The 115,065-nt window shown below is 48.6% G+C and carries 108 protein-coding genes, 1 other RNA gene and 2 pseudogenes (1 of these 111 only partly in view); 63 read left to right on the top strand and 48 right to left on the bottom strand.

Going from position 1 to position 115,065, the window contains the following annotated elements:
- From dksA to Q4A84_RS02655, 4 genes are all read right to left on the bottom strand, one after another.
- A partial coding sequence (dksA, locus tag Q4A84_RS02640; protein WP_303087380.1) for an RNA polymerase-binding protein DksA occupies positions 1-413 on the bottom strand: 413 nt, incomplete at its 3' end.
- A gap of 210 nt (positions 414-623) precedes the next feature.
- Positions 624-1,181 (bottom strand): YggT family protein, encoded by a 558-nt coding sequence (locus tag Q4A84_RS02645; RefSeq protein WP_303087381.1) that lies wholly within the window; start codon positions 1,179-1,181, stop codon positions 624-626.
- A gap of 119 nt (positions 1,182-1,300) precedes the next feature.
- Positions 1,301-2,095 (bottom strand): pyrroline-5-carboxylate reductase, encoded by a 795-nt coding sequence (gene proC / locus Q4A84_RS02650; protein ID WP_303087382.1) that lies wholly within the window; start codon positions 2,093-2,095, stop codon positions 1,301-1,303.
- 76 nt (positions 2,096-2,171) lie between these two features.
- Positions 2,172-2,867 carry a YggS family pyridoxal phosphate-dependent enzyme gene (locus tag Q4A84_RS02655; protein WP_303087383.1) on the bottom strand — a complete coding sequence of 232 codons (696 nt, stop codon included), beginning with the start codon at positions 2,865-2,867 and terminating at the stop codon, positions 2,172-2,174.
- Positions 2,868-3,102: 235 nt separating this feature from the next.
- On the opposite strand from Q4A84_RS02655, the gene Q4A84_RS02660 reads away from it, so the two are divergent.
- Together Q4A84_RS02660 and Q4A84_RS02665 are read left to right on the top strand one after the other, a co-directional pair.
- Positions 3,103-4,140, top strand: coding sequence for a type IV pilus twitching motility protein PilT (locus tag Q4A84_RS02660; RefSeq protein ID WP_303087384.1), 1,038 nt, complete (start codon positions 3,103-3,105; stop codon positions 4,138-4,140).
- Positions 4,141-4,164: 24 nt separating this feature from the next.
- Positions 4,165-5,415, top strand: coding sequence for a PilT/PilU family type 4a pilus ATPase (locus tag Q4A84_RS02665; protein WP_303087385.1), 1,251 nt, complete (start codon positions 4,165-4,167; stop codon positions 5,413-5,415).
- A gap of 350 nt (positions 5,416-5,765) precedes the next feature.
- On the opposite strand, the gene Q4A84_RS02670 is transcribed toward Q4A84_RS02665, so the two are convergent.
- Positions 5,766-7,280 (bottom strand): sodium:alanine symporter family protein, encoded by a 1,515-nt coding sequence (locus tag Q4A84_RS02670; RefSeq protein WP_303087386.1) that lies wholly within the window; start codon positions 7,278-7,280, stop codon positions 5,766-5,768.
- Positions 7,281-7,569: 289 nt separating this feature from the next.
- On the opposite strand from Q4A84_RS02670, the gene ruvC reads away from it, so the two are divergent.
- The 3 genes from ruvC to mutS all read left to right on the top strand — a co-directional run bounded on the left by ruvC (position 7,570) and on the right by mutS (position 11,867).
- Entirely contained in the window at positions 7,570-8,109 is a 540-nt protein-coding gene (gene ruvC / locus Q4A84_RS02675) for a crossover junction endodeoxyribonuclease RuvC (RefSeq protein ID WP_303087387.1), read from the top strand.
- Positions 8,110-8,241: 132 nt separating this feature from the next.
- Positions 8,242-9,171 carry a polyphosphate kinase 2 gene (gene ppk2, locus Q4A84_RS02680; protein WP_303087388.1) on the top strand — a complete coding sequence of 310 codons (930 nt, stop codon included), beginning with the start codon at positions 8,242-8,244 and terminating at the stop codon, positions 9,169-9,171.
- Positions 9,172-9,275: 104 nt separating this feature from the next.
- A complete protein-coding gene (mutS, locus tag Q4A84_RS02685; protein WP_303087389.1) occupies positions 9,276-11,867 on the top strand; it encodes a DNA mismatch repair protein MutS in 2,592 nt (863 codons plus the stop codon).
- Positions 11,868-12,063: 196 nt separating this feature from the next.
- On the opposite strand, the gene phoA is transcribed toward mutS, so the two are convergent.
- The 5 genes from phoA to Q4A84_RS02710 all read right to left on the bottom strand — a co-directional run bounded on the left by phoA (position 12,064) and on the right by Q4A84_RS02710 (position 16,998).
- Entirely contained in the window at positions 12,064-13,479 is a 1,416-nt protein-coding gene (phoA, locus tag Q4A84_RS02690) for an alkaline phosphatase (protein ID WP_303087390.1), read from the bottom strand.
- Between the two features lie 167 nt (positions 13,480-13,646).
- Entirely contained in the window at positions 13,647-14,315 is a 669-nt protein-coding gene (locus tag Q4A84_RS02695) for a DUF799 domain-containing protein (protein ID WP_303087391.1), read from the bottom strand.
- A complete protein-coding gene (locus Q4A84_RS02700; RefSeq protein WP_303087392.1) occupies positions 14,312-14,677 on the bottom strand; it encodes a DUF4810 domain-containing protein in 366 nt (121 codons plus the stop codon). The genes Q4A84_RS02695 and Q4A84_RS02700 overlap by 4 nt, the downstream gene beginning before the upstream one ends.
- Positions 14,678-14,691: 14 nt before the next feature.
- Positions 14,692-15,357, bottom strand: a complete 666-nt coding sequence (locus tag Q4A84_RS02705) for a CsgG/HfaB family protein (RefSeq protein ID WP_303087393.1) — start codon at positions 15,355-15,357, stop codon at positions 14,692-14,694.
- Between the two features lie 273 nt (positions 15,358-15,630).
- Positions 15,631-16,998, bottom strand: coding sequence for an amidase family protein (locus Q4A84_RS02710; RefSeq protein WP_303087394.1), 1,368 nt, complete (start codon positions 16,996-16,998; stop codon positions 15,631-15,633).
- Positions 16,999-17,233: 235 nt separating this feature from the next.
- Here Q4A84_RS02710 and Q4A84_RS02715 point away from each other — a divergent pair, with 235 nt between their 5' ends.
- Positions 17,234-18,286, top strand: a complete 1,053-nt coding sequence (locus tag Q4A84_RS02715; RefSeq protein ID WP_303087395.1) for a nitronate monooxygenase family protein — start codon at positions 17,234-17,236, stop codon at positions 18,284-18,286.
- A 111-nt stretch (positions 18,287-18,397) separates the two neighbouring features.
- On the opposite strand, the gene ggt is transcribed toward Q4A84_RS02715, so the two are convergent.
- The 4 genes from ggt to lpxC all read right to left on the bottom strand — a co-directional run bounded on the left by ggt (position 18,398) and on the right by lpxC (position 23,930).
- Positions 18,398-20,158: a gamma-glutamyltransferase gene (ggt, locus tag Q4A84_RS02720; protein ID WP_303087396.1), complete on the bottom strand. Its 1,761-nt coding sequence runs from the start codon at positions 20,156-20,158 to the stop codon at positions 18,398-18,400.
- Between the two features lie 70 nt (positions 20,159-20,228).
- On the bottom strand, positions 20,229-20,978 hold the full coding sequence (locus tag Q4A84_RS02725) for a class I SAM-dependent methyltransferase (protein WP_303087397.1): 750 nt from the start codon (positions 20,976-20,978) through the stop codon (positions 20,229-20,231).
- Between the two features lie 185 nt (positions 20,979-21,163).
- Complete coding sequence (gene gnd, locus Q4A84_RS02730) at positions 21,164-22,612, bottom strand: decarboxylating NADP(+)-dependent phosphogluconate dehydrogenase (protein ID WP_303087398.1); 1,449 nt, start codon at positions 22,610-22,612, stop codon at positions 21,164-21,166.
- Positions 22,613-23,009: 397 nt separating this feature from the next.
- Positions 23,010-23,930, bottom strand: coding sequence for a UDP-3-O-acyl-N-acetylglucosamine deacetylase (lpxC, locus tag Q4A84_RS02735; protein ID WP_303087399.1), 921 nt, complete (start codon positions 23,928-23,930; stop codon positions 23,010-23,012).
- Positions 23,931-24,479: 549 nt separating this feature from the next.
- Here lpxC and gap point away from each other — a divergent pair.
- From gap to ftsY, 3 genes are all read left to right on the top strand, one after another.
- Positions 24,480-25,487 carry a type I glyceraldehyde-3-phosphate dehydrogenase gene (gene gap, locus Q4A84_RS02740; RefSeq protein WP_303087400.1) on the top strand — a complete coding sequence of 336 codons (1,008 nt, stop codon included), beginning with the start codon at positions 24,480-24,482 and terminating at the stop codon, positions 25,485-25,487.
- A gap of 341 nt (positions 25,488-25,828) precedes the next feature.
- On the top strand, positions 25,829-26,044 hold the full coding sequence (locus tag Q4A84_RS02745; RefSeq protein WP_303087401.1) for a hypothetical protein: 216 nt from the start codon (positions 25,829-25,831) through the stop codon (positions 26,042-26,044).
- Between the two features lie 147 nt (positions 26,045-26,191).
- The gene (gene ftsY, locus Q4A84_RS02750; protein ID WP_303087402.1) at positions 26,192-27,418 is read left to right on the top strand and encodes a signal recognition particle-docking protein FtsY; all 1,227 of its coding nucleotides are present in this window, start codon (positions 26,192-26,194) and stop codon (positions 27,416-27,418) included.
- 63 nt (positions 27,419-27,481) lie between these two features.
- Here ftsY and Q4A84_RS02755 read toward each other — a convergent pair whose 3' ends face one another.
- From Q4A84_RS02755 to tsaA, 8 genes are all read right to left on the bottom strand, one after another.
- The gene (locus Q4A84_RS02755) at positions 27,482-28,225 is read right to left on the bottom strand and encodes an ABC transporter ATP-binding protein (RefSeq protein ID WP_303087403.1); all 744 of its coding nucleotides are present in this window, start codon (positions 28,223-28,225) and stop codon (positions 27,482-27,484) included.
- A 1-nt stretch (position 28,226) separates the two neighbouring features.
- Entirely contained in the window at positions 28,227-29,159 is a 933-nt protein-coding gene (locus tag Q4A84_RS02760; RefSeq protein ID WP_303087404.1) for an iron ABC transporter permease, read from the bottom strand.
- Positions 29,160-29,224: 65 nt separating this feature from the next.
- Positions 29,225-30,013: a hemin ABC transporter substrate-binding protein gene (locus Q4A84_RS02765; protein ID WP_303087405.1), complete on the bottom strand. Its 789-nt coding sequence runs from the start codon at positions 30,011-30,013 to the stop codon at positions 29,225-29,227.
- 48 nt (positions 30,014-30,061) lie between these two features.
- Positions 30,062-31,087: a ChuX/HutX family heme-like substrate-binding protein gene (locus Q4A84_RS02770; protein ID WP_303087406.1), complete on the bottom strand. Its 1,026-nt coding sequence runs from the start codon at positions 31,085-31,087 to the stop codon at positions 30,062-30,064.
- A 49-nt stretch (positions 31,088-31,136) separates the two neighbouring features.
- Positions 31,137-31,940 (bottom strand): ChaN family lipoprotein, encoded by an 804-nt coding sequence (locus Q4A84_RS02775; RefSeq protein WP_303087407.1) that lies wholly within the window; start codon positions 31,938-31,940, stop codon positions 31,137-31,139.
- A gap of 95 nt (positions 31,941-32,035) precedes the next feature.
- Positions 32,036-34,183, bottom strand: a complete 2,148-nt coding sequence (locus Q4A84_RS02780; RefSeq protein WP_303087408.1) for a TonB-dependent receptor — start codon at positions 34,181-34,183, stop codon at positions 32,036-32,038.
- Between the two features lie 436 nt (positions 34,184-34,619).
- Positions 34,620-36,665: a M3 family metallopeptidase gene (locus tag Q4A84_RS02785; protein ID WP_303087409.1), complete on the bottom strand. Its 2,046-nt coding sequence runs from the start codon at positions 36,663-36,665 to the stop codon at positions 34,620-34,622.
- 156 nt (positions 36,666-36,821) lie between these two features.
- Positions 36,822-37,502 (bottom strand): tRNA (N6-threonylcarbamoyladenosine(37)-N6)-methyltransferase TrmO, encoded by a 681-nt coding sequence (tsaA, locus tag Q4A84_RS02790; protein WP_303087410.1) that lies wholly within the window; start codon positions 37,500-37,502, stop codon positions 36,822-36,824.
- A gap of 97 nt (positions 37,503-37,599) precedes the next feature.
- Between tsaA and Q4A84_RS02795 the strand changes: the two genes are divergently transcribed.
- From Q4A84_RS02795 to purB, 10 genes are all read left to right on the top strand, one after another.
- The gene (locus Q4A84_RS02795; RefSeq protein ID WP_303087411.1) at positions 37,600-38,283 is read left to right on the top strand and encodes an isochorismatase family protein; all 684 of its coding nucleotides are present in this window, start codon (positions 37,600-37,602) and stop codon (positions 38,281-38,283) included.
- A gap of 18 nt (positions 38,284-38,301) precedes the next feature.
- Entirely contained in the window at positions 38,302-39,282 is a 981-nt protein-coding gene (waaC, locus tag Q4A84_RS02800) for a lipopolysaccharide heptosyltransferase I (RefSeq protein ID WP_303087412.1), read from the top strand.
- A gap of 74 nt (positions 39,283-39,356) precedes the next feature.
- Positions 39,357-40,103 carry an electron transfer flavoprotein subunit beta/FixA family protein gene (locus Q4A84_RS02805; protein ID WP_303087413.1) on the top strand — a complete coding sequence of 249 codons (747 nt, stop codon included), beginning with the start codon at positions 39,357-39,359 and terminating at the stop codon, positions 40,101-40,103.
- A gap of 10 nt (positions 40,104-40,113) precedes the next feature.
- Entirely contained in the window at positions 40,114-41,049 is a 936-nt protein-coding gene (locus tag Q4A84_RS02810) for an electron transfer flavoprotein subunit alpha/FixB family protein (RefSeq protein ID WP_303087414.1), read from the top strand.
- A gap of 189 nt (positions 41,050-41,238) precedes the next feature.
- Complete coding sequence (locus Q4A84_RS02815) at positions 41,239-41,850, top strand: YigZ family protein (protein WP_303087415.1); 612 nt, start codon at positions 41,239-41,241, stop codon at positions 41,848-41,850.
- 120 nt (positions 41,851-41,970) lie between these two features.
- Positions 41,971-44,172 carry a UvrD-helicase domain-containing protein gene (locus Q4A84_RS02820; RefSeq protein WP_303087416.1) on the top strand — a complete coding sequence of 734 codons (2,202 nt, stop codon included), beginning with the start codon at positions 41,971-41,973 and terminating at the stop codon, positions 44,170-44,172.
- Between the two features lie 147 nt (positions 44,173-44,319).
- Entirely contained in the window at positions 44,320-45,174 is an 855-nt protein-coding gene (locus Q4A84_RS02825; RefSeq protein WP_303087417.1) for a mechanosensitive ion channel family protein, read from the top strand.
- A gap of 44 nt (positions 45,175-45,218) precedes the next feature.
- On the top strand, positions 45,219-45,698 hold the full coding sequence (locus Q4A84_RS02830) for a CinA family protein (RefSeq protein WP_303087418.1): 480 nt from the start codon (positions 45,219-45,221) through the stop codon (positions 45,696-45,698).
- Between the two features lie 184 nt (positions 45,699-45,882).
- Positions 45,883-46,488 carry a YdcF family protein gene (locus Q4A84_RS02835; RefSeq protein WP_303087419.1) on the top strand — a complete coding sequence of 202 codons (606 nt, stop codon included), beginning with the start codon at positions 45,883-45,885 and terminating at the stop codon, positions 46,486-46,488.
- Positions 46,489-46,630: 142 nt separating this feature from the next.
- Positions 46,631-48,001 carry an adenylosuccinate lyase gene (purB, locus tag Q4A84_RS02840; protein ID WP_303087420.1) on the top strand — a complete coding sequence of 457 codons (1,371 nt, stop codon included), beginning with the start codon at positions 46,631-46,633 and terminating at the stop codon, positions 47,999-48,001.
- A 119-nt stretch (positions 48,002-48,120) separates the two neighbouring features.
- Here the strand turns inward: purB and purD are convergent, their stop codons facing one another.
- A complete protein-coding gene (purD, locus tag Q4A84_RS02845; RefSeq protein WP_303087421.1) occupies positions 48,121-49,392 on the bottom strand; it encodes a phosphoribosylamine--glycine ligase in 1,272 nt (423 codons plus the stop codon).
- Positions 49,393-49,555: 163 nt separating this feature from the next.
- Here purD and mnmG point away from each other — a divergent pair, with 163 nt between their 5' ends.
- Complete coding sequence (gene mnmG / locus Q4A84_RS02850) at positions 49,556-51,442, top strand: tRNA uridine-5-carboxymethylaminomethyl(34) synthesis enzyme MnmG (RefSeq protein WP_303087422.1); 1,887 nt, start codon at positions 49,556-49,558, stop codon at positions 51,440-51,442.
- A 76-nt stretch (positions 51,443-51,518) separates the two neighbouring features.
- Here mnmG and secB read toward each other — a convergent pair whose 3' ends face one another.
- The 4 genes from secB to Q4A84_RS02870 all read right to left on the bottom strand — a co-directional run bounded on the left by secB (position 51,519) and on the right by Q4A84_RS02870 (position 56,103).
- The gene (gene secB / locus Q4A84_RS02855; RefSeq protein ID WP_303087423.1) at positions 51,519-51,974 is read right to left on the bottom strand and encodes a protein-export chaperone SecB; all 456 of its coding nucleotides are present in this window, start codon (positions 51,972-51,974) and stop codon (positions 51,519-51,521) included.
- A gap of 39 nt (positions 51,975-52,013) precedes the next feature.
- Entirely contained in the window at positions 52,014-52,274 is a 261-nt protein-coding gene (grxC, locus tag Q4A84_RS02860; RefSeq protein WP_303087424.1) for a glutaredoxin 3, read from the bottom strand.
- A 74-nt stretch (positions 52,275-52,348) separates the two neighbouring features.
- Entirely contained in the window at positions 52,349-53,749 is a 1,401-nt protein-coding gene (dacB, locus tag Q4A84_RS02865) for a D-alanyl-D-alanine carboxypeptidase/D-alanyl-D-alanine-endopeptidase (protein WP_303087425.1), read from the bottom strand.
- A 191-nt stretch (positions 53,750-53,940) separates the two neighbouring features.
- Complete coding sequence (locus tag Q4A84_RS02870) at positions 53,941-56,103, bottom strand: primosomal protein N' (protein ID WP_303087426.1); 2,163 nt, start codon at positions 56,101-56,103, stop codon at positions 53,941-53,943.
- 99 nt (positions 56,104-56,202) lie between these two features.
- Between Q4A84_RS02870 and recJ the strand changes: the two genes are divergently transcribed.
- A complete protein-coding gene (gene recJ / locus Q4A84_RS02875; RefSeq protein ID WP_303087427.1) occupies positions 56,203-57,897 on the top strand; it encodes a single-stranded-DNA-specific exonuclease RecJ in 1,695 nt (564 codons plus the stop codon).
- Between the two features lie 170 nt (positions 57,898-58,067).
- Here the strand turns inward: recJ and Q4A84_RS02880 are convergent, their stop codons facing one another.
- The 7 genes from Q4A84_RS02880 to Q4A84_RS02910 all read right to left on the bottom strand — a co-directional run bounded on the left by Q4A84_RS02880 (position 58,068) and on the right by Q4A84_RS02910 (position 66,647).
- Entirely contained in the window at positions 58,068-58,670 is a 603-nt protein-coding gene (locus Q4A84_RS02880) for a biliverdin-producing heme oxygenase (protein WP_303087428.1), read from the bottom strand.
- 85 nt (positions 58,671-58,755) lie between these two features.
- Complete coding sequence (locus Q4A84_RS02885; protein ID WP_303087429.1) at positions 58,756-61,050, bottom strand: TonB-dependent hemoglobin/transferrin/lactoferrin family receptor; 2,295 nt, start codon at positions 61,048-61,050, stop codon at positions 58,756-58,758.
- Between the two features lie 466 nt (positions 61,051-61,516).
- Positions 61,517-62,260: a carbonic anhydrase gene (locus Q4A84_RS02890; protein ID WP_303087430.1), complete on the bottom strand. Its 744-nt coding sequence runs from the start codon at positions 62,258-62,260 to the stop codon at positions 61,517-61,519.
- Between the two features lie 288 nt (positions 62,261-62,548).
- Positions 62,549-62,913: RNase P RNA component class A (gene rnpB / locus Q4A84_RS02895), an RNA gene on the bottom strand.
- A 73-nt stretch (positions 62,914-62,986) separates the two neighbouring features.
- On the bottom strand, positions 62,987-63,526 hold the full coding sequence (locus Q4A84_RS02900; RefSeq protein WP_303087431.1) for a hypothetical protein: 540 nt from the start codon (positions 63,524-63,526) through the stop codon (positions 62,987-62,989).
- A gap of 151 nt (positions 63,527-63,677) precedes the next feature.
- Positions 63,678-65,309: an FAD/NAD(P)-binding protein gene (locus Q4A84_RS02905; protein ID WP_303087432.1), complete on the bottom strand. Its 1,632-nt coding sequence runs from the start codon at positions 65,307-65,309 to the stop codon at positions 63,678-63,680.
- A gap of 303 nt (positions 65,310-65,612) precedes the next feature.
- Positions 65,613-66,647, bottom strand: a complete 1,035-nt coding sequence (locus tag Q4A84_RS02910) for a hypothetical protein (RefSeq protein WP_303087433.1) — start codon at positions 66,645-66,647, stop codon at positions 65,613-65,615.
- Positions 66,648-66,810: 163 nt separating this feature from the next.
- Between Q4A84_RS02910 and dinG the strand changes: the two genes are divergently transcribed.
- From dinG to proB, 35 genes and pseudogenes are all read left to right on the top strand, one after another.
- Positions 66,811-68,946 (top strand): ATP-dependent DNA helicase DinG, encoded by a 2,136-nt coding sequence (gene dinG, locus Q4A84_RS02915; protein ID WP_303087434.1) that lies wholly within the window; start codon positions 66,811-66,813, stop codon positions 68,944-68,946.
- Between the two features lie 471 nt (positions 68,947-69,417).
- Positions 69,418-69,786 (top strand): NADH-quinone oxidoreductase subunit A, encoded by a 369-nt coding sequence (gene ndhC, locus Q4A84_RS02920; RefSeq protein WP_303087435.1) that lies wholly within the window; start codon positions 69,418-69,420, stop codon positions 69,784-69,786.
- Positions 69,777-70,256: an NADH-quinone oxidoreductase subunit B family protein gene (locus Q4A84_RS02925; protein ID WP_244785478.1), complete on the top strand. Its 480-nt coding sequence runs from the start codon at positions 69,777-69,779 to the stop codon at positions 70,254-70,256. Before ndhC ends, Q4A84_RS02925 begins: the two co-directional genes overlap by 10 nt.
- A 9-nt stretch (positions 70,257-70,265) precedes the next feature.
- Positions 70,266-70,853, top strand: coding sequence for an NADH-quinone oxidoreductase subunit C (locus Q4A84_RS02930; protein WP_303087436.1), 588 nt, complete (start codon positions 70,266-70,268; stop codon positions 70,851-70,853).
- Positions 70,846-72,099, top strand: coding sequence for an NADH dehydrogenase (quinone) subunit D (gene nuoD, locus Q4A84_RS02935; RefSeq protein ID WP_303087437.1), 1,254 nt, complete (start codon positions 70,846-70,848; stop codon positions 72,097-72,099). The genes Q4A84_RS02930 and nuoD overlap by 8 nt, the downstream gene beginning before the upstream one ends.
- Positions 72,099-72,572, top strand: a complete 474-nt coding sequence (gene nuoE, locus Q4A84_RS02940) for an NADH-quinone oxidoreductase subunit NuoE (RefSeq protein ID WP_303087438.1) — start codon at positions 72,099-72,101, stop codon at positions 72,570-72,572. The genes nuoD and nuoE overlap by 1 nt, the downstream gene beginning before the upstream one ends.
- Positions 72,573-72,620: 48 nt before the next feature.
- Positions 72,621-72,719: pseudogene (locus Q4A84_RS02945) on the top strand (cupin); the annotation flags it as partial.
- A 133-nt stretch (positions 72,720-72,852) separates the two neighbouring features.
- Positions 72,853-74,148: an NADH-quinone oxidoreductase subunit NuoF gene (gene nuoF, locus Q4A84_RS02950; RefSeq protein WP_303087439.1), complete on the top strand. Its 1,296-nt coding sequence runs from the start codon at positions 72,853-72,855 to the stop codon at positions 74,146-74,148.
- 33 nt (positions 74,149-74,181) lie between these two features.
- Positions 74,182-74,751, top strand: a complete 570-nt coding sequence (locus Q4A84_RS02955) for a hypothetical protein (protein WP_303087440.1) — start codon at positions 74,182-74,184, stop codon at positions 74,749-74,751.
- Between the two features lie 190 nt (positions 74,752-74,941).
- Positions 74,942-75,910 (top strand): MBL fold metallo-hydrolase, encoded by a 969-nt coding sequence (locus tag Q4A84_RS02960; RefSeq protein ID WP_303087441.1) that lies wholly within the window; start codon positions 74,942-74,944, stop codon positions 75,908-75,910.
- Between the two features lie 58 nt (positions 75,911-75,968).
- Positions 75,969-76,250 (top strand): ACT domain-containing protein, encoded by a 282-nt coding sequence (locus Q4A84_RS02965; RefSeq protein ID WP_303087442.1) that lies wholly within the window; start codon positions 75,969-75,971, stop codon positions 76,248-76,250.
- Complete coding sequence (locus Q4A84_RS02970; RefSeq protein ID WP_303087443.1) at positions 76,244-76,372, top strand: ACT domain-containing protein; 129 nt, start codon at positions 76,244-76,246, stop codon at positions 76,370-76,372. The genes Q4A84_RS02965 and Q4A84_RS02970 overlap by 7 nt, the downstream gene beginning before the upstream one ends.
- A 116-nt stretch (positions 76,373-76,488) precedes the next feature.
- A complete protein-coding gene (gene nuoG / locus Q4A84_RS02975) occupies positions 76,489-78,747 on the top strand; it encodes an NADH-quinone oxidoreductase subunit NuoG (protein WP_303087444.1) in 2,259 nt (752 codons plus the stop codon).
- 3 nt (positions 78,748-78,750) lie between these two features.
- The gene (gene nuoH, locus Q4A84_RS02980) at positions 78,751-79,827 is read left to right on the top strand and encodes an NADH-quinone oxidoreductase subunit NuoH (RefSeq protein ID WP_303087445.1); all 1,077 of its coding nucleotides are present in this window, start codon (positions 78,751-78,753) and stop codon (positions 79,825-79,827) included.
- Between the two features lie 58 nt (positions 79,828-79,885).
- Positions 79,886-80,749, top strand: coding sequence for a hypothetical protein (locus tag Q4A84_RS02985; protein WP_303087446.1), 864 nt, complete (start codon positions 79,886-79,888; stop codon positions 80,747-80,749).
- Positions 80,750-80,764: 15 nt separating this feature from the next.
- A complete protein-coding gene (locus Q4A84_RS02990) occupies positions 80,765-82,126 on the top strand; it encodes a hypothetical protein (protein ID WP_303087447.1) in 1,362 nt (453 codons plus the stop codon).
- 32 nt (positions 82,127-82,158) lie between these two features.
- Positions 82,159-82,728 (top strand): hypothetical protein, encoded by a 570-nt coding sequence (locus Q4A84_RS02995; RefSeq protein WP_303087448.1) that lies wholly within the window; start codon positions 82,159-82,161, stop codon positions 82,726-82,728.
- A 136-nt stretch (positions 82,729-82,864) separates the two neighbouring features.
- Positions 82,865-83,257, top strand: coding sequence for a nuclear transport factor 2 family protein (locus Q4A84_RS03000; RefSeq protein ID WP_303087449.1), 393 nt, complete (start codon positions 82,865-82,867; stop codon positions 83,255-83,257).
- 173 nt (positions 83,258-83,430) lie between these two features.
- Complete coding sequence (nuoI, locus tag Q4A84_RS03005) at positions 83,431-83,910, top strand: NADH-quinone oxidoreductase subunit NuoI (protein WP_303087450.1); 480 nt, start codon at positions 83,431-83,433, stop codon at positions 83,908-83,910.
- 154 nt (positions 83,911-84,064) lie between these two features.
- Positions 84,065-85,108: a YeiH family protein gene (locus Q4A84_RS03010; protein ID WP_303087451.1), complete on the top strand. Its 1,044-nt coding sequence runs from the start codon at positions 84,065-84,067 to the stop codon at positions 85,106-85,108.
- Positions 85,109-85,222: 114 nt separating this feature from the next.
- Positions 85,223-85,984 (top strand): alpha/beta fold hydrolase, encoded by a 762-nt coding sequence (locus Q4A84_RS03015; protein ID WP_303087452.1) that lies wholly within the window; start codon positions 85,223-85,225, stop codon positions 85,982-85,984.
- A 190-nt stretch (positions 85,985-86,174) separates the two neighbouring features.
- Positions 86,175-86,843, top strand: a complete 669-nt coding sequence (locus tag Q4A84_RS03020) for an NADH-quinone oxidoreductase subunit J (protein WP_303087453.1) — start codon at positions 86,175-86,177, stop codon at positions 86,841-86,843.
- Positions 86,840-87,145, top strand: coding sequence for an NADH-quinone oxidoreductase subunit NuoK (gene nuoK / locus Q4A84_RS03025; protein ID WP_303087454.1), 306 nt, complete (start codon positions 86,840-86,842; stop codon positions 87,143-87,145). Before Q4A84_RS03020 ends, nuoK begins: the two co-directional genes overlap by 4 nt.
- 4 nt (positions 87,146-87,149) lie before the next feature.
- Entirely contained in the window at positions 87,150-87,461 is a 312-nt protein-coding gene (locus Q4A84_RS03030) for a DUF1971 domain-containing protein (protein ID WP_303087455.1), read from the top strand.
- A gap of 23 nt (positions 87,462-87,484) precedes the next feature.
- A pseudogene (locus Q4A84_RS03035) lies at positions 87,485-87,601 on the top strand (NADH-quinone oxidoreductase subunit K); the annotation flags it as partial.
- A 38-nt stretch (positions 87,602-87,639) separates the two neighbouring features.
- Positions 87,640-87,819 carry a hypothetical protein gene (locus Q4A84_RS03040; RefSeq protein WP_303087456.1) on the top strand — a complete coding sequence of 60 codons (180 nt, stop codon included), beginning with the start codon at positions 87,640-87,642 and terminating at the stop codon, positions 87,817-87,819.
- 6 nt (positions 87,820-87,825) lie between these two features.
- Positions 87,826-88,218 (top strand): GyrI-like domain-containing protein, encoded by a 393-nt coding sequence (locus Q4A84_RS03045; RefSeq protein WP_303087457.1) that lies wholly within the window; start codon positions 87,826-87,828, stop codon positions 88,216-88,218.
- Positions 88,219-88,294: 76 nt separating this feature from the next.
- Positions 88,295-88,705 (top strand): VOC family protein, encoded by a 411-nt coding sequence (locus tag Q4A84_RS03050; protein WP_303087458.1) that lies wholly within the window; start codon positions 88,295-88,297, stop codon positions 88,703-88,705.
- Positions 88,706-88,750: 45 nt separating this feature from the next.
- The gene (locus tag Q4A84_RS03055) at positions 88,751-89,134 is read left to right on the top strand and encodes a DUF2703 domain-containing protein (protein ID WP_303087459.1); all 384 of its coding nucleotides are present in this window, start codon (positions 88,751-88,753) and stop codon (positions 89,132-89,134) included.
- Positions 89,135-89,257: 123 nt separating this feature from the next.
- On the top strand, positions 89,258-91,297 hold the full coding sequence (nuoL, locus tag Q4A84_RS03060; RefSeq protein WP_303087460.1) for an NADH-quinone oxidoreductase subunit L: 2,040 nt from the start codon (positions 89,258-89,260) through the stop codon (positions 91,295-91,297).
- 41 nt (positions 91,298-91,338) lie between these two features.
- On the top strand, positions 91,339-91,650 hold the full coding sequence (locus Q4A84_RS03065) for a hypothetical protein (RefSeq protein WP_303087461.1): 312 nt from the start codon (positions 91,339-91,341) through the stop codon (positions 91,648-91,650).
- Positions 91,651-91,856: 206 nt separating this feature from the next.
- Complete coding sequence (locus tag Q4A84_RS03070) at positions 91,857-93,356, top strand: NADH-quinone oxidoreductase subunit M (protein WP_303087462.1); 1,500 nt, start codon at positions 91,857-91,859, stop codon at positions 93,354-93,356.
- Between the two features lie 11 nt (positions 93,357-93,367).
- Positions 93,368-94,810, top strand: coding sequence for an NADH-quinone oxidoreductase subunit NuoN (gene nuoN / locus Q4A84_RS03075; RefSeq protein WP_303087463.1), 1,443 nt, complete (start codon positions 93,368-93,370; stop codon positions 94,808-94,810).
- A gap of 152 nt (positions 94,811-94,962) precedes the next feature.
- A complete protein-coding gene (locus Q4A84_RS03080) occupies positions 94,963-95,262 on the top strand; it encodes a DUF2818 family protein (RefSeq protein WP_303087464.1) in 300 nt (99 codons plus the stop codon).
- Positions 95,263-95,286: 24 nt separating this feature from the next.
- On the top strand, positions 95,287-96,417 hold the full coding sequence (gene proB / locus Q4A84_RS03085; protein WP_303087465.1) for a glutamate 5-kinase: 1,131 nt from the start codon (positions 95,287-95,289) through the stop codon (positions 96,415-96,417).
- Between the two features lie 101 nt (positions 96,418-96,518).
- On the opposite strand, the gene carA is transcribed toward proB, so the two are convergent.
- Entirely contained in the window at positions 96,519-97,652 is a 1,134-nt protein-coding gene (carA, locus tag Q4A84_RS03090) for a glutamine-hydrolyzing carbamoyl-phosphate synthase small subunit (protein ID WP_303087466.1), read from the bottom strand.
- Between the two features lie 401 nt (positions 97,653-98,053).
- Here carA and Q4A84_RS03095 point away from each other — a divergent pair, with 401 nt between their 5' ends.
- From Q4A84_RS03095 to Q4A84_RS03110, 4 genes are all read left to right on the top strand, one after another.
- Entirely contained in the window at positions 98,054-98,386 is a 333-nt protein-coding gene (locus Q4A84_RS03095; RefSeq protein WP_303087467.1) for a DUF5339 family protein, read from the top strand.
- A 229-nt stretch (positions 98,387-98,615) separates the two neighbouring features.
- Positions 98,616-99,542 (top strand): TonB family protein, encoded by a 927-nt coding sequence (locus Q4A84_RS03100; protein WP_303087468.1) that lies wholly within the window; start codon positions 98,616-98,618, stop codon positions 99,540-99,542.
- A gap of 98 nt (positions 99,543-99,640) precedes the next feature.
- Positions 99,641-100,300, top strand: coding sequence for a MotA/TolQ/ExbB proton channel family protein (locus Q4A84_RS03105; RefSeq protein ID WP_303087469.1), 660 nt, complete (start codon positions 99,641-99,643; stop codon positions 100,298-100,300).
- A gap of 6 nt (positions 100,301-100,306) precedes the next feature.
- Positions 100,307-100,732 carry a biopolymer transporter ExbD gene (locus Q4A84_RS03110; protein ID WP_303087470.1) on the top strand — a complete coding sequence of 142 codons (426 nt, stop codon included), beginning with the start codon at positions 100,307-100,309 and terminating at the stop codon, positions 100,730-100,732.
- Positions 100,733-100,801: 69 nt separating this feature from the next.
- On the opposite strand, the gene Q4A84_RS03115 is transcribed toward Q4A84_RS03110, so the two are convergent.
- Entirely contained in the window at positions 100,802-101,293 is a 492-nt protein-coding gene (locus Q4A84_RS03115) for an FxsA family protein (RefSeq protein WP_303087471.1), read from the bottom strand.
- A gap of 138 nt (positions 101,294-101,431) precedes the next feature.
- Between Q4A84_RS03115 and Q4A84_RS03120 the strand changes: the two genes are divergently transcribed.
- The gene (locus Q4A84_RS03120; RefSeq protein WP_303087472.1) at positions 101,432-102,097 is read left to right on the top strand and encodes a M23 family metallopeptidase; all 666 of its coding nucleotides are present in this window, start codon (positions 101,432-101,434) and stop codon (positions 102,095-102,097) included.
- 101 nt (positions 102,098-102,198) lie between these two features.
- Here Q4A84_RS03120 and Q4A84_RS03125 read toward each other — a convergent pair whose 3' ends face one another.
- Together Q4A84_RS03125 and Q4A84_RS03130 are read right to left on the bottom strand one after the other, a co-directional pair.
- The gene (locus Q4A84_RS03125) at positions 102,199-102,960 is read right to left on the bottom strand and encodes an ABC transporter permease (protein ID WP_303087473.1); all 762 of its coding nucleotides are present in this window, start codon (positions 102,958-102,960) and stop codon (positions 102,199-102,201) included.
- Positions 102,957-103,856, bottom strand: a complete 900-nt coding sequence (locus Q4A84_RS03130; protein ID WP_303087474.1) for an ABC transporter ATP-binding protein — start codon at positions 103,854-103,856, stop codon at positions 102,957-102,959. Before Q4A84_RS03130 ends, Q4A84_RS03125 begins: the two co-directional genes overlap by 4 nt.
- A gap of 161 nt (positions 103,857-104,017) precedes the next feature.
- Between Q4A84_RS03130 and Q4A84_RS03135 the strand changes: the two genes are divergently transcribed.
- Both Q4A84_RS03135 and Q4A84_RS03140 read left to right on the top strand, forming a co-directional pair.
- Entirely contained in the window at positions 104,018-105,334 is a 1,317-nt protein-coding gene (locus Q4A84_RS03135) for a pitrilysin family protein (RefSeq protein ID WP_303087475.1), read from the top strand.
- A 111-nt stretch (positions 105,335-105,445) separates the two neighbouring features.
- Positions 105,446-106,120: a histidine phosphatase family protein gene (locus Q4A84_RS03140; protein ID WP_303087476.1), complete on the top strand. Its 675-nt coding sequence runs from the start codon at positions 105,446-105,448 to the stop codon at positions 106,118-106,120.
- An 82-nt stretch (positions 106,121-106,202) separates the two neighbouring features.
- On the opposite strand, the gene Q4A84_RS03145 is transcribed toward Q4A84_RS03140, so the two are convergent.
- The 10 genes from Q4A84_RS03145 to Q4A84_RS03190 all read right to left on the bottom strand — a co-directional run.
- Positions 106,203-107,264: an FUSC family protein gene (locus tag Q4A84_RS03145; protein WP_303087477.1), complete on the bottom strand. Its 1,062-nt coding sequence runs from the start codon at positions 107,262-107,264 to the stop codon at positions 106,203-106,205.
- 199 nt (positions 107,265-107,463) lie between these two features.
- Positions 107,464-108,153: a hypothetical protein gene (locus Q4A84_RS03150; RefSeq protein WP_303087478.1), complete on the bottom strand. Its 690-nt coding sequence runs from the start codon at positions 108,151-108,153 to the stop codon at positions 107,464-107,466.
- A 14-nt stretch (positions 108,154-108,167) separates the two neighbouring features.
- On the bottom strand, positions 108,168-108,587 hold the full coding sequence (locus Q4A84_RS03155; RefSeq protein ID WP_303087479.1) for a hypothetical protein: 420 nt from the start codon (positions 108,585-108,587) through the stop codon (positions 108,168-108,170).
- Positions 108,556-109,089 (bottom strand): DUF4189 domain-containing protein, encoded by a 534-nt coding sequence (locus Q4A84_RS03160; protein ID WP_303087480.1) that lies wholly within the window; start codon positions 109,087-109,089, stop codon positions 108,556-108,558. The genes Q4A84_RS03155 and Q4A84_RS03160 overlap by 32 nt, the downstream gene beginning before the upstream one ends.
- A 190-nt stretch (positions 109,090-109,279) precedes the next feature.
- A complete protein-coding gene (locus tag Q4A84_RS03165) occupies positions 109,280-109,792 on the bottom strand; it encodes a DUF4189 domain-containing protein (protein ID WP_303087481.1) in 513 nt (170 codons plus the stop codon).
- Between the two features lie 154 nt (positions 109,793-109,946).
- On the bottom strand, positions 109,947-110,468 hold the full coding sequence (locus tag Q4A84_RS03170; RefSeq protein ID WP_303087482.1) for a DUF4189 domain-containing protein: 522 nt from the start codon (positions 110,466-110,468) through the stop codon (positions 109,947-109,949).
- Positions 110,469-110,637: 169 nt separating this feature from the next.
- Entirely contained in the window at positions 110,638-111,162 is a 525-nt protein-coding gene (locus Q4A84_RS03175) for a DUF4189 domain-containing protein (RefSeq protein WP_303087483.1), read from the bottom strand.
- Between the two features lie 25 nt (positions 111,163-111,187).
- On the bottom strand, positions 111,188-112,345 hold the full coding sequence (locus tag Q4A84_RS03180) for a type IV secretion system protein (RefSeq protein WP_303087484.1): 1,158 nt from the start codon (positions 112,343-112,345) through the stop codon (positions 111,188-111,190).
- A gap of 27 nt (positions 112,346-112,372) precedes the next feature.
- Complete coding sequence (locus Q4A84_RS03185; protein ID WP_303087485.1) at positions 112,373-113,167, bottom strand: hypothetical protein; 795 nt, start codon at positions 113,165-113,167, stop codon at positions 112,373-112,375.
- Between the two features lie 23 nt (positions 113,168-113,190).
- Positions 113,191-115,065, bottom strand: partial view of a VirB4 family type IV secretion/conjugal transfer ATPase gene (locus Q4A84_RS03190; protein ID WP_303087486.1) — the 3' portion only. Its footprint extends 579 nt past the window's final position; the window shows 1,875 of its 2,454 coding nt (coding positions 580-2,454); its start codon lies off the right edge, out of view; the stop codon is at positions 113,191-113,193.

Consider the following 115,065-nt stretch of genomic DNA (forward strand, 5'->3'; position numbering starts at 1 on the left):
TCGGCAAACTGCTTCTTCATCCGCTCTCGTCGCTCTTGCGCTTCTACTGAAAGCGTAGCCGTAGGTCTTGCCAACAGGCGTTTCAAGCCAATAGGCTCGCCGGTATCTTTGCAATAGCCGTATTCGCCTTCATCAATCAAACGGATAGACGATTGGATTTTGCTCATTAGTTTTCTTTCTCGATCGCGGGTGCGCAATTCAAGTGCGTACTCTTCTTCTTGAGTTGCCCTGTCTGCCGGATCGGAGGCGGATTCATGCTCTTGTAAATGCCCAGTGGTAACGTTGGCTTTTTCAATCAATTCTTCTTGCAGTTTTACCAGCAGTTCACGAAAAAAGCGTAAATGATCTTCATTCATGTACTCTTCTTCTGGGCCATTCCAGTTGAGGATGTCTTGTTCTGTCAGCTTTGCCATACTATTTCTTTCTTTTGGTTCGTTTTTATTTTCAGCAGCTCGAAAGCCGTCGATTGAGGTCTATTTATTACCCTGTTTCGATTAAGCTGCGAATCTTAACACGGCTATAACGGGGGTTGTTGTTTTTATGAATATTTCAATTTGTAACTATTATGAGGCGTATTGGTTATGCCACACTCTTAAAACTATCCGGCATGGACACCTCGTATTTCATGATAAAAGCCATAAATCCAGCTTTTGAATCAAATTAGGAGAAAAAGTTACCAGCCAAATCCATAAAACAAGAACCAATATACTGCCTGAAAAGTCATACCGGCCTATCTTTAAAAAGACAAACGGACGCAATAAGGGTTCGAATATATTGTTTAAAGTTATTAAAAGTTTGCTGTTTGGGTTGTTAAAACTCAACACCATGCGGGCGAAAAGACCGATAAACAAAAGATATGCTGATATTTTTACCATCTCGATCAGGGTATAACACAATACAGCAAGCAATGATTTGGTTGGCGCCACGCCAGGCAAAGAGATAAATATAATAACGGTGAAGGCTAAATAATAAACTGCCGTAGGAGCAATAATGCAGGCAAGATTCCAACGGCCTATAGGTTTGAATACTTTACTGAGCGGACGTACCAGCCAATCGGTAAATTGTTGGCAGAAACGAGCGGCTGGATGATCGGCATGCATTCTCCCCCACTGCAACAAACAACGGCCGACGCATAATAAAGCAAAACCGTCGGCTAATAATTGTATGATTTTTTGTAACATCTATCCTCTCGCTTTCAGGTAGGCATTTATAATTTGCTGTTTCCTATTTGGTAGTTCGGTATGGCATACGATGAAAATATTTACGCCTGCCTAACCCTTTTTTCAGACAGACATAGGCTTTATCTGAATTGTTCGGCAATCTCTTGAGAACGCAAAACACAGGCTTCGACCCCGGCCCCGATGACTTCTGCAACTTCACGTTGCCGAAACGTTTCCAGTGCCGCATATGTGGTACCACCCTTGGAAGTAACATTCTGCTGCAAAACCTCGAAAGGCTCGCCGGTTTGCTCCGCCAGTGCCACGGCACCTTTAAACGTAGCCAGTACCAACTCTCTTGCCTGTGCCGTGTCAAAACCTTGCTTGGCGGCTGCTTTTTGCAAAGCATCCATCAAGAAAAACACATAAGCCGGACCGCTGCCGCTGATGCCGGTTATGGCATGTATCTGAGCTTCTTTCTCCAGCCAAACCGTTTGACCGGAAGGCTGCATCATACTCTGAGCCAATGCTTTATCGGCTTCATTGACACCTTCGGCCGCATACAGCCCGCTCATACCCATGCCAATCTGTGCGGGCGTGTTCGGCATAATGCGTATGATTCGCCTGATACCGCCAAGATAACGGCTCAAAGTATCCACGCTTAACCCTGCCGCCACCGATAAAACCAACGCACCATGAGTCTCAACACCAGCGCACGCATTTTGCATATCTTGCGGCTTTACAGCCAACACCAACACATCCTCTGCCGTTAACTCAGGCAAAGCAGCCGAAGTTCGCACACCATACGCCTTTGTCAACTTTTCACGCTTATCCGCACCGCGATTCACCACGTGTACCAAGCCTTGCCGATTGCTGCGATACAGCCCCGCAATAATCGCCGAGGCCATATTGCCGCCGCCTAAAAAATAAATCGTCATGTTTTTCCTCCTTTGTTTATCAGTGAATAACACCATGCCTGTCTGAAAATACGCCTCAAGAATTTTCAGACAGGCATTATTTTTGATAACTGCGTTTACCGAATATCGCACTGCCGACACGAACATGTGTTGCCCCGCATGCCACCGCCAACGGCATATCCGACGACATGCCCATAGACAAAACGTCTGCCGCCAAGCCTGCTTCTTGCAACCGAGTCAACAAATCCGCCATCTGTTTGAATTGCTTGGTCAACGCCTCGCTGTCAGCATCCGCTTCCGCAACACACATCAAACCGCGTACCTGTAAATTCGGCAGCTTCGCCACAGCCAATGCCAGCACCAACGCTTCGGCCGGCGCTACGCCATGCTTATTCACTTCATGTGCGATATTGACTTCGATACACACTTGCAAAGGCGGCATACTTTCCGGCCGTTGCGCACTCAAACGTTCAGCCGTTTTGAGCTTGTCTATGGTATGCACCCAATGCGCCCGCTCCGCCACAACTCTGGTTTTGTTCGACTGCACATGCCCGATAATATGCCAAACAATATCCGGCAAATCAGCCAACTCGTCGGTTTTGGCATGCCATTCCTGAATATAATTTTCACCGAAATCTCGCTGACCGACATCATAAAGCGCCCGAATATCCGAAGCGGGAAAAGTTTTGCTGACCGCCACCAAATGCACGCTGCCGGCAAGGCGGCCGGCAGCCATTTCCGCCGCCGCAATCTGCCCCAACACAGATTGATAATTGTGTTGCAACATCGTCATGATTCCACCTCCTTTTTCGACGTTTTGCCGGCAAATCCAATTTTTGCATGGTCTAAAGCCGTGTAATTATTTAGAATACACAAGAAATTTATAAAGCCTCCGGCAGCCCGATTGCAAATAAACGATTATTTTCAGACAGGCCCGCCACAAACGATAACGGCAAGACCAACACCCGAACGGTGGATAAAATCCAGTTTAGCCGCTAAAACGTATCTTAATAAAACGAGACCACATTATGCAAATTACCGACTTACTCGCCTTTGGCGTAAAAAACAAAGCATCCGACTTACATTTAAGCGCAAACCTGCCGCCGATGATTCGTGTACACGGCGATATCCGCCGCATCAACCTTCCGGAAATGACTGCCGAAGAAGTCGGCCACATGATTACTTCCGTGATGAACGACCATCAGCGCAAAAACTACCAACAAAATCTGGAAACAGACTTCTCGTTCGAATTGCCGAACGTTGCGCGCTTTCGTGTCAACGCATTCATGTCCAACCGAGGCCCTGCCGCCGTATTCCGTACCATTCCGAGCACCGTACTCACGCTTGAAGACCTCAAAGCGCCGCGCATTTTCCAAAAAATCGCCGACACACCGCGCGGCCTGGTGCTGGTAACCGGCCCGACCGGTTCCGGTAAGTCAACCACGCTGGCGGCGATGATCAACTATATCAACGAAAACCACCCTGCTCACGTACTAACCATTGAAGACCCGATCGAGTTTGTGCACGAAAGCAAAAAAGCACTGATTAACCAACGCGAACTGCACGAACATACCCACAGCTTCGCCAACGCACTGCGCTCCGCACTGCGTGAAGACCCGGATGTCATCCTGGTGGGCGAGATGCGCGACCCGGAAACCATCGGCCTCGCTCTTACTGCCGCCGAAACCGGCCACTTGGTATTCGGTACCCTTCACACCACTGGTGCTGCCAAAACAGTAGACCGTATCGTCGACGTATTCCCGGCCGGCGAAAAAGAGATGGTTCGCTCCATGCTTTCCGAATCATTACGCGCAGTGATTTCACAAACTTTATTGAAAACCAAAGACGGACAAGGCCGGGTGGCTGCCCATGAAATCATGATTTCCACCCCCGCCGTGCGCAACCTGATTCGCGAAAACAAAATCGCCCAAATCGGCTCTGTATTACAAACCGGTCAAAACCACGGTATGCAAACGCTAGACCAAGCGCTTCAAACTTTGGTTCGTCAAGGCGTTATCAGCCAAGAAACCGCTCGTGCCAAAGCTCAAAACGCCGACCTTATCTAACCCGCTTTCGCAAGGCAGAACATCATGTCAGAACAATCTCACCAAGAATTGCAAGACCTGCTCAGCAGCATGGTCGCCGCCTATGCCGACAAACAAGTGGCTTCCGAACCGGTTTTCCAGCAAAAGCCAACGCCGTCTGCCATCGGCGTGCACATGCACCCGATTCTCGACCGCATGTGTTTCGACGCGGAAGACCGGGGCGCGTCTGATATTTTCATCAGTGCGGGTTTCCCTCCTGCTATGAAAATTAACAGTAAGCTCACGCCAGTACCCATGCCCATGTTAACGGCCGACGACACGCGAGCCATCGTCGATTCAACCATGAACGACGAGCAAAAAGAAACATTCCGTCGCGAACTGGAATTAAACTATTCCATCGAATCGAAAAGCCATACCCGTTATCGCGTCAATGCCTACCATGAGCAAGGCCGCGTCGGTTTGGTACTGCGCCGCATCAATACCGAGATTCCAACCGTTGAGGATTTGGATTTGCCCATCGTTTTAAACGATTTGATTATGAAATCGCGCGGCATGTTGATTCTAGCGGGGGCAACCGGTTCGGGTAAATCCACCTCTATGGCCGCGATGCTCAATTACCGCAATCACAACCTGGCCGGCCACATGATTACCATCGAAGATCCGATTGAGTATTTGCATGTACCGAAAAAGTGCATCATTACCCAACGTGAAATCGGCATTGATACGGAAAGCTGGGATTTGGCTGTACAAAACGCCATGCGTCAGGCACCGGACGTGGTGTGTATCGGCGAGGTGCGCTCACAAGCCAGTATGGAATATGCGTTGCAATTGGCGCAAACGGGTCACTTGTGCGTGTTTACCATCCACGCCACCAGCGCCAACCAAGCCATCGAACGTATCATGAACCTCTACCCAGAAGAGCGCCATAAACAAGTTTTGGTTGATATCGCCATGAACTTGACCGGCATTATCGGCCAACGCCTGGTGGTTAAAAAAGATCATAAAGGCCGCACCGCCATCGTCGATTTGCTGATTAACACGCCGGCTGTACAGGATCTGATTTTCAAAGGCGATCTGATGGGCATCAAAGAATTGATGCAGCGCTCTCAGGAAGATGGCATGCAAACCTTCGACCAAAACCTCTTCCGCCTCTATAGCGAAGGCACAATCGATTACAACGAAGCCTTGCGCCAAGCCGACTCGGCCAACGATTTACGCCTGCGCATCCAGCTTAGCGAAGAAGGCGGCAAATCAGACCATTTGTTTGACCGTGTCAGCGATTTGAATTTGATTTAAACGGTAAAAACCTTAATGCCTGCCTGAAAATATTTAGGCAGGCATTTTCTCTTGTTCTCTTGCATAATGGTACGCCTTTAGCCTTTACTGTTCAATTTTCTTCTTTCTAATCTTAAAATCTCAAAGCGATTGCCGGAACCGCATAATCACAAAAACAAAGCCTGGTCATCTTCTATATTTCTGCATGAAAAAACATATTTTTTACTATCGTTTGTATGCCATTCCATCGCACAAGCCCTCGCCTCTATGATTCTTTAATTCAACACTATTGAAACTTTTAAAGCAATAATAAAACAAAAGCCTGTCTGAAAAAATTTTCAGACAGGCTTTTGTTCAAAACACCAATCTACTTACCAAATATCAGATTTGATTTTCCGTTTCAATGTAGGATGCTCCGACAATTTAAACACAGGCTCTTTACCCATCCGAACTTTGCTTTGATAATCTTTAAGCAGCATAAACACCAGCGGGCAAAGTATCACGATGGCAATCAAATTGATAAACGCCATAATGCCCATCGAAAAGTCGCCCATATCCCAAACCAAGCCTACTTTCACCACCGAACCGAAGTAAACGAAAGCCAGCACTACCATACGGAAAAACACCAGCGTCAGGCGGCCGTTTTTAATAAACTGCATGTTTGATTCGGCATACGCATAATTGCCGATGATTGAAGAATAACAAAACATAAACAGCACCATGGCCAGAAAGTATTGACCGAATACGCCAACGTGGCTTTCCAGCGCGGCCTGCGTCAGCTGGCTACCGGTTAGGCTGGAACCGGCTGTTTGCACATCCGACAACAAGATGATGAAAGCCGTGCAAGAGCACACGATAATAGTATCGACAAACACACCCAGCATCTGAATCATACCCTGCGAAACCGGATGCTTCACATCGGCTGCGGCTGCGGCATTCGGCGCGGAACCCATACCCGCCTCGTTAGAAAACAGACCGCGTTTAATGCCTTGCTGCATGGCAGCGGCAATGGCACTGCCGGCAAAACCGCCGGCAGCGGAAGAGAAGTTAAACGCATTGTCTACAATCAACGAAAACATGGTGGGAACGGCTGAAATATGCGTCATCATCACATACAGCGCCATCAGCAGATAAGCGGAAGCCATAACAGGCACCAGCGCTTCCGAAATACGCGAAACGCGGCGGATGCCGCCAAAAATAATCGGAGCGGTAACAATCACCAGAGCTACGCCCAACACATGTTTATAAGTGTTCCAATCATTTTCACACGCGCCGCTGCCGGCCGCACAACCGGATGCCGATTTGATTGATTCCACAATCGTGTTTGCTTGAATCGCATTAAACACAAAGCCGAAACACAAAATCAAGCTCAATGCGAATATCACACCGAGCCATTTCTGACCCAAGCCACGCGTGATGTAATAAGCCGGGCCACCGCGAAACTGATTGTTACCGTGATCGCGGATTTTGAAAAGCTGCGCCAACGAAGATTCGGCAAAGGCCGAACTCATCCCCAACAGCGCCGTCAGCCACATCCAAAACACAGCGCCCGGGCCACCTACCGAAATGGCAATCGCCACACCGGCGATATTACCGGTCCCCACCCGGCTGGCCAAACCGGTTACAAAAGCCTGAAAAGGCGTGATGCCGTGGCCGTGTTCATCATCGCCGTCGCTACGGCTGCCCAGCATTTCCGTTACACTTCGCCACAACAGGCGGATTTGCACGAAGCCGGTGGTAAACGTGAAAAACAAGCCGACGCCCACCAAAACAAACACCAGCCATGTCCAGATAAAATCATTGCCGATGTTTAAGCCGCATTGCAGCAAATCAAGCGCATATCTGCCGTGCTGGCCTTCATTCACACATTGCCAAAATTGATCCATAGTAAACTCTCTCTGTCGCATTCGCGGCAAACGGCCGTTTCACCCTGAAACCACCGCCCTATAAGGCATTACAGCCCGTTCCATACCGCTAAAGAATGCATTTTAATACAGGTTTACAGATAGCGTCGACATTTTTACAAACCCGTTTCTGCTTTAGAAAACAAAACGCTGCGGCGCCCTAAACCATCAACGGCAAACAAAAACGGAAAAAACAATGCCTGTCTGAAAAGGTTTCAGACAGGCATTGTCCGTGCGATAATGCCGCCATCTTGCAAACTGCTTTTCCACCATGACCCAACCCCTGCGCATCCTCGGCCTTGATCCCGGCAGCCGCACCACCGGCTTCGGTATTATCGATGTGGTCGGCCGCGAGCATATTTATGTTGCGTCCGGCTGCATCCGCACCATTCCCAACGATGAATTGGCCGGCCGCATCGGCGTTATCATCGAGCATCTGAACGAAATCATCGAAGTTTACCGACCCACCCAAGCCGCGGTGGAGCAAGTGTTCGTCAACATCAATCCGGCCGCCACCCTGATGCTCGGCCAAGCGCGCGGCGCGGCGGTGGCCGCGCTGGTAATGCGCGGGCTGCCCGTATATGAATACACGGCGTTGCAAGTCAAGCAAGCCGTGGTGGGCAAAGGCAAAGCGGCCAAAGAACAGGTACAGCATATGGTGGTGCAGATGCTCGGCCTATCCGGCAAACCACAGGCCGATGCGGCCGACGGGCTGGCGGTAGCCCTAACCCACGCTTTGCGTAACCACCACTTGGCAAACCGCATCGGCTTGCACGAAATCCAAATCAAAGGCGGCCGGTTCCATCCTTAATCTGCTTCATTTATCCGGCATCAAAAAAAGCACACTCTCCCTACATCGCACTACATCCGGTTAGGCTTATTGCAGCCGGATGGCGTATAATAAAAATAACGAAAATTATTAAAGAAAGAAAGGAAAAACCACATGAAAGATCATCAGCTGGAACCGTTTGAAAAAGTAGAATTAGGCGAGCAGAAAGACCGCCTGCAAATTTTTGAGCAGGCCGTATTGCAGCACAAAGGCAGCATTACCAACGAAGATTCCAGCAGTGCGCCGCTACCGGAAAACTATCCCTACCGAACCCGCATGAGCCGCCGCGTATATGAAAAAGAGAAAAAGCTGCTGCAAATCGAACTGTTGAAAGTTCAAAGCTGGGTAAAAGAAACCGGGCAGCGCATCGTTGCGCTGTTTGAAGGGCGCGACGCGGCCGGCAAAGGCGGCACCATCAAGCGCTATATGGAACACTTGAATTCCCGCGGCGCCCGTGTGGTCGCGCTGGAAAAACCCACTGAAACCGAACGCGGCGAATGGTATTTCCAACGTTATATCCAACATCTTCCCACCGCGGGCGAAATCGTGTTTTTCGACCGCTCATGGTATAACCGCGCCGGCGTCGAGCGCGTGATGGGTTTTTGCGAGCCGCACGAATATCTGCTTTTCATGCGCCAAACGCCGGAATTGGAGCGCATGCTGGTGGCCAGCGGCATTCATCTGTTTAAATTCTGGTTCTCCGTTAGCCGCGAAGAACAATTACGCCGCTTCATTTCCCGTCGCGACGATCCATTGAAACACTGGAAACTCTCGCCCGTCGACATCCAATCACTCGACCGCTGGGATGAATACACTGATGCGAAAAACGCCATGTTCTTCCACACCCATACCGGCGACGCACCGTGGACTATCATTAAATCCGACGATAAAAAACGCGCCCGTCTCAACTGTATCCGCTATTTCCTGCATGAGCTCGATTACCCCGGCAAAGATTTGAAAGCCATCGGCGAAGTAGACCCGCTAATTGTCAACGTGCCGACCACCCAATTTAAAGACAGCAATTTCGACATCATTGCCGACTAAGCACGTTTATTCAGAAAAATGCCTGTCTGAAAGCCTCTTTCAGACAGGCATTATCCATTTTGCTAAAATAGCTCCGTTTTCTCCTCTCAACCCGCGTGATTCCCATGAGCAAACCCGCCGTTTCCCCCATGATGCAGCAATACCTGTCGATAAAAGACCAACACCGCGACAAACTCGTGTTCTACCGCATGGGTGATTTTTACGAACTGTTTTTCGACGACGCCATCGAAGCCGCCAAACTGCTCGACATCACGCTGACCACACGCGGGCAAATGGCGGGAGAACCCATCAAAATGGCAGGCGTACCCTATCATGCCGCCGAACAATACCTGGCGCGATTAGTCAAACTCGGCAAAAGCGTGGCCATTTGCGAACAAGTGGGCGAAGTGGGCGTCGGGAAAGGGCCGGTCGAGCGGAAAGTCGTGCGCATCGTTACCCCCGGCACGCTAACCGATTCCGCTCTGCTAGAAGACAAAGAAACCAACCGCATCGCCGCCGTGTGCACCATTAAAAAACACATCGGCATCGCATGGGCATCGCTGCAAAGCGGTGAATTCAAAACCAAGCTGACCAGCGCCGACAAACTCTCCGACGAGCTCGCCCGTCTGCAAGCCGCCGAAATCCTGCTGCCCGACTCGCCCAACGCCCCGCAAATCAACCTGCCGCAAGCCAACGTCACACGGCTGAACGACTGGCAGTTCGCCGCCGACAGCGGCTTCGACCTGCTTACTGGCTATTTTGGCAGCCAAGACTTACTCGCTTTCGGCCTTAATCCGCAAGAGCACGCCGCCGCCATCGGCGCCGCCGGCGCCCTGCTCAACTACATCCGCCTGACCCAATCACAGCTGCCCCGCCATCTCGATAGCATCAGCCTCGAAACCGAACAACAATACATCGGCATGGATGCCGCCACACGCCGCAATCTGGAAATCACCGCCACCTTAAGCGGTAAAAAAGCCCCCACTCTGTTTTCCGTGCTCGACCGCTGCGCCTGCCACATGGGCAGCCGCCTGCTCGCCTTATGGCTGCACCATCCGCTGCGCAAGCGCGAGCATATCTTGCGGCGGCAAGAAGCCGTTGCCGCCCTGCAAAACCAATATGAAACCGTCCATGCCTGTCTGAAAAACATTGCCGACATCGAGCGCATCGCCGCCCGTATCGCCGTCGGTTCGGCTCGCCCCCGCGATTTGAGCGGCCTGCGCGACAGCCTGTTTGCCTTAGCCGAAATCCGACTGCCCCAAAGCCCGTTGCTAGACATCTTGCAAGCCGTCTTCCCCGAAGGCGCAGCCATTGCCGAGCAATTGAAAGCCGCCGTTTTACCCGAACCCGCCGTATGGCTGCGCGACGGCGGCGTGATTAACTACGGCTTCAACGCCGAGCTCGACGAACTGCGCCACATCCAAACCCACGGCGATGAATTTCTGCTTGAGTTGGAAGCCCGCGAACGCGAACGCACCGGCCTCTCCACCCTCAAAGTCGAATTCAACCGCGTACACGGCTTTTACATCGAACTATCCAAAGTTCAGGCCGAACAAGCTCCTGCCGATTACCAGCGCCGCCAAACCCTCAAAAACGCCGAGCGCTTCATCACTCCGGAACTCAAAGCGTTTGAAGACAAAGTTTTAGCCGCCCAAGACAACGCCCTTGCGCTAGAAAAAAAGCTATACGACGAACTACTGCACAGCCTCCAATCCGAGCTTCCACTGCTGCAGAAAACCGCCAAAGCCGCAGCCTCACTCGATGTTTTATGCAGCTTCTCCGCACTGGCCGCCGAACAAAACTACCGCCGGCCCGAATTTACCGACTATCCCTGCATCGAAATTGAAAACGGCCGCCATCCCGTTGTCGAACAACAGGTCGCCCGCTTCACCCCCAACCACACCCGCCTCGATAACAAACACCGCCTGATGCTGCTTACCGGCCCCAATATGGGCGGCAAATCCACCTACATGCGCCAAGTCGCGCTGATTGTATTGCTCGCCCACACCGGCTGCTTCATCCCCGCCGAAGCAACAAAAATCGGCCCCATCGACCAGATTTTCACCCGCATCGGCGCCTCTGACGACCTGGCCTCCAACCGCTCCACCTTCATGGTGGAAATGAGCGAAACCGCCTACATCCTACACCACGCCACACCGCAATCACTGGTGTTGATGGATGAAGTCGGCCGCGGCACCTCCACTTTCGACGGCCTTGCCCTCGCCCAAGCCATCGCCGAACATCTGCTGCAAAAAAACCAATCCTTCAGCCTGTTTGCCACTCATTATTTCGAGCTCACCCGCCTACCGGAAACCCATGCTTCGGCCCTTAACATGCACCTTTCCGCACTGGAACAAGGGCAAGACATCGTTTTCCTGCACCATATCGAGCCCGGCCCCGCCAGCAAAAGCTACGGCATCGCCGTTGCCAAACTCGCCGGCCTGCCCGCACGCGCCCTGAAAGCCGCCCAAAAGCAACTCGAACACCTCGAAAACCAAGCCGCCGCCAATCAGCCGCAAATGGATATCTTCACCCAATGCCTGTCTGAAAACCACGAACCTGCACCCGAACCCGCCCAGAAAACCACCGCAGCGCCGCATCCCGCCTTGGCCGAGCTGCACGCACTCAACCCAGACGAACTCTCGCCGCGCGAAGCACTGGAATGGCTATACCGGCTCAAAAAACAAGAGCAAGAATATCAAAACCAGCAAGGCTAGGCCCTCTTATCTCCACAACCAAAACCGCTGCAGCACCAACACTTTCATGTGCGCCGGCGCTGGCCGTGTAAAACGGAATGTAGCCTAAAAACCAAATAGCTTTTGGCAAGATTGATAAAAGATTCAGGGCCGTCGCGAATCAATTAATCCGCAACGGCCCTGAAGTGTTTTCAGACAGGCTTTTTTACCGAGCGCCTTATTTCAACCCCAACGCACGCTTGATGATAAAGTGCAAATCAGTCTGATCGAGCAAGCCGCTCACATTAGCCGCCTGAGGGCCGTATGCCGCGATACGCACCTGCACACCGGTATGCGTCATGCTGGCGTGATCATCTTGCGGATCTGCCGTCGCATAACCGATATACATCACGCTGCCGTCTTTAGTGCGCAGCTTCTGGGTAAGGCCGGGCGAGCGGGTATTGTTAGGCAATATCTGGCTCGTATGCGCATGATCGGCAGTAACAATAACCAGCGTATTTTTATCTTTCTCGGCAAACTTCAAAGCCGCCTGCACCGCTTCGTCTAAATCCACCGTTTCGCCGATTTGACCGCAAGGATTGGCAGCATGGTCTTGCTTATCAATTGCCGCACCTTCCACCTGCAAAAAGAAGCCTTTCTTACGCGTTTTCAAAACATCAATCGCTTTTTTCGTCATCTCCGCCAGCGTAGGCACGGATGCATTGCGATCCGGATTGTCGCGGCATTCAATAACAGGCTCTTCCTCCGCATAACCTTTAATCTTGGCTCGTGGGCCAAACCAACGCACAGGCATATTGCCGGAAGCAAACAAGCCCAATACTGGCGCTTTCTGGTTGGCCGATTTAACCGCCGCCAGCTCCTGCGCATTGGTTACAATCACAAAACCCCGCTCGCGCGCTTGCTCCAACAAAGTTTTCCCCGCCCAACGGCCTGCTTTGGCCGTTTCATTAAAACTCTTGGCGCCGCCGCCGAGTGAAATATCAGGCCGGTTATCAAGCAACTGCTCGGTAATCGAACCCAAACCGCCGTTTTCCAGAGCAGAGGTTGGGCATTCTTTGCTGGTTATATTCGGCGCATGGCATTTACGATGAGTAACGTGGGCGATTTGCGCGGCAGGCGTTGCGTCTTGCAGCTCGGCCGTAGAAATATTGCCGGTCGCCAACCCCGCGGCCTTGGCCTGCTCCAACAACGTAGGCTGCGGCTTACCGTTCACATCCACGCCGATGGCGCTGTTATACGTTTTCACACCGGAAGACCAAGCCGTGGCCGAAGCAGCCGAATCGGTAACATAATTAGGCTTTTTACTGTCTTTATGAATCGAATAGTGGGTATAAGAGCCCGTAATCGGCAACGCATCCAAACCCTTAAAATAACCGCCCGCCCCTTCATGGTAATTGCGCGCAGCGGTCATTTCAGAATAACCCATGCCGTCGCCAATCAACAAAATCACATTTTTCGGGTGCTTCTGAATCAAATTTCCACGAATCAACGGCGTCTGATCCCCCTTAATCCTTACCGCCCCGCCAACCGCACTCACATCCCCTCCCTTGGCTGCACGCTCCAGCGGCGCTGCATAAACAGCAGGCATCATTAATAAAAGAGAAGCATAAATCACTAAGTTTTTATTTGTCATCACTCAAAATCACTTATTAAAAATCAACATAATTAAACTTTATTAGAAAGGCTTATTTGAAAAAGTTTCAAACCATTTAATTTGTTTAGCATAATTTAAATGGTTGACAAAACGAAAAGGCTGTCTGAAATTAATACTTTTCAGACAGCCTTTTTGAATTGACCCGTTTATTTTCCAGGTTGGGTTTCGTAATGCGGAGAGTGCGGGCCAAACATGAGGCTTCGCGGGTATGCCGCCCAAAGCAGGCGGGTGCCTGTGACTTGTGCATAGTCAAACGCTTTGTCGCTTACCGAACCTGCAATTTGCTGCACAACTGCGGTAATCAGCATGCCTAGCAAGCCTTGGTTGCCGTTTTGTTGCTCCGTGCTGGAAGCTGAAGCGGAACCGCTCCATAATTCTTTGCCTGTTCTGCCGTCAACCAATCTGGCCTCGGCGCTAACACGGGTATCGCTCTGGAGAATTTGATAGCTGGTGCCGTATTGTTTAACGGTAATAAACAGCACCGCATCCGCACCGAAAATCTCTTCCAGTTTTTTCAGGCTGACTTCCTGAATGTCGTGAGGATTGTTTAAGCCGTTTTGCTTAAACGTTTCTTTAACCACGGCAACCGGAAAAACATAATAGCCGGATTCGGCCAACGGGCGGGTGGCCGAAGCCATCATGCCTGCGCTTGCTTTGACATCGGGCGTTTCGTTAAGCGGCGGCAAAACCAAAATAGACTTGGGTTTGCTTTCTTTAAAGGCGGTATAGTCGTAAGGTTGCGGCGGAGTCACTGCGCAGGCGGAAAGTATCAATGCGGAAGCCAAAAGCGCCAGCCTTGTTTTCATGCGGTTCATTTTTTATCTTCCTGTTTGTTTTTTAATAGAAAATCCATAAAAACACTAGACTCAGGAAATAGCTTTTTTTCGGCTTCAAATTGCTCGGCAGCTTGTTGGTTTTGCCCGGCATCACTCAATAACAATCCCATATGGGCATGTGCACCCGGCGCAACGGTTTTGTGCTCGCTTTCTGCTTTTCGGAAATATTTTTCCATATTGCTGATTTGTTCGCCCAAAGGTTTACCATCGTCTTTCAGGCGCTCGTAAACATCGGCATTGTTATTTCCCCAGTAATAAAGCGTTTCCTGCGGCGTTGTACAGGCAGACAGAGCCAACAACCCGGCGGCAAAAAAGCCGCTTTTCATCATCATTTTTTTCATTTTCAGACAACCTTTTAATGTGAAGGTGTCCATGCACCGCTTTCGATGCCTTTAACCAGATTATTTACGGCTTCACGGATGGCTAAATCCAGCACTTTTCCGTTTAAAGTCGCATCATAACCGGCCGTGCCCCCAAACCCGACAACCTCGCGGTTAGACAAGGAATATTCGCCTGCACCCTGTGCGGAATAAACGATTTCGGAAGTGCGCACGTTAACCACGTTCAACGCCACTTTGGCATAGGCAATCTGCGATTTGCCGCGGCCCAAAATGCCGAAAAGCTGCTGGTCGCCGACATCTTTACGGCCGAATTCGGTTACATCACCGGTAATGACGTAATCCGCCCCTTTCAATGCCTGAGCCTTGCCGCTGATGCCAGCTTCTTGCTTCAGGGCGCTCAATTGGGTGCGGTTTAATACATTGAATCGGTTGGTTTGCTGCAGATGGGTAACCAAGATGGTTTTTGCTTGGCTGCCCAAACGGTCTTCTCCATCGGAGAAGGCGCCGCGTTGGAAGGCCGAGCGGTTATCGAAGCTGCCAACCGAAATCGGCGCACGTACGCCATGATACGGTGTGTTGTAACTTTCAACTTTAGCCACTTCGATTTGATGAGAAGATTCGGTTGCACAGCCTGCCGCTAACACAGAGACTGCCGCGGCCAAAAGAATTTTACGATACATGATTTAACCCCCTTTTAATGATGTTCATATTCTACAATATGCTGCTTGGTTTCGAGCAACTGCGAATAAGTTTTATGATTGCATTGCATTATTTTGAAGATAAAATTACAACACACTACATTAAATTATGATATTTAGCTAAACAACATTAGCATGTTGACGGTTAAATCTACTGCTTTAAGCAAACTTCTTTAAACAATAAACAAAAGCCTGTCTGAAAACCGTTTCAGACAGGCTTTTGATAATCCGTTTGCTGCAATCGACGTTTTTATCCTAAAACCGTATTCGATTTAAGGGTTTGTCTTCCGTTAAGAGGCGGGCAAATATTCTGCCGGCAAACAAAACGGTTTCATCGTAGCCCGCAGGTGCCGACAATAACAACGCGGCAGGCAAGCCGTTGCGGTTAAGGCCTGCGGGAATGGTCAAGCCGGGTAAATCAAGAAAGCTGCCGATCAAGGTGTTCCGCTGAATCCTTTTATTGGCAGTATTAAAAAAAGCGGTGTCGCTCTCTAATAAACGGATGGGCGGTGCGTCGATAGCGGTTGTAGGCATCAGAAGTAATGCACCTTCTAATTCTTCAAACAATTTTTTTTGCAAGGATACACGCCAACTGAGCAGGCGGGGAAAGTTTTTCAAAGGCAGCGATTCTCCGGCTTGCAGGCGTTGACTAATACGCTTGTCCATCATATCGGCTTGTGACAGGCTGTTTTGGTGCAGCTGCCACGCTTCGAAATGGGTAAAAGAACCGTATTCTTTGAATAGGGTTTCCAATATATCCAAGCTGCTTAACGGTTTGCGGATAATCTCGATACCGGCCTTTTCTAAAGTAAGCAGGCTTTGCTCGAATATCTGCTGAATTTGCACCCCGACTTCTTCGCTGAACATGCCTTCCGGCACAACAACTTTTAAATGACGGCTCGATTCTTTTTCTACATCAATGGCAAACGCTTTCATCACGGCACATAGGTCGTTTACGGTATGCGCCAGTGCTCCGATACTGTCTAAAGTGGGCGAAAGCGACCACAAACCGATACGGGAAATCCTTGAAGCGGTCGGCTTGAACCCCGCCAATCCGTTAACAGCAGCAGAAATACGAACGGCGCCCGACGTGTCGGCGGCCATAGCATAAGGAACGATGCCGGCAGCCACAGAAATGGCGGCGCCGCAGCAAGCGCCGCCGGGCGCTAACGGCTCAAGCTGCGGCCATACATTCTGCGGGGTGCCGAAATGCGGATTCAAGCCCAAACTGGAAAGGCCGAATTCTGCAAGATTGGTACGGCCAATCGAAACCGCTCCCGCTTCTTCAAGCAAGGAAACGGCAACGGCATCCTGCGTTTTAGGTGCATCTTGCGCGGTGGTCAGGCTGCCTGCGCGCGTTACTTCATCGGTTTGGTCGAATAAATCTTGCCAAGACATCGGCACGCCGTCCAAAACACCCAAGCGCGCGCCCATATTGATACGCGCGGCGGCTTCATGCGCCGCCTGCAACGCACGCATTTCCGTCAAACGGCTGAAAACATGAGCATGGGAAAGCTCGCGGGCACGCTGCAAACACATTTCCAACAAGGAAACCGGATTAACAACGCCCGAAGCAAACGCCGAATTGACGGATGCGATGGTAGCGACGGGCGGCAAACTCATAAGGGTTCCTTGTTGTTACAAACTGCAAAAGGCCAATAATGGAGTATTTGTTTTGGGTATTGGGCGGTTTTGAATGGAAAGCGATTTTTTAAGGCTCAATGGCCTAGCTATTTGAATTGAAATGATTATGCCTGTCTGAAAACCGTTTTCAGACAGGCATTGGTTTAACGGCTTTACTTCTTTATAATGCAACAAACGGCTGGTTCTTTTCTATAAAAACAAAAAGGAGAAGCTTATGTTTTCAAATACTTACCTTAAAAACTTAGGCGCGCGCCTGCCGATTGTACAGGCGCCGATGGCCGGAGTGCAAAATTCGGCACTGGCTATCGCGGTATGCCGTTCGGGCGGGGTTGGCTCGCTGCCGGCAGCCATGCTGACGCCGGAAAAATTGGCACAAGAAATGGCGGCATTACGCGATACAGCTGCCGGAAAACCTTATAACGTTAATTTTTTCGCCCATCAGAACCCAACCGTTACAGAAACTCAAAAAGCGGCCTGGCTGGCCGTTTTACAACCTTATTTCAACGAATTCGGCCTCAGCCAAGCGGATATTCCGGCGGGCGCCTCGCGCAATCCGTTTGACGAAACGGCCTTGGCTGCAGTGGAAACCTACCGCCCGCCCATCGTCAGCTTTCATTTCGGGCTGCCGGAAAAACATTTACTCCGTGCCGTAAAAGCCACCGGCGCGCAAATATGGTCAAGCGCAACCACCGTTGAAGAAGCGCGCTGGCTTGAAGCAAACGGGGCGGATGCCGTTATCGCGCAGGGCTGGGAAGCGGGCGGGCATCGCGGCTGGTTTCTTGATGCCAAGATTGAGAGGCAATCCGGTTTGTTTGCCTTATTACCTAATATCATAGCTGCCGTTAAATTGCCCGTTATTGCTGCCGGCGGCATTTCAGATGCGGCCACCGTGCGTGCCGCAATGGCTTTGGGCGCTGCAGCGGTGCAAGCGGGCACAGCGTTTTTACTGGCCGACGAAGCCGCCACCTCCGCAGCCCACCGTGCCGCATTACAACAAGAAAAAGCGGCGCACACGCTGGTAACCAATCTATTCAGCGGCGGCGCGGCGCGCGGCATTGCCAACCGTTACATCCTCGAAGCCGGGCCGATTAATGAAGCTGCGCTGCCTTTCCCGCTGGCCGGTGCCGCTTCCGGTTTGCTCAAAGCCACAGCCGAAAAAGCGGGCATCTTTGAGTTTTCTTCTTTCTGGGCCGGCCAAAATGCGCGGCTGGCTGGAGCCGGCAGCGCCGCCGAAATCGTTCAAAGGCTGGCAGAAGGTTTTCATTAAAGCTGAATCCCTTTTTCAACTTGAAAAACAATGCCTGTCTGAACTTTTTCAGACAGGCATTTTCCAAACAAAGATACTTTCGTTTCAATACGTTTTTTACTCAGGCGAAAATCAATCGCCCATCACTTTGCCTTCCCGCCGCGGATCAGCACCGCCGATTAAACCTTGCGATGTAATAACAATGCCTTGCACACCCGAATTCAAATCGCGCACTTCGGTTTTATAGCCGATTTTCTGCAAAGCACCGGCCTGATTGGCTGCCGCCGTGTTTTCTTCCAGTTCATAAGTGCCGGAACGGTTCAGCATATTGGGCAAGGCAATGGCTTTTTGAATATCCATTCCCCAATCAATATGCGCCACTAACGTTTTGGCCACATAGCCGATAATGCGGCTGCCGCCGGGCGAGCCGACCGCCAGATAAGGCGCGCCGTTTTTCATCACAATGGTCGGCGCCATGGAAGAGCGCGGCCGTTTGCCTCCTTCCACACGATTGGCAACCGGTTTGCCATTTTTAACTGGCTCAAACGAGAAATCAGTCAGCTCGTTATTAAGCAGATAGCCGTTGGCCATCAGAGTGGAGCCAAAAGCGTTTTCGATGGAAGTGGTCATCGAAAGCACGTTTCCTTGCTTATCGACCACAACCACATGGCTGGTCGACGGCAATTCCAGTGCACGGGCCGACGCATAACGGCTGTCAACATTGCCCGCAGGCGTTTCCGTCAGCGCTTTATCCGTTTTGCCCAATAAATCGGCGCGCTGTTTCAGATAGGCATCAGAGAGTAAGGCTTTGGTCGGCACCTTCACAAAAGCAGGATCTGCCACATAAACATCACGGTCGGCAAACGCCAGCCGTGAAGCATCGCCCAGCAGGCGCCAGCTTTGCAGATTGCGATAAGACGATTGTTTTTGGTCAAACTGATTCAGAATGCCGGTAATCTGCCCCAGAGCAATACCGCCCGAACTCGGCGCGCCCATGCCGCAGATTTGGTATTCGCGATAATTGCCGCACACGGCTTCGCGCTCTATGACCCGATAATTTTTAAAATCTGCACCGGCTAATTTACCCGGATTGTCTTGCGCATTTTTAACCGCTTTAATGATGTTTTGCGCGTATTTCCCATCATAAAACGGCTTGGCTCCTTGTTTGGCCAAGGTTTTCACCGTTGCAGCAAATTCAGGATTTTTCAACACGGAGCCTGCTTGCAAAGGTTGCCCGCTTGGCAAGAAATAAGCGGCGGTAGCAGGATAGCGCTGCAAGTATTCGACATTGCTTTTGATTGATTCGGCCATTCGCGGCGAAACCTGAAATCCTTGTTCCGCCAGTTTTACCGGCGTATCAAACAAGCTCGCCCATGCCAACTTACCATAGCGTTTGTGCAATGTTTCCATCATCTTAGGCACGCCGGGCGTACCAACCGAACGGCCGCCCACAACCGCCTGCATAAATTCCAGCGGCTTTCCTTGCGCGTCTAGAAACAAGGCGGGCGTTACGCTTGCCGGTGCAGTTTCCCGCGCATCAAACGTAGTCAGCTTTTTCGCCTGATTATCCCAGTAAACTACAAATGCGCCGCCGCCCAAACCGGAAGATTGCGGCTCCACCAAACCCAAAGTCGTTTGAATCGCAATCATCGCGTCCACTGCGCTGCCGCCTTTTTGCAAAATCCGATAACCTGCTTCTGTGGCCAAAGGATTGGCGGACGCCGCCATAAATCGCTTGGCATGCACCAATTCCTGCTTGGTCAAGCCGTGCCCTTGCTCGGGAGCCAAATCATCAAGGCTGCTCGAGGTTTGTTTTTCAGGTGGCTGAGAGATGGAACAAGCAGCTAATAATATGAGAGCAGCAAGAGAAAAAGCTGTTCGGGTATTTTTCATGGTAATCTCCTTCGTTAATGATGTTCAGCCCCTTTCTATTTCTAAATTATTTTGCTCTTTCTTTAAGCACTTAAATCTTTACGGCTTCAAACCTTAATCTGATGTAATCAGCCAGAACTTGCCCGTTTTCATTTTTTTCAAGTTCCTTTTCCACTTTTTCAGTTATTTCATCGATTAATTTTTCATGCATTGCTACTGGGATATTGATAAGAGTAGGGGCAGAAAAAGTTTGCAACCATCCTTTTATTCCTGTCGGAAGTGGCGTCGGACGAGAAAAACTTACCATTCTTTTTACTTTCAATCCATATTTTTCAAGTAATTGTGTTTCTTCTTCCGGACTTGGGAAAAACCAGCATTTTTTAGCTTTCAAATTATGTTTTTTTGTAACCTCAAAAATAGCATTTTCTATTTTTTCTACGTTTCCCTTGCATCCCATCTCAACTACAAAACGACCACCTTTTTTTAAAGCTCTTGATACACCTTTCAACACTTCATCAGGATTAGTCATCCAATGTAAAGCCGCATTGGAAAAAATCGCATCAAATTCATTTTCAAATTTCATATTCTGTGCGTCGCACTGTATCGCATCCACCCCAATTTTTCTTACTGCCTCAACAAATTTCTGGCTTCCATCCAATCCCAAAACCTTGCACCCATATTCAGCAACCCTTTTAGTCAACACCCCGTCTCCACAGCCTAAATCCAAAATATATTCATCTTTTTTCGGATTCAACCATCTTATAAGTTCTTCTCCGTAAGTCGAAACAAAACGTGCGTTTTGCTCGTATTTTTCCTTTTCCCAATGCTGACTTACATTCATTTCAATATTTACCTTCCATATTATTTATTTTTTAGATTGATATTTAAATTTTTATATTTAAACATAAAACGTTTAATCATTCTGTTTGCATAATTTAACCGATTTTCACCCATAAGGAAATGCCTGTCTGAAAATGATTTTCAGGCAGGCATATTCAAACAGATATGGATTAAGCTGATAACGCTTTAAACGTCATAAGTAGTCGATGCCGCATCGCCACCCTTACCGGTCCAATTGGTGTGGAAAAACTCACCCCGCGGTTTGTCGGTACGCTCATACGTATGAGCACCGAAATAATCGCGCTGAGCTTGTAACAAATTGGCAGGCAGGCGCTTGCTGCAATAAGCGTCAAGGAACGTAATGGCGGAAGCCATGCAGGGCATCGGCAAGCCAGTTTCAACCGCTTTGGCCACCACCCTGCGCCAAGCCGGCAGACATTGCTCAAGAATGCCTTTGAAATAAGGATCCGCACCGAGAAACACCAAATCAGGATTGGCTTCATAAGCATCGCGGATATTGCCTAAAAACGCACTGCGGATAATGCATCCTTCACGCCATAAAAGAGCAGTTTTTCCGTAATTCAGGGCCCAGTCATTGGTTTCGCTGGCTTCTCTGATCAACATAAAGCCTTGGGCATACGAAATAATTTTGGAAGCTAACAACGCTTGGCGCAAATCCGCCACCCATTTCACCTTATCGCCTTCTATCGCAACCGTTGTTTTGCCAAACAAACGCGACATTTCTTCGCGTTGCTCTTTAAATGCAGAAACGCAACGGGCAAAAACCGCTTCTGTAATTAAAGTCAGCGGAATGCCTAGATCCAAAGCATTGATGCCGGTCCATTTCCCAGTGCCTTTCTGGCCTGCGGTATCCAGAATTTTTTCTACCAGCGCATCACCGTTTTGATCTTTAAAGCCCAGAATATCAGCGGTAATCTGAATCAGATAAGAATCCAGCTCGGTTTTATTCCACTCACTAAAGGTTTGGTGCATTTCCTCGTAAGACATACCCAAACCGTCTTTCATAAATTGATAGGCTTCGCAAATCAGCTGCATATCGCCGTATTCAATACCGTTATGCACCATTTTTACAAAATGTCCCGCACCTTCGCGGCCAACCCAATCGCAACATGGCTCACCTTGCGGCGTTTTAGCGGCAATCGCCTGCAAAATGGGTTTCACGGCAGGCCAAGCCGCTTCACTGCCGCCCGGCATAATGGAAGGCCCGTTGCGGGCACCTTCTTCTCCGCCCGATACGCCGGTTCCGACGAATAAAATGCCTTTTTCAGCTAAAGCCTTGGTTCGGCGGGTTGAATCGGGGAAATTGGCATTGCCACCGTCAATAATAATATCGCCCTTATCCAACAATGGCACCAGCTGGCTGATGAATTCGTCTACCACCGAGCCTGCCCGTACCATCAGCATGATTTTACGGGGCTTTTCCAATTTATCTACCAAATCCTGCAAAGAATATGCACCAATGATATTGGTATTTTTAGCCGCACCGTTAAGAAAATCATCCACTTTAGATGTCGTACGGTTAAAGGCCACCACTTTGAAGCCTTTGTCATTCATGTTCAAAATCAAGTTTTGGCCCATTACGGCCAAGCCGATTACACCGATATCGCCTTTCATTGGTTTTCCTTAAATTTGTGAAGCCATAACTGTTTCAGAAACATTAATCTATTATCAGCATTTGGCTTGTTGCAACTATTTTTCAAATTTCGCTACTTTACCCCATTCAGCAAGGAAATAACAATCTTTACCTTAACTTTTTCCTCTTTTTTAGAATTAAATTTCTCTTATTTTATTTATTAAAAAATGATGATTAAGATGAACAAAAGTCTTTTTTGTGGGTAAGCTTATATATCCCTTTAAAATAAAAAACTTATCTAAAGGCAATGCTTTGGAAAACACTTGTGGTTTAATTGGAAAAATGAGGATAACTTTTCTGCTTTTCTCTAATTTCGTGGATAACTTTGGAAAAGTATTAAAAAATACCTGTCTGAAAAATTCAGACAGGTATTTTACTCTAAGCGGCATCCAACCTTAAACTGTGAAAAGCGGAAGGCAATTCTTCGTCTTGTTTAAACTCTATCCATTCATAGGAAGTATCGTCTTCCAGAATTTTGCGCAACAAGGCATTATTAATGGCGTGGCCGGATTTATAACCCTCAAATGCCCCGATAATCGGGTGCCCTAGAATATATAAGTCGCCGATGGCATCAAGAATTTTATGGCGAACAAATTCATCCGGATAACGCAGACCGTCAGGATTCAATATATCGGTGTCGTCGATTACAATTGCATTAGAAAGATTGCCACCCAAACCCAAATTATGCGAACGCATCATTTCCACTTCCTGCATAAAGCCAAAAGTACGAGCTCGAGCAATTTCTTCTATATAAGATTTACCGGCAAAATCAATTTCAAAACGAGGATTGCTGCGATTGAACACAGGATGATCAAACTCAATGGTTAATGCGACTTTAAAACCATTATAAGGCGTGAATTTTACCCATTTTCCTTGTTCGCGAACTTCTACTTCTTTCAAAATCCGCAAGAATTTTTTTTGGGCCTTTTGGTCTACGATACCCGCGTCTTGCAAAAGATAGATAAAAGGCAAGCTGGAACCGTCCATAATCGGAATTTCCGGCGCATTCAGCTCTATCAAAGTGTTATCCACACCATAAGCAGCCAGAGCCGACATAATGTGCTCAATCGTTCCGACACGCACGCCTTGTTCAGTTACCACGGTAGAAGAAAGGCGCGTATCATTAATCAGATAAGGAGAAAGTTTAATAATTTCACCCTGTTCGCCTTGTAAATCGGTACGGCGAAAGGCAATACCACTGTTTTCAGGAGCAGGATGCAAGGTTAGGGAAACCCGCTCTCCTGAATGCAAACCTACGCCTGTAGCACGAACGGAAGCGGCAAGCGTGCGCTGTAACATATGTTTTCCTTATTAAGGTTTTCTTTCCATGCCATCATACGGGAAAACCATGCATGGCAACATTGAATTTGTTTATGGATAAAGTAAGTTTATCAATACCCTTTTCCAGTTCCAAGCTATTTTGCTCAATTTTCTACACAGCTTTTCTTTATTTTTTTCCATGCTTTTTTCCTAGGGTTTTCCCCTGATTTTTAGGTAAACTTAGTTTTTGATTTTTTTAATGAAAATACTATTTATCCACAGAATTTTTTTACTTTAAAGGATGCTTTCTTCATTATTATCTTTTTTATATAAAAATCAAAGTTTAAAAACTTATTAAAAAACTGATTTTAATCAGATTTGTCTAAACAAAAGCATGTAATTTTAGGTAGTAATAAGGAAATATGATAAAAAGACTATCAACCCAGCCCGGTATGATTTTTTCATCTGTAAGTTACAGATAACTGCCATACTGACAATAGCTGCTTATTCAAGCGGTTTGCTGATAATACCTTGATAATTAAATATTTACGCTTTTAATAAAACTTAAATTTCAGATAGGAGTTAGAAATGAGCATCAAAGTAGCGATTAATGGTTTTGGCCGTATCGGTCGTTTGGCATTGCGCCAGATTATTAAAACTGAAGGTATCGAAGTAGTAGCGATTAATGATCTAACTCCGGCTGATATGTTGGTTCATTTATTCAAATACGATACTACTCAAGGCCGTTTTCAAGGCACCGTCGAATTAAAAGAAAATGCTGTGATTGTTAACGGCAAAGAAATCAAAGCATTTGCCAATGCCAATCCTGAAGAGCTGCCGTGGGGTCAATTAGGCGTAGACGTAGTATTGGAATGTACCGGTTTCTTTACCAGCAAAGAGAAAGCCGAAGCTCACATTCGTGCGGGTGCTAAGAAAGTAGTTATTTCTGCTCCCGGTGGCAATGATGTGAAAACCATTGTATTCAATGTTAACCAAAACACATTAGATGGCAGCGAAACTGTGATTTCAGGCGCTTCTTGCACAACCAACTGCTTGGCGCCTATGGCTGCCGTATTGCAAGAAAAATTTGGTGTGGTAGAAGGTTTGATGACCACAATTCACGCTTACACCGGCGATCAAAATACCCTTGATGCACCGCATCGCAAAGGCGATTTCCGCCGTGCCCGTGCTGCTGCTCAAAATATTGTGCCCAACAGCACTGGTGCTGCAAAAGCGATCGGATTGGTTATTCCCGAGCTTAACGGCAAACTTGACGGCTCTGCGCAACGGGTTCCTGTTGCAACAGGTTCCTTAACCGAATTGGTAACTGTTTTGGATAAAAAGGTAACCAAAGAAGAAGTTAATGCTGCGATGAAAGCGGCGCAAAATGAATCTTATGGTTATACGGAAGAACCGTTGGTTTCTTCTGATGTTATTGGTATGAAATTCGGCTCTCTTTTCGATGCCACTCAAACCCGCGTGTTGACCGTGGGCGATAAACAACTGGTAAAAACCGTTGCTTGGTACGATAACGAAATGTCTTATACTTGCCAATTGGTACGAACCCTCAAGTATTTTGCCGGTTTGATTAAATAAAAGCAGATGTTTTTAGGTAAAAAAGCCTGTCTGAAACCAATTTTCAGACAGGCTTTTTTTTATGGATTTATACCGGTTATCAAGACTAAACGGTATATTTTTTGTATAAACGGCACATTTTTAAAAAATAAATAATTAATAAAATCAATAATATGATTCAAATATCAAAAAATAATAGCCGTTTGTCTGTTTTCAATAATAGAAACATAGGCTAGAATGCAATCCAACAAATAAGAAATAATTTCAATTAAGATTATTAAAAAATTTTACGGGTCGGCAAACGGAATAAGCATAATCGATTTATTCCACGCTGCTTTTATCAGACGAAAAAGGAAAAAATCATGCTAGGCTTTTTATTCAACCGCAAAAGCAATAAAGAACAAGATCATGTTTCAGTTTCCGCACAGTTTGCTGAAAAAAAGAAAACCAGCAGACCTGTGTTGAAAATTCAGGCTGAAGAAATCGGTTTTGACGATAGTGAGTTGGGCTTGAATGTCAGCTTCGACGCTATGCCGATGACTCGCGAGCAAATGCGTAAGCTGGACATGGCTCTGTAAATATCCGCCTGCCTCTTAAATTTATTCGAACCGTTCGGAAAACCTATTTCCGAACGGTTTGTTTTGTTTCAGGCAGGCATACAAATACGGGTGAATTAAGCTACAATAAGCGTTCGATATAAACGGTTAATAAAAAGAGAATACTATATGTTCAGCTTTTTTAAACGCAAGAAAAAAGAAGAGAATACGGAAACGGAACTTGAGGTTGGTTCTGCGGAAAATAACGTAACTGAAACTGAAGTTGTCGATATCCAAGAAAATTCGGCAAATGAAGAAGTTGCGATGGTGAATGAAAATGTGGTTTTGCAGGAAAACCGCGAAATTAGCTCGTCTGTTGGTCAAGCACCGGAATCTGAACTGAAGGCTGAAGAAGTTTTAGTAAAAGAGCCTGTTTTTGAATCTGAAACAACCGATCCCCTTGTGCAAACCGTTGCGCCGGAAGTTTCGCAAGAAGAAAAGCTCAGTTGGGCTGCCCGCTTGAAAAAAGGTTTGACCAAATCGCGGGATCAAATGGCTAAATCGCTTGCCGGTGTGTTTGGCGGCGGCCAGATTGATGAAGATTTGTACGAAGAGCTGGAAACTGTTTTGATAACCAGCGATATGGGTATTGAAGCGACGGAATATCTGATGAAGGACATTCGCCATCGTGTATCGCTTAAAGGTTTGAAAGATGGTGCAGAATTACGGCAAGCGCTGAAAGATGCGATTTATGATTTGCTCAAACCTCTGGAAGCGCCGTTGGAAATTCCGGCAGATAAAAAGCCTTTTGTGATTATGATGGCGGGGATTAACGGTGCAGGGAAAACCACTTCCATCGGCAAACTGGCCAAATATTTTCAATCGCAAGGGAAATCGGTGATTCTGGCGGCAGGCGATACGTTTCGTGCAGCTGCCCGTGAACAGCTTCAAGAATGGGGCGCGCGTAACGGTGTTACGGTTATTTCTCAAGCTAAAGGTGATTCGGCTGCCGTTTGTTTTGATGCGGTTGAAGCGGCCAAAGCGCGCGGCATTGATATTGTGCTGGCTGATACGGCAGGCCGTTTGCCGACGCAGCTTCATTTGATGGAAGAAATTAAAAAGGTTAAACGGGTGCTGCAAAAAGCTTTACCCGAAGCGCCGCATGAAATCATTGTGGTGCTGGATGCGAATATTGGTCAGAATGCGGTCAATCAAGTGGTTGCTTTTGATGATGCGCTCGGTGTAACCGGTTTGATTGTAACCAAGCTTGATGGCACGGCCAAAGGTGGTGTGTTGGCTGCTTTGGCTTCCAGCCGCCCTATTCCGGTGCGTTATATCGGCGTAGGCGAGCGTATTGATGATTTGAGACCTTTTGATGCGCGCGTATTTGTGAATGCGTTGATTGATGAGCATTGAATTGTTGGTATAAAAGCCTGTCTGAAAAACTATATCGGTTTTCAGACAGGCTTTTTATTTTACTTAAAGCGTTTGCGGTTGAAACCAAACTTGATTGTCTTGCGTGTGTTTTAAAATCGGCCAGTTATAAATCCGGCTTAATGTATCGTTGTTCATCACATGCTCGGTTTGGCCGCACTGAACTACTTTTCCCTGATCCATTAATAAAATGTATTCTGCATAGTGGGCGGCGAGATTGATATCGTGCAATACCATAATGACAGTCAAATGATTTTGCGGCAAAGAACGTAAAAAATGCATCAGCCTGTGTTGGTGGCGCACATCGAGGTGATTGGTCGGTTCATCCATCAGTAGCACTTCTGCGCCTTGCAACAGGGCGCGAACGATGGCTGCGCGCTGTTGTTCGCCGCCGCTGAGCGTTTCGATGCGTTTGTTTTGCAGCTCGGTTAAATCGAATTGTGCAAGTAAGTCGAGAGCCTGACCTTTGTCGGCGCGTTTCGGGCGCTGATACCAAGCCAGTTTCGGGTAGCGGCCCATCAGCACATATTCCGATAATGTCATTGGCAGCTGAAATTGCTCATGTTGGCCGACCCAAGCGATTTTGCCTTGGCGCAAAACGGTTTTGATGTTTTCTCCGCACCAGCTTGCTTGCGAATGGCGTAGAAACTGCTTCAGCAAGGTCGATTTCCCTGCACCGTTGGGGCCGATAACGGCGCTGGTGCAGTGGGCGGGGAATTCGGCACGCTGGATTTCCAGAATGGTGCGGCGGCCGGCTTTGACCGTACAGTTTTCAATTAATAAAGACATATCAAACCTGCCTGTCTTTTACAATCAGCCAAAGGAAAAATGGGCCGCCGAGAATAGCAATGACGATGCCTACCGGCAAGTCGATAGGATAAACCACCCAACGGGCGAAGGTATCGGCCGACAGCATAAACAGCGAACCGACAAGTGCGGAAAGCGTAATCAGGCGGGTTCTTCCGCCACCTACCGCCTGAGCCAGCACATTGGGAATCATCATGCCGACAAAACCGATAATCCCCCCCAGTGATACGGCCGCTCCCGTCATTAAGGCAGAACCGATTATGGTTAGAATGCGCGTTGTTTGAACGCTGATGCCCATCGTATGCGCCACTTCGTCGCCAAGTAGCAAGCAATCCAAACGGCGGCCTATCGCCAGCAGCAACAGCAATCCGGCCAACATAACGCTGCCCGCGTATAAGGGGGAAACGAAACCTGCTTCTGAAAAACTGCCGGAAAGCCAAGTCATCGCACTGCGTAAAGCCATATCGTCTGATAAAAACAAAATCAGGCTAACAAGAGCCGCACAGAGCGAGCTGATGACAAAACCCATCACCAGCAAACCCAGCTTACCGCCGCCTACTAAATGGTGCCCGGCAAGAATCAAAATACATACGATAAAAGCACCTAGAAACGCCGCCAGAGGAATACCGATATTCCAGCCCAAAGCAATTGCCAGCACAACCCCCATCGCCGCCCCGCCGGACGTGCCGATCAAGCTCGGATCGGCCAACGGATTTTCAAATAAGGCTTGCAAAGCCGCGCCGCTGGCAGATAATGCGGCACCAACCAGCAATGCAACAAACAGCCGAGGCAGCCGTATTTCCATCAATACGGGATCGGCATTGAAAGGGTTGTTCCAGCCGCCCTCGCCTATGCCGGCGCAAAACCAGAGCAAAACCGCAAACAGAGGCGGCAAAATTAACAGCCATTTTTTCATCGGATGGTTTTTTCGTTCATGAAAGGTTGATACCGGCTTGCCGGCCATTGGTTTTCAGACAGGCATTATTTACCCAAACGGTTTAAGCGGCCGACGATATCGGGCGTATAAAGGCCGTAGCGCATATAATCTTCGGCCTCCCAAAACAGAACGTGTTTGTTTTTAGCAGCGGGGCTGGCGGCAATTTCAGGGCGGGCCAACACTTTGGCAAGACCGCCGATGTTTTTTTCATTGTGCTTGGCAATGATAATTACATCGGGTTTGGCCGTCAGCCAGGCTTCGCGGGAAAAGGGTTTCAGGCCGTCTACCGAAGCGGCTGCGTTTATGCCGCCGGCCAGTTTGATTAAAGTATCGCCCACGGTGTTTTTACCTGAAACATAGCGCCCGTCATAGCTGAGAATATAGCGTTTGCCGGTGGAAGGAAGTTGCTTGATGTTGTTTTTAAAACGCTGCGCCAGCGCCGAGGCTTGCGGCATTTTATTGAGCAATTTGCCGATGCGCTCAAAGCTTTGCTGATATTGTTCCAAAGATTCGGAAGGGATCACGTTTTCGGCGTGCACGCCGGTGCGGTTAATTTGCGCATAAATGCCGTCGGGTTTTGCCATCCAGCTACCGATGACTAAATCCGGCTTTTTCGCCAAAATCGGTTCGGATGAGAAATTGCGGTAAAAACCGATGGTCGGAATGTTTTTATAAACCGGATTGCGGTTGAATTCGTGAATGCCGACCACTTCTTTTTCCGCGCCGATTTGAGCGACGATGTCGGCGACATCGGGTGTTAACACGACGATGCGTTGAGCAAAGCTCGGTATGGCCAACAGAGCCAGTAAAGCTGTAAAAATCTGTTTCTTCATTCGGGGGCCTTTCGTTTTTAATCCATTTTATTCAGGAAAATTGAAAATTTATTTTTTAAACGTTTCTAATGTTTCCGTAATTAAATCACGCCATTGTTGCGGTTCTTCTTCTGCATCGGCCGGTCGGCCGAAAAGCTGGAGTACAAGCTCCCTATTGCTATTATAAGCCTCCAAGCTGTGAACGATGCCGGTGCTGCCCGGACGGCGGACAAACCATACTTCGGCTAAAGCATCGTCCTTTAAATAGAAGCTGAAATGTTCTTCATCTTCATCCAGAATATTCAGATAGCCTTCTGCCCGGCCGACGTGATGCACTTTGCCTGTCTGAATTTGCACCATTCCGCTGTTGTTAACAAAAATCAGTAAAGTGATTCCACGCTGCGCACATTGCTTGAAAATAAATTCAATCGATTCGTTGTTCAATCTTTGAGCATCTTTTTCCGGCGCATATTCCAGCCCTTGTAATCGATCAATGCCGAATTCGGCAAGGATAATGCGGAAATGATGCACATTTTTTAAATTCTGCCATTCTTGTTGATATTCTTGAATTTTTTCTGCCGGCAAGGTTATGGCCTGATATGGCTCTTGCGGCGGGGCTGGCTCGAAAACGGGTTGCTGATTGCTTGAATATTTCTGGCAGAGTTGTTCCCATGCAGGAATTGCCGATTTATCGGTCACGAAAACCTTTTCAATCGCTTTGCCGTAGGCATCGTAAAAATGAAAAGCGTAAGTCTGGTTGGTTTTAACCGCCAGAATGTGTTTCCAGCGTTTTAAAAACAGGCGCAGATCAAGGCCGCCGAGGTTAATTGCGGTTCCCATCATGGGCGAGAGATCGAGATTTTTATACAGCCCTTTTTTTTCATGCAGGGCAACGGAATTCCGAACAGCACTTTTTACTTCGCCGAGCTTTACCAATTCGGGCAAGAAAGCCATGATGTCGCTGCCGAGGTATTGCGTGTCGGAAAAACTGGCGATGAGTTCTCCTTCGCTTACGCCTAATCGGGCAACGGCATCACGCTGGTGTATGCCTTGTTTTTTCAATTCGAGATAGCGTTGATAGAGGGTGTTGGACATAAACATTCCTTTGATTCTTTGAGTTGGCGGCGTGTTAGGTGCGGCTCGCTTAATGTTTTACGGATTGATTCAGATACCAAATATAGTCTCCATGCCCGGGGTCGATATCGCTCTCTTTATCCGTGAGTATGACGACTTTCAGCTTGCTCGGGAACGCGGCATCTTTTAAAAACAAAGGTACGCCAAGGTGTTTCGAGGTATGAATCGAACCGGCCAGCAACCAAGCGGGCTTTGGTGCGGCCATCAAGTTGGCGGTCATAGTATGGTCTTTGAATTGTTGCATGGAAACCAAACCGTCGGTACTGCCGTGATTGGAGTCCATCAGTTCGGCTAAGGTTTTGCGCACTTCAAAATTGCTGCTGTTTTTTCCGTGCGGCATAAAACCGGTTGCCGCAAGGGTTTGGGATCGCGGCGGGTTGGCAGCTAATACTGTGGCAGGCTGCCGCATAATGAAGTTCATCACGCCCGAATAAGCAGTCCAGTCCCATGCTCCGTTCCAATTCATTTTGCCTGCCAGCCTTCGTTCGCTGGTTTTTCCTCCGTTCAAAAGCCATTGCTGCACCTCGGTTACGTCTTTTTGCTGCGAGGCGTCAATCATCTCCAGCAATACCGAGCCTTTGTTCCTTTGCTCTGCTGTTTGCTGCAATAGCCATAGCTCGGCCTCGTGATGTGCGGAGTCGTCATGTTTTTCGCCGATTAATACGATATCGGCTTGTTGCAAAGATGAAATTAAGGCTTCCGGCGTAATATCGTGCCGGGCCGTTGCATCGTAAATTCGCCCCTGAGGAGCCGGCTCGGCATAAGCGAATCCGAGCGTGAAGCTCAGGGCGATAGTAAGCAGTAACTTCTTCATAATAAAAACGTTTCTTTAAATGTTTTGCAAAGCCTGTCTGAAAACGCTTTGAATAAAGCTAAACAATGATTTGCTATTATGCTATTAAAGGAAATTTAGAATTTCAGCGTCAAACCGCCATAAATGGTACGGCCTCTGCCTGTTCCGCTATTGGCATTATTGTCCGGGCCTAAGTTTCCTGTGGCTAATGTACCGCCGCTAAGCGGATAGTTGTAAACACGATTGGTAACATTATCAATATTCAAAAAGAGGCTTAGATTTTTACTGGCTTTATAGATGGCGTATAAGTCGAACAATTTAGGGTTTTTGTCGACTTTATTGACTGCTTGAATGTCTGTATCGATATCTGTTTCGCCGGCAACGGAATCTTTGCCGGTAAAGCTTATCCGCCATCCAACAATGAGGCGGTTATTTAGCCAACGGGTACCAGCATCTATCATCCAAACGCTTTCTGGCTGTGTTCTGATATGGGAAATGCCTAAAGCAGAGAGATAGTCGGGCGGGAAATCTGTTCGAGTTTTACTCCAGCTCATATTGACATAAGCACGGCCGAAATCATAACCGCCCTCCAATTCCCAACCCCGCATATGAGTTGTATCGGGTATGTTTCGGTATACACCTATTGGAGTAAGACGATTTTCATGCGTACCATCAAAATAATCCTCATAACTGCAACGGCTCAAATCTGTATTGCCACACACGTAAAACTGATCTTGTAAAATATAGTTTTTAACCTGATTATTGAAATAGTTTACTTTCATACGCAAAGTATCGTTTTCTGCGAACAAGCCTTGCTTGAAAATATTAAACCCTAAATCGCGGTTGAATGAAGACTCCCCTTTCAGATAGGGGTTAACCGAATAAGGATTGCCTTTATTGTTATTGACATACATAAATTCCTGAACATTCGGGCTGCGGCTGCTTTTGCCTATGTTGGTGTAAAGCTCAAGCCAATCCAATGGCTTGTAACTTATGCCGATACGCGGGTTGACATGGTTTTCTTTTCGATTGAAATGGATGTTACCGCCTTTGGGTAAAATGATGGATCCGTTATCGTCTGTCGGCGGCAGATAACCCCGCAATCCGTATCTTTCATAATGTATTCCGGCTGATAATATCCATTTTCCGGGCTGCCAATTGGCATCAATAAAAGCGCTGTCTAAGTTTTGCTGGCCTTCGACTAAAAGCGATTTATTGGAATGATTGCTGTTATAACGAACACGGGTAATTTTCGTACCGTAATTGAAAGACAAATCGTTCCCGCCTACGTCAAATAAGGTTTGGTTTTTTAATACCAGAGATAAAGCAGGGTTTCGGGTGGTTCGCCCGACATAAGATTCCTGAGAGTTTTCTGCAGATAAAAAGTTTTGCTTCGCTTCGCTATAGGCAATATCTGCATGCAGGTCAACCCAATCCGATAAGGGGTTGTAGCGGTATTTTAATAAGCCCATTTGAGTTTTAACTTCTAACGGGCTGTGGTTATTTAAAAATCTTGCTCTATTGTATAAGTGGCTCAATGTAAAACTGTGGTGGCTATTGGGTTTGATTTGAATTTTGTTTAATGTTCCCCAAGACTTGGAACCACTTTCTGCAGCAACAGAGCTATTGAAATCATCTCCTGCAATCAATTCTCCCGCGCCGTTTTTATAACCGTATTTTCGCTTGCCGCTGATGGCACTTATAAAACCGACACTACCGCCGTTATCTAAATCCAAACGCGAACCGATACCGATCATGCCGTTTTTGCCATAACCATTGCTGCCGCGCCGGTAGGTTGTTTTCACGCCGAAATTTTTACCTTCGGCAACCAAGTCATCCACACCAATGGTGCGGAATTCAGCGCTGCCGGTTAAAGCGTTTATTCCTGATGCTCCGGAAACCGCACCACGGTTAACGTCAATACTTGAAATAAAGTTTTCGTCTATATAAGTCGTGCTGCCGTTCCAGCCGTGTGCAGGGTTCGCTTGATAGAAGGTTTGGCTGACGCCGTCGATTGTTGTGTTTACCCTTCCGAAGCCTTCCAATCCGCGGATATTTACGGCAAAACCGCCTTGTCCGAGATCGTGTTGAGTAAACGTTCCGGGCATGGTGCGGATAATGGTGTTGATATCTTGCCCTAAAACATCATTGTCCCGATGACTGGTGGCAAAAGGTTTTTGAAAAGGTGCATTGGCACGGGAACCTATCACGTTGACGGTGGATACTTCTATTGCAGGCGTGTGGGACGATTGCCCGGACGCCACATAATCTGTTGAAACAGGCGCATTAGGCTTATCTGCATCAGCCCAGCTAAATGCAGGAAAACAATACAAAATAGATAAAAAAACAGGAGATGCTTTGAACATTTTAACCATTAAGAATATTTTTTAAAAAAGAGAATTATAATGATAATTAATCTTATTAAAAAATTACAATGGCTATTTACATAATTTATGAATAGAGAGTTTTATTCTAATTTATTGAATAAAAACAAAAAAAGATAAATTTAAATAATATTAAGCCTGTCTGAAAACAAAAAAATAACGGCCATATTTAAAATATGGCCGGCTTTTATGAAATTTTACTGTAAATAGTTAATTATATTTAAAAGTGATAATAATTGCAATAAAATTGCAATTTCTGGCTGATTTTTCCAAAAATCTTTCAGGTAGGCATTTTTATTCTTAATTTTGAGACGGATTAAGCTGCCTCGTCAAAACCGCTGTGGCGCAACAAGGCGTCGATTTTCGGCTCTCTACCTCGGAAAGCTTTGAAAGAATCCATTGCACTGCGGCTGCCGCCCATAGCAAGAATTTCATTCCAGAATCGGGCTCCGGTTGCTTTGATATCGTCACTTTCTTCAAAAGCAGCGTAGGCATCGGCGCTTAAAACTTCTGCCCATGCGTAGCTATAATACCCGGCAGAATAGCCGCCGGCGAAAATGTGGCCGAAACTGTTGGCGAAACGGTTGAATTCGGGAGGATGAACTACCGCCACTTCCTGCCTTACTTTTTTCAGTGTTTGAGCCCAATCAGCTTGTTTGGCCGGGTCTGTTTCGCCATAAATCAACATATCAAACAAACCGAACTCCATCTGGCGTACGATAAACATGCCGCGTTGGAAGTTTTTGGCCGCCACCATTTTGTCAAACAATTCACGCGGTAACGGCTGTCCGGTTTCTTCATGTTCAGACATTTCCGACAATACATCGTATTCCCATACGAAATTTTCCATAAATTGGCTAGGCAATTCCACGGCATCCCATTCCACGCCGTTGATTCCCGATACGCCCAATTCATCTATGCGTGTGAGCAAGTGATGCAAGCCGTGGCCGGTTTCATGGAATAAGGTCAGGATTTCATCATGCGTTAAGTGCGCTTCTTTACCGTTGACGGGCGGGGTAAAGTTACAAACCAAATAGGCCACAGGGTTTTGTATTTGGCCTGCTTTGTTTTCAGAAAGGAAACGCCGCCGGCCGCGGTAATCGTTCATCCATGCGCCGCCACGCTTTCCTTCGCGGGCGTATAAATCCATGTAAACGCCGCCGATAATCGAACCGCCTTTTTCCAATTCAAAATAACATACGTCGGGATGCCATACGGGTACGGTTTTGGCGATTAAATTAACACCGTATAAGCGTTTGATTTGGGAGAACAAGCCGCTTAATACTTTACCAGCCGGGAAATATTTTTTCACTTCTGTTACGGAAAAAGCATATTTGGCTTCTCGCAATTTTTCGCTGGCGTAAGGTAAATCCCAAGCCTGCGGCTCGCTGATGCCAAGGTTTTCTTTGGCAAAAGATTGAACTTCCGCCAAATCTTTTTCGGCAAAAGGTTTGGCTCGCTTGGATAAATCACGCAAAAACTCGATAACTTGCTCCGGCGATTCGGCCATTTTGGTATAAAGCGATAACTGGGCATAATTGGCAAAGCCGAGCAGTTTGGCTTCTTCTTGTGCAATTTCCAGCCTGCGGGTAATGTTGCCGGTATTGTCCCATTCGGGTTTTCCGAATTCACTGGCGCGGGTGGTGTAGGCACGGTACATTTCGGCACGCAGCTCGCGATCATCGGCATATTGCATTACGGCCAGATAATGCGGCATCTGCAAACCGATTTTGTAGCCTTGTTTGCCTTCGGATTGCGCATCGGCGGCAAACAGGGCTTTGGCATCTTCAGGAATGCCGGTAAGGCGGCTGTCGTCATCCAGATAAATGGAAAAAGCGTCGGTTGCATCCAACACGTTTTGGCTGAATTGTGCGGCCAACTGGGCGCTTTCGGTTTGAAGTTCGGCAAAACGAACTTGCTCTGTTGGCGGTAATTCAGCGCCGCTCAATACGAAATCACGCAAATCATGTTCCAGTTTGGTTTTGCGTGCGGCATCCAATTTATCGAACTCAGGCGAAGCTTTAATGGCTTTAAAGCGTGTATAAAGTTCGATATCTTGGCCGATTTCTGTAAAAAAGGCAGTAACTTCCGGCATTAGCGCATTATATTCCGCGCGTAATTCGGGTGTATCGACCACTGAGTTTAAATGGGAAACGACGCCCCAGATTCGACCGACTTTTTCGGTAATGTCCGTTAGGCGTTCTACTGTGTTGAGCCATGTGGTTTCGGATTGGGCTTTGATTTCTGCAATGGCTTTTTTCGCTTCTTCCATGGCTTTTTGCATGGCGGGTTTGATGTCGGCGGTTTCGATTTCGTTAAAACGCGGTTCATCTGCTAGGTTTAGCAATATATCGTTTTTCATAAGATTCTCACTCTGATGGGGGCAGACGGCCGAATGCCTGTCTGAATGTTAATTAAAATAGGGGCAAAACCAGTAGTTTTCATGATTTTTTGATTGATATTTTCTATCGTGCCGTCTGATGTGGAATAATCGGTTTAATTTCAGATTATTTCATTTTCAGATAGGCATGATGGTTGCAGACAAAACCAATGCCCTATTCTCATTAATTTGAAATTTAATTTCATAATCCGCTATATTCATCACATATACGCGGTCGGGAATATTTTGGTAGGCGGGGCGAGGGTCTTGCGCAATACTTTGGCTGATTAACTTGATTAAAGTTTCAGAAAGCTGTTGTTTTCCGCTGTTTTCATGCCAGTAAACTTCTAATTCGGACGGAGAGCCGGTTACAAAACCGGCCGCGGCATTCGGCTTTGCTTCGGCAAACGGAATATAAGGCTTGATATCGATAATAGGTGTTTGATCCAGCAAATCGGCTCCGCTGCACCAGAGCTTAATACCGTTGTCGATTGTGATTCGCTCGAGTTTGAGCAAAGATAAGCCCAAATGATTGGGCCGATGAGGGCTTCTGGTAGCAAACACGCCTTTTTTTTGTTTGCCGCCTAAGCGCGGCGGGCGGACCAGCGGCGCCCAACCTTCTCCAAGCACATCGTGAAAAATAAAATGCACCCAAATATAATCAAAATCCTGCAAGCCGCGTACGCTGTCGGAATTAAAACGATCATCCAGTACGATACAAACGTTGGCAGCAGGAACCAAGCCCGGTTGGCGGGCAATGCCGAATTTTTGTTTGTAAGGCGATTGAACCGTACCGATGGTTTCTATTGTATAGTGCATGTGGATAAGTTTGTTGAAAAGTTTGGGGAATTGTATCACGCCGAAGAGTGGCTTTTGTTATAATATGCCGGTTTCAGACATTAAGCAGGGATAGCCGATGATTGTTTCGATTGATGTGGACGCACAGAAAACCTTTACTCCGCTTTGTCCGAACGAGCTTCCGGTTGAAGAAGGCGATATGATTGTCGGCGAGTTGAACGAACAGGCTCGCTTGGCCGATTTGAGAGTGATGACAAAAGATGCACACCATCCGTCTGCTAAATGGCTTGTGGAAAATCCTGTGGATATGTTGAAGCCGACAGGGTTAAAAAATGCCGATGTAACGTGGGTTTCTCATGCAATGGTTGGAACGGGCGGCTTTGATCTGCTTGATGGTTTGCCTGATTTAAGCGGCTACGATTATTGTGTTTGGAAAGGCGTTGATCCTTCTTTGCATCCATATGGGGCGTGTTTCCATGATATTGAAGAGCGGTTGAGCACCGGATTGATTGAATGGTTGTCTTTGTGTGATGCAAAAATTATCATTGTTGGCGGTTTGGCAACCGATTATTGTGTTAAAACAACGGTTTTGCAACTTTTAAAAGGCGGGCCGTGGCGCGTTATCGTAAATGCGGCGGCTTGCAGAGGCATTATGCCGGCAACAGTGGAAGCGGCATGGCAGGAAATGATTGAATGCGGCGCAATTGTTTTGGAAAATGCAGATTCTATACGAAATTATTTAAAATCAATAGGTTGGGTTGTTTCACGTGAAACAAGGTTTCAGGCAGGCATTTGTAAATAAAGCGGAGTAGTGATACGGATGAAGGTTTTGTTGGTACGCTTATCCAGTATGGGTGATTTGATTCACACCTTGCCTGCAATAAACGACTTGTCTCGGATGAAGCCGGATTTGGAGTTGCATTGGTTGTGTGAGGAATCGTTTGCCGATATTGCGAAATTGCACCCGTTTATAAAAAAAGTTCATACTTTGCAATGGCGTCGGTGGCGTAAGTGCTTGGTTCGGAGACGGACGTGGTGCGAAATCAATCATTTGCGAAAAACATTGCAGCAAGAGTGTTACGACTTTTCGATAGACAGCCAAGGGTTGTTTAAAAGCGTATCATTTGCAAAGTTGGCAAATGCGCCGATAAAGGGTTTGGATAAGAAAAGCGCCCGCGAGGGATTTTCATCTTTTTTTTATAACCAAACGTTTTTTGTTGCCAAGGGTCAAGATGCGGTATTGCGTAACCGTTTGTTGTTTGCACAGGCTTTCGGCTACGAATTACCTGAAGAAATGCGGTTTGGATTGGTGGTGCCAGAAGCGGCTAGGCTTGAAGGGCTGGTTCGTCCCTATCATGTTGTACTCCATGCGACAAGCAGGGATAGTAAACTGTGGCCGCTTGATAATTGGTTGACTTTTTTAAAGGCGTTGTATCAACAAGACGGAGCAGCTGTTTATTTGCCGTGGGGCGGTGAGGCTGAGAAGATGCGTGCTGAAAAAATTGCTGCTGAGCTGCCGTTTGTTGTTGTGTGCAACAAGATGAATTTATTGCAGGCGGCAGACTTGCTTCAAAATGCAGAGAGCGTGGTTGGCGTTGATACTGGCCTGCTCCATTTGGCGAATGCGTTAGATAAGCCGCTGGTGGGCATTTATACAGATTCGGATCCGATTAAGACGGGTGTGCAGACTTCGGAATATGCACAAAATATCGGTGGAATCGGCCGGATGCCTAAACCTGACGACGTGTTGGAGCTTTTGATGAAATGCATATCTGCTTATCGGCAAGTAAAACAAGTTTAAAGGCCTGTCTGAAAAGTGTTTGAATAATTTTGTTGGTTTGTGCTTTGAATTAAGCAATGAACAAAGGAAAGATCATGAAAGCATTGGTCGCGGTAAAGCGCGTTGTGGATTACAACGTAAAAGTTCGGGTGAAAGCCGATGGTTCTGGTGTCGATATCGGCAATGTAAAAATGTCGATGAATCCGTTTGATGAGATTGCGGTGGAAGAAGCGGTGCGTTTGAAAGAAGCAGGCAAAATCAGTGAAATCGTAGCTGTTTCTTTGGGTGAAAAAAAATGTGAAGATGTTTTGCGCACCGCTCTGGCAATGGGCGCTGATAGAGCGATTCATGTTGAGACGGATGCTGTGTTAGAGCCTTTGTCGGTTGCTAAACTATTGAAAGCGATTGCAGAAAAAGAACAGCCGCAAATTTTATTGCTGGGTAAACAAGCTATTGACGACGATGCCAATCAAACCGCTCAGATGCTGGCCGCCCTTTTAAATTCAGGACAAGGCACTTTTGCAGGGAAAGTAGAATTAACAGACAATGAAGTAATTGTTTCCCGAGAAATTGACGGGGGTATTGAAACCGTTGCTTTAAGTTTGCCTGTGGTTATTAGTGCAGATTTGCGATTGAATGAACCAAGGTTTGTCAAATTACCTAACCTTATGCAGGCTAAGAAAAAGCCGCTAGAAAAATTATCCCCTGAAGCGTTGGGAGTAAACATTGAAACACGCGTAAACGTGCTTCGGTATGCAGAGCCGAAACCTCGACAATCTGGGGAGAGGGTGGCTGATGTTACTGAATTGGTAGCAAAACTACATGCGGTAAAAGCAATTTAAGGAGTTTAAAATGACTGTATTAGTAATTGCTGAACATAATAATCAAGTCTTAAATCCGGCTACGTTAAATGCGGTTTTTGCCGCCAGTCAACTGGGGAAAGTGCATCTTTTGGTGGCTGGCCAAAATGCCCGTACGGTTGCAGAACAGGCTTCCAAGGTTGAAGGAGTTGAAAAAGTATTGCTGGCAGATGCTTCGCACTATGCACATTCTTTGGCGGAGGAAATGGCACCGTTGGTGGTTTCTTTGGCTGATCGATATAACCGCCTTTGTGCTGCGGCAACTTCTTTTGGTAAGAATTTGATGCCTCGTGTGGCTGCTTTGTTGGATTGCTCTCAAATTTCTGATTTGATAGAAATTGTAGATGAAAAAACATTTGTTCGCCCGATTTATGCGGGTAATGCGTTTATCACAGTCGGCAGTGATGAACCCAGATTGGTTCTGACATTTCGCACTTCGGCATTTGAATCAGCAACAGAGGGAAGTAATCAGGCTGGAATCGAAGAGATTGCCCCCTCTTCTGCACAAAATATTAGCCGTTTTATTAATCAAGAATTGGTTACGTCGAATCGCCCGGAGTTGACGCAGGCGCGAGTGGTGGTTTCTGGTGGCCGGGCTTTGGGTAGTGCGGAACAGTTTAATGCGTTGCTTGAGCCTTTGGCTGATACATTGGGTGCTGCAATTGGTGCTTCTCGGGCTGCTGTCGATGCGGAATACGCCCCCAATGATTATCAAGTTGGGCAAACAGGAAAAGTTGTTGCTCCTGAGTTATATGTTGCAGTTGGTATATCCGGAGCGATTCAGCATGTTGCTGGAATGCAGGATAGTAAAATAGTTGTTGCGATTAATAAAGATCCTGATGCGCCGATTTTCAATGTGGCAGATTTTGGATTGGTGGGCGACTTGTTTGAGGTGGTGCCTCAGTTGACGGAAGCATTAAAGAAATAGTGTGTTTCACGTGAAACAAAACAATAATTGCAGGTTGAATTTCAACCTGCAATTTATTTTATATAATATATACCTCGATAGAGTGGAAATAAATTAATATTGGATAACGTTGTTGTTTGCTCAAGGCTAAAATTATTGAAAAATTTCATTGAGCCTTTTGCTGTGCATTGTCTAGAAAATTAAAATGTTATGTCTGTTAATAATTATAAAACTTTAGCAGCCCCTTCTTTTGGGGAGTTCAAAGATAAGGGTAGCAAATTTATGGCGTTTGCTTATCCGATTCAAACAGCAGAGGATGTTAAGGAGTATGTGAAAGATTTGAGGCAGGAGCATCATAAAGCCCGCCATTGGTGTTATGCTTATCGAATAGGAGTCGTTGGCTTACAGTTTAGGGTAAATGATGACGGGGAGCCGTCTGGCAGTGCGGGTAGGCCAATTCTGGGGCAGATTGATTCTTTTGGGTTGACTAATGTCTTGGTGGTGGTGGTTCGTTATTTTGGCGGGACTTTGCTGGGGGTTCCCGGTTTAATTAACGCGTATAAAAATGCAGCGGCTGAATCTTTCAGACAGGCACAAATCATTGAAAAAAATATAGAAAAAACGGTTTGGATAATTTGTGGTTATCCTGATTTAAGCGAGCTTATCCGTTTAGTAAAGCAACATCAGGCAATGGTAGTTCGTCAGGATTTGCAATTGGATTGTCGGTTGACTGTAAATATTCCTTTGGAAAATTATGAGCAATGCCTGTCCGCATTGATGGACATGCGGATGGTTTGTGTGCAGCATCAGCCTTTTGTTTGATGTATATTCAAAAAATGTTGTATTTGCAAAATCGCTGAATAGAAGTAATTCGTTAACGGGTTGTTCGGTTTAAATATATTACGTCCAATATAATTGTTGTTACTGTTATAAGTTGAAAACATGCTTTCTGATATCTCTCCCTCTTCTCTTTTGCAAGGGTTAAACCCGGAACAACTTGCTGCTGTTACGTGGCCTCCTCAGTCGGCTTTAGTTTTGGCTGGCGCCGGAAGTGGAAAAACTCGGGTATTGACGACGCGGATTGCGTGGCTTTTGCAGAGCGCTCAAGCGGGTGTTAATAGTATTTTGGCTGTTACATTTACCAATAAGGCGGCGAAAGAGATGCAGGCGCGTTTGAGTGCCATGATTCCGATCAACATCAGGGCGATGTGGCTGGGAACATTTCATGGTCTTTGTCATCGTTTCTTAAGGTTGCACCATCGTGATGCAGGTTTGCCTGCGTCGTTTCAAATTCTTGATCATGCTGATCAGTTGGCTTTAATCAAGCGTTTGCTCAAACAGCTTAATATCGCCGAGGAAGTGATTGCGCCCCGTTCGTTACAAGGATTTATTAATGCTCAAAAAGAAGCGGGTTTGCGATCTTCTGCGTTACAGGCGCCAGACCTGCATACTAAACGAATGATTGAGTGCTATGCTGAATATGATCGCGTTTGTCAGCGAGAGGGTGTGGTTGATTTTGCCGAACTCATGCTACGTAGTTATGAAATATTGCAAACCAATGAAATTTTGCGAAATCATTACCAAAACCGCTTCAATCATATTTTGGTTGATGAGTTTCAAGATACCAATAAACTGCAATATGCCTGGCTGAAGCTCATGGCGGGAGGCGATGCGGCTGTGTTTGCGGTTGGCGATGATGATCAGTCTATCTATCGTTTCCGAGGCGCAAACGTTGGAAATATGGCCAGTTTTATGGATGAGTTTGGTATCGATACGCCGATTAAATTGGAGCAAAATTATCGTTCTGTCGGCAATATCCTGATTGCGGCCAATGCAGTTATCGGAAACAATAGCGAGCGTTTGGGTAAAAATTTACGTACAGAGGCTGAAAATGGAGAGAAAATCCGCTTCTTTTCAGCACCTACAGATGTTGATGAGGCGTTGTTTATCGTTGATGAAATTAAATCGTTGCAACGTAGCGGCTGGGCTTCTAACGAGATGGCCATTCTTTATCGCAGTAATGCCCAGTCTCGTATTATCGAGCAGGCGTTGTTTCGTAGTGGCGTTGCTTACAAGATATATGGCGGGTTGCGTTTTTATGAGCGCCAAGAAATCAAACATGCTTTAGCCTATTTGAGGCTGGCGGTTAATCCTGATGATGACAATGCTTTTTTACGGGTTATTAATGTTCCTGCCCGTGGAATAGGCACGCGAACGGTAGAGAGTATTCAAGCGTTGTCTGTCGAGCACGGCATTTCCCTTTGGCAGGCAGCGTGTGGAATGGGCGGGAAAGCTGCTAAGGTGGCTGCTTTTGTAAAACTAATTGAAAACTTGGGCCAACAGGTTGGTCAGCTTTCTTTGGCCGAGATAGTATCGGCGGCTGTTTATGACAGTGGCTTGGTTGAATATTATAAAAATCAAAAAAGCGACCATCAAGACCGTTTAGACAACTTAGAAGAGCTGATCAATGCTGCAATCGCTTTCAGGCCTGAAGACAGCTATTTTGAAGTACTGCCAGAGCAAGCTGAGGATAGTTTGGCATTCTCTATTTTGACTTTTTTAAGCAATGCGGCGCTGGAATCGGGAGAAAATCAAGCCGGACAAGATGATGACGCTGTACAACTGATGACGGTGCATGCAGCTAAAGGGCTGGAGTTTGATACTGTGTTTTTGACAGGTATGGAGGAGAGCCGTTTTCCCAGCGAATTGAGCCTTGCGGAGCACGGAGGCCTTGAAGAGGAGCGACGGCTAATGTATGTGGCCATTACCCGGGCGAGAAAACGGCTTTATATCAGCATGGCGCAACAGCGCATGTTGCATGGGCAAACTCACTTTGGCGTGGTGTCGCGATTTGTTGAAGAGATTCCGGAAGAGGTTTTGCATTATCTCTCCCCCGCAAAGACGAGAACAATAGGTAATGTTGAACCACACCGCCAATCTACTACCGTAACAAAGACGCCTTATAAAGCGCCGAAAAACTATGCCGGGTTTCGCATCGGTCAAAACGTACGTCATAATAAATTTGGTACTGGTGTGATTATTGATGCTGTTGATAAGGGGGAGTCGGCGAGGCTGATCATTAATTTCGGCAAAGACGGTGTGAAAGAATTGGATACAAAATTTGCGAAGCTGGAGTCGCTATGAGGCAAATTGTTTTCTAGTGTTTATCGGATAAGAAAATGATTTGGTTATATAATGCCTGTCTGAAAAAAGAAAAAGGTTTCAGACAGGCATTATGCCTTTTATAGAGCCTATCGCTTACTTTATTGTTTGAATAATAGAAGAAATGCTATGCCTGAATTTTTGAGCATCCTGCAAGAAATTTTAAAAAGCAGTCCGATTCGCTCGGAATGGTTTTATTCCATTTGCTTGATTTTCGCGGTTTTGCTTATCCGCCATATGTTGCTGCGGTTGCATTTTCGCAGCCATCCGAATTTGGAAATTGAAGAAAAGCGCCGTTCGGTGGTGATGAGCCGCAACCTTGCCATGTTGGCGTGTATTCTGGGCTTATTTTTTGTATGGGCCTCGCAGATTCAAACCTTTGCGCTTTCCATGGTGGCGCTTGCCGCAGCAACGGTTGTGGCAACGAAAGAGTTGATTATGTGCTTATCCGGCAGCATTTTGCGGGCGGTAACCAAGCAGTATTCTGTCGGCGATTATATTGAGGTTAACCATATGCGTGGGCGGGTGGTTGATATTAATCTGTTTAATACGCTGATGATGCAGATCGGGCCGAACAACCAAGTTGGCCAGCTTTCAGGCAAAACCATTTCTTTTCCCAATAGCTTGCTGCTATCGCATTCGGTACAACGCGATAATATTCTCGGTTCGTATGTTGTGCACACTTTTGATATTCCTGTGCCGATTCATTTGGATTCGGATAAAATTGTGCCGAATTTGGAGGAAGTGTTGCAACAAAAATGCGGGCCTTATATTCGGGTTATTGAAAAATATTTTGAAGAAGTACAAGTTCAAAAGCATTTTATTACGCCGGCGGCCTATCCCCGCATCAGTCGGGTGCCTTATGATGATAAGGTTTATAATTTGGTGGTTCGTTTTGCTTCGCCTGCATCTCGTCGTCAGGAAATCCAACAAATGGTATTGGATGAATTTATCAGGGTGCAATACCGCTTGTTGAACGCGTAGGCATGATGCCTGCCTGAAAACAGGTAAAGCCTATAGAGAATCATATGGAAGATATTTTACATAGGGTAACTGCCCGGCTTGCTGCCAATCATCAAACCGTAACGTGTGCCGAATCGTGTACCGGAGGCCTTCTTGCGGCTGAATTAACACGCTTGAGCGGCAGCTCCGCTTGGTTTGAAACCGGCTTTATTACTTACAGCAACGAAGCCAAGCATCGCTTTTTGGGCGTTAATCAGGATACTTTAAACCAATACGGTGCAGTCAGCGCAGAGACTGTTAAAGAGATGGCGGTAGGTGCACGCCAAGCCGCTAAATCTGACTATGCGTTAAGTATTTCCGGCATAGCGGGCCCTACCGGCGGTAGCGTAGAAAAGCCTGTCGGCACGGTGTGGTTCGGTTTGGCTTATGAGGGAAAAGTTTTCGCTGTTCACCGGCAATTCGACGGTAATCGGGATAGTATTCGAAGCCAGGCGGTTCGGTTTGCGCTTTCTTGGTTGGACGAGGTGTTGTCAGAGAGGCGATGATGCAAATGCCGGATACAAATAACCTTTGCTTTTTTGAAAAAACATTAGATGTCAGTCCTTCGGTTTAAATACATTGTATGAGCTTTTCTTTAAGTTTTATTTATCTGGTTGACTATTTTGTGCATTACTATATTTCTAGAAATGGCTTGTTATGTGAACGGTAATTTTCAGACAGGCATGAATAATGGAACCTAAAAATACTTTTCTCCGCTTGCTGTGTTTAGCCTTTGGTGCTGTTTGTTTTGCATGGGGTGCTATGGTTTATTATCTTCATTATCTGGCGGAGGAAGTTGAGCAACATTCTGTTCAAACGGTTGCGTTCGCCGATGCGGCCTTGGTGTTGGGAAATGCGGTTAATCGTAATGGCCAGCCAAACCCATGTTTGCGCTCGCGAGTGGAGGCAAGCGCACAGCTTTACAATGCAGGAAAGGTGCGAGTATTGATTATGTCGGGCGGAACGGATAACGACGGCAATAATGAAGCGGAAGCCATGCGCGATATCGCCGTGTCACTGGGCATTCCATCGAGTTATATCCTGCTAGAAAGCCGCTCTGAAAACACTTATGAAAACATTATGTTCAGCGCCCCGTTGCTGAAAAATAGCAACAAGATTATTCTGGTTAGCGAAAGTTTTCACTTACCTCGGGCGGAATGGTTTGCAAGCAGATTATGGCCCCGGAAAAAGATTCAATCTTATGCAGGAGAGGGCTGCGTTGATTCTCGATTGCACTATACCCGCAAGCTTATGCGGGAGAGCCTCGCTTGGGGCAAGGCGCTTTTATTGTATTAAATCGTTTATCTTTATTCAGCTCTGTGTTGCTGAAAATTCGGGCGGTAAGAATGGCGCGGTCAGTATCATTTCGGAAGGCTTTCGACAGTTGCATGATGTATAATGGGCGATACTTTGCGCCTTTTTAAAATAGGAATCCGACATGATTAATCCCATTGCCGCCCTCTGCCCGCTTGACGGTCGTTATGCCAAATCCGTAGAAGCGTTGCAATCGATTTTTTCCGAATACGGTTTGATGAAAGCCCGTGTGAAAGTGGAGCTTGAGTGGCTCAAAGCCTTGGCTGCCGAACCAAGAATTGTTGAAGTTCCGATGTTTTCCCCTGAAACGTTGGCTGAAATTGATCGTGTTGCCGCAGGGTTTTCACTGGAGGATGCCGCTGCGGTTAAGGCTATTGAAGCCACAACCAACCATGATGTGAAAGCAATTGAATATTGGCTTAAGCAACGTTTTGAAAATAATAAAGAAATCAGCAATGCTAGCGAATTTATTCATTTTGCCTGCACCAGTGAAGACATCAATAACCTTTCCCATGCATTAATGTTGCGCGAAGCGCGCGATAATGTTTTGCTGCCTAAATTGGCGGAAATTACCGTGAAATTGCAAACGATGGCGCATGATTTGGCTGCTGTTCCCATGATGAGCCGAACCCACGGCCAGCCGGCAACGCCGACGACTTTAGGCAAAGAAATCGCAAATGTGCTCTACCGTTTGCAGCGCCAGATCAAAGCCATTGAGGCGCAGCAGTTTTTAGGCAAAATTAACGGAGCGGTGGGCAATTACAATGCTCATTTGGCTGCGTATCCTGATGTAGATTGGGAAAATCATTGCCTGCGATTCGTTGAAAACGCATTAGGCTTAACCTTTAACCCGTATACCATTCAAATTGAGCCGCATGATTACATGGCTGAGTTTTTCCAAGCCATTGGGCGCATCAATACCATTTTGATTGATTTCAACCGCGATGTATGGGGCTATATTTCGCTTGGTTATTTCAAGCAAAAAGTGAAAGCAGGCGAAGTGGGCAGCTCTACCATGCCGCACAAAGTCAATCCGATTGATTTTGAAAATTCCGAAGGCAATTTAGGTATGGCCAATGCGGTATTGGGTTTTCTGGCGGAAAAACTGCCCGTTTCCCGCTGGCAACGCGACCTTACCGACAGCACCGTTTTGCGCAATATGGGAGTTGGCGCCGGTTACACCTTATTGGGTTGGGTGGCGCATTTGCGCGGTTTGAACAAGCTGGAAGTAAATCCGGCCGCGCTTTCCGCGGATTTGGATGCCACTTGGGAATTATTGGCGGAGCCGATTCAAACGGTGATGCGCCGTTATGGTGTTGCCAACCCTTATGAAAAACTCAAAGAACTGACCCGCGGCAAAGGCGGCATTACGCCCGAAGAATTGAAAGCATTTATCGAAACGCTGGAAATCCCTGCCGAAGCGAAACAGCAACTATTGCTACTGACGCCTGCAGGCTATGTCGGCAAAGCTGAAGAGTTGGCTAAGCGAGTATGATTTTTGCATTAATTTAAGTCTGGTAATATAATTAGATTATTATTCGCGATAGAAAAGCCTGTCTGAAAGATTTCAGACAGGCTTTTTATTTATGGCTAGATAATATTGTTTGTTAAAAATCAATTTCTTATCGCTTTGTTGCCGATATCTTTGCGATACTGCATACCGCTAAAACGGATTTTTTCTACCGCCTCATAAGCTTTGGCTTTCGCTGCCGCAACATCGCCGCCCAAACCGACGGCGCAAAGCACGCGGCCGCCATTGGTAAGAATGCGACCATCGGCATCTTCCGAGGTGCCCGCGTGAAAAACTTTGCCTATGGCATTCGCCGCTTCCAAGCCTTCGATAGGGTCGCCTTTTTTTGGGTTTTCCGGATAGTTTGCCGCAGCCAGCACCACGCCGACCGCGGTTTGCGGGTTCCATTGGGCGGTAATGCCATCCAGCTTTCCATCAATGGCCGCTTGCACTAAATCCACAAAATCGCTGTCGAGGCGGCTCATAATCGGCTGCGTTTCCGGATCGCCGAAGCGGCAGTTGAATTCGATGGTGTAAGGTGCGCCGCTGCGGTCTATCATCAGGCCGGCATAAAGAAAGCCGGTAAATTCGTTGCCGTCGGCTTTCATTCCGCGTACGGTAGGCAGAATAATTTCATTCATAACACGCTGATATACTTCCGGCGTAACCACCGGCGCGGGGCTGTATGCGCCCATGCCGCCTGTGTTGGGGCCTTGGTCGTTATCAAGCAGGCGTTTGTGATCTTGGCTGGTTGCCATCGGCAGCACATTGTCGCCGTCTACCATCACAATGAAACTGGCTTCTTCGCCTTGCAGAAAGTCTTCGATAACCACCCGAGCACCGGCGCTGCCCATTTTGTTGTCGAGCAACATATCGTCGATGGCGGCGTGGGCTTCGTCCAACGTCATCGCTACAATCACCCCTTTGCCAGCTGCCAAACCGTCGGCTTTAATCACAATCGGCGCGCCTTTTCGATTTACATAATCATGCGCAGGTTGGACTTGGTCGAAAGTTTGGTAGGCCGCGGTTGGAATGCTGTGTTTTTGCATAAATGCTTTGGCAAAGTCTTTAGAGCTTTCCAGCTGTGCTGCCGAACGAGTGGGGCCGAAAATCGGCAGGCCCGCGGCTCGGAAATCATCAACAATGCCCGCCGCCAAAGGCGCTTCGGGGCCGACGAGTGTAAATGCAATGTTTTCGGCCCGGCAGAATTCAATCAAATCTGTATGCGCGGTTTTGGCCAGATTCTGCAATTTCGGTTCGTGTGCGGTACCGGCGTTGCCGGGCGCCACAAAAACGGTTTCCACCTTGGGCGATTGCGCCAGTTTCCAGGCCAGCGCATGTTCGCGTCCGCCGTTGCCGATAACAAGAAGTTTCATAGCGTTCCTTTAGTTTCACGAGATTTTCAGACAGGCTTGGATTATAACGGAAAAACCCACTGCCGCCCCAATGCCTGTCTGAAAACATTCGCTCTTCGCCGGCATGGCGGCAGGCGGCAAAACGGCGTACAATCACGCTATTTTTCGTAACGCTTTCAACGCCATGATTTACCCTAAAACCTACGACGTTATCGTGGTCGGCGGCGGTCACGCCGGCTCCGAAGCCGCTTTGGCCGCAGCCCGCATGGGCGCGCAAACCCTGCTATTGACCCACAATATCGAAACCCTAGGCCAAATGTCGTGCAACCCTTCTATCGGCGGCATCGGCAAAGGCCATCTCGTGCGGGAAGTCGACGCACTGGGCGGAGCCATGGCGTTGGCCACCGACCGAGCCGGCATTCAGTTCCGCCGTTTGAACGCCAGCAAAGGCGCAGCCGTACGCGCCACCCGCGCGCAGGCCGACCGTATTTTGTATAAAGCGGCCATTCGCGACATGCTGGAAAACCAGCCGAACTTGGAATTGTTTCAGCAAGCGGTGGAAGACATCACGCTTGAGGGCGAGCGGGTAAGCGGCGTTACCACCGCAATGGGCGTAACCTTCAAAGCGCGCGCCGTGGTATTGACTGCCGGCACGTTTCTGGCCGGAAAAATCCACATCGGCTTGGAAAACTACGCCGGCGGCCGTGCCGGAGACCCTGCCGCACAAGGCTTGTCAGGTCGCCTGAAAGAGCTCAATCTGCCGCAAAGCCGTCTGAAAACCGGCACGCCGCCGCGTATCGACGGCCGCACCATTGATTTTTCTCAATTAACCGAGCAGCCCGGCGATACGCCGGTGCCGGTGTTTTCCGTGCGCGGTAATGCAGATATGCATCCGCGCCAGATTTCATGTTGGATTACCCATACCAATTTGAAAACACACGAGATTATCCGCAGCGGTTTCGACCGCAGCCCGATGTTTACCGGCAAAATCGAAGGCGTCGGCCCGCGTTATTGCCCTTCGATTGAAGACAAAATCAACCGTTTTGCCGATAAAGACAGCCATCAGATTTTTCTTGAGCCCGAAGGGCTGACTACGCACGAATATTACCCAAATGGCATTTCCACCAGCCTGCCGTTCGATATCCAGCTTGCGCTGGTGCGCAGTATGAAAGGTTTGGAAAACGCCCATATCCTGCGCCCGGGCTACGCGATTGAATACGATTATTTTGATCCGCGCAATCTGAAAGCCAGCTTGGAAACCAAAACGATTTCCGGCCTGTTTTTTGCCGGTCAGATTAACGGCACCACGGGCTATGAAGAGGCCGCGGCGCAAGGCTTGCTGGCCGGAGCAAATGCCGTTCAATATGTGCGCGGGCAAGAGCCTTTGCTGTTGCGGCGCGAACAGGCGTATCTGGGCGTTTTGGTTGATGATCTGATTACCAAAGGCGTCAACGAGCCTTATCGCATGTTTACCAGCCGCGCGGAATACCGTCTGCAATTGCGCGAAGACAATGCCGATATGCGTCTAACCGAAGACGGCCGCAATATCGGTTTGGTGGGCGAGGCGCAATGGCGGGCATTCTGTGACAAACGCGAACAAATCGAGCGTGAAATCCAACGTTTGAAGGCCACTTGGTACACGCCGCAAAAGCTGTCTGAAAGCGAGCAAGAACGCGTATTTGGCCAGAAACTCAGCCGCGAAGCCAACTTGCATGATTTATTGCGCCGTCCGAATATCAATTATGCGGAACTGATGACGCTTCCTGCCGCCGCACCGGAAGCGCCGCTGCCGGAAAGCGTTACCGAGCAGGTGGAAATTCAGGTTAAATATCAAGGTTATATCGACCGGCAAAACGAAGAAATCGACGGCCGCCGCGATTTGGAAACCTTACGTCTGCCGGCGGAGATTGATTATGGCAAGGTAAAAGGTTTGTCTGCCGAAGTGCAGCAAAAGCTGAACCAGCATCGCCCCGAGACGGTTGGTCAGGCTTCGCGCATTTCCGGCGTTACGCCGGCTGCGGTAGCTTTGCTGATGGTGCATTTGAAGCGCGGGTTTAAAGATGCCAGATAATGTTTTGTTTGATGATTGATGCTTGTCTGAAAAGAAAAGCCCGCAAAATCGCGGGCTTTTCTTTTCAGACAAGCTTTTAAGCGTTGCCTTGTTCTTGTTGCTGTTGATACAGCGCTTCAAAATTAATCGGCGCCAATAAAACGGGCGGGAAGCCGGCGCGGGTAATGGTGGTGGATACGGCTTCGCGTGCGTAAGGGAAGATGATGTTGGGGCAGGCAACGGCCAGCAGCAGCTGCAAATCTTCTTCCGGAATATTAGACAAACGGAAGATGCCGCTTTGGGTGATTTCATTCAGAAACATGATGCGTTCGTCTGCCAGTTTGGCGGTAACGGTGATGGTAACGCTTACTTCATAAAATTCGTCTTCCAGTTTCTGGCTTTCGGTGGATACGCGCATATCAACGTTAGGCTCGCCTTGTTCCAGAAAGATTTTAGGCGCGTGCGGCACTTCGAGCGACATATCTTTTACATATAATTTTTCGATGCTGAAAACGGGTTGGGCTTCTTGTTGAACTTGATCTTGCTCGCTCATTTCGGTCTCTCTTATGGGATAAGGGTTGGAAAAATGGGTTTATTCTTGATTCAGCAGAGGCACGAGGCCGCCCCGTTGATGCAAGGAATACATATCGGTAAAACCGCCGATATGGGTTTCGCCGATGAAAATCTGCGGAACGCTGCGTTGGCCGGTGGTGCGCTGCATTTGGGCAAACGCCTGCGGTTCGCGGTCGGCATTGATTTCTTTAATCTCTTCTACGCCCAGCTGCCTGAGCATTTGTTTGGCCATATTGCAATAAGGGCAAAAGGAGCCTGTGTACATAGTTACTTGCTGCATAGTCATGCTTCTCAGATAAAGGTGTTTGCAGTATGGCGCCGCAAGCCGGCTTTTGCAAGATGCCTGTCTGAAAATTATTGTGGCGGCGGCAGAAGGCCTTGTACCAGTTTATCAATGTCGCTGACATAATAATCGGATTTGTCGCTATTGACCAACACCACGATTACCAACGGATGCGCCGACGGATTGCGCGGCAGATAGTAGCCTGCCAATGCGCGCACGTTTTTGAGCGTGCCCGTTTTCAAATAAAGCTCGCCCGTTCGGCTTTTAAACCGCCTTTCCAGCGTGCCGTCGGTGCCGGAAATGGGCAGCGTATCAACAAATGCCTGTCTGAAAGGGCTTTGGTAGGCTTTGGCCAGCAGGTTGCCGAGCAAGCGCGCCGTGACCCGCTCGCGGCGGGAAAGCCCCGAGCCGTTTTCCAATATCAATGCTTCGTCGTCCAAGCCAGCTTTGACAAGCTCGCGTCGCACCGCCGCTTCGGCATTTTGAACCGTCTGGCTTTCGGATGCATGCGCGCCCATTGTGAGGAAGACCGTGCGGGCAATCACATTGTTTGATGACTTGTTCATGCGCTTCAAAACCTTGCGCAAAGGTGGCGAGCGGTGGATGGCCAACGTTTGCGCTTGAGCCGGCGCTTCACCGGTTTGATATCCGGCCGTTATCTGGCCGCCCGCTACGTTCCACTGGTTGACAAAACTTCTGGCGGCGAAGTCTTGCATATCCAGCATGTTGATAAAGGTTTCCTTGCCGATACAGCTTTCAGGCAGGGTGCCGCTGGTTTGTAACACGCCGTCGGCATATTTGGCCGAAAGATAGCGTTTGAGCGAGGCGCAGCTGCCGTTGGGCACGAAGCGGATGCGGGTGTCTTGTACGATATCGGGCAGCGGCGGGTTGGTGCGGATAACCGGCAGGCCCGCCTCATCGCGATCGGGGCTGAGCCAGACCACTTTATAAGCCAGCATTTGAGGGTCGGGATTGGTGGCAAAAGCCTCGCCCGCATCGTCGCCGAAACCTTCGGCCGAACCAGCGCCGCGCCAGATGCTGCGGTCGAGCACCAGCAAGCCTTTGATGTTTCGGATGCCTTGGTCGCGCAGCTGTTGTTGCGCGGAGATTAAATCGTTTTGATCCATAACGGGATCGCCGCTGCCAACCCAGTAGATGTTGCCGTTCAGATTGCCGTTGGCGGCATCGGCATCGGATTTGAATTCGGTTTGCCACGCAAAATCAGGCCCCAGCGCACGCAAGGCCGCAAATGAAGTAACCAGTTTCATGGTTGATGCAGGGTTAAACGCCGTATCGGCTTGATGCGCCTGCAAAACCTGCCCCGTTTGCAAATCCTGCACATAAACAGCCATTTCGCTCGGCGGGATAGCGCCGGTATCCAGCGCGAAAGCAGCAAGCGGGCATAAGAGCAACAGCAAGGCCGATAAGCGGCGCAGACGTTTTTCAGACAGGCATAACATTTTGGTTTTCATTTCATTAATAAAGGCACGGGAACAAGCCGCAAACCCGCCGTAATTAAGCGTTTAATATACCATAAAGCGGCCAGTTTCGTTTGTGAGACCGCGGTATCTGAGGGAGCGTATTTGTTGGAATCTGAATTTTGACAAACGACCTTGTATTGATAGCCTCGCATGCCTGTTAAGTTAGGATGTTTTTTTGTTGACTACATTTCTTGCGGATCAATGTCTATCGACCAGCGGATGCTGGCATCGCGTTGGTTTTGCAACTTGTTCAACCATAGAGCGGCGACGCGGTGCAGGTGTTTGCGCGAGGGGGATTCGATGAGTATTTGGGCGCGTTCGCGTTCGGCCAACCGCATCATCAGCATGGGTACGGGGCCGAGCTGGCTGGTGTCTTCCGGCAGTGCCGGTTCGATTGTGGTTTTGATTTCGGCTAGAAAGCGTTGAGCATCTTCCATGCGGGCGGCATCGGCGCGAATGGCTGCCTGAAAGCCGAATGGAGGCATGCCGAACATTTCGCGCTCGGCCAGCTCGTGTTCAGCGAATGCGGCGTAATCGTGCGCTTGAACGGCGCCAAACACGGGGTGCTCGGGTAGCTGGGTTTGAATCAGCACTTGCCCGGGCGTATCGGCGCGACCGGCGCGGCCGGCAACTTGCATCAGTTCGGCAAACAGTTTTTCCGGCGCGCGGAAATCTGCGCTATACAGGCTGCCGTCGGCATTGAGTACGACCACCAGATTCAGCTTGGCGAAGTCGTGCCCTTTGGCGAGCATTTGCGTGCCAACCAGAATATCGATGCGGTTTTCGGCAATTTGTTGGTAGAGCGTGGCCCAATCGTTTTTGCGGCTGGTACTGTCGCGGTCTACTCGCGCAATGCGGGCTTGGGGCAGAAAGGCTTGCAGGGTTTCTTCCACCCGTTGGGTGCCGTGGCCAACGGCGGTTAGGTCTTGATTGCCGCAATCGGGGCATTGGTAGGGAATAGGCTGTCTGAAATCGCAATGGTGGCAGCGCAGCTGGCGGGCACGCTGGTGTAATACCATTTTTGCGGAGCAGCGGGGGCAGCCGAAAGTATGGCCGCAATCGCCGCAAAAGAGAGCGGGTGCGAAGCCGCGGCGGTTGAGGTATACCATGGATAAGCCGCCTTGCCGGTGGTTTTCGCTCAGGCGTTGTAGGGCGTGTGTGCAAAAGCCGTTGTCGAGTGTTTGCCGTCGCACATCGATAATCTGCACTTGGGGCGGCCGGGCGGCACGATGGGCGCGGTGCGGCAGAGTGAGCAGGCGGTAGGCGCCGGTTTGGGCTTTATGCCAGCTTTCTAAGCTAGGGGTGGCGCTGCCTAATACGATTGGGCAATCGCTTTGTTTTCCGCGCCACACGGCTAAATCGCGCGCGTGGTAGCGCAATTCGTTGTCTTGTTTGAAGGAAGAATCGTGCTCTTCGTCGACTACCGCGAGCCCTAAGTCGGGCAGTGGGGTGAAGACGGCCAGCCGCGTGCCGATAATCAGCTTGGCTTGGCCTGTCATGGCGCGCAGATAGTCTTGGGTGCGGCGGCCGGCAGCGGTTTGGCTGTGTAAAACGGCGGTGGGTATGCCGGCAAACCGTGTTTCCACCCGTTGCAGCAGCTGCGGGGTTAGGTTGATTTCCGGCAGTAGGAACAAAACCTGCTTTCCTGCGGCCAGCACTTTGGCCATGATGTCGAAATAGACTTCGGTTTTGCCGCTGCCGGTAATGCCGTGCAGGAGGAAGGTTTGAAAGTGCCCGATGCTTGCCTGCACGGCTTGAGAGGCGGCTCGTTGGTCGTCGTTTAAGGTGTGGGTTGAGGGTTGGATGGCTGGTTCAGCGGCCGCAACGGGCTCAACCCAGCCTTGCGCCAGCCATTCTTGAATCAGCTTGGGTGCTTGGTTGTGCAGGGTTTTCAGACAGGCTTCGTCTTGCGGCCGGTCGGCTAGTGCTTGCCATAAGGCGTGTTTTTTATGAAAGTGTTCTGGAGGGGCTTTTTGCGTGCGGCCTGTGCTGCTGAGCGTGTAAAACATAGGCGGCTTAGGCGTTATTACTGATTTGGGTTCGCGCAAACCTTGTGGCAGCGCGGTAAAAACGGCCTGCCCGAGGGGATAAAGATAATAACGTGCCGTAAAATCAAGTAGCGCCCGCCAGTTTTCCGGCATGGGCGGTTCTGCGCTGAATACTTGGCTGACCGGCCGGATTTTTGACGAGGCAATGTCGGGTTCGATTGAATGGGCCCATATGATGCCGACCACTTCGCGCCCGCGAAACGGCACCACAACCCGCGTGCCGGCGGGTATGGCGGAGGGGTGGGCATAGGTAAGCAGCCCGAGTGGAACGTTAAGCGCAATGTGGTGGTAGATCATGGTGCGTATTATATATGTATGCCTGCTTGAAAAAATGCCTGTCTGAAAATTCCGCCTAAAAAGCGTACAATACCGCTTTTCCGTTTTCCTATATGATGTATGTCTGACAAAATCCAAATCCGACAGTTTAACGACGAGACCTGCCGAAAATTGATTGCCGCGGGCGCCGACCCGCTTCTGGCAAGGCTGTGCGCTGCGCGGGCGGTGGAGAGGCCGGAAGAGTTGGAAGACAAACTCGGTGCTTTGCTGCCGTATCAAAGTTTGAAAAACTGTGAAGCGGCGGCGCGGCGGCTGGCCGATGCAATCGTGCGGCGGGAAAACATTCTGATTGTGGCCGATTACGATGCCGACGGCGCCACCGCCTGTAGCGTTGGTATGAAAGGACTGGCGGCAATGGGCGCGACGGTGGATTTTCTGGTGCCCAACCGTTTCGAGCACGGCTACGGCCTGACTCCCGAGCTTTCGGAAATAGCGGCGGCGCGCGGGGCACAAGTGCTGCTTACGGTGGATAACGGCATTGCCAGTTTGGCCGGCGTGGCGCGCGCGCAGGCATTGGGCTTGGATGTGATTGTGACCGACCACCATTTGCCTGCCGAGCATTTGCCCGATTGCATTATCGTTAATCCCAATCAGGCCGGCTGCGGCTTTGCCAGTAAAAACCTCGCCGGTGTCGGCGTGATTTTTTATGTGTTGATGGCTTTGCGCGCCGAGTTGCGGGGGAGGCAGCATTTTTCAGACAGGCTTTTGGAGCCGAACTTGGCTGGTTTGCTCGATTTGGTTGCGTTGGGCACGGTGGCCGATGTGGTGCCGCTCGACCACAACAACCGGATTTTGGTATCGCAAGGGCTAAAGCGGATGCGGGCAGGGAAAATGTGTTGCGGCATCAAGGCATTGTTTGAGGCGGCCAAACGCGATTGGCGCAAAGCTCAGCCCTTCGATATGGGGTTTGCGCTGGGGCCGCGCATCAACGCGGCAGGGCGGCTTGACGATATGTCGGTGGGCATCGCCTGCCTCTTGGCCGATAATGAAGAAAGCGCGCAAGATTTGGCAGCGCGGTTAAATGATTTGAATATCGAACGGCGTGAAATCGAGCAATCCATGCTGCAAGACGCCTTAAACGCATTCCCCGCAACACTGCCGTCCGGGCAAACCACGGTAACCGCTTATCGTGAGGATTTTCATCAGGGCGTGGTCGGCATTGTAGCCAGCCGCCTGAAAGACCGTTTTTTCCGTCCGGCCATTGTGTTTGCGCCGGCCGATAACGGTGAATTGCGCGGCTCCGGCCGCTCCATTCCCAAGCTCCATTTGCGCGATGCGCTGGATTTGGTTGCCAAACGCCACCCGGGTTTGATTTTAAAATTCGGCGGTCATGCTATGGCGGCCGGGCTGAGTATCGCCGCGGAAAACATCGGCCGTTTTCAAGCTGCTTTTGAAAGCACGGTAAAGAGCTTGCTGCGCGAAGGCGATTTGTCGCAAACGTATCTGACTGACGGAAGCCTGCCTGCGGCCGAAATCACGCTGGCGCAAGCGCAGAACTTGGCGCAACGGGTGTGGGGGCAAGGCTTTGCTCCGCCGAGTTTTACTGATGAATTTGCCGTGGTCCGCCAGCAGGCGATGGGTGTCAATCATAAGAAAGTGTGGTTGAGAAAAGAGGGTTGTGAATTTGAGGCGATGTTTTGGCGCTGCACCGAAGACATTCCGCCGCGTATCCGCACCGTGTATCGCCCGGTGGCCAACGAGTGGCGAAATCAGGTTGAATTGCAGCTTTATATCGATTATTGGGAGGCTGCCTGAATTTTTGGCAAATCCGAATTAAAGCCGCATGTGCCGTCTTAATCTTTTTTATTTGAAGAATTAAATCAGACGGGCGCGTTCTATTGATTGATAGATAGCATTACCGCCATGGCCGATACAACGGCAATGGCGGTAATGATTTATATGCCTGTCTGAAAGATAACGTTATCTTATTGGGCAGGCGCTTCTGCTCCTTCGGGCAGGCCGAAGATTTCGCGCAGAATCACTTTATAGTAGGCGAACGCTTCTTTGGCGCCTTGAATGGCTTCGTCTTGATCGGCTTGGCTCAGATTCAAGTCATTCAGATATTCAACGAAACCGCGCCAGTGCTTGCCGCGGCCGTCAACGTGCGGTGCCAAATGGCGGGCGCCGTGTTCGGTGGTGAAGCTGAGCTTTTTCTGAGCGTCTTTCAACAGGAAGGCCGCACCCAGATTGGAGCCTTCGGCGCAATAGAGCCAGCCGATGGCTTTGTTGCCCGAGGGAGCGGGCAGGGCGCCTTTAGGTGTGAAAGGCTCGTCGTTTAAATCTTGCAAGTCTTTCAGCACATCGTTGTAGCGTGCCATTTCAGCCAGATGCGGAATGATTTTGTTTAAGGCCGCATCGTGGTAAATCGGATCGACGATTTTATGGAATACAGATTGTAATTTTAAGAATTTGACGTAGTTTTCATTATTACCGAAAGGATCAACCGACATCACAAGATGGTCAACGCTATCATGAGTGGTGAGGTTTTCTTCTTTCAGGCGTTGGGCGAAAGTGAGAGATTCAGACATTATTAAGTTCCTTTGTGTCATTCGTTAAATCGGCTTTTCAGACAGGCTTTGCAAGGAATAAAAGCCTGCCTGAAAAATAGGGGCGTTAGAATTTGTATTCAAGAGATACAGCGTAATTTCTGCCCGGTGCGTAGTAACGCTCAAGGCCTTTTCCTTCATCATCTACTGTATTGGTTGTACTAGTTCGGGTGCTATTGATACCACGCAAGGCATCCCAAGTATGGTATTTCCGGTTGAACACATTGTATATGCCGGCACGTAGAGTCAGGTTTTTAATCGGTTTGTAAAAACCGTATACGTCGAAAACATAGGCTTTTTTGTTAAGTGGTTTAATGTACACTTCTTTGTACAGGTCTGATATCTCGGTACACTCCATTTCCCCTGATGACGGGTCAATTTCATATTGCAGACAACGGGTTTTTACATCTTCCGCTTTGGCATCACGTGGTTTTTTGCCGCCCAAATAAGTTAAACGGGAAAATACGCCCCATTTCCCTTCGGGTTGTTCGTAATCGAGGCCGATAATTGCTTTTAAAGGTTGAATGGATAAAAGGCTTTTCACATCGGAAAGTTTTCCGTGGCTGTAGCCTAATGCACCGGAAAGTTTCCAGCCGCTAAATAAATTTAGACGGCCTTTAAATTCCAGCCCGCTAATCTGAGCTTTCTCGATGTTAACGGTTTGAGAAACCGGTGTCTGAAAGGTGCGACCGTATTCGGTTTGTTCGATTAAATTGGTTTGTTCCAATAGGAAATTGCGGTAACGGTTATGATATGCGCTTAAATCCAAAGAGCCACGATCATTATTGGCTTGAACGGAAATGCTGTGATTGACGCTGCGTTCAGATTTTAAATTGCGGTTGGATTGCCAAGATCCGTAAGGATTTTTAAAAGTAAAATACATTTCCGATGCGGTCGGTACGCGATAGCCGGTAGAGAGGTTGTAGCCGACTTTCCAAGTAGGGTTGATTTGGGCAAATAAGGAGGTAAAGCCGTTCCAGTTGGAGAAGCTGGCGTTTCCCGGTTTTCCTTCAGCCGTACATGCTTTGCTACAGGGCGCGTTCAAATCTTGAGGTTTTAATTTAGTGTAATCGTAACGAATACCGATCTGGTTGGAAAAAATCGGATTCCAAATGATGTTGTCTTTCAGTGAAAACCCAAGCTGAGTGGTTTGTATCGGATATTGGATAGTTTCTACTGTAGTCTGTTGATAATCTTTTCCTACACCCTCTGTGTCAATTTTGAGATTTTTGAATTCACGTTGTGAAACAAAAGTTTTAAAACTAAGATTATGTTCTCCTCCTAAACGAAATGGTTGAGAATCTATTTGAAAATTTAATCTCTTATAGTGAGTTTTAAAACGGCGATCGTAAATTTCGTCTAGCGACCTAATTGTTCCGCTGCCCTTATAGTTAACTGCCGCTAAATCGGTGTATTGATAGTCGAAGTCTGTTTTTAATGCGGAGAGCCAATCGGACTCTGGCGTATATTCGTAATAAAGGTTTGAGTTAATCCTTTTGTGTTGGTCGTCGGCTTCTCTCCATGCAGAACCAAATAAGTTATAAGAGCGCTCGTTGGTATAGTTGCTGCCATTTTGACCATTGATGGAAAAACCGACCCTATGCTCCGGCGCGATCTGCCAATTGATTTTGGCCAGATAGCTGTGATTGCGGTGTTCGGCCGGATCAGGATGTTGGCTGCTGTTATAGTTGTATTCGGGGCCGCTGCCGCGGCTTTTGAATTCATGACCGTAGCGCTGGGAATAGAGCAGTGCGGCATCTACGGTGTCTCCCCGGAAGCCGAAGCCTGCTGTATTGGTCCATTCGCGGTTTTTGGTGGCATAGCCGTGGCGCAACAAAGCGCCGAATTTATGATCCGGCTGCACAATGTCGCCCGCATTGAGCGTGCGGTAGTTCACATTGCCGCCCAAGGCGCCGCTGCCGGATTGGAAGGAATCGGCGCCTTTGACGATGTCAATATTGTTAACAAGCTCGGTGTCAATCGAGAGGCGGGAAGGGTTGAAATTGCCGTAGCGGCTGTACAGTGTGTTTTCTTCCGAATCGGGCAGCGATACGCCGTCAACACTGATGCCGACCCGGTTTCCTTCTACTCCGCGAATGGCAAAACCTTTCAAATGCCGACCGTTGTCGACGATGCCGACGTCGGGTGAATAGCGTACCAAATCGCGCGTGTCGCGAATCATTTGTTCTTGAATAGTTTGCGCGTTTACTCGCTCGGTGGTGGGCGCTGTTTGTCTTTTTCCTTTGACGGTCACTTTTGCCACTTCGGTGTAATCGCTTCCTGCTGGTGTGTCGGCATAGGTAGGATTGCCGTATATGACGCCGATAAATACAGCCAAGGGTATGATTTTTAAAGTTTTCATTGTTGTTTACCTATAGTCTCTGTGAATGTGAATTTAGCTTTATCCCGTTTGCTGTGATTGTGGGGGGAGCTTAAATGAAATTAAATTTCAATTTAATAATGCGTTTAATAATGATTACTATTTAACAAAATATAGTGTACAAAGCAGTTTTCTTTAGAGTCAATAAAAATTTACATTTCCTTTCTGAAGAGCGTAAAACCTAGAGATGGCTTTGCACTTTTATTTTGTATTTTTAGGCAGGTTTTCTTTATATTTTATTTAATTTCAAAAACTTAAATTAAATAATAAATGGGTAAGAAATGTTGGTTTTTTGTTGTGAAACGGTGAAGATTTTGGAGGTTGTTTCGGAGATGATTCAAAAATAAACAAGCCTGTTTGAAATAAAATTTCAGACGGGCTTGTAGGTTTATTAAGATTAATAAGTTTATGAGATTAATAAAAAGCGGTAATTGATGCTTCGAGCCGATTATTTTTCTTCGATGATAATACGTGAATTAATCGGTTGCAGAGGGCGGTTATTGGTATGCCCGATGATTCTCTTCATGGTTTCAATTTGCTCTTTGCTTGCGCTGACCGGGGTTTCGAAAATAATCCAATTAACGCCTTCGCTGCAAGGCGGCGTTGTAAGCGAGCCGTTCAGGCGGAAATGCTCGGTTGATTTCGGATACAGGGCTTTTAAATTGACGGATTGTTGTGTTGATTCGCGGGGTTTTAAAATTTGTGTGAGCAAAGGGGTTAGCGCTGGGTTGCTTTTTCCTTCTTTAAACATCAGTGAAATCACAGCCAGCTCGCCTTTTTCTGATTGGTGAACGAAATGCCCTTCAATTGGGAAATGTTTGCCTTTAAAGGTATATTCACTGGGGACGTGGAAGTGAAATTGTTTGAGCTGGAAAAGGGTTTGGTTGAGGCGGATCTTAACGTTGTTGGTTAGAGGGGTTGCTTGAAGCGTGTGGCCGTTATTTTCAATCTTATATTCTGCGATCGGTTCGCTAACCAGTGTCAGGTTGCTTTTTTGGGTTGATGCGGACGGACGGGGTAAGTTGATTGGCGATTGGTTTTTGCCGCTTTTACAGGTTTCGAATTCTTTGCTCAATTCCCCCCAATGCTCGGGCCCTTCGTTGCCTTCGTACGACCAATGTTGGTCATGGTCGGCTGCAGCGGGGTAGCTGAGCAAAATTAAGCTGAAGGAAAGTAACAAACGCATGTTCATGAGGCAACTCCTGATTGTTTTTTATGTTTGAGGAGCTTGAGTATAGGCCTCTTTCTTCGGTGGTTTGTATGTTGTGAGCCGTTAATCTGAGCATAGTTTGATTTTCTATAAATAAGGCTTAAAAAGAGATACGGAAAAGCAGAATGGATTGAACTTTTTTTCGGCGGCGTAATGGGTTTGCCGGCTCTGTCGATATGTTGCATCGCTTTTTTATCGAGGAACGCGTTATGAGAAAAAGCCTGTCTGAAATCAGTTTCAGACAGGCTTTTTGAACCGGTTATTTAAAGGCATACAGGTAAAGCGATAAGCCGGGTTCTGTCGTTGGGCAGTCATTCCTCTAGGCCCACCATTGCTGATGCGCTCCAGCAACCTACCCGAACACTCGGCGAGCCGCGTCATCGTGTTCTGTTTGGTCTTGCTCCGAATGGGGTTTAGCCTGCTGCGCCTTGTTACCAAGTGCACGGTGCGCTCTTACCGCACCTTTTCACCCTTACCTGTGCCGCTTTTTCAAGCGGCCATCGGCGGTTATGCTTTCTGTTCCACTTTCCGTCGCGTTTCCGCGCCCGGCCGTTAGCCGGCATTCTGCTCTGCGGAGCCCGGACTTTCCTCCCCACGCGGCGGATGCCACGCGCGGCGACTGCCTGCTCTGCCTGTATGCGGCGGCGATTATAGCATGATGCGGTAAAACGTTGCGTCGCTGTTTTTCAGACAGGCATGGTGTTGGTTTTATCGGGTGTTTTCGTCTGAGGAATAGTGTGGGTGATTTTCATAGGCGCCGCCGGTGGATAGCCTGCGCCGGAGGGTGCTTAATCGGTACCAGCCGATGAGCCGCCAGATGCACAGTAAGGCAATCCACGGCATGCAAAGCGCCACAATCAGGTAGCGCGGATTGGTAAACGAAATCACCGGCTGCCCCTGCACTTTGCGTATCAAAACCCACAGCCATTCCCATAACGAGGGTACGGAAAAGGCGAGCACCGCAATCAGCCCCAAGGTGGAAAAAACACCGATTTCCATAATGCGTTTTTGCAGCACGGTTCGGTTGAGTTGAAGCAGCACCAGCAAGCCGAAACCGATGATCAGAACCATGCCGCCGTTGGCCAACACTTGTATGCTGTTAAAAGCGATTTCCGGTGCCACCGGCAGCCCGTCTTTCGGCAGCTCTTGCCGGTTGAGCTGTAAGCTTTTAGACAGGTTGAGGGAAACCCCGTAAAGCATGTCGGCCAGCACAATCCACACCGGCAGGGAGGAAAGGATTCTTTTCATTTTTAGTGGTTCCGTTTGATGGAAGCTGGCGCGGAGTTTACCATTATTCGGCGGTAAAGGGCGCTTGTGTAAGCGTGAAAAGCGTTAACGAGCGCCAAGCCTGTCTGAAAAAACCTTCAGGCAGCTTGACGAAGCGGGCGTTTTGCCTGAGTCAGCTTTGACTGAGTATGTTTTTTGCTGCTTCAACGCCCCAGTAAGCGGCTTCTTCGAATACGGAATAGCCGCTCAAATCGCTGTGGGCAAAGCTGATTCGCGAGCGGTGTTGGCGCAGGGCAAGCAGCAGGGGGCGGCTGAGGTAGCCGGGCGTGGGAACGCTCATGGCATGGCCGCGAACGGTGATGTCGACGTGCCCGACATGGGCGAGGAAGCGTTTGCCGTAGGCGGAAATAAGGTCTTCCGAGGCATATTCCATCAGGGTTTGGTCGGAGGCTTGCAGCAGCCAGCGGCGGATATTTTGCGGCGTGTCGTGGTTGAGTGCGTCGTAGGTGGTGAAAATGGTTTGCTCGGGCTTGGCGGTGCGGATGAGCTGATTGGTTGCGACTACATAGCCTAAGCCGCGGCTGCCGTAGATAACGTTATCCCAAGCCAGTTCGCTACGGCCGGTTTCCGGCGGAAAGCGGTGCAATACGAAATTGGCGACAAGCCACGGCGCATATTCGGGCATGCCTGTCTGAAAACCGTAGGACGCGGCGTTTTCCAGAATCCGGCCGGCAACCATCAAAGGCATGGCGCTGATAACGTTGCGGGCTTGTACGGCAATGGTCTTGCCGCTTTGGTTGTGGCGCAGCCAGACTTCCACGTGATCCGCCGTTTCCCAGATTTTAACGGCTGAGGCGTTGAACGATGCGGGGCGGGAGAAGCTTAATTCGGCTGCGTCGGGCAAGTGTTCGATCGGTTGTAAGCCGGCGTGGCGGCGCAATGCTTCTGAAAGGTGCGCCAAACCGTCGGGCCAAGTGAGTACCGCTTCGTCGTCGTGGCCGCGTGCGGTGAAGTAATGCAGGCCGGCAAAGGCGGATACTTGGTCGCTGCCCTGGCCGTAATCGTCGCGACAGCAGTAGTCGAGATACCAGAGCAGGGTGGGAGAGCGGTAGTTTTGTTGCGCGAGCCAACGGGAGAAGGTGATGGTGTCGAGCTGCCGCCAGTCCGGGTCTTGCGACGAATGTACGATGGGTATGGCAAAGCGTTTTTGCCCGTCGCGGCCGCGCGCCTGCTTGAGGCGCTGGATAAAGGCGAAAAAACGGCGGCTGTCGGCGTCATCGTGCGGTATCAGATGCGATTGCCAATGGTTTTGGTAATACAGCCGCTCTTGCGGTGCGTAAACCAAATCGGTTTCGCGATAAACGGGGCGGGCGCTGTCGGCACCGTTGAGCAAGATGCCTAAATCGGCCAGCATTTCGCGTATGTAAACACTTTCTTTTGACGGCAGAGCCAGATAATGGGCGCCGGTCGGCGCACCTTGTGTGTTGGTGTAATACCCGGCGTTGTTGCCGTTGCGCTCGAAACCTTCGGCCAGCAACAGGTTGGTATGGCCGTGTTTGGCCAGATACCAAACCGCGCTGAGCGCCGCTGCGCCGCTGCCCAGTACCAGCGTGTTGCAATGGTATGTTTGCTGAGGTTGTTGCAATAAACGGCCGTCGCGCAACAAATGCCCCAGCGGCAGACCAACGCGGTTGGCATGTATCGTGGGTTGCGGGTTCAGATGGCGGTAGCTCAGCCACGAGGCCGCTGAAGCGGCGCTGAGTGCGGCGGTGTAGCCGAGGAAGCGGCGGCGGGTGGTTTTCATGTTTTCAGACAGGCATTGATTCGGGGTGTTATTGCTGGTGTATCAGGTGTTTTTAATGCCGTGCATAAGGCTAATAATATTCCCTATGGTTTTGATTGTAGGGCGATATGTAGCCGCACCCATGTTCTTCTAAGATTGCAACAATGTCTTGCAACGCCCCTTTGTCGTTTGTGTTGCCAGGCTCTTTCGATTTCTTTGATTACGCCATCATAAGCGTTAAATTCGGGTTCCGACCAAAAATCGTATTTGTGTAATACATCTTTAATATCTATCATTTTTTACGTTTCCTTGAATGTTAATGCCTTATTTATTCTCTATGGTTATGGGCTGGTAGGGTTCTATTTCCAAAAGGGTGTTTATCCAGTTGGTAAAGCTGTATTTTTTATATATTGCCGGTGGCAGTTCATGATAGGGTTTGTTAATGAAATCTTTTAAGGCTGCAAAATTTTTTTCATCCCAGATAAGAATGTTGTTCGGATGGTAAAAGTCATAGTCTGCCACGGATGGATTGGTTGTGATGAGTTTTTTACGATAACCCAAGGCTTCAAAAGTTCTGAACGATAAGCCCGAATGCTCTCCGATAACAAAATCAACCAAAACCTTGCTCTGTTTGGCTCGTTTTAAGTTTTCGGAAAAATCCATGATTTCATTGATAAATCGAATATTTTGGTTGGTATAGAATTGTCGGCCTTCATGCTCGCTGCCAAACCATAACATATTGAAGTCTAATTTCCAGCCTTGCTCTTGTGCGAAGTTGGCAAAGGCATTGATGGAATGGCTACGCGATATTTCATGCGAGCCTGTGAAATAACAATCCGATGTTTCGGGCATTTTTTCCGATAAATTGTGGGAAAAGTAAAAATTCGTTGTAAATAAAAGGTTTTCCCTGTTTTTCTGGTCTGCCTTATCGAAGGCATAAAATCGATCAAACAGCGCTATCCGGTTGTCGATATCGGCAAACCGCTGCATGCCGTCCCATTGGTAGGCCACTGTGGCGAAACGTGTTTTTTCTTTCACTTTTTCGATAAATTCGACAGGATAAATATCGGAGCGGATAAACAATGCGTAATCGAAATCGGGGTAGCCATCCAGCTGTCGGAATAAATTCGTTATCATCCATTGTTGAAATAAAGTTTGTTTGGCAGATTTATCGCCCAGTAGCCGTTTCCATTTAACACGCAGCCGCAGCCATAGATTGGGGTAAACATAATGCCGAGGCCGGGGATCATAGGCCGCACTGTAAACGTTAAAGCCCAAGTAGCGTAAATTGTCTTCTACCAAGCGGTAGATACCGTTGGTTGTGGGCATCGCTAATAGGATGGTTGGTTTGGCAGTCATATTGATCAGGTTTCAAAGGGCGAATCATTACAGTTTGCCGCATTATAAGCGATACGTTTAAGTTTATGATGCCTGTCTGAAAGCCAATCGTCCGCCGAGGCGTTTTCAGACAGGCATTCATGTTCGATGCTAAAATGCCGCCTTGTTTTGGAAGCCCGCCAACATGCTCACTGAATTAGAAAAAAACGCGATTAGAGACCACTACCGCACCATTTCCGAGAATCTGCCGCAGTTTTCCCCGCGCGCAGCACAGCGCGAGATGATTGCGGCGGTGGCCAATGCGTTTTCGCGCAGTAAAGAGCGGGAAGAAGGCGGAGAACCGACCGAGCGAGCCGGCGAAAGTATTGTTGTTGTGGAAGGGCCTACCGGGGTGGGGAAATCGCTGGCTTATTTGCTGGCGGGCGGCATTATGGCGCAAACGCGGGGGAAGCGGCTGATTGTGTCGAGCGCTACGGTGGCGTTGCAAGAGCAGCTGGTTAACCGCGATTTGCCGTTTTTGCTGGAAAAAAGCGGGTTGGCGCTCAGTTTTGCGCTGGCTAAGGGCCGCGGGCGGTACCTTTGCCCTTACAAACTCTACCAGCTTACCCAAACCAACGCACAAGCCAATTTATTGGGTTTTGAAAACACCCCGTCTGTTTTGTTTAACGACAAGCCGAGCAAAGAAGACATGGATACGCTGCGCGATATGGCCGACCGCTTTGCCGCGCGCAGCTTCAACGGCGACCGTGATACGTGGCCCGAGAAAATCGCCGATAAATTATGGTTTCAAATTACCAACGACCGTCACGGCTGCATCAAATCGACTTGCCCCAACCGGCCTGAGTGCCCATTTTTCTTGGCGCGCGAAGCGCTGGAAACGGTGGATGTGGTGGTGGCCAATCACGACTTGCTGCTTTCCGATATCGCCATGGGCGGCGGGGTGATTCTGCCGGCGCCGGAGAATAGTTTTTATTGTATCGACGAAGCGCACCATTTGGCGAAAAAAGCCCTCAGCCGCTTTGCCGCCGAGCATTCCGTCAATCTGGCTATGTGGACGGTGGAAAAGCTGCCGGCCGCGGTTGGCAAAGTCGCCGCGCTGACCGACAAAACCGAGTTGGCCAATTTAACCGACGAAGCCGCTGTATCTTTGCAAGAAAGCCTGTCTGAATGGCTGTTTCATCTGGGCGGCGAACCGAAGCTGGATTTGAACGGAAAAGAAGGCAACCCCGTTTGGCTTTGGGAAGACGGCAAAATTCCTGCCGATCTGGCTCTGCTGGTTTCCAATACGGCCGCAGCCGCCCGCAGCCTGTTGAAAAACGTCTATCAATTGAGCGACGCTTTATCCTCCGCCCGCCGCGATAAAGACAAAGACAGTCTTTCAATCGACCGGTTGACCGGCGAAATGGGTTTGTTTATCGCCCGAATAGAACAGATTTCCGCTGTATGGGAGCTGATGTCGACCGAGCCGGAAGAGGGCGGCGAGCCGCTGGCCAAGTGGATAGAGCGTAAAATCGCCGATAAAAATGATTATGTGTTCAACGCCAGCCCGATCAGTAGTGCCGGCCGCTTGGTTAACGGCTTATGGCGCCGCGCCGCAGGCGCAGTGTTGACTTCGGCCACGTTGCGCTCGTTGGGTAATTTCGATTTGTTGTTGCGCCAAACCGGCTTGGTCTGGATGCCCGAAACAACCACGCTGGCGTTAGCTAGTCCGTTTAATTTTGCGGAACAAGGCGAATTGTATATTCCGCCGCTCGCCGCCAGCCCCAAAGAACCGGATGCCCACACCAATGCGGTTGTCGAGTGGTTGCCCAAATTGGTTTCCGCTTCGGAGGCCATCGGCACTCTGGTGTTGTTTACTTCGCGCCGCCAGATGAATGAAGTCGCGATGAGGTTGCCCGAAAGCCATCTGCCTTTTCTGCTTGTGCAAGGCGAGTTGCCGAAAGCCGTTTTATTGCAAAGACATTACGAAGCCATTGCCGCCGGCCGCCCCAGTATGATTTTCGGTTTGGATAGTTTTGCCGAAGGTTTGGATTTGCCGGGCGAAGCTTGCGTACAGGTAATTATTGTCAAACTGCCATTTTCCATGCCCGATAATCCGATTGAGAAAACACAAAGTCGCTGGATAGAACAGCGCGGCGGTATTCCTTTTATGGAGATGACGGTGCCCGAAGCCAGTATCAAGCTCGTGCAGGCGGTCGGCCGTTTGATTCGCACCGAGCAAGATTACGGCCGGGTTACCATTCTCGATACCCGCATCAAAACCCATTCTTACGGCAAACGCCTGCTTGCCTGTCTGCCGCCTTTCAAAAGAATCGGATAGCACTGAATGCCTGTCTGAAAAATAAGGTTTCCAATATCTTTCCAGAGATTTTTTCAGTAATTATGAAGTTTCAAACATTTAGAAGATAAGTTTGTTGTAAATTTGAGCATAAAATTCTAAAAAATTCTTTTTGGCGTATAAAGTGCAGCTGTGGCGACACAAGCTGCTTATTTTTTACTCAGAAAAAAGCTTGAAGAATGACGACATATGCTATGTACATTGAAAAAATTAAAAAAGTTAAATCGGATTAAACCAGATGTAATAAATAGTAGTGAAAAAAGTTGCTTGGAAAATAGGCAAATTATGCAGATGTGAATATTTTAATGATAATCGTTATCAAGAACTAATTGAAATTATTAAATTTTTTCTCAGAAATCAGCATCGATTAACTTTTAAACAGAGGCAAAGTTAGCTACAATAACCTACATTTATTCTGTCTATAATGCGCTTAACAAAACAGGTATCTAAACCATGTTAGCAAACTATTTTCCCGTTTTGATCTTTATGATTGTTGGTTTGGCGGCGGGCATACTTTTTATTGTGCTGGGCAATGTGCTTGGCCCCAAACGCCATTATGCTGAGAAAGACGCGCCGTTTGAGTGCGGTTTCGAGGCGTTTGAGAATGCGCGGATGAAATTTGACGTGCGCTATTACTTGGTGGCGATTCTGTTTATTCTGTTTGATTTGGAAGTGGCTTTTATGATTCCTTGGGCGGTGGTGTTTAAGGATTTGATGGCCGAAACCGGCGCTTATGCGTTTTGGTCGATGTTCGTGTTCATCGTGGTGCTGACGGTGGGTTTTGTTTATGAATGGAAAAAAGGTGCGCTGGAATGGGAATAGAAGGCGTTTTAAATAAAGGCTTCGTAACCGCCAGCGCGGATACGGTGTTGAACTATGTGCGTACCGGTTCGCTATGGCCGGTAACGTTCGGTTTGGCCTGCTGTGCGGTGGAAATGATGCATGCCGGTATGGCGCGCTACGACCTTGACCGTTTCGGCATCATTTTCCGTCCCTCGCCGCGTCAGTCCGACCTGATGATTGTGGCGGGCACGTTGTGCAACAAAATGGCTCCGGCGCTGCGTCGCGTATACGACCAAATGGCCGAGCCGCGCTGGGTGTTGTCTATGGGTTCCTGTGCCAACGGCGGCGGTTATTACCATTATTCCTATTCGGTGGTGCGCGGTTGCGACCGCATCGTGCCGGTTGATGTGTACGTTCCCGGCTGTCCGCCGACGGCCGAGGCATTGCTATATGGTTTAATCCAGCTGCAAGGCAAAATTAAGCGTACTTATACCATTGCCCGCAACTAGGAGCACAAGATGCACGTAAACGATTTGTATCCGGTTGTCCAAAATGTGTTGGGCGACAAAGCAAGTAAAGTCATTCTGGCTTTCGGCGAGATTACCGTCGAATGCCTGCCTGAAAACTATTTGGAAGTGATGACTACGCTGCGCGATCATGAGCAACTGCATTTCGAGTTGTTGGTGGATTTGTGCGGCGTTGATTACAGCGACTATAAAAACGAACCGTGGGAGGGCAAACGCTTTGCCGTGGTCAGCCAACTTTTGTCGGTAAAAAACAACCAGCGCATGCGCGTTCGCGTATGGGCGCAAGACGATGATTTTCCGGTGGTCGATTCGGTTGTGGAAATTTACAACAGTGCCGACTGGTATGAGCGCGAAGCCTTCGATTTATACGGCATTCTGTTTAACAACCATCCCGACTTGCGCCGCATCCTGACCGATTACGGTTTTGTCGGTCATCCGTTCCGAAAAGACTTCCCGATTTCCGGCTATGTGGAAATGCGTTATGACGAAGCCGAAAAACGCGTGGTTTATCAACCCGTAACCATCGAGCCGCGCGAGATTACGCCGCGCATCGTTCGCGAGGAGAACTACGGTGGCTAAACTCAGAAACTATACGATTAACTTCGGCCCGCAGCACCCGGCGGCCCACGGCGTATTGCGCATGATTCTGGAGCTGGACGGCGAAACGATTGTTCGCGCTGACCCGCATATCGGTCTGTTGCACAGGGGTACCGAAAAGCTGGCTGAAACCCGTACCTATCTGCAAGCCCTGCCGTATATGGACAGGCTGGATTATGTATCCATGATGGTCAACGAGCAGGCTTATTGTTTGGCGATTGAAAAACTGGTCGGCATAGAAGTGCCCATCCGTGCCAAATATATCCGTACCATGTTTTCCGAAGTTACCCGCATTCTGAATCATTTGATGGGTGTCGGTTCCCACGCTTTGGATATCGGTGCGATGACCGCCATTCTGTATGCTTTCCGCGACCGTGAAGAGCTGATGGATTTATACGAAGCTGTTTCCGGTGCCCGTATGCACGCGGCTTATTTCCGCCCGGGCGGCGTTTATCGCGATTTGCCTGATTTCATGCCGAAATACGAAAGCAGCAAATTCCGCAATGCCAAAGTTTTGAAAAAGCTCAATGAAGCCCGCGAAGGCACCATGCTTGATTTCATTGATGCTTTCTGCGAGCGCTTTCCCGGCAACATCGATACCTTGGAAACCCTGCTTACCGACAACCGAATCTGGAAACAGCGTACCGTCGGCATCGGCGTGGTTTCGCCCGAGCGCGCCATGCAAAAAGGTTTTACCGGCGTAATGCTGCGCGGTTCCGGCGTGGAATGGGATATCCGCAAAAAAGCACCTTATGAAGTGTACGATTTGATGGATTTCGATATTCCTGTCGGCGTGAACGGCGACTGCTACGACCGCTATTTGTGCCGCATCAACGAAATGCGCCAATCTGTGCGCATCATCAAGCAATGCTCCGCTTGGTTGCGTGAAAATCCGGGCCCCGTGATTGTAGAAAACCACAAAGTTGCTCCGCCCAAACGCACCGAAATGAAAATGGGCATGGAAGACTTAATCCACCATTTCAAACTATTTACCGAAGGCATGCACGTGCCCGAAGGCGAAACCTACAGCGCAGTCGAGCATCCGAAAGGCGAGTTCGGCATCTACATGATTTCAGACGGCGCCAACAAACCCTACCGCCTGAAAATCCGCGCCCCCGGCTTTGCCCACTTGCAAGGCATGGATGAAATGGCACGCGGCCATATGCTGGCCGACGTAGTGGCCATTATTGGTACACAAGACATCGTATTCGGAGAGGTAGACCGCTAATGTTATCCGCTGAATCTTTACGACTGATTGACATCGAATTAGCCAAATACCCGGCAGACCAGCGCCGTTCGGCCGTGATGGGCGCATTGCGCATCGCACAAACCGAAAAAGGCTATTTAAGCCCTGAAACCATTGAGTTTGTGGCCGACTACATCGGCATTGCGCCTGCTGCCGCTTATGAAGTAGCCACTTTCTACAATATGTACGATCTGCATCCGGTCGGCAAATACAAGCTGACCGTTTGTACCAATCTGCCCTGCGCCCTACGCGGCGGTGTATCCGCCGGCGAATACCTGAAGCAGAAGCTTGGTATTGGTTACGGCGAAACCACTGCAGACGGCCTTTATACCTTAGTGGAAGGCGAGTGTATGGGTGCCTGCGGCGATGCGCCTGTAATGCTGGTCAACAACCATAAGATGTGCAGTTTTATGACCGAAGAAGCGATTGAAGCGAAATTGGCGGAGTTGAGATAAATATTTCGCAGCCTGAAATTCTAACTAGGAAAAAGTGATTCGGCTGAAACTGGCGATATTTTCTTTGCTGGCATCGGCGCTAAACATGTTGCCTACTTGCCAGGCGAAGCACAGATTTGGGTAATTGAAAAAGAAGGCAGCGTATAAATTCGAGCCTGTCTGAAAACAGGCTGTTTCAGGTAGCCTGGCAATAAAAATAACACCAATGCAGGCCCGGCAAAGATAGCCGGAAAGAAAAAACTAAAACAGATTTAAAGAGTTAACCGAACAAGGCAAACAAATGGCTATTTACCAATCAGGCGTCATTTTTGACCAAGTGGACACCCACCAGCCCGACTGCTGGACGCTCGCGGCCTATCAGGCGCGCGGCGGTTATACCGCGTTGCGCAAGATACTGAGCGAAAACATGTCGCAAGACGACGTGATTGCCGAAGTGAAAGCATCCGGTCTGCGTGGTCGTGGTGGTGCGGGCTTCCCGACCGGCTTGAAATGGAGCTTTATGCCTCGTTCTTTCCCGGGGGCAAAATACGTTGTCTGCAATACCGACGAAGGCGAGCCGGGTACGTTCAAAGACCGCGACATCATCAATTTCAATCCGCATGCACTGATTGAAGGCATGATTATCGCAGGCTATGCCATGGGTGCGGAAGCCGGCTATAACTATATTCACGGCGAGATTTTTGAAGGCTACCAACGGTTTGAAGCTGCGCTGGCCGAAGCCCGCGAAGCAGGCTTTCTCGGTCAAAATATTATGGGCATGGGTTTTGATTTCGAACTGTTTGCTGCACACGGCTACGGCGCTTACATTTGCGGCGAAGAAACCGCATTGCTCGAATCGTTGGAAGGCAAAAAAGGCCAGCCGCGTTTCAAACCGCCTTTCCCGGCCTCGTTCGGCCTGTATGGCAAGCCCACTACCATCAACAATACCGAAACTTTTGCTTCCGTGCCGTTTATCATTCGTGACGGCGGTAAAACCTTTGCCGATCAAGGCATTGAAAATGCAGGCGGCACCAAGCTGTTTTCCATTTCCGGTCATATTGAGCGCCCGGGCAACTATGAAGTGCCGCTCGGCACGCCGTTTGCCGAATTGCTGGCGATGGCCGGCGGCATGAGAAACGGTAAAAAGCTTAAAGCCGTGATTCCCGGAGGATCTTCCGCACCTGTGTTGCCGGGCGAGATTATGATGGGATTGAACATGGATTACGATTCCATTGCCAAAGCCGGTTCGATGCTTGGTTCCGGCGCGGTAATTGTGATGGATGAAGACGTGTGCATGGTGAAGGCATTGGAACGTTTGAGTTATTTCTATCATGAAGAATCCTGCGGCCAATGCACGCCTTGCCGTGAAGGTACCGGCTGGCTCTACCGCATCGTCCACCGTATTGCCACCGGCAAAGGCAAACCCGAGGATTTGGAACTGCTGGATAGCATAGGCAACAATATGGCCGGCCGCACCATCTGCGCACTTGCCGATGCTGCCGTATTCCCCGTGCGCAGTTTTACCAAACATTTCCGTCATGAGTTTGAATACTATATCGAGCACGGCGGGCCGGAGAAAGTGCATCGGTGGTGTTGAGAGTTTTTGGAATTTCATTAAAAAGGTTTTTTAATGGATTGGACAAGTTGGTTAGGTAATATTTCAGAAGTGTTTAATGTAATAGTTTCGAGTGTAGCGCTTTTTTTTGCCGTTATAGCTGGAAAAGAAGCTAAAAGGTTGCGTCAGGAAGATATTGAGAGTCAAAGAAGAACGCAAGCGTCAAAAATCTCAGCTTGGGTTGCAGATGTTAAAGAACCAAATAATGATAAAAAATGGCGTCATGTCGGAATAGTTGTGCAGAATTTATCAGAAGAACCTGTTTATGATTTATGTATAAGTGCCCAGTGTCAGGCTGATAAGAAAACAGCAGTACCACTAAAGTTAGATTTTTTGCCAGTAGGGATTTTTTATTGTCAGGCTAAGTCACCAGATAGCGGCTTTATAGATTTTGTTCCAATAACGGAGGGAAGTTCTTGTAAAAGTTCAGATGCATGGGGAGATGCAAAATTGTTAAGTGAATTAAATCCATCTCCAAAACCAGTTACCTCGACTAGTCATCGTTCTGTCGGAGATATATCGTTTAGAGATGCAGAAGGAATTCACTGGAAGAGGAAGAAAAAAGGCTCCCTAGTAAAGTTGTAGTGGGCGTAAGTAAATTTCCAAAGATATAAATGCAAGCGATTTTTAAGGAAGCAGTTTGAATGCTTTTTGCTTCAAAAAACTTAGGGAAGTTAATTTAAAATATAAATTTTCAGTTTGAAGTATTTGGAAATTAATTTTTACCCTAAATAAAGTAAGTTTTATTTTTTAACTTATTGAATTGTATATTAAAATGAAAAAATCTTTGAAGCTTGAATGGAAACCAATTACCCTAGCTGTTGTATTTTTCTTGTCCGCAACCGTTCAGGCAGCCACAACTTGTCACAATCCGAATCTGGACTTGGTGGTGCTTGGTTCCGGCGGGCCGGAATTAAGTGATAAGCGCGCTTCCGTCAGCTATCTGCTGCGTGAAAACGGGCAGGCGAAGGTTTTGGTGGACTTCGGTTCGGGTACGTCGCTGAACTTCGAGCGAGTGGGTGCCAAAATTGAAGATTTACAGGCGGTTTTGTTGAGCCAGTTCCATGTTGATCATGTCAATGATTTGCCTGCATTGGTGAAAGGGTCTTTTTTCTCCGATCGTACCCGTGATTTGCCGATTTACGGCCCTGCCGGCAACAGAGTGGTTCCGAGTCTGCAGCAATATTTGGAACGTTTGTTTGGTGCAAACGGTGCCTACTCGTATTTATCGGGTTTTTTAGACGGCAGCGAGTCGTTCAAGCTGAAACCAACTACGGTAGCCTCAGATGTGAGCCAGCCTAAAGTGTTTTCTGCTCAAGAAGGCGGTTTTAAGATTAGCGCGGTGCCGGTAACGCACAGCATTATTCCTGCCTTGGGCTGGCGGATTGAGAAAGACGGATGCGCGGTTGTGTTTTCAAGCGGAACCAGCAATATGGGTCGCACTTTAGACAAGATTACCAAAGATGCGGATTTGTTTATTGCCCACAATGCCATTCCGGAAGGCAGCACCGACCGCGTTGCGCTGAAGCTGCATATGATGCCGTCTGAAATCGGTCGGATTGCTTCGGAAGCGAATGTGCGCAGCATGGTGTTGTCGCACTTTATGAATAGAACCGAGCACGTACAGCCTGCCACCGCCCAAGCCATCCGCAATAGCCACTATCGAGGCAAGCTGGCGTTTGCACAGGATTGTGATATTTATTCCGTGCAGACCGGCGAGAAAACAGGCAGCTGCGCCAAATAATCAATAGTGTTAGGCGGCTTATGCTCGGTTCGGATAGTGCAATAGGTGTGAAATAAGTATGAATCAGCCCATTAAAGCATTGGATGAATTACTGCGCACCATGCAGCCGGTGTTAAATGAGGGCGCCTATTATTTTGCTACTTTGCCTGAAAACAGCGCATTACCCTTGAATGAGACAGTTGCCTTTATACGTGAACATGAGGGTTTGTCGGTGGTGTTGAATGAGCAAAATGCGAAAAGATACGGCTTGAAAAATGCTTTTCGGGCGGCGTGGATTACGCTGAATGTGCATTCCGACTTGTCTGCCGTGGGTTTACTGCTGCGTTTTCTGCTGTGCTAGGGCAAGCGGGCATTAGTTGCAATGTGGTGGCGGGCAATTACCACGACCATATTTTTGTACCCTACGAGCAGGCGGCTCAGGCCATGCAGGTATTGCAAGGATTGCAAGCAGGCTCAGATTGATTAAACGATTTTCTCTGCTATAAGCAGGGCAAGCCGAAACTGAAAATAAAACTGGAATAAGGCCGTCTGAAAGCCTGTTCTGAAGAATTTTAATATCCCGTAACTAGGAACATACCATGTTACAAATCGAAATCGATGGTAAACAGATTGCAGTAAAGCAAGGCGCAACGGTCATGGAGGCCGCGCACGAGCTGGGTACTTACATCCCGCATTTCTGCTACCACAAAAAACTTTCCATTGCCGCCAACTGCCGTATGTGCTTGGTAGAGGTAGAAAAAGCGCCTAAGCCGCTGCCTGCCTGTGCCACGCCGGTAACCGACGGCATGATTGTTCACACGCATTCTGCCAAAGCCAAACAGGCGCAGGAAGGCGTGATGGAATTTTTGCTGATCAACCATCCGTTGGATTGCCCGATTTGCGACCAAGGCGGCGAATGCCAGTTGCAGGACTTGGCTGTCGGCTATGGCAAGTCTTCCAGCCGTTATACCGAAGAAAAACGTTCGGTAGTGGGCAAAGACATGGGGCCGTTGGTGTCGGCGGCAGAAATGAGCCGTTGCATCCACTGTACCCGTTGCGTGCGCTTTACTGAAGAAATCGCCGGTATGCAGGAAATTGCCATGGCCAACCGCGGCGAATTCTCCGAAATCATGCCGTTTATCGGCAAAGCGGTGGAAACCGAATTATCGGGCAATGTGATTGATCTTTGCCCTGTTGGCGCGCTGACCAGCAAACCGTTCCGCTACGATGCCCGTTCGTGGGAGTTGAGCCGCCGCAAAACCGTTTCCGCTCATGATTCGCTAGGCAGTAATCTGATTGTGCAAACCAAAGAGCATACCGTGCGTCGCGTGTTGCCGTTGGAAAATGAAGCAATTAACGAATGCTGGATTTCCGATCGCGACCGTTTTGCCTATGAAGGCCTTTATCACGAAAGCCGTCTGAAAACACCGAAAATCAAACATGGCGGCGAATGGCACGATGTTGATTGGCAAACCGCGCTCGAATATGTGCGCAAAACTTTGGATTGCATCGGCAAAGAAGACGGTAAAGAACAAATCGGCATTTGGGCCAACCCTGCTAATACGGTTGAAGAATTGTATTTGGCCAAAAAACTGGCGCAAGGCTTGAATATCAAACATTTCGATACTCGCCTGCAACAGCAGGACAACCGCTTGAACGGCAGCTTGCAAGGTGCGCAATGGTTGGGTCAAAGCATTGAGGATTTGATTAATGCCGAAGCGGTATTGGTGCTAGGTGCCAATCTGCGTAAAGAGCAACCTTTGTTGACCGCCCGTCTGCGCCGCGCGGCAAAAGGCGGCATGGCTTTGAGCATTGTTGCCAGCAACAAGGAAGAGCTGCATATGCCTTTATTGGCACATGAAATGCGCCATCCGAACGAATGGGCAGACTATCTGAACCGTTTGGCAGGAGACGGCGAAGCAGCCGTTTCAGGCAGCCTGAAAAATGCAGAACATGCCGCTATTCTGTTGGGTGCGGAAGTGCAAAATCATCCTGACTACGCTGCCGTGTATGCAGCTGCGCAGAAACTAGCGGCTACAACCGGTGCGAAGTTGGGTATTTTGCCTCAGGCAGCCAACAGCGTCGGCGCGGATATTTTGCAAGTGAACAGCGGCCAAAGTATTAAAGAAATGCTGATGCAGCCGAAAAAAGCGGTATTGCTGTTTAATGTCGAGCCGGAAATCGACGTAGCCGGCGGCGAGCAAGCCGTGGCAGCCTTGAAACAAGCGCAAAGCGTGATGGCGTTTACGCCTTATGAAAGCGAAACCTTGCGCGAAGTATGTGACGTGTTGCTGCCGATTGCGCCGTTTACCGAAACTTCAGGTAGCTTTATTAGCATGGAAGGCCGTTTGCAATCGTTCCATGGCGTGGTTAAAGGCTTTGCCGACAGCCGTCCGTTGTGGAAGGTGTTGCGCGTGCTTGGTAATGTATTCGAGTTGGACGGTTTTGAGTTCGACAGCAGTGAGCAAGTGCTGAAAGAAGCGGTTGATAAAGAAAGCCTGTCTGAAAAACTGAATAATCACAGCAACTGGCAGGGCGCGAGTACGCGATCGGCCGCCAAACTGGTGCGTGTCGGCGGCGTCGGCATTTACCATACCGATGCCATCGTGCGCCGTTCGGCTCCGCTGCAAGCCACCAGCCATGCAGCAGTACCAGCCGCACATGTACACCCGATTACCTTGGCCGCACTCGGCTTGCTCGACGGCGACCAAGTGCGCGCCACACAAAACGGTGGCAGCATTGTGCTGACTGTTAAGGCAGATGAAACGCTGCCTGAAAACGTCGTCCATCTGCCGCTGCATACGGCCAATGCCGCATTGGGCGGTTTGATGAACAGCATAGAGTTAGGAAGGGCTTAAATCATGCAGGAATGGTTCCAAACCCTGTTTTCCGCCACCCTAGGCATGGGGGCACTTGGCAATGACGTTGGATTGATTGTGTCGATAATCGTGAAAATCGTGATTATCCTTATCCCGCTGATTCTAACCGTTGCCTATCTGACTTATTTCGAGCGTAAAGTAATCGGCTTTATGCAGTTACGCGTCGGCCCCAATGTAACCGGCCCTTGGGGCTTGATACAGCCGTTTGCCGACGTATTGAAGTTGCTGTTTAAAGAAGTAACCCGTCCGAAGCTTTCTAATAAAGCCTTGTTTTACATCGGTCCGATGCTTTCGCTCGCACCATCGTTTGCGGCATGGGCGGTAATTCCTTTTTCCGACAAATGGCTGCTGACTAATGTAGATGCCAGCTTGCTCTACATTTTGATGATTACATCGCTTTCTGTTTACGGCGTTATCATCGCAGGTTGGGCATCCAACTCAAAATACGCCTTCCTCGGCGCCATGCGTTCTTCCGCCCAAACCATTTCTTACGAAATCGCCATGGGTGCGGCGCTGGTGTGTGTAGTGATGGTTTCAGGCAGCATGAATTTCAACGACATCGTTGCCGCTCAAGCCAAAGGCATTGCCGGCGGTTCCATTTTCTCTTGGAACTGGTTTGCTTTGTTTCCGGTATTTATCGTTTACCTGATTTCCGCCGTAGCCGAAACCAACCGCGCACCGTTTGACGTGGCCGAGGGTGAATCTGAAATCGTGGCCGGTTTCCACGTTGAATATTCCGGCTTCGCGTTCGCCTTATTTTTCTTGGCCGAATACATTTTCATGATTCTGATCGGCGCGCTGACATCGATTATGTTCCTCGGCGGTTGGCTCTCTCCTTTTCCGCATAGCTGGGGCATCATCGGAGCACCAAGTGCGATATGGATGTTTGCCAAAATGGCTTTCGTACTGTACGGCTACCTGTGGATTCGCGCCACCTTCCCGCGTTACCGCTACGACCAAATCATGCGTTTGGGCTGGAAAGTGCTGATACCGATTACTTTTGTGGCGATTGTGTTCTACGGCTTGTGGATGATTTCGCCGTGGAGTTTGTGGAAATAGGTTTGGTGTCGTTTTAGCAAAATAAAATCCCGCTGCGAGATAAAACAGGATAAACGCTATGTATTACCCGAACCGTAGGCAAGGCATATTATTCAGTTTGGCAACTGTTTTTACGGCAGCCGTTGCAACGGCCTGCACGCCGCAGAAGTCGGAGTCGAAAGGGCATGCTGACAAGCCGGTAACGCCCTACTATATGGGAACGAAGCCCAAACCGTCGCCGGATATTATCGGCACACTTGGCGGTCGGAAGGTCAGGATGTCGTTTTATAAGGTACAGGATGTATCTTATATTGATACGCCGACGATGTTTGCGGAGGAATGGAAAACCTACAAAGCACCGCCGCGTACCTATGCTTCTGAGCTGGACGGTTTTGGTTTTGAGCTGAACTATGAAAAGGGGATAACGCGGGATATACGGGATGATAAAGATTTTTATGCGGAGCAAAAGATTTCAGGTAAGCCGTGGGTGTTGGTTGGTGTAGAACGTAATAACGATTATGTGCAGCATAACAATTTTTTAGATGACACCCTGGCCGATGATTTGAAAGCCAAACCTACTTTGCCAGACTATGTTTATGTTCGGATACCGGAAACGCAATACGGTTTGGAAAGATATGTTGTGCCGGGCAAGAATCCGAAAACCGGACAGCCGTGGCGTTTGGAGAATAGTGATTCTAAGGATTTGTTTATCGGGCGGGATAAAGCAGGTCATGTACGCAGCTATATCAAATGTTCTAATAAGCTGGATGTACCTAATCCGCCATGTTCTCACCGTTTTGTGGTGAAAGACAAAATACAGGTAACCTTTGATATGCTTTATAACCGCCACCGTTTATACGACTGGCAACGCATTGAGCAGGAGGCGCTGAAGATGGTGATGGGCTTTGTTAAGGCTGCCGAACAAGACCCCGCCACACATTAATCAGGAGATAAGCAGATGCCGCAAACGATTACACAAAAAGATATTCAACGCTATCGCGATGATATTAAACAGCATGGCGTGGAAGGTACTGTTCGCGTTTACAGCGAGCTGCAACAGAAGGGATACGGCTATGCCGGCTGGGCGAAAGGGGTAGCCGAGGCGGGTTTATTTAGCGGTTCGCTTACCGGCAGGTCGGCGGTAGGCTATCTGAAAAATATAGCCGGCCGTGAATTGAGTGAGCAGGAGCTGGACAGCATCCGCATCGAAATGGCGAGGGGCTATTTGAATGTATTGGAGGTGCATGTCAAGCTGGGGCATGGGCAAACCCGAACTGATGTTAAGTTTAAAGAGGCCCGTAATTTTCATCGACAAGTTTTTGAAGCACATAAATTAGATATTAATAACTGGACGCTGGAAATCCCGATGCAGCTGGTCGGCAAATACGAAGGAGAAGAGAAGCAGGAAGAATTGTGGCAGGGGATGATGAAAACCGAAGGCGACTATATGGATAGCTGGATGGTTAGTAATGAGCTTTATGAGCGGGTAGGGCGTTATGCTACCGGACACCTTGACTTCGATAGGGCGGGTAATCTCATTATGGATACCCACTCTGGTGCCCTCGGATTGGATACCCAGAGGGCACTAGGCACTCATGTTAGAGTTGATAAAAGCGACCAGGAAGCTGCCCAACAATGGGTGGATAAGGTAAGCATTGCCAAGGCGATTGTGACAACTCAAGCCGAAGAATGGCAACATCAATATGGTGTTCCGAATGGTGTTCCGACGGCTTCAGCGGATGATTTCGACAGTTTCCTCGCCGAAACCGACAAGCTGCTGAGCGGCTTGCGTGCGGGAGACGGCAAAGCTTTAGAAAATTTTTTTGACTTGCCGCAAATAGCGATGGTGCAAAAGCAATCGGAAGCAGAAACGGCAATGCTGCTGCGGCAAAACCCCGAGCTGGGAAACGAGCTGCTGCCGAATCATTTTAAACGGTTTTCTTGGAATGATATGCCAGATCAGGCGCAAAAGCTGTTTCACGAAAGCAGGGAATTGCTGGCAAATCATTATCAGGATAATCATATCCGCACCCGTAGCTGGGAATTGGATAACCAAGCCACGGCCTTGACTGCCGCAGCTTACGCCAGTGGAATGAGAAGCGTATCGATGATGGATATTCAAGACGGCATAATACAGATAGGCGACCGCTCACCAGACTTGAGAATGGCATCGGTGGAAGAAAGAGGCGCCGCTGCTTCGATGCAGCATGAACAGTTTGCCCAAATCAAGCAGACGGAGCAGGTCTTCCTACAGGAAGAGCACCAGCGGGAAATGGAAAAACAACAACAAAGCCATTCGCGCGGCATCAGTATGAGTTGACGGGCGGATGTCTGTAAATTAAGGGTTCATACATGAACGAACAGCAGTTGCAGAAATTCATGACCAATATTGCGCTTTTGCATAAAGAGCTGACCAATCAAAGCAGGGAAGCTCTGGCCTTGCAGCGCGAAGGCATTAATCAGATGGAATTGCGGCTGCAGGAAATCAATCGCTTGGTGGCCGAAGAAGTGTCGTTTGAGGTTGGGAAGGTTTCGGATGATCTTAGACGAGAAATTGCAGAAGGCGGGCAAAAAGGCCTGTCTGATTTTGAAAAGCAGCTGGCGGATTTGAAAGCGGAAATGCAGGAGTTTGCTAAATTCGCAGTTATTGCGGAGAAACGGTTGAATGCTGCCAGCCGCTCGGTGTTGATGAAAATAGGCTATTTGTCGGCTTTTGCTTTGGTGTGTGTGATAGGCGTTGCATTATGGTTGGGGGCTTATTACGGAAAAATCATTAATGACAATAAAGTAAGCGCGGAAAACCTACAAATGTATCAGCAGACTGATATTGTGAAATGCGGTGAGCGCTTATGCGCTAAGATTGGAAAAAATACGCCCGCCGAATTTCGAAAGCAAGGTTATGTGTTGTTAGAGATGAAGTAAGCAAGACAATATAATTAGAGGAATAGCAGAGAGAGTAATGCCTGTCTGAAATTCGATGAGATTTCAGTCGGCCAAAATGATGTGTTTTCAGACATGCATTGATAAGGCTGCCTGAAAATGATTCGAAAGCAAAAGCATGGGTAAAAAAGAGGTTTTACGTCATATTTTTGAGAATATTGTCGGCGGTGATCGTGTTGACGAGGCTGAAATCATGCGGTTGTTTGCCGAAGATTATTGTCAGAAAGTGGATGGTAAAACGCTGGATTTGGCTGCATTCATCGCGCATATGAAATTGCAGAAACAGCATATTCATTCCTCGCAGACCGAGTTCCTTGCTTTGGTGGAAGAGGGCGATACGGTGTTTAGCAATCATATTGTTCGTGCCGTGAAAAACGATGGCAGTCGCATTGCGGTTCAGGTTATCGCCCAATTTGTATTTGATAAAGATGGAAAAATTTGCTTGTGCGACGAGTTGACCCGCTTGTTGCAAGGCGATGAAGCGGATCGTGATATTGGTTCGCAGCATTAAAGATAAATATTGAAAGCCTGTCTGAAAAGCGTTTGGCAATAGCGCGCGTGGCTTGATTGAATGAAAAGCAGCCCAGGCTGTAAATCTGAGAAGAATATGTGTTTCAGATTAGTTTCTGAAACCTCCGAATAACCACTTAATCCGACACAATCCCTACAATAAGGGTAATGAATATGGCTAATTTAGTAAAAACCTTCCTGCTTGGCGAATTGGTAAAAGGCATGGGCGTAACGCTCAAAAACTTTTTCGCCCGCAAAGACACCATTATGTTCCCCGAAGAGAAAACGCCGCAGTCGGTACGTTTCCGCGGTTTGCACGCACAACGGCGTTATCCGAACGGGGAAGAGCGCTGCATCGCCTGCAAATTATGCGAAGCGGTGTGCCCGGCGATGGCGATTAATATCGAATCCGAACAGCGTGAAGATGGCACCCGCCGCACCACGCGCTACGATATTGACCTGACCAAGTGCATTTTCTGCGGCTTTTGCGAGGAAGCCTGCCCGACCGATGCGATTGTAGAAACTCATATTCTGGAGTATCACGGCGAGAAACGCGGTGATTTGCACTATACCAAACCGATGTTGCTGGCCATCGGCGACCGATACGAAGCCGAAATTGCCAAGCGTAAAGCGGCAGATGCGCCGTATCGTTAACTAAAAAGTAAAAATAAAACGTAAGCCGGTTTCTACAAACCTGCCGTATGGCATAAAAACAATATATTCTTACAGTGATTTTCGGATAACAAACCATTAAAAAATGACCGTTGCTGTTGAACGGAATACAAAGGTCCATCAGGAGAGAACGTTAATGACAAAGAATAAGTTGTATGCACGAATTGCGATAGAGCTCATACCGCTGGCTGTTGTGGCTTGGGGATGTGTCAAACTGGCGGCTTTGCCCGCTTTAGTGAGCGCCGGCATCAGCCCGCTTACTTTGGCGATTGTGGTTGGCATTGTGTTGGGTAATATCGTGCCGCCGAGGCATGTGATGCATTTGATTGAAGGCGTGCAGTTCAGCAAAGCGAAGCTGTTGCGTTTGGGCATTATTTTATACGGTTTTCGGATTACGCTGACCCAAGTAGCTCATGCCGGCTGGCCGGCTTTGTTGACCGATGTGGCGGTGGTTTGCACCACTTTCTGGCTGGCCATGATGTTGGGCAAGCGTTTTAAGATGGATAACCATACTTCTGCTTTGGTTGGTGCGGGTAGCGCCATTTGCGGTGCGGCGGCGGTGCTGGCGGCGCAGCCGGTTTTGAATGCGAAGGAACATGATACTGGCGTAGCAGTGGCAACGGTGGTGGTGTTCGGGACCGTAGCCATGTTTGTTTACCCGTTGATGGCGGCGGCGTTGCTGCCGCATGATGCTTCGGCTTCAGCATGGTTCGGCTGGGGGCTCTATACCGGCGGCACGGTGCACGAAGTGGCGCAGGTGGCGGCGGCAGGAACGGCAGTGAATCCGGTGGTGGCCGACATCGCCGTGATTACCAAAATGATACGCGTGATGTTGCTGGCCCCGTTTTTGTTGGTGTTGCCATGGGTAATGAAGCATTTTAATAAAGCCAACGAAGAAGCGCACGGCGGCGTGGTGATTCCGTGGTTTGCCTTTGGATTTTTAGCCATGGTAGGCGTGAACAGTGTTTGGACTAATATGTCGCCAGCTGTTCATCAAGCAATATTGGCTTTCGACACCTTTTTGCTGACCGTGGCGATGTTCGCCTTAGGCTTAACCACACGCTGGCAAAGTGTGCGGCAGGCCGGAATCAAACCTTTGCTGATGGCGGGTATTTTGGCTGTGTGGTTGTTGATAGGTGGAGCGGCCATTTCCTACGCGGCTTACGAATTGTTTCAGTAAATGGATGTCAAGCGCTGCGTGTTTGCCGGCAGCATTGAATTGAAGCGGTTTTGCTTCTTACGATTCAGAGCAGAAAAGGCCGTCTGAAAACCGAATTGGGAAGAGAAAACGGATATGAAATCATATTACTTTGACTATCAAGGTGCCCGTTTACATTATCAAATCGGTGGTTTGCAATCTGCGCCCGTGATGGTGTTGTTGCACGGCGGATTTGGCTCGATAAACGACTTTGCCGCATTGCTTCCGCGTTTGCAGGCGCATTATCGCATCGTCGCGATTGATACCCGCGGGCACGGCCAGTCAACCATGGGTAACGCCGTGCTGACTTATGCGCAAATCGCCGATGATGCCCGCCGTATTTTGCAAGATTTGCACATTGAGCAATACAGCCTGTTTGGTTTTAGCGACGGCGGCACCGCGGCCTATAAAATCGGTGCTGCGGATAATAATGTTGAAGCCATCATTACCGTTGGCGCATCTTGGCATAAAGACCAGCTGCTTCCTGTGCGGTCGATGTTTAAAGCAATGGACGCGAATTTCGTTCAGGAAAATATGCCCGAGCAGGCAGCGGCGTATCAGGCGCAGAACCCGCAAGCTGATTTGGCCAAGCTGACAGACGCGTTAAAAACAATGTGGTTGGACGAGGGCGAAAACGGTTATCCAAACGAGCATATGGGTCGGATTCAGGCTCCTGTGTTGGCGATACGCGGCGAAGCGGATTTTCTTTACTCGTTGTCGGATTGGGTGGCTTTGAAAAACGAACTGCCCGATGTACATCTGATGAACGTACCGTTTGCCACTCACGAAGCGATAAAAGAGCAGCCTGAAATGGTATGGGCGGCAATACAGGCTTTTCAGGCAGGCATTGAAAGATAGAGAGGGCCTAACCTAACGTTACCTGAAAGAAAAAGTTTAAAACGGATGGCATGAAAAATAAGGCCGTCTGAAAACCTGTTCAGGTAGGCATTGGAAGCCTGTCTGAAAATCTATTTCGGAATCGATATTATTCATCCGGTTCCCGCAACAGCTGATTGAATTGATTGAAAACTAAGAAAGAGCGGAGTCTATGACTTTTTCATTAATCATGTTTTACGTTCTCGCCGCCGTGATTTTATTCGGTGCGCTGAAAACGGTTACGGCCAAAAACCCGGTGCACGCTTCGCTGTATCTGGTGCTGACTTTCTGTATGAGCGCGATGATGTGGATGCTGATGCAGGCCGAATTTCTCGGCATCACGTTGGTGGTGGTGTATGTCGGCGCGGTAATGGTGCTGTTCCTGTTTGTGGTGATGATGCTGAACATCGACATCGAAGAGATGCGTGCCGGTTTTTGGCGTAATGCGCCGGTGGCGGCGGTGGTCGGCGTGCTGATGGCCGTTGTGCTGATTATGATTATGGTCGCGCCAGATACCAATCTGGCGGCATTCGGTCCGATGAAAGACATTCCCGCCGATTACAGCAATGTGCGCGATTTGGGTAAACAGATTTATACCACTTACTTATTGCCGTTTGAGCTGGCTGCCGTGTTGCTGGTGTTGGGTATGGTTGCAGCGATTGCGCTGGTGCACCGTAAAACGGCAAAACCGAAATATATCGACCCTGCCGATCAGGTTAAGGTTGATGCCACAAAAGGCCGTTTGCGCATGGTGAAAATGGAAGCCGTGGTGCAACAGCCGACTGCCGTTGAAGAAGAGGCAGCCGAAGGCGAGCAGAAACAAGAGGAGGGCAAAGCATGATTACGATTACGCATTATTTGGTGTTGGCTGCTTTGCTGTTCGGTATCAGCGCCATGGGCATTTTTATGAACCGTAAAAACGTGCTGGTTTTGCTGATGTCGATTGAATTGATGCTGCTGGCGGTTAACTTCAATTTCATCGCGTTCTCCCAATATTTGGGCGATACCGCCGGTCAGATTTTCGTGTTTTTCGTCTTGACCGTGGCTGCCGCAGAATCTGCCATCGGTTTGGCGATTATGGTGCTGGTGTTCCGCAATCGGAACAGCATCAACGTACAGGATTTGGACAGCTTGAAAGGTTGAAAAAATGAGGCACGAAGACTGCTTTATTGCGGCAGACGAAATGACAGCTTATGTCTGCACCAAAGAATTGCCCGAGTGGACGGCGGCGCAGTTTCCGCAGCAGATTGCCCAAGTCGGCACCTATGCGCGGCTGCAAGTGCTGGCAGGATCGTTTCGCTTCTGCGCCTATGACGGACAGGGTAACGCGGTGTACGAAGAAATCTTTGATACCGCGCACCAGCAGACCCTGTTGAAACCGAATGTGCGCCATACCGCCGCCGCGTTGAGTGATGATACTGTCTGCCGTTTGCAGCTTTACCAGGCCAAGGCTACCTGAAAAACAAAAAGAAAAAACACGCATTTTTCGTATTGACCGTAGCTGCCGTAGAGTCTGCCATCGGTTTGGCGATTATGGTGTTGGTGTTCCGCAATCGAAACAGCATCAATGTACAGGATTTGGACAGCTTGAAAGGTTAGTCTCCCATTGGATTGAAATCATTAAAAAGGAAATGATGATGAGTTTGTCAGTTAAAAATATCGTGATAAGTGTAGTGGTGATTGCAGCTGCTTTTTACGCAGGCATGAGCTTCCAAAGCTATCTGTATGACGACACTTGTCTTGATATGGGCGGTGGCCGCAATCCGGGCAATCATCCGATTTGCGTGATTGACGCTCAAGCTGTGCAACAGAAATGATGACTTATGCCGAAAACGTTATATTTGGTGCGTAGCACCCAAACCAATAATTTTAATGAACCTGAAATTATGGCGAAAATCGGTCGGCTATGGCAGGAATCAGCCGATTTATTCGGGCAGGGCAGAAATGTTTACGGCGTGTATCACCAATACCAATCGAATTACAAAGGCGATTACACCTTAAGCGTTGCCACCGAAAATCCAACCGAGCAAACCAGCGCGCTTAGCTTGCCGCAAACCGAATACCGCGTATTCCCAACCACCCGTGAGCAGATTGTGCAAACATGGCAGCAAATCTGGCAATTGGAAGAAGCAGGCGAATTGCAGCGTGCTTATCTGGTGGATTATGAGCAATATGGTACCGATGGGCAGGTGGCGATTTATATCGGTTTGAAGTAAGGCTGTCTGAAAACCTAAATAATACGGGTAATAGATTAAGGTAAGTCGGTGTAGATTGAATGAGGAGAATAGAGCAATGGAACAGCATATCAATTTCATCACTTTTGGGGTTGCCGATTTAAATACCTCACGCCGTTTTTACCAAGACGTATTCGGTTGGCAGCTGGATAAAAATAGTAACGATAATATTGCGTTTTTTCAGACAGGCAATGCGTTAATGCTGGCTTTGTTTGCCAGAAATGAGCTGGCGAAAGATGCTCAGGTATCGGCTGAATCATGTAACGGTTTTCCACGCTTTACGCTGGCGCACAATGTAGGCAGCGAGCATGAAGTTGATGCCTTATTTGAACAGTTTGCCAAGCAAGGTGTTGAGATTGTGAAACAGCCGCAAAAAGTTTTCTGGGGCGGTTATAGCGGCTATATCGCTGACCCTGACGGCTTCTTGTGGGAAATCGCTTATAACCCGTTTTTAGAAAAGCTTCGGTAAGCATACGCATAATAAATACCTGTCTGAAACATACGGAAATAGGCTATGAAAACACTCAATATTCGTTGGCAACGCGTGTTGGATGACAAAAAGCAAACCTGTAACCGGTGCTCCGATACGGAAGCAGAAATGAAACAAGCGGTCGAGACATTACGGCCTGTGCTGTTGAAGCAGGGAATTGTGCTGGAATTAGAAATGGCAGCGATGACCGAAGCAGAATTTCAGCGTTCGCCCACCGAATCTAATCGCATCTGGATTCAGGGCAAACCGTTGGAAACTTGGTTGGATGCCACAGCAGGAAGCAACCCTTGCGAAGGAGTTTGCGCAGGAAATGAGTGCCGTACGCTGGATATTGACGGCGGCCGCTTTGAAGCTGTTAAGGCCGGTTATCTTGAACAGGCAATACGAAAAGCAGCGGAAACCTTGTAATAAGCCAAAAAAATGCCTGTCTGAAAACCGTTCAGGCAGTAAAGCAACACGAAGAAACCCTACCCGAACGGCGCGTTTTGATGAGCCGTCTGAAACAAGATTAAGTTTGATAAGGTTAATAAAATGACTGATATGACTTTGTATCTCACCATTGCGCTGATGCCGCTGGCCGGCTGCTTGCTGGCCGGTTTGTTTGGCAATCAGATAGGCCGGGCTGGTGCGCATTGCGCCACCATTCTCGGCGTAGCGATTTCGGCCGTGCTGTCGGGGTATGTGCTGTGGGGCTTTATCGACGGTTCACGCAGCCGGTTTGACGAAAACGTTTACACTTGGCTGACCATGGGCGGGCTGGATTTCTCCGTCGGCTTTTTGGTCGACAGCATGACCGCGATGATGATGGTGGTGGTAACCGGCGTATCGCTGATGGTGCATATCTACACCATAGGCTATATGCACGATGAAGAAGTCGGCTATCAACGCTTTTTCAGTTATATCTCTTTGTTTACCTTCAGCATGTTGATGCTGATTATGAGCAACAACTTTATCCAGCTGTTCTTCGGTTGGGAAGCAGTGGGTCTGGTGTCTTATCTGTTGATCGGTTTCTATTTCAAACGTCCGACTGCCATTTTCGCCAACTTGAAAGCATTCTTGGTTAATCGTGTCGGCGACTTCGGTTTTGTGCTCGGTATCGGCTTGGTGTTGGCTTATTTCGGCGGCAGCCTGCGCTATCAAGACGTGTTTGCCTACCTGCCGAACGTGCAAAACGCCACCATCCAGCTTTTCCCCGGCGTGGAATGGTCGTTGATGACGGTAACCTGTTTGCTGCTGTTTGTCGGCGCGATGGGTAAATCCGCTCAATTTCCGTTGCATGTGTGGCTGCCCGATTCGATGGAAGGCCCAACGCCGATTTCCGCATTGATTCACGCTGCAACCATGGTAACCGCAGGTTTGTTTATGGTGTCGCGCATGTCGCCGATGTATGAATTGAGCGATACCGCGCTCAGCACCATTATGGTGATTGGTGCGATTACCGCTCTGTTTATGGGTTTCCTCGGCACCATTCAAAACGACATCAAGCGCGTTGTGGCGTATTCCACCTTGTCGCAGCTCGGTTATATGACGGTTGCGCTGGGCGCTTCCGCCTATTCCGTGGCCATGTTCCACGTAATGACACACGCCTTCTTCAAAGCCTTATTGTTCCTGGCTGCCGGTAGCACGATTATCGGTATGCACCACGACCAAGACATGCGCAATATGGGCAACCTGAAAAAATACATGCCGATTACTTGGATTACCATGTTGCTGGGCAATTTATCACTGATTGGTACTCCGTTTTTCGCTGGCTTCTATTCTAAAGATTCTATTATCGAAGCGGCGCAAGCCAGTCATCTGCCGGGCAGCGGCTTTGCCTACTTTGCCGTGCTTGCCAGTGTGTTTGTGACTGCATTCTATGCCTTCCGCCAATACTTTATCGTTTTCCACGGCCCCGAACGCTGGCGCGAAGTGAAACACGACCATCACGGTCATGATGCGCATGACGATCACGGTCATCATCACGGCTTGTCGCCGAAAGACAACCCGCACGAAAGCCCTTGGGTGGTTACCCTGCCGTTGGTGCTGCTGGCTATCCCTTCCGTGATTATCGGCTACATCGCGATTGAACCGCTGCTGTACGGCGACTTCTTCAAAGGTGTGATTTTCGTCAACAACGAAGCCCACCCTGTCATGCACCATATGAAAGAAGAATTCCACGGCCCGCTGGCTATGGTGTCGCACAGCCTGCATTCTCCGGTATTGTATCTGGCGATTGCCGGTGTTGTAACCGCATGGTTCCTGTATATCGTTAAACCGCAACTGCCGGCCAAAATCGCCGCCGCGTTCCGCCCGATTTACGTTTTGTTTGAAAACAAATATTACCTTGATGTGCTTTATTTCAGTGTCTTCGCCAAAGGCAGCCGCGCATTGGGCAGCTTTTTCTGGAAAGCCATCGATACTGCCATCATTGATAACGGCATCGTTAACGGATCAGCCAAAGCCGTCGGTGCAGTTGCCGCCCAAGTACGCAAAATGCAGACAGGCTTTATCTATACTTACGCTGCCGCCATGGTAAGCGGCGTGTTGGTGCTGATTGTGGCATTTTTCTGGGGGCTGTTTGTGAAGTGATGGATTCAATATTTATTCATTAATACTGTTTAGGAATATATATGAGTGAGAAAATTATTTCTTATTGGCGAGAGACAAAGGAAATTTATCGAGATAAGGAAAATTCTCAAGATAATGGATTAATTTTTATTATAGGGCAATATGACCATAAAAATAGAGGAAAGCCTTCAAAAGCATTGGGTATTCATTGGAGAAATTTCCCTATATCGCGAGGTGTTTTGGCACCTTGTGTAGTGCCAGAAAAGACAAGAGCAATTATTTTGGCAGGCTTGTTACATCAGGCAATGTCTGAAAAAAATACAGGGCAGATTGAAGAGATTATGCGTGCTATTGATTATTTCAGTAAAGATTGACTAGGTTAATCCACCATAATAGATAGATCGTTTGAAACGAAATTTCACATTAGTTGAAAATAATAGGGAGCATAAGGTTAAGGGCCCAAAAGCACTTTTCTTAGCATTCTCCTCTTGAGGGCAGACAGTCGTAGAAGTTTCAGGCTGCCTAAACTTGAAGATAAATCTACAAACCAACCATTTTATTTTAACCACAGGTTATAACTATGTTTTCAACCAACCTACTCAGCTTGATAATCTGGGTGCCGATTGTCGCCGGCATATTGGTTCTGGCAACGGGATCAGACAGCCGTGCGCCGTTGGCGCGCATTTTGGCCTTTCTCGGTGCGCTGGCGGGCTTTTTGGTCACACTGCCGCTGTTTACCGGTTTCGACCGTTTGAGCGGAGGCTACCAGTTTACCGAGTTCCATTCGTGGATACCCGCGCTTAATATCCACTACGCACTCGGCGTAGACGGTATTTCAGTGCTGTTTATCATTCTGAATGCGTTTATCACGCTGATGGTGGTATTGGCGGGCTGGGAAGTGATTCAGAAGCGTCCGGCGCAATATATGGCGGCCTTTCTGATTATGTCGGGCTTGATTAACGGTGCGTTTGCTGCGCAGGATGCGATTCTGTTTTATGTGTTCTTCGAGGGCATGTTGATTCCGCTTTACCTGATTATCGGTATGTGGGGCGGCCCGCGCCGTGTGTATGCTTCGGTCAAACTGTTTCTCTATACGCTGATGGGTTCGTTGTTGATGCTGGTGGCGATGGTTTATTTGTCGTATCAGACCGGCGGCAGTTTTGCCATTGCGGATTTCCAGAATTTGAAACAGATTCCGTTGAGCGTGCAGCAGCTGTTGTTTATCGCTTTTTTCCTGTCGTTTGCCGTGAAAGTGCCGATGTGGCCGGTGCATACATGGTTGCCTGATGCCCACGTGGAAGCACCTACCGGTGGTTCGATGGTGTTGGCGGCGATTACGCTGAAAGTCGGTGCTTATGGCTTCTTGCGCTTTATCCTGCCGATTCTGCCTGATGCTTCGCGTTATTTTGCGCCGGCAATTATCGTGCTGAGCCTGATTGCGGTGATTTATATCGGTATGGTGGCTTTGGTGCAAACCGATATGAAAAAACTGGTGGCTTATTCGTCGATTAGCCATATGGGTTTTGTTACGCTGGGTTTGTTTCTGTTTTTAAACGGACAGCAAAATGCTTGGGCACTGAAAGGTGCGATTATTCAGATGATTTCGCACGGCTTTGTTTCTGCCGCGATGTTTATGTGTATCGGTGTAATGTATGACCGTTTGCACACGCGCAATATCGCTGATTACGGCGGCGTGGTGAATGTGATGCCGAAATTCGCGGCCTTTATGATGCTGTTTGCGATGGCGAATGCCGGCTTGCCTGCTACTTCGGGTTTCGTGGGTGAGTTTATGGTGATTATGGGCTCGGTGGCGGTTAATTTCTGGGTCGGCGCTTTGGCTGCTTTAACGCTGATTTATGGCGCAGCATATACGCTGTGGATGTATAAGCGGACTATTTTCGGTGAGATTACCAATCCGGAAGTGAAAGAGTTGAAAGACATCAACGGCCGCGAATTTGCGATTTTGGCGATTCTGGCGATTGCCGTGTTGGGAATGGGTTTGTATCCGAATGCCTTTATTGAAGTGGTGCATCAGGCGGCAAACGATTTGATTGTGCAAGTGGCGCAAAGCAAAATTTGAGGTATGAGAGAATGAATTGGACTGATTTGAATTTAATCCCTGCCATGCCTGAGATTGTGTTGCTTTCGGCATTGGGCATCGTGTTGCTGGTGGATTTGTGGCTGAAAGACAGCCAGCGCCATATCACGCATTATTTGGCTCTGCTGGCGCTTGTGGTAACGGCGGCCGTGCAATGGAAGGTATGGTCGCCCGACAGTGTGGCGACGTTTGGCGGAATGTATATTGCAGACGGTATTTCGCAATTATCCAAGATGGTGATGTATGCCGCTTTGTTTGCCGTGTTTGTGTATGCGAAGCCTTACAATCAGACGCGCGGAATGTTTAAAGGCGAGTTTTATACTTTGTCGCTTTTTGCTTTGATGGGCATGAGCGTGATGGCCAGCGCGGGGCATTTCCTGACGGCTTATATCGGCCTTGAATTATTGTCGCTTTCGCTTTATGCCATGATCGCCTTGCGCCGCGATTCGGGGCGCTCGGCCGAGGCTGCGTTGAAATACTTCGTGCTTGGTGCGCTGGCTTCCGGGTTGTTGTTGTATGGTATTTCGATGGTTTATGGTGCGACCGGTTCGTTGGAATTCGCTACGGTATTGGCAACGGCTTATGACAGTCAGGCAAACGGCTGGTTGCTGAAGCTGGGTGTGGTGTTTATCGTGGTGGCCATAGCGTTTAAATTAGGCGCGGTGCCGTTTCATATGTGGGTGCCCGATGTGTATCACGGAGCGCCGACTTCCGTTACTGCGTTTGTGGGTACGGCACCGAAAGTGGCGGCAACTGTGTTTGCGTTCCGCATTTTGGTAACCGGCTTGGGCACGTCTTATCAAGATTGGTCGCAGATGCTGGCGATTCTAGCGGTGGCTTCTTTGCTGATCGGTAATCTGGCCGCCATTATGCAGACCAATGTCAAACGCATGCTGGCTTATTCCACCATTTCTCATATGGGTTTTATTTTGCTGGCGTTTATGGCGGGCGCGATTGGTTTCTCGGCCGGTTTGTATTATGCGATTGCTTATGTGGTGATGGGTTTGGTCGGCTTCGGCGTATTGATGCTGCTTTCCGACGGTGAGCATGAATGCGAGGAAATCAGTGATTTGGCCGGCTTGAATCAGCGCAATGCCTGGTATGCTTTTCTGATGTTGCTGGCTATGTTTTCGATGGCCGGTATCCCGCCGATGATGGGCTTTTATGCCAAATTTACAGTGATTAATGCGATGCTGAGCACGCATCATGTGTGGCTGGCCGTGTTTGCCGTGGTGATGTCGCTGATTGGTGCGTTCTATTATCTGCGGGTGGTAAAGGTGATGTATTTTGATCCTGCGCCAACCGATCGTCCGATTGGCGGCGGTTTCCCGGTGAAAGGTTTGCTGTCTGTAAACGCCTTTTTATTGCTGTTGTGGGGCGTGTTGCCGGCTAGTGTGATGCAATGGTGTGTTGATGCTTTGAAGCAGGTGATTTGATGCCTGTCTGAAAAGTGTGAAACGGCAGCCGCGGGGTTGCCGTTTTTGTTATGATAATGTTTTTGCGGTAGCGATAAAACCGTGTTTGCCAATCGTTTTCAGACAGGCTTGAATCTTCATAATGCCTGTCTGAAACAATCAGACCGAAGCTTATGAATTCTTCCATGTATATTTTGCTGCTGTTGGCGTTGATTTTTGCCAATGCTCCTTTCCTGACTCAGCGTTGGTTCGGCGTTATTGCTCTTCAGCGTAAGCGGTTTGTTCACCATTTGCTGGAATTGGCGGCAGGTTTCGGCCTGACTGCCGTGCTGTCGTATGTGTTGGAGAGCCGGTCGGGTTCGGTGCATCCGCAAGGTTGGGAATTTTATGTGGTGGTGGTGTGCCTTTACTTGGTGTTTGCTTTTCCTTGTTTCGTATGGCGCTATTTCTGGCATACGAAAAACCACGATTAACCATGCCTGTCTGAAAGATTGATTATGCAGAAAAATATAGAGAATCTGGCCGGTGTCAAAACCATTGTGGTAAAAGCCGGCTCCAGTTTGGTTACGGCCGAGGGCAGGGGCATCGACCAGGCCGCGTTGAGCAATTGGGCGGGGCAAATTGCCGCTTTAAATCGGCAAGGTGTTGATGTGGTTTTTGTTTCGAGCGGTGCCATTGCCGAGGGCATTAAGCGGCTGGGCTGGCCGAAACGGCCGACCGCCGTCAACGAACTGCAGGCCGCCGCCGCAGTTGGGCAGATGGGCATTGCGCAAGCTTACGAAACGGCGTTTGCTCCGCACCACATCCATACCGCGCAGATTTTGCTGACACACGATGATTTAAGCAACCGCACCCGTTACCTCAATGCCCGCAGTACGTTGAAAACGCTGTTGGCAAAGGGTATTGTGCCCATAATTAATGAAAACGACACCGTTACTACCGATGAAATCAAGTTGGGCGATAACGATACGCTGGGCGCGTTGGTTGCCAATTTGATTGAAGCGGATGCCTTGATTATTCTGACCGATCAGCAAGGTTTGTACGACAGCGATCCGCGCAAGAACCCAACCGCACAATTCATGCACCGGATTTCCGCCGCTCATCCCGAATTGGAAAACATGGCGGGCGGTGCGGGCAGCAGCGTCGGCACCGGCGGTATGTATACCAAAGTGCTGGCCGCCAAGCGAGCCGCTTTGAGCGGCGCATGCACCGTGATTGCATCGGGGCGGGAAAAGAATGTTTTGATTCGTTTGTTGAAAGGTGAAAGCATCGGAACCTTGTTTACCAGCGAGCAAAGCCGCATTAACGCCCGCAAACAATGGTTGCTCGGCCATGTGCAGATGGTGGGCAGCGTGGTGGTGGATAAAGGCGCCGAACGCGCATTGGCCGAGCAACACGGCAGTTTGTTGCCGGTGGGCTGCATTCGGGTCAACGGCCATTTCTACCGCGGCGAGTTGGTTGCCGTGTTGAACAGCGAAGGCCGAGAAATTGCCCGCGGCCTAACCAATTACAGCAGCGAAGAGACCCTCCGCATTTTGCAAACGCCGTCCGACCAAATCGCCTTGAAGTTGGGCTATGCCCATGAAGACGAGCTGATTCACCGCGACAATATGGCCTTGCATCGATAATTAAAACAAAGCCTGTCTGAAAATTATTTTTCAGACAGGCTTTGTTTTTATGTGTGTGTTTGAGCGCGGATGGTTTGTTGTTGAAGCAAGCGCCTTAATTTTCAAACGGCTTTTGCCGCTTTCATGTTATCAATAAATTTATCAAACAAGCAGGCTACATCGTGCGGGCCCGGGCTGGCTTCTGGGTGGCCTTGGAAGCTGAACGCCGGCTGGCCAGTGAGCTCGATGCCTTGTACCGTACCGTCAAACAGCGAGCGATGGGTCACCCGAACATGCGGCGGCAGCGTGTTTTCATCTACTTGAAAGCCGTGGTTCTGGCTGGTAATCATCACATGGCGGCTATCCAAATCCTGCACCGGATGGTTGGCGCCGTGGTGGCCGAAAGGCATTTTGCTGGTTTTCGCCCCGCAGGCAAGGCCGAGCAGCTGATGGCCAAGGCAGATGCCGAACAGCGGTTTTTTACTGTCTAGCAATTTTTGAATGGCACGGATGGCGTAGTCGCAAGGTTCGGGATCGCCCGGGCCGTTTGACAGAAACACGCCGTCAGGATTCAACGCCAGCACGTCTTCCGCGCTGGTTTGGGCCGGAACCACGGTCAGGCGGCAGCCGCGGGCAGCCAGCATGCGCAAGATATTGGTTTTCACGCCGAAATCATAAGCCACTACATGATAGGGCTGCTCCGACGGCGTAACAAAGCCTTCGCCCAATTGCCATGCGCCTTGTGTCCATTCGTAATTTTGGCTGCAGCCCACTTCTTTGGCCAAGTCTTTGCCCACCATGCTACCGAAACCGGCAATCAGCTCGCGCGCTTTTTCTTCGGTGGCATTGGCGCCGGTTAGAATCGCACCGGCCTGTGCACCTTTATCACGCAAGATGCGGGTAAGGCGGCGCGTATCAATGTCGGCAATGGCGACGGTTTTATTGCGGATCAAATATTGCTGCAAACTTTCTTCGCTGCGGAAATTACTGTGCAATAAGGGCAGGTCGCGGATAATCAGCCCTGCCGCGTATACGGTATCGCTTTCTACATCTTCTCCGTTGGTTCCGGTATTGCCGATGTGCGGATAGGTGAGGGTAACGATTTGTTTGCAATAAGATGGGTCGGTAAGGATTTCCTGATAACCGGTCATCGCGGTGTTGAAAACCACTTCGCCGGAAGTAACACCCTGATAACCGGCCGAAATGCCGTGAAATACGCTGCCGTCTGCGAGAACCAAGATTGCGGGGGTTGTCATGATAGGATCCTATGTAATCTTAATGAATTTAGAGGCCTGAATCGTAAAATTCGAGCTGCTTGGAAAACGGCTGAAAAAAAACACGTTGCATAGCCATCGGGCGGCTGCTGACGTGCTTTAGCTAAAACAGTTAAACGTTTTAGAAGCGGTTTATTTTAGAATAAATCGCCTTTATCCTCAAGTGCGGGAGGGTAATATTCCCGATATTGTTTTCCTTTTCAAATAGGCGGAAGGGATATTTGATTGGCGGTTTTCGTGTAGTTTGATAGTAAGAAAATGGAAATATGACCTTTAGGTTTTATCGGCTTTTTGTTAGAATGAAAATGCCTGTTTGATATAACAGGCTGATTTAAAATATATAATCATGATTTCAACCATATTTAAAGAGAGAATTCTATAAAATGAAAAAACCGTTATTTGCTGTTATCGTTGCCGCTGCGTTTGCATTGGCCGCCTGCGGAGAAAATAAAAACCACGCGCCTGCTGCGCCTGCTTCGGGCGGTGCCGACGCGTCTGCCCCTGCTTCCGGCAAACTTTCGGCAGGATGCGAGGCTTATTTTGAGCGAATGAACCAATGCTTTGAAAAAGCGGGCGGCGCCGGAGAGTCTTTAAAAGCCGGTTTGGCGGAAACCCAGAAAGGCATCATGCAATTGTCCGAATCGGAGCAGGAGCAGTCTTGTAAAGCAGGGAACGAGCAATTCAATCAAATCGCTAAAGATTTAAAATGTGAATAAAACGGTTTTCTGAGATGTAACAGACATTGATTGTGCCATTCGACAAACTATTTTATGCAATATAAATTCTAGTCGTGTAATCGATTGTTTATGCCAAATGCTTGTTTGAAAACATTTTTCAGGCAGGCATTTTATTATTCGGTAAAAAAAAATGATAAAAGGTAGGAGTTCCTTAGAAATATGAAAATCATTTGCAAATGGAAATGGTTGCTATTAAGATGCGCTCTCTATGGATAACGAACGAATTTTAAAGCCCTCAGTCTTGCTGCTGGTAACTTTGTTACACGTTGGACTGATTGTGGCATTGTGGAAAGTGACGCCCCCGAAGCCGGCCGAAATCATGGAAATTGAATTCGTCGATTTAGGTGATGCGGGAGGCGGAGGCGGAGGCGGCGGTGCAGGTGGCGAGCCGGCTCCGTCAGAAGTTGTGCCCGATCCGAAACCGGAACCGAAGCCGGTGGAAAAGCCTAAACCTAAGCCCAAGCCGATAGAGAAAAAAGTTGAAACGGCCAAGCCGAAAATCGCCACTGTGAAAGAGACCCGGAAAGAGGCTGATTTTCAAACGAAACCAAAACCCGAACCTAAGGTTAAACCAAAAATCGAACCTAAACCCGAGCCGAAAGTTGAACCGAAACCGGAGCCTAAACCCGAACCGGTTCCTCCGGTAAAAAATGAGCCTCAACCTAAGCCGAAAGCAGCGAAGCCGAGTGTTGATGAATATGTTCAAAAACCGGGCGGCGGAGCCAACGGCGGTAATAAAACGGAAGCCGGTGGTAATGGCAGCGGCATGGGCACTGGTAAAGGCACCGGCAACGGATCTGGTTCAGGTTCTGGATCTGGCTCGGGCTCTGGTTCCGGTAAAGGTTCTGGGACGGGCCCTGGCTCGGGTTCCGGTGGCGGATCTGGTTCTGGTGGTGTGAAAAATGTAGGCTCGTTCGGCGTGCCGAATTATCCCAGCATCTCCAGAGAAATCGGCGAAGAGGGCGTGGTTCGCTTGAAGGCAACGGTCAGCCCCGGCGGAAGCGTTAGCGTTGAAGTTGTTAAGAGCAGCGGTTATGCGCGGTTGGATAATGAAGCTAAACGTACCGTGCGTAACAGTAGTAAGTTCAGCGGCCCCGGCGTTTACGTTGGCAACGTTTCTTTCTCTTTAAACTGATTTACACTGCATTTTTATATGCCGGAGGCCTGTTGCAAAGGCCTGCCTGAAAAAATAGTTTAACAAGAATCGATTTATTTTTAGTAACGGAAGCATTTATGAATTTATCTTTAATATTCCAATCGGGCGATGCCGTTTTGATTTCGGTGTTTGTGATTTTGGTGTTGATGAGTATTTCGACTTGGACGATTATCATCATCCGCGTTCTGAAATTGATGAAGGCCAAATCTGCGAATGCGCAGACTCATGGTGCGGTTTGGTCGAATAAATCTTGGAAGGATGCCGAGAAGATGGCGGGAGAGGCCAGCTCGCCGATGGGCGAATTGCTGGTTGATGTGGTGCGGGCGAATAAGCTTTACCATAGCGGCAATTCAAATGACCTGACTGCGCATCTGCCGTTAAATGAATTTGTGATGCGCCAGATTCATCATAAAAGCGGAGCCATTATGCGTCAGTTTGAGGGTGGTATGACTGCGCTGGCTTCGATTGGCGCAACCGCGCCGTTTATCGGCCTGTTTGGTACGGTGTGGGGCATTTACCATGCGCTGATTAACATCAGCCAGAGTGGGCAAATGAGTATTGCGGCTGTGGCCGGCCCGATTGGCGAGGCGTTGGTATCAACCGCATTCGGTTTGTTCGTGGCGATTCCTGCGGTGTTGGCTTATAACTTTTTGGTGCGCAGTAATAAAAAATTAGGGCAGGATATGCAGTCTTTCGCACACGAATTGTATGTTCAGATTCTGAATAATAAGGAGTAACCTGTTATGGCTTTTGGAAATATGGAACATGGCGATGATGCGCCGATGGCGGATATGAATGTGACGCCGCTGGTCGATGTGATGCTGGTGCTCTTGATTGTATTCATGATTACCATGCCGGTGCTAACCCATTCTATCCCCATCCAGCTGCCGACAGCCTCGGAGCAGGCGAAGCCGAAAGACGAGCCTAAAGAGCCTTTGCGCCTGGCGATTGATGTGAACGGCAAATATTTTTTAGATGACAAAGAAACCTCTCAGGCAGATTTGGACGAAGTGCTCAAAGAAGCCAAGTCGAAAAACCCTGATGTGATTCTGGCGATTGATGCGGATAAAGACGTATCTTACAATGCCGTAGCTCAAGCGTTGAATTCGGCCAAAGATGCAGGTGTTGGCAAAGTTGGCTTTGTAACCGAAGTGAAAGCGAAAAAATAAGCTTATAAACTTATAAAAATGAATGCCTGTCTGAAAATGTTTTCAGACAGGCATTTTGAATGGTTGAGGCTATTTTGATTTGTCTTCCAAATAATCCGGTGTTTTGCGGTTGGCAGAATCGCTGGTTACGGTGTATTCTCCTTCGATAATGTCGTCGGCGTTGCCGCCGGCTTGGTTTGTATAGCTGAAACCACCATGGCTGTTATCGGTATAACCTTGTGCACCGCTTAAGTCGGCAACCGGTTTGCCTTTAAAAGGCAACATCAGGATAACAGCGCTTAGCGTGGAAACAAAACCCGGGCTCATCAGCAAAACCGAAGCGACGGCGTAGCGGATAGGCCAGAGTAATTGATAGAACGATACTTTGCCGCCGCCGCGTACGGTTGCCGCCGCGAGCAGGATGCCGGAAGCACCGATGCGCCGCAGCATGAATGTTCCGAGAATAAAGCTGCCAATCATCAAAAAAAGCGTTAAACCGCCGCCCAGCCAATCCGCCATCCATACAATGGACATGATTTCCATAAACAGCATGACCAGAAATAAAACGCCAAAATATTGCATATAATGAATCCTTCTTCACGATGGCTTTTAACATAACGGCAAAGCCTCGGTTTTCAAGCAATACCACATGTGCCTGCCGCCGTAAAAAAAGGTAAAGCAGGCGCCAAAACCAACGGATTTGTTTATCCTTAGCAACCTATGAAAACGAACGCTATTTTTTCCCGATTTGTGCAGGCTGCTTTGACCTGCGCCATTCTGTCAACCGCCGCCTGTGTCAACGGGCCGAGTAGCACCGGACCCGTGCCGCCCGGTTATTACCGTATTCAAAGCGGTGATAATTTATACCGCATCGGTTTGCGTTTTGGCCAAAGCGCCGCTACGCTGGCCAAGTGGAATAATCTGTCTGATCCGACCAACATTGAAGTCGGCCAAGTGATTAAAGTAAGCAACAAAACCGGCCCCAATTCGGGTGCTCGGGAAGTGAAACCGATTAATACGGCGATTCCGATGCAATGGCCGGTTGATAACCGCCAGATTATCGCCAATTATAACGGAACTACCAATAAAGGCATCGATTTTGCCGGAGAACGCGGCACGCCGGTGAAAGCGGCCGAGGGAGGTAAAGTGTTGTTTGCCGGAGAAGGCGTAAGAGGATATGGCAAACTGATTCTCATCAGTCATAACCGCAGCACGCTTACCGCTTATGCGCATAATGACCGGATTCTGGTTAAAAAAGATCAAATCGTCAAAGCGGGCGAGCAAATCGGTACGATGGGCGACAGCGAGACCGACCGCGTGAAGCTGCACTTTGAGGTGCGGGTGAATGGCAAAGCAGTCAACCCGATGTCTTATTTAAACCCTTAGCAGCTTTGTTATCCGCTGATTGCTGGTGTGCCGTACAAAATAACCCCCTGTTTGCAGTTTCGCAGCAGGGGGTTTGTGTTGCGATGTTTTCAGACAGGCTTTTAAGCTCGCAGTTTCCAGCCGGATTGCAATATTTTGAACGTAACGGCCGACACGGCAACGGCGAAACCGGCCGACACGGTAAGCGAAAGCCAAGGCGATGCGTCGGACGCGCCGAAAAAGCCGTAGCGGAAGCCGTCTATCATGTAAAACACCGGATTGGCGTGGCTGACCGCTTGCCAGAATGCCGGCAGGTTGGCAATGGAATAAAACACGCCGGAGAGAAACGTAAGCGGCATAATCAGGAAGTTTTGAAAGGCGGCCAATTGGTCGAATTTTTCCGCCCAGATGCCGGCCAGCAAGCCTAGCGATGCCATGAAAAGGCAGCCGCTTAAGGCAAACGCCAATATAAAGCCGATATTATGCGGCATCGGCAGGCCGAACCATACGGTAGCTGCCAGAACCCCCGCGCCGACAACCAACCCGCGCAACACGCTGGCGACAACGTAAGCTAGAAAGAATGCGGCGTTGGAAATCGGCGGCAGCAGAATAAAAACCAGATTGCCGGTAATGCGAGACTGAATCAGGCTGGATGCGCTGTTGGCAAAAGCGTTTTGCATCATGCTCATCATCACAAGCCCGGGAATCAGAAAAGCGTTATAGGCGACGCCGGGCAGAACTTCGACATGCTTGCCGATGGCCTGTGCAAAAATCAGCTGATAAAGCAGGGCGGTTAAAACCGGCGCTCCTATGGTTTGCAGCCACACTTTGGTAAAGCGCATGATTTCTTTGCGCAGCAGAGTGGAAAATCCGGTCATGTTCATCGGGCTTCTCCCGCCAGTTTGGTAAACACCTGTTCCAAGTCTTTTTCCAGAATACTCATATGCACCATGCCTACGCCTGCTGTTTTCAGGCAAATCAGCATGTCGGCCAGCTCGCTATAGCTTGCTAAACGCAAAATGTATTGCAGGCCGTTTTGCTGCTCTACTTTCCCGCTCAAAATTTCAGGCAGTGCCGCATCCAGCAAGATTTCCGCTCTGACGCCTTTTTCGTCGTGAAGCAGGTTTTCAGTTTTATCGAGTGCGGCCAGCCGGCCTTTCTTCATCACGGCGATGCGGCGGCAGTTTTCTTCAGCTTCTTCAAGGTAATGTGTGGTCAGGATGATGGTGTGGCCTTGCTGGTTGAGCCGTCGCATAAAGGCCCAGAGGCTTTGGCGCAATTCCACGTCTACGCCGGCGGTTGGTTCGTCCAGAACGATAACCGGCGGGCGGTGCACCAAAGCCTGAGCCACCATCACGCGGCGTTTCATGCCGCCGGAGAGATTGCGCGTATTGGTTTCGGCTTTGTCTTCGAGGCCGAGATTGGCAAGGATTTCGTCTATCCAATCATCATTTTTTTTAATGCCGAAGTAACCCGATTGAAAATGAAGTGCTTCGCGTACAGTAAAAAATGGGTCGTAAACCAATTCTTGCGGCACAACGCCCAAATTCATGCGTGCTTCCCGCGCTTGGTTGACTGTGTCGAAACCCATTATCGAAATATGACCGGCGGAGAGTCGGATAAGGCCTGCCATGGCGGAAATCAACGTGGTTTTGCCCGCGCCGTTAGGGCCGAGCAGGGCGAAAAATTCGCCCTCCGCAACATCAAAGCTGACATCTTGCAGCGCGGTAAACCCGTTGGCATAAGTTTTGTATGCGTGGGTAATGTTCAGAGCGGTCATGGTTGTGTGTGAATCATTATCGTAAAGCGCAGATTATGAAACGTTCAAGCCTGTCTGGCGAGTAAATTTTACGCCGGTTTTTCAGACAGGCTTTGCCGTGTGCTTTTCCAATCGGGCCTTTTTGTTTTATGATGCCAGTGTTTTGATATAGGAAAAACCGTATGTTACGCCCAACTTTGCTTGCTTTTATGCTGGCCGTTACCCTGCCTGCCGGTGCCCAAACGCTCAAACGCACCTTGCCCAACGGTATGAACGTGATTATCAAAGAAGACAAGCGCGCGCCGGTAGCGGTGTCGCGGATGTGGTTTAGAGTGGGCAGTCTTGACGAGGCGCCAGGCAAAACCGGCCTGAGCCATGCGCTCGAACATATGATGTTTAAGGGTACGGCGAAAGTGCCTTCCGGTGAGTTTTCACGCCGCGTGGCCGAACTCGGAGGGCGCGATAATGCCTACACCACGCGCGAAGAAACGGTATACGTTACCGACGTGGCGGTTAAAAACCTGCCGAAAGTGTTGGAAATGGAAGCCGACCGCATGGTCAATCTGAATTTCAGCGACCGCGACTTTAACAACGAAATGAAGGTTATCCGCGAAGAGCGGCGGATGCGTTCGGAAGACAGCCCCTCCGGCAAGCTGTGGGAGCATCTGCTGCTTAAAGTGTATCAAAAGCCTGCCAATCGTGCGCCGGTTATTGGCTATGCGGCCGATTTGGATAAACTTAAGCCAAATGATTTGCGCCGTTGGTATCATACTTGGTATGCACCCAATAACGCCACTTTAGTGATTGTGGGCGATGTGGATGCCGAGCAAACCATGGTTGAAGTGGAAAAACAATTTGCAGCGATTCCCTCGCGCAAACTGCCGCGCCGCAATTCGCTGGACGAAGCTCAGGTACGCACGCAGCAATCGGGCAGCACGCAGGCGATTACCGCCCAGCCCATCTTTATGCTGGCTTATCGGGTACCAGCCTTGCATCATTTGGACGACAAAATGCCTTATGCACTGGATATGCTGAGCGATATTCTCGGCGGCAACAGTTCCAGCCGATTGCAGAAAAATCTGGTGCGCGGTCGCCAGAAAGCCGCCGATATCGGCGCTTCCTACGAGATGTTTGCCCGCGCTTCCTCTTTATTTATGGTAACCGCGATGCCTTCCGCCGGCACCAGCGTGCAGAGTTTGGCCGATGAAATTCGTCGTGAAATCGCCGATATTGCGGCCAACGGCGTTAGCCAGCAGGAGCTGGCGCGCGTACGCTCGCAGATGGAAGCTTCTGAGATTTTCAGTAAAGATTCGATGGATTCGCAAGCCCGGCTTATCGGCACGCTGGAAAGCCACGGCTTCAGCTATCGCGATGAAGCTGCTTTGCGCAGCCGGTTGGCGCAGGTCAGCATGCAGGATATTCAAGAAGCCGCTCGCCTGCTTAACGCCAAGCGGGAAACTTTGATGGTGGTGACACCCCAAACAGGCAAGATGAAGTAGCGCGGTTTGTGAACAAGCGCAGGCGGGGAGGTTTTTGCGAGCCACGGTTTGTCGGATGTCGCTGATACGGCTGAAAGCCTGTCTGAAAATATTTTAACAAGGATTGGAAATATGGCTTTGGAAGTTTATTTGGTTCGCCACGGAAAAACCGTATTCAATACGACCGGCCGCTTGCAGGGTTGGAGCGATTCGCCGCTTACGCCGGAAGGATGCGATGTGGCGGCGCGTCTGGGGCGCGGCCTGGCCGAACGCGGCATTCGTTTCGACGCCGCTTTTTCCAGCACGGCGCCGCGAGCAGCGGAAACCGCCCGCATTATTTTGGCCAATGCGTTGCAATCCGATCTGTCGCCAATTCAGCTACCGGATTTGCGCGAATACTGTTTCGGCGGCTTGGAAGGCGAATTGAACGGCCGTTTTCATGAAATCATGGCCGCCGCTTTGAATCTGCCGGATGAGGAAACGTGGTTGCAGGCTTACCGCAATGCCAGGCATCATCTTCTGGCGGAAACCGTTGCCGTGGCCGACCCGTTGGGTTTGGCTGAAAACGAGGCGCGTTTTGTCGGCCGCCTGAAACGCGGCATGGCTGAAGTGGCGGAAAAAAGCAGCGGCTTATCGCGGGTGTTGGTGGTGTCGCACGGGATGTCGATTACGGCAATTTTGAAAAGCATTGATTTTGACTGTATCGAATACCGCAGCGTCGATAATGCTTCCGTTTCCCGTCTGTTATTCGACGGAGCGGGTTGGCAGATTGAAAGCATCGGCGAAACAGCCTTTTTATCCGATTAATATTCGGGTTTCTTGTGATGTGGGCTGATAATTAATTAATGCCTGTCTGAAAATGTGTTCAGACAGGCATTTTTATTGATTTCTAAAACCGCTTTTTCAACCATTGTGTCCATTTTTCCTGCTTTCCGCTCTGATACAAGAACCAAGCGCCCGCTAAACCAAACAAGCAGCCGTATACCGTATCGATGAAGCGCGAAGCCATCAAGGCAGAGGGGTCTAAATGGGTGCGGGCGCCCACTTCCGCAAGGAAAATGGTGAGTGGCGTGATAAAAATGACCGCAGCCGCATAATGCCGAACCACCAACAGTTCAGTAATAAAGCTCAAGCAGGTAAGCAACAAGCACACCCACCAGCCGTTTATCGGCAGCAACAACAGCAGCCAGGTCAAACCTAGCCCCAAGGTCGTGCCGATAATCCGATGCAGTTGTCTCGTCCAGGCCGTCCGAAAGTCCAGCCCTTGAATGATGGCGATGCAGGAAATCGGTACCCAATAAGGCCGATCCAATTGCAAAATTTCAGCCAGCGTCAAAGCCCCGGCCGTGAAGGCGGCAATAATCAGCGCGCTCACAACAACCCCGTGTATATCTTTATCCATTTCAGGAGGCGGCTGTACGGTATCGCCTTTCCATAAGCGGAAAAGGCTATAAACAAATGCAATCAGGCAGGCATTCAGCGCGCCGAGAAACAGCAGCCCAGTCAATAAAGGTATGGCCTCAACCGGATGCGGCAGATACATGCCAATCATGGCGGCCATCAGAAAAAACATAATGCGTGGTGGCGGCACGTTGAAAAAACGGCATAAAATACCTACCAGCATGGTCATAGAAAAAGCAACGGGGATGTGCAGCAAAGGGAAATGATATGCGATCAGCCCGAAAAAAAAGCAGCCGGATATTAATGAAGTAATGCACAACATACTGATCATGCGATGAATCAGATGGGTGCCCGGAAGATAAAGGAAAATCAAACCGCCCAGGCTGGAAACCAGCCCGTAGTTCGGATGGCCGAAATATTGACCGATAAATAACGGCAGCCCCAACGACAACGCGGACGAGATAGCCAATCCGACGGGGCGGCGGTTTGGACTGATGGTGAATAAAGACCTGAATTCATTGATGGCCAGAGCCAGATAGCGGTTTAACATTTTGTAATTTGAGAATGATATAAGAGTGGGCGTTCAAAATGATATGATACAAGATGCCGCTTTAAAATAGATAAGAATATTGCTTGGGCGCCTGATGTTTTTCAGACAGCCTTTCTCACCGAAAAGGCTGTCTGAAAAAGAGAATAATCAACAAAGCAGGCGGTTTGGCATGGCAGCCGCCATATTGATATTCCAAGTTTTATGGAATAACCTTTAGCTTAATCTGCCCGTTTTCCAATGCATGAAGCAAATCTTTTGCCTGTTTATCCTGAGGAAACTCTTTCGTATAAGTTCGCATTAAGGCAATGATTTCTTCTTTCTTCCCATGCCCGATCAATGCCATCGCCAAAGGCTTGCGAGCTGCCGCATTCCCATTATTTAAAGATTGTTTCAACATCTTTATCGCCGTGCCGTTTTGGCCGATAGCGTCCAGAAAAATGCCATATTCGGTCTGCATTTTGGCTTGCTCTTCAGACTTGGATGGCAGCGCACTTAACAATAAGCGATAGTGTTCGTCGGCGATTTGCGCTGTAACCGGTACATTCACGTCCATGTTATAAGCCATCCAGCCCAAGCGGGCGATATGCCGAAGTGTTGAAGGATATGCCGCATCTTTGGGCTTAACAACCCCTGCTCTTAATAAAGCCCGATAAATGTTCGACAATTGAACCGCATCAGCCCCGGCACGCTTTTTATCTGCTTCGTTGTCAAAACGGGTAGGATAATCGCGTGCATGCTCGCTGATATCCTGCATAATTCGTTCGGCGGCGGCAAGGTTGAAACGTTTATTGCCCAAGACATCTTGTTTTACATCATGTTGCGGATAAGGCTTGGCAATAGATACTCCGAAAGCCAATGCCAGAAAGGCCGCTAATATCGCTTTTTTCATGATGATTCCCCTTATTAAATTATTAAAGCTGTTTGAAGTTTGTTGATTCTAGAAGAGGAGAGAGATATTTTGCAAGGGCAAGTCTTTATTTTATTTATCAAGCCTATAATGGATTGAGTAATAGTAAGATTTTGGTCGATTTTACAGCCCACGAAGCTGTCGGTGCTTTTGGTTAGGCATGCGCTGCCGGCCTTACTGTCGCCGCGCATGATTTCAGACATGCCGTCGGCAAGAGTATCGGTTAAGGTGCGTAAGGCAAATCCGCTGGATGAAGCAACGCCCAAAGCCATGGCAACGATAAAGTAGGTTTTGCCCAGATTGGATGCAAAACCTTTCAGGTTGTATTGAAAGTATTCAGACAGGCATTCAATAGAAAAGCCTGTCTGAAAAAGTAAGGTCGTTTTATTTAGGTAGTGAAGAAAAAGTTGGAACAATGATTTTGCAACTTCTGACTTTGTTTTTTGCTCCATACTTCATACAACCTGCTATAGCATTAGCTTCTGCTTCTTCCTTTGTTGCCCCAGAGGCTGAAAATGAAAAGTTTCCATTTTGTGTCTCCCCTGCCGCAACGGTTCCCCAACCATTTGAAAAAACCAAGGTTACACTACATGCTTCTTTGACATTGGCTTTTCTACTCTCTTCTTTGCAGATTTCCAGCAATTTTTTTCTTGTGGCTTTGGGACTTGGTTGTTCTACCGTATTGTATAGGGTACTTGTTGTTTCATTTAGAGATACTCCTCCCCAAGCATCAGGTTTTTTGATCAAGATAACTTTTTTTGAGGGTTGCTGGTAGTTGCTTCCCTCATTTCCAAGGTAATGGGGTGAGTTGGGGTCATGTAATACAGGTTCCATACAATGAGGGTCGCTTACCGAACCACAAGCGAGTGTAACAGGAGCAGAGAACCCTAATAATAAGATGGGGATAAATCGTTTCATGTTTAAACTCCTTTATTTGGGGCCATTATTTTATAGGATTCAGCGGATTGGTACTCGATGAACTTTTGAGCGCATCGGTGGATTGGGTGCGTAGGGAATCTATGCTTTTTCTAAATACTGGAAGACTAAGCTATAAAAGTTTTCAGACAGGCATTTAATAGAAAAGCCTGTCTGAAAAAGTAAGGTCGTTTTATTTAGGTAGTGAAGAAAAAGTTGGGGCAGTAATTTTGCAATTTCTTGCCCCATGTTTTTGACAACCTGCTATGGCAGCAGTTTCTGCTTCGGCAGCAGTATTTCCTGCTGAGCCAAACGTAAAGTAATCAGTAGTATCTTTACCGGCTGCTACAGCTCCCCAGCCATTAGCAAATGCTAAGATTACTTGACATTTACCTTTTACAGTACTTTCGCTTTCACATATTTCAATAAGTTTTTTCTCTACAGCTTTTTTACTCGGTTGCTCTATTGTGTTGTACATAGAACCTGTCAACTTGTTGATAGAAACCCCGCCCCAAGCATCAGGTTTTTTGATCAAAATAACTTTTTTTGAAGGTTGTTGGTAGCTACTTCCTTCGTTCCCAAGATAATGGGGCGAATTGGGATCATGTAATACAGGTTCCATACAATGGGGGTCGCTTACCGAACCACAAGCAAGTGCGGGAGGGGCGGAGAACCCTAATAATAAGATGGGGATAAATCGTTTCATATTTAAACACCTTTATTTGTGGCTATTATTTTATAGGGTTCGGCGGATTGGGTGTGTAGGGAATCTATGCTTTTTCTAAATACTGAAAGACTAAGCTATAAAAGTATTCAGACAGGCATTGATACGAATGCCTGTCTGAATATCAAGTTGAGCTTTATTTGGGCAGCGAAGCAAAAGCCGGAGCAATGATTTTGCAGTCTGTGCCACCGTATTTTTTACATCCGGCGATGGCATTAGCTTCCGCTGTTTCCTTGGTAGGGCCCCCTTCTGCGTAGGTAAAATAGCCTTTTGGAGTTTTACCTTCTACAACGGTTGCCCAGCCGTTACGGAAAGTGAATAGGGTCACACAGGCGTCTTTTGTATCATCAGAGCTTTCCTCTCGGCAGGTTTTCAGCACTTTTTTCACTGCCGCTTTCTTGCTGGGCTGGTTAAGCGTATTTTCTAGGGTACCGGTTTTTTGATTTAGAGATATGGCCCCCCAAGAATCTGGTATTCTGATGGTAATGACTTTTCTTGGGCTAGGTGCGCTGTAACTGCTTCCCTCATTTCCAAGGTAATGGGGCGAGTTGGGGTCATGTAATACAGGTTCCATACAATGAGGGTCGCTTACCGAACCACAAGCGAGTGTAACAGGAGCAGAGAACCCTAATAATAAGATGGGGATAAATCGTTTCATGTTTAAACTCCTTTATTCGGGTTCATTATTTTATAGGATTCAGCGGATTAGTACTTGATGAACTTTTGAGTGCATCGGTGGATTGGGTGCGTAGGGAATCCATGTTCTTTCTATAAAAGTTTTCAGACAGGCATTGATACGAATGCCTGTCTGAATATCAAGGTAAGCTTTATTTGGGCAGCGAAGCAAAAGTTGGCACGATAATTTTACAGTCTTTAGCCCCGTCTTTTGTGCATTCGGCAACGGCATTGGCTTCCGCTGCTTCTTTGGTTGGCCCTGTTGCTGGCACAGTATACCAGCCTTTGGGGGTTTTACCTTCTGCAACGGTTGCCCATCCGTTGCGAAAAGTGAATATGGTCGTGCAGGCGTCTTTTGCATCATCAGGACTTCGCTGTCGGCAACTTTCCAAGACTTTTTTCTTTGCTGCCCTTTCACTGGGCTGCTCTATCATGTTATCCATAATATGAGTTTTATTATTCAGAGATATAGCCCCCCATGAATCAGGTATTCTGATGGTGATGACTTTCCTTGGGCTAGGTGCGCTGTAACCGCCACCGCCATTCCCCCCAATATAATGGGGCGAGTTGGGGTCATGTAATACAGGTTCCATACAATGAGGGTCGCTTACCGAACCACAAGCGAGTGTAACAGGAGCAGAGAACCCTAATAATAAGATGGGGATAAATCGTTTCATGTTTAAACTCCTTTATTTGGCCCCACTATTTTGTTGGGTTCAGTGGATTGGTACTTGATGAACTTTTGAGTGCATCGGTGGATTGGGTGTTGGAATTTGAAAGCCATACGTTTCTTGCTTGATTAGTGATACTGCTTACTGGTTTCTGTAAATTAGCCCCTGCCGAGTTTTGCCCTCCTGTCGACTGATAACTGGCCCCGCCGTCAACATTCGGGTTGACTTGGTTTTTCTTGTCGCTTTTATCAAAGCCGGAGAAAACATTATAACCGGAAGCAGAGCCGGCCAAGCCATTGAAGAATGCGCCGGCCAGAGGCGGCACCGTAATCAGCAGAGTGGAAAGAATAATGCCGAGGCCGAGTTGCTGAGTGGCCATATCCATCAGGCCGTTAACATTAACACCGACCCAGGAAAAGGCCTCTTTTCCAAAAAATAAGGCATAGCTTACATTGCTAACTAAGTCCGTCGCGATATCTGCCATCACGCCCAGCGTAACCCCGGCAAACATGGTGGCTAGGCCGTAGTGAAGCCATCTTTGGAATAAGGGAGCAGTTTTTTTAAACAGCAGGCAGAGAATAAAGATGGGGCCGAAGCCGATAAACAGCGCCATGGTAATACGGAACACAATCAGCATGGTACCGGCCACAACTCCGGGCCCTGCGGAGCCCACCCCTGCAAACCATTTGGCTTGGTTGATCTGTTGGGCAATCGTTTCATCGCCTTCCACGGTATCAATTCTATTCATCAATCCCATAAGGGATTGGGTCATAGTAAGATTTTGGTCGATTTTACAGCCAACGAAGCTGTCGGTGCTTTTAGTCAGGCATGCGCTGCCGGCCTTACTGTCGCCGCGCATGATTTCAGACATGCCGTCGGCAAGAGTATCGGTTAAGGTGCGTAAGGCAAATCCGCTGGATGAAGCAACGCCCAAAGCCATGGCAACGATAAAATAGGTTTTGCCTAGATTGAAGGCGAAGCCTTTCAGGCCTTCTTGGCTGCGACCGGTGGCAATCATAAAACCCTGAATCATTACCCATACAGTGAGCAGGCTGATGATAATGATTAAGGCCAGAGTAAGATTTTTAGATAATACATGCTCAGTCAGATATTCTATCCGAGCATAGATATAATCGCGGATACTAGTGTAGAGTGCCAGCTCGGCAGCCCCCGAAATTAGATTTCCCATATTAATTTATCTTTCTGAAAACGAAAATCAAAACATATTTTTGGATCTATTAGCGCTTTCTTTGCGAAGGCCTTTCGCTCTGTTTTTATAATCCTCTGTTCTGGAGCTCAAAAACAAGACGGCGGCACCCTGTGTAGCAACTTTGGCAATGTTGGTGGTTACTGCATTGGGCGGTGCGCCTTGTATCTGGCTCTGAACCACTTCTATTCTGGATTTTTCAACCATTTTTTGCCGGGCTTGTAGCATTTTGATTTTATGATCATAGCTTTTCATCGCAATTTCAATGGCTTGAAGCTGATTATCAAGATCATCTTCTATACTTTTCAATTGCTCCGTATTATTTTTTCCGCCTACATTCTTTTGGTAGTTTTCCCATGTTGCATCAAGCTTTGTCATCAGCTGGCTGACCGCTTTTTCTGCTTCGAAATACAGATCTATTTCTTGTTTATCCAATCTCACGGCTTCGAAGCAGAGTTTTTTTGAGTCTTCATTATTCAGGCCGGCACATCTTAAATTACGGCCATCAAAAATTTGCTTAAATTCTTCTTGCGTCATCTCAGGGGTGGGTTTCACTCTATCCAGTCTGGAAAGGGCTCCGCGTATTTTTGCATTCAGTTCTGCTGTCCAGTGCTTTGCTTCGCTTTTCCAGTGTTTGTATGTTTTTGCATAATGCTCAAAGTTTTGTAGAAGTTGTTGTATCGCTTGCGCAACAGCCCCTGCGTCAAAGGTGGGGATGCCGGTAGCCAAGACCGGTTGTGTGGCCAATATGATGCTGGCAGATATAACAATGGCTGTTTTGCGGATTGAGAATTTTGTTTTCATTTTTTTCACCCAAATTTTTAGTTTCAGACGGCATTTTTTTGCACTTCGGCAGAGGAGCTTCTTTTTCCTGAGCCTTTGCGGTTGTTATAAAAATCTTGCAGCCATTGTTCCGGATGCACGGCGTTTAATTCAATACCATGCTCTGTCGCAGTTTCTTTAATGATTCTATCCATAATATCGATATTGTCGGTACTGGCAGAAATCACGGCTAATTCGTCGTCAAAGCCGCGCAGATTGAGCTGACAAACGGCAGAAGCATGACCTTGTTTGACCAGAAAACAGCGGGAACGTTCATCTAGGCTTTTTACCACTTGATATTCGGCATCGGTTAGTTTGAGGCCTTCAATATAATCCCCTCGGTCTGCATTAGGGTTGGGCAAGAGAATCATGGTTGCGGTTTGTTCAATCAGAGCCGCAGAAATATCGCTTTTTAGAGCGTCTTCGGGTGATTGGGTAGCGAAAATGCCCAAACCATTTTGTTTACGAATGGTTTTCTGTTTATTTTTGGCAAATTCTTTCAAGCCGCCTTCACCATCAAGAATTTTCCAGAATTCATCCATAATATAAATAAAACGTCGGCCGTCAATTAAGCTTTCCATGCGGTGAATGAGATAAGTAATAATCGGATCGCGCACTTGAGGATTTTCAATCACATCGGTGTAGTCGAAGCCGATAATGTTGGCGTTGGTAAAGTCGATGCGGTCTTGCGGATTGTCGAATACCCAACCCAAGCTGTTGCCTTGCGTCCATTTCCGAATATTGGCGTAGAGCGAAGTATCGCCTGTGTTAGGTAGTGATTTTTGGAAGTTGGAAATATTGCGCAGATGCATAGGCGTATCAAGCATCGCGCGAACGGCACGCAATACGTCGGCGTCTTCCGCAGCAGTATAATGATCTTTACCGCCTAATTGCTTCATCAGGTTGCACAAAAATTGCACGTTGGTTTCGGTGTTTTCACATTGGAAAGGGTTAAAGCCGGTAGGTTGGCCGCTTTCCAAAGCCATATAAGTGCCGCCGCAAGCGCGGACGAAAATTTCAGCGCCTCGGTCTTTGTCGAAAAAGAAAATAGTGGGTTTAGGATCGTACTTCTGTACTTGGCTAAGCAGAAAATTGATCAATGCAGTTTTACCAGTACCGGATTTGCCGATAACCATAGTATTGGCAATGGCTTTTTCCCCTTCGGAGTTTTCACTTTCATGGGTAGCATGAAAGTTAAAATAATAAGGTTGGCCGTTGGTGGTTTGCAAAACGGTAACACATTGCCCCCACGGGTTTTGGTCACGTTTGCCGGTTGCAAAGTTATGCAGAGGGCAAAGGCCTAAGAAATTGAGCGAAGATAAATTGGCAATGCGGGTGCGGTATTTCCAGTTACCTGGTAATTGAGCATAAAAAGCGGCGCAAACGGCTAAATCTTCTTTTGTGGTAACAAAGCCTGCATTCGAGAGCTCGGCACGAGCCGCCGCGAGGTTTTGTGAAAGCTGTTCTTGGCTGTCGGCATAAATAGCAAGGCTGAAGTGGTAGCCGCCTAATACGAAATTGCCAGATGCAAGTTGATCCATTGCATGATCCAGTTCGGCAATTTGGGTAAAAGATTTATCGCCGGAAGAAATCATCATGCCGCGAGTACGCTCAAGGGTCTTCATAGCATCATACCGGCTGATGGGGCTGAAGCTATGAGTAATAACGTATTCCATATCCAGATATTTAAGGCCATTTAGAATGCCCGGATAAGTGCCGTCAGGATACTCTTTGAGATTGAGCATGGCGCCGTATCGGTTTTTCCCTTCGGGAGAGCGAACAATATAGTCGCCCGTTTTTGATGAAAATAAATGACGGCTAAGCGGTAGATAGTTGTAGACAGGGGCTTCTAATACAGGAACTGGGTCATTAACACGGTT

The sequence above is a fragment of the Neisseria sp. genome, from assembly GCF_030527965.1.
Lineage (GTDB): Bacteria > Pseudomonadota > Gammaproteobacteria > Burkholderiales > Neisseriaceae > Neisseria.

What these genes read in the sequence shown, in the direction of transcription:
- Q4A84_RS02760 (WP_303087404.1), bottom strand. Translation starts at nt 29,159, where the DNA reads ATGAAAAAATGGCTGTTAATTTTGCCGCCTCTGTTTGCGGTTTTGCTC.
- carA (WP_303087466.1), bottom strand. Translation starts at nt 97,652, where the DNA reads ATGACAACCCCCGCAATCTTGGTTCTCGCAGACGGCAGCGTATTTCAC.
- Q4A84_RS02805 (WP_303087413.1), top strand. Translation starts at nt 39,357, where the DNA reads ATGAAAGCATTGGTCGCGGTAAAGCGCGTTGTGGATTACAACGTAAAA.
- lpxC (WP_303087399.1), bottom strand. Translation starts at nt 23,930, where the DNA reads ATGTTACAGCGCACGCTTGCCGCTTCCGTTCGTGCTACAGGCGTAGGT.
- proB (WP_303087465.1), top strand. Translation starts at nt 95,287, where the DNA reads ATGCAGAAAAATATAGAGAATCTGGCCGGTGTCAAAACCATTGTGGTA.
- Q4A84_RS03135 (WP_303087475.1), top strand. Translation starts at nt 104,018, where the DNA reads ATGTTACGCCCAACTTTGCTTGCTTTTATGCTGGCCGTTACCCTGCCT.
- Q4A84_RS02670 (WP_303087386.1), bottom strand. Translation starts at nt 7,280, where the DNA reads ATGGATCAATTTTGGCAATGTGTGAATGAAGGCCAGCACGGCAGATAT.
- Q4A84_RS03130 (WP_303087474.1), bottom strand. Translation starts at nt 103,856, where the DNA reads ATGACCGCTCTGAACATTACCCACGCATACAAAACTTATGCCAACGGG.
- nuoF (WP_303087439.1), top strand. Translation starts at nt 72,853, where the DNA reads ATGGCTATTTACCAATCAGGCGTCATTTTTGACCAAGTGGACACCCAC.
- Q4A84_RS03175 (WP_303087483.1), bottom strand. Translation starts at nt 111,162, where the DNA reads ATGAAACGATTTATCCCCATCTTATTATTAGGGTTCTCTGCTCCTGTT.
- Q4A84_RS03040 (WP_303087456.1), top strand. Translation starts at nt 87,640, where the DNA reads ATGAGTTTGTCAGTTAAAAATATCGTGATAAGTGTAGTGGTGATTGCA.
- ftsY (WP_303087402.1), top strand. Translation starts at nt 26,192, where the DNA reads ATGTTCAGCTTTTTTAAACGCAAGAAAAAAGAAGAGAATACGGAAACG.
- Q4A84_RS02965 (WP_303087442.1), top strand. Translation starts at nt 75,969, where the DNA reads ATGAATCAGCCCATTAAAGCATTGGATGAATTACTGCGCACCATGCAG.
- Q4A84_RS02795 (WP_303087411.1), top strand. Translation starts at nt 37,600, where the DNA reads ATGATTGTTTCGATTGATGTGGACGCACAGAAAACCTTTACTCCGCTT.
- nuoE (WP_303087438.1), top strand. Translation starts at nt 72,099, where the DNA reads ATGTTATCCGCTGAATCTTTACGACTGATTGACATCGAATTAGCCAAA.
- Q4A84_RS03140 (WP_303087476.1), top strand. Translation starts at nt 105,446, where the DNA reads ATGGCTTTGGAAGTTTATTTGGTTCGCCACGGAAAAACCGTATTCAAT.
- Q4A84_RS03080 (WP_303087464.1), top strand. Translation starts at nt 94,963, where the DNA reads ATGAATTCTTCCATGTATATTTTGCTGCTGTTGGCGTTGATTTTTGCC.
- Q4A84_RS03065 (WP_303087461.1), top strand. Translation starts at nt 91,339, where the DNA reads ATGAGTGAGAAAATTATTTCTTATTGGCGAGAGACAAAGGAAATTTAT.
- ggt (WP_303087396.1), bottom strand. Translation starts at nt 20,158, where the DNA reads ATGAAAAATACCCGAACAGCTTTTTCTCTTGCTGCTCTCATATTATTA.
- Q4A84_RS03055 (WP_303087459.1), top strand. Translation starts at nt 88,751, where the DNA reads ATGAAAACACTCAATATTCGTTGGCAACGCGTGTTGGATGACAAAAAG.
- Q4A84_RS03170 (WP_303087482.1), bottom strand. Translation starts at nt 110,468, where the DNA reads ATGAAACGATTTATCCCCATCTTATTATTAGGGTTCTCTGCTCCTGTT.
- Q4A84_RS02770 (WP_303087406.1), bottom strand. Translation starts at nt 31,087, where the DNA reads ATGTCCAACACCCTCTATCAACGCTATCTCGAATTGAAAAAACAAGGC.
- recJ (WP_303087427.1), top strand. Translation starts at nt 56,203, where the DNA reads ATGTCTGACAAAATCCAAATCCGACAGTTTAACGACGAGACCTGCCGA.
- Q4A84_RS02835 (WP_303087419.1), top strand. Translation starts at nt 45,883, where the DNA reads ATGGAACCTAAAAATACTTTTCTCCGCTTGCTGTGTTTAGCCTTTGGT.
- Q4A84_RS02990 (WP_303087447.1), top strand. Translation starts at nt 80,765, where the DNA reads ATGCCGCAAACGATTACACAAAAAGATATTCAACGCTATCGCGATGAT.
- nuoK (WP_303087454.1), top strand. Translation starts at nt 86,840, where the DNA reads ATGATTACGATTACGCATTATTTGGTGTTGGCTGCTTTGCTGTTCGGT.
- Q4A84_RS02900 (WP_303087431.1), bottom strand. Translation starts at nt 63,526, where the DNA reads ATGAAAAGAATCCTTTCCTCCCTGCCGGTGTGGATTGTGCTGGCCGAC.
- Q4A84_RS02660 (WP_303087384.1), top strand. Translation starts at nt 3,103, where the DNA reads ATGCAAATTACCGACTTACTCGCCTTTGGCGTAAAAAACAAAGCATCC.
- Q4A84_RS02890 (WP_303087430.1), bottom strand. Translation starts at nt 62,260, where the DNA reads ATGAACATGCGTTTGTTACTTTCCTTCAGCTTAATTTTGCTCAGCTAC.
- Q4A84_RS03165 (WP_303087481.1), bottom strand. Translation starts at nt 109,792, where the DNA reads ATGAAACGATTTATCCCCATCTTATTATTAGGGTTCTCCGCCCCTCCC.
- mnmG (WP_303087422.1), top strand. Translation starts at nt 49,556, where the DNA reads ATGATTTACCCTAAAACCTACGACGTTATCGTGGTCGGCGGCGGTCAC.
- Q4A84_RS03050 (WP_303087458.1), top strand. Translation starts at nt 88,295, where the DNA reads ATGGAACAGCATATCAATTTCATCACTTTTGGGGTTGCCGATTTAAAT.
- purB (WP_303087420.1), top strand. Translation starts at nt 46,631, where the DNA reads ATGATTAATCCCATTGCCGCCCTCTGCCCGCTTGACGGTCGTTATGCC.
- phoA (WP_303087390.1), bottom strand. Translation starts at nt 13,479, where the DNA reads ATGACAAATAAAAACTTAGTGATTTATGCTTCTCTTTTATTAATGATG.
- grxC (WP_303087424.1), bottom strand. Translation starts at nt 52,274, where the DNA reads ATGCAGCAAGTAACTATGTACACAGGCTCCTTTTGCCCTTATTGCAAT.
- nuoH (WP_303087445.1), top strand. Translation starts at nt 78,751, where the DNA reads ATGCAGGAATGGTTCCAAACCCTGTTTTCCGCCACCCTAGGCATGGGG.
- Q4A84_RS02655 (WP_303087383.1), bottom strand. Translation starts at nt 2,867, where the DNA reads ATGACGATGTTGCAACACAATTATCAATCTGTGTTGGGGCAGATTGCG.
- Q4A84_RS03185 (WP_303087485.1), bottom strand. Translation starts at nt 113,167, where the DNA reads ATGAAAACAAAATTCTCAATCCGCAAAACAGCCATTGTTATATCTGCC.
- Q4A84_RS02880 (WP_303087428.1), bottom strand. Translation starts at nt 58,670, where the DNA reads ATGTCTGAATCTCTCACTTTCGCCCAACGCCTGAAAGAAGAAAACCTC.
- Q4A84_RS03105 (WP_303087469.1), top strand. Translation starts at nt 99,641, where the DNA reads ATGAATTTATCTTTAATATTCCAATCGGGCGATGCCGTTTTGATTTCG.
- Q4A84_RS02905 (WP_303087432.1), bottom strand. Translation starts at nt 65,309, where the DNA reads ATGAAAACCACCCGCCGCCGCTTCCTCGGCTACACCGCCGCACTCAGC.
- Q4A84_RS02995 (WP_303087448.1), top strand. Translation starts at nt 82,159, where the DNA reads ATGAACGAACAGCAGTTGCAGAAATTCATGACCAATATTGCGCTTTTG.
- Q4A84_RS03180 (WP_303087484.1), bottom strand. Translation starts at nt 112,345, where the DNA reads ATGGGAAATCTAATTTCGGGGGCTGCCGAGCTGGCACTCTACACTAGT.
- Q4A84_RS02830 (WP_303087418.1), top strand. Translation starts at nt 45,219, where the DNA reads ATGGAAGATATTTTACATAGGGTAACTGCCCGGCTTGCTGCCAATCAT.
- Q4A84_RS03145 (WP_303087477.1), bottom strand. Translation starts at nt 107,264, where the DNA reads ATGTTAAACCGCTATCTGGCTCTGGCCATCAATGAATTCAGGTCTTTA.
- Q4A84_RS02705 (WP_303087393.1), bottom strand. Translation starts at nt 15,357, where the DNA reads ATGTATCGTAAAATTCTTTTGGCCGCGGCAGTCTCTGTGTTAGCGGCA.
- Q4A84_RS02985 (WP_303087446.1), top strand. Translation starts at nt 79,886, where the DNA reads ATGTATTACCCGAACCGTAGGCAAGGCATATTATTCAGTTTGGCAACT.
- Q4A84_RS02825 (WP_303087417.1), top strand. Translation starts at nt 44,320, where the DNA reads ATGCCTGAATTTTTGAGCATCCTGCAAGAAATTTTAAAAAGCAGTCCG.
- nuoN (WP_303087463.1), top strand. Translation starts at nt 93,368, where the DNA reads ATGAATTGGACTGATTTGAATTTAATCCCTGCCATGCCTGAGATTGTG.
- Q4A84_RS03125 (WP_303087473.1), bottom strand. Translation starts at nt 102,960, where the DNA reads ATGAACATGACCGGATTTTCCACTCTGCTGCGCAAAGAAATCATGCGC.
- Q4A84_RS02885 (WP_303087429.1), bottom strand. Translation starts at nt 61,050, where the DNA reads ATGAAAACTTTAAAAATCATACCCTTGGCTGTATTTATCGGCGTCATA.
- Q4A84_RS02665 (WP_303087385.1), top strand. Translation starts at nt 4,165, where the DNA reads ATGTCAGAACAATCTCACCAAGAATTGCAAGACCTGCTCAGCAGCATG.
- secB (WP_303087423.1), bottom strand. Translation starts at nt 51,974, where the DNA reads ATGAGCGAGCAAGATCAAGTTCAACAAGAAGCCCAACCCGTTTTCAGC.
- Q4A84_RS02785 (WP_303087409.1), bottom strand. Translation starts at nt 36,665, where the DNA reads ATGAAAAACGATATATTGCTAAACCTAGCAGATGAACCGCGTTTTAAC.
- dinG (WP_303087434.1), top strand. Translation starts at nt 66,811, where the DNA reads ATGCTCACTGAATTAGAAAAAAACGCGATTAGAGACCACTACCGCACC.
- Q4A84_RS02955 (WP_303087440.1), top strand. Translation starts at nt 74,182, where the DNA reads ATGGATTGGACAAGTTGGTTAGGTAATATTTCAGAAGTGTTTAATGTA.
- nuoG (WP_303087444.1), top strand. Translation starts at nt 76,489, where the DNA reads ATGTTACAAATCGAAATCGATGGTAAACAGATTGCAGTAAAGCAAGGC.
- tsaA (WP_303087410.1), bottom strand. Translation starts at nt 37,502, where the DNA reads ATGCACTATACAATAGAAACCATCGGTACGGTTCAATCGCCTTACAAA.
- Q4A84_RS02820 (WP_303087416.1), top strand. Translation starts at nt 41,971, where the DNA reads ATGCTTTCTGATATCTCTCCCTCTTCTCTTTTGCAAGGGTTAAACCCG.
- Q4A84_RS02645 (WP_303087381.1), bottom strand. Translation starts at nt 1,181, where the DNA reads ATGTTACAAAAAATCATACAATTATTAGCCGACGGTTTTGCTTTATTA.
- Q4A84_RS03160 (WP_303087480.1), bottom strand. Translation starts at nt 109,089, where the DNA reads ATGAAACGATTTATCCCCATCTTATTATTAGGGTTCTCTGCTCCTGTT.
- ndhC (WP_303087435.1), top strand. Translation starts at nt 69,418, where the DNA reads ATGTTAGCAAACTATTTTCCCGTTTTGATCTTTATGATTGTTGGTTTG.
- waaC (WP_303087412.1), top strand. Translation starts at nt 38,302, where the DNA reads ATGAAGGTTTTGTTGGTACGCTTATCCAGTATGGGTGATTTGATTCAC.
- nuoI (WP_303087450.1), top strand. Translation starts at nt 83,431, where the DNA reads ATGGCTAATTTAGTAAAAACCTTCCTGCTTGGCGAATTGGTAAAAGGC.
- Q4A84_RS03095 (WP_303087467.1), top strand. Translation starts at nt 98,054, where the DNA reads ATGAAAAAACCGTTATTTGCTGTTATCGTTGCCGCTGCGTTTGCATTG.
- Q4A84_RS02775 (WP_303087407.1), bottom strand. Translation starts at nt 31,940, where the DNA reads ATGAAGAAGTTACTGCTTACTATCGCCCTGAGCTTCACGCTCGGATTC.
- Q4A84_RS02710 (WP_303087394.1), bottom strand. Translation starts at nt 16,998, where the DNA reads ATGAGTTTGCCGCCCGTCGCTACCATCGCATCCGTCAATTCGGCGTTT.
- Q4A84_RS03020 (WP_303087453.1), top strand. Translation starts at nt 86,175, where the DNA reads ATGACTTTTTCATTAATCATGTTTTACGTTCTCGCCGCCGTGATTTTA.
- ppk2 (WP_303087388.1), top strand. Translation starts at nt 8,242, where the DNA reads ATGAAAGATCATCAGCTGGAACCGTTTGAAAAAGTAGAATTAGGCGAG.
- proC (WP_303087382.1), bottom strand. Translation starts at nt 2,095, where the DNA reads ATGACGATTTATTTTTTAGGCGGCGGCAATATGGCCTCGGCGATTATT.
- Q4A84_RS02765 (WP_303087405.1), bottom strand. Translation starts at nt 30,013, where the DNA reads ATGAAGAAACAGATTTTTACAGCTTTACTGGCTCTGTTGGCCATACCG.
- Q4A84_RS02815 (WP_303087415.1), top strand. Translation starts at nt 41,239, where the DNA reads ATGTCTGTTAATAATTATAAAACTTTAGCAGCCCCTTCTTTTGGGGAG.
- Q4A84_RS02960 (WP_303087441.1), top strand. Translation starts at nt 74,942, where the DNA reads ATGAAAAAATCTTTGAAGCTTGAATGGAAACCAATTACCCTAGCTGTT.
- Q4A84_RS03115 (WP_303087471.1), bottom strand. Translation starts at nt 101,293, where the DNA reads ATGCAATATTTTGGCGTTTTATTTCTGGTCATGCTGTTTATGGAAATC.
- purD (WP_303087421.1), bottom strand. Translation starts at nt 49,392, where the DNA reads ATGAAACTTCTTGTTATCGGCAACGGCGGACGCGAACATGCGCTGGCC.
- Q4A84_RS03120 (WP_303087472.1), top strand. Translation starts at nt 101,432, where the DNA reads ATGAAAACGAACGCTATTTTTTCCCGATTTGTGCAGGCTGCTTTGACC.
- Q4A84_RS02870 (WP_303087426.1), bottom strand. Translation starts at nt 56,103, where the DNA reads ATGATCTACCACCACATTGCGCTTAACGTTCCACTCGGGCTGCTTACC.
- mutS (WP_303087389.1), top strand. Translation starts at nt 9,276, where the DNA reads ATGAGCAAACCCGCCGTTTCCCCCATGATGCAGCAATACCTGTCGATA.
- Q4A84_RS03030 (WP_303087455.1), top strand. Translation starts at nt 87,150, where the DNA reads ATGAGGCACGAAGACTGCTTTATTGCGGCAGACGAAATGACAGCTTAT.
- Q4A84_RS03150 (WP_303087478.1), bottom strand. Translation starts at nt 108,153, where the DNA reads ATGAAAAAAGCGATATTAGCGGCCTTTCTGGCATTGGCTTTCGGAGTA.
- gnd (WP_303087398.1), bottom strand. Translation starts at nt 22,612, where the DNA reads ATGAAAGGCGATATCGGTGTAATCGGCTTGGCCGTAATGGGCCAAAAC.
- gap (WP_303087400.1), top strand. Translation starts at nt 24,480, where the DNA reads ATGAGCATCAAAGTAGCGATTAATGGTTTTGGCCGTATCGGTCGTTTG.
- Q4A84_RS02930 (WP_303087436.1), top strand. Translation starts at nt 70,266, where the DNA reads ATGCACGTAAACGATTTGTATCCGGTTGTCCAAAATGTGTTGGGCGAC.
- Q4A84_RS03110 (WP_303087470.1), top strand. Translation starts at nt 100,307, where the DNA reads ATGGCTTTTGGAAATATGGAACATGGCGATGATGCGCCGATGGCGGAT.
- Q4A84_RS02745 (WP_303087401.1), top strand. Translation starts at nt 25,829, where the DNA reads ATGCTAGGCTTTTTATTCAACCGCAAAAGCAATAAAGAACAAGATCAT.
- Q4A84_RS02725 (WP_303087397.1), bottom strand. Translation starts at nt 20,978, where the DNA reads ATGAATGTAAGTCAGCATTGGGAAAAGGAAAAATACGAGCAAAACGCA.
- Q4A84_RS03000 (WP_303087449.1), top strand. Translation starts at nt 82,865, where the DNA reads ATGGGTAAAAAAGAGGTTTTACGTCATATTTTTGAGAATATTGTCGGC.
- ruvC (WP_303087387.1), top strand. Translation starts at nt 7,570, where the DNA reads ATGACCCAACCCCTGCGCATCCTCGGCCTTGATCCCGGCAGCCGCACC.
- Q4A84_RS03010 (WP_303087451.1), top strand. Translation starts at nt 84,065, where the DNA reads ATGACAAAGAATAAGTTGTATGCACGAATTGCGATAGAGCTCATACCG.
- Q4A84_RS03100 (WP_303087468.1), top strand. Translation starts at nt 98,616, where the DNA reads ATGGATAACGAACGAATTTTAAAGCCCTCAGTCTTGCTGCTGGTAACT.
- Q4A84_RS02700 (WP_303087392.1), bottom strand. Translation starts at nt 14,677, where the DNA reads ATGAAAAAAATGATGATGAAAAGCGGCTTTTTTGCCGCCGGGTTGTTG.
- Q4A84_RS03015 (WP_303087452.1), top strand. Translation starts at nt 85,223, where the DNA reads ATGAAATCATATTACTTTGACTATCAAGGTGCCCGTTTACATTATCAA.
- Q4A84_RS02810 (WP_303087414.1), top strand. Translation starts at nt 40,114, where the DNA reads ATGACTGTATTAGTAATTGCTGAACATAATAATCAAGTCTTAAATCCG.
- nuoL (WP_303087460.1), top strand. Translation starts at nt 89,258, where the DNA reads ATGACTGATATGACTTTGTATCTCACCATTGCGCTGATGCCGCTGGCC.
- Q4A84_RS02925 (WP_244785478.1), top strand. Translation starts at nt 69,777, where the DNA reads ATGGGAATAGAAGGCGTTTTAAATAAAGGCTTCGTAACCGCCAGCGCG.
- Q4A84_RS02910 (WP_303087433.1), bottom strand. Translation starts at nt 66,647, where the DNA reads ATGACTGCCAAACCAACCATCCTATTAGCGATGCCCACAACCAACGGT.
- Q4A84_RS03045 (WP_303087457.1), top strand. Translation starts at nt 87,826, where the DNA reads ATGCCGAAAACGTTATATTTGGTGCGTAGCACCCAAACCAATAATTTT.
- Q4A84_RS03070 (WP_303087462.1), top strand. Translation starts at nt 91,857, where the DNA reads ATGTTTTCAACCAACCTACTCAGCTTGATAATCTGGGTGCCGATTGTC.
- Q4A84_RS02715 (WP_303087395.1), top strand. Translation starts at nt 17,234, where the DNA reads ATGTTTTCAAATACTTACCTTAAAAACTTAGGCGCGCGCCTGCCGATT.
- dacB (WP_303087425.1), bottom strand. Translation starts at nt 53,749, where the DNA reads ATGAAAACCAAAATGTTATGCCTGTCTGAAAAACGTCTGCGCCGCTTA.
- Q4A84_RS02755 (WP_303087403.1), bottom strand. Translation starts at nt 28,225, where the DNA reads ATGTCTTTATTAATTGAAAACTGTACGGTCAAAGCCGGCCGCCGCACC.
- Q4A84_RS02695 (WP_303087391.1), bottom strand. Translation starts at nt 14,315, where the DNA reads ATGAACCGCATGAAAACAAGGCTGGCGCTTTTGGCTTCCGCATTGATA.